Below are 102701 nucleotides of genomic sequence, written 5' to 3'. Positions count from 1 at the left end.
TTGAACTTCAGAACTTGTATTGCTACATCCGTTAGCTTCAGATACAACTACTTTATAAAACCCTACACTTAACCCCATGTAAGTTCCATTTGAATCACCATTTGTCGGCAAACCAGTTGCATTAAAAGATCCCCCAGAAGTTGCTGAAAACAACAAATCATAAGTTATTGTTCCAACTCCTCCTGTTTTAGTTGCTGTTACTGTACCATCAGAATTTCCATTACATTGCACATTAGTTTTTACTATTGAATTAATAGCTATTGTACAACACGGTTGTAAAGTTATATTATTAATTGTTTTAGTATTGGGAATTACCTCATTTGTTGGATGTGACACCGTTAAACTAGCGCTATGTGGACCAGCCGAAGAATAAGTCACAGTATACGGTCCTATTGTTGTTAAATTAGTTGGTGAAACCGTTGCAGCTCCAGGAAATGACCAGCTATAATTGGTGTTTGCTTCAACCCCTGTTGAAGTACTGGTATAAACCACCTTTTGAAAAGTACCTCCATCACAATTTTTACTAATAGAAAAATCAGCGAACAGAGGCGTTTTTATAATTATCCCACTTGAATAAGCATTACTGCATTTTGGAGGATCACAAGTTATCGCAGAAATATTTTGATTAGATTTAATAGCCTGTCCAGATGTTGACCATCCTAAATAAATATTTTTTAATTCAAGGGATTGACCTGCGGCATAGTTGGTAATTTGAGCCATTCTGTATTTAGAACCGCCTGTAATTATACTTCCTCTAACTTTAATTGTTAACCTATCTGTTGTTGCACCAACAAAATTAGTGTTATTGAAATTTTTTCGAATTCCACCAACTAGATAATCAAATTGAAATAACAAATCATGTTTGGAACTATTAGATGCAATTTTAACCCAAATGTACAATCCATTTACAGGATTTGCAACATAAGCCAAAGTAGCCAAATTCCCTAAATGATCACCTAAATAAATATCTCCAAAAGATACATCCCCAGCATTACATCCCGAAAATGTACAAGCTGGAGTTGTTGTTAATGAGGCACTTGTATTATCGAATGTAATATTAGTATCTTGTGAATAACCAATTGTTGTAGAAAATAACAATATTAAAAAAGCTAAAAATCGAATAAAAGTAATTTTTTTCATGATTTCTTATTTTAATTTATTTGGGGCAAAAACAAAATAGTTATATAAATTTAGATTGCTTTTTAGATGCTTTATATGAATATGATACGCTAAACTAACTAGAATGATTTAATTTTAATTTTTTTTTCTATCAATAACCTAAATACTCGTTGAAACGACATTTTCTGTTAATGAAAAATTAAAAAAAAGTGTTTATCTGACTTTTTTAAGATAATTTTTGACCTTAATCAATTTTAGTGTCATTTTTTTAACTAAAATTTTAACATTTCAAATCAATATTTTTTATTTTTATTAACAAGTAAAAAACATGTAAAAATGTTTAAATATTAGATTACAAGTGTTTTATACTTTTTTATGTATGAATAATCCTTTATTATTGAGTTTAATTAAAGCTAGTGTTTTTTAGCTTTAACAAAAAAATATTTATAAATCAAATGCTATTTTCATTATTTGAATTTGAATAAGCAATTGCATTTAAAATTTATTTTGTAATTTGTAAGCTCAAATAAATTGCTATAATGCCATTGATAAATAAATATTGCTAGTATGAAAAACCTAATATTAGTTCGGCATGCAAAATCAAGTTGGGAAGTTCCAATGCATGATAAAGATCGTGGTTTGACTTGTCAAGGAATGAAAGATGCTCATCTTGTTTCTACTCATGCAAAAGATTTTATTCCCAAAACGTATATTATTTGGGCTAGTTCTGCAAAAAGAGCTACGAACACTGCGTTAATTTTTGCTCAAAATTTAGCCTACCCTATAGAAAGTATCATTTACAAAGACGACCTTTATACTTTTGATGAAAAGAAACTGGAGGAAATTGTTAAATCATGCAGTAATCTTTTCGAAAGTGTTATTGTTTTCGGACATAATGGTGCAATTACAAATTTTGTTAATAAATTTGGAGATGATTATATTGATAATATTCCTACAAGTGGTTTTGTATCCTTGAAATTTGATACCGATGATTGGAAAAAAATTAAAAAAGGTAAAATAAAAAAAATAATATTTCCCAAAGATTTAAGATGAATAAAGTATTAGAATATAAATATATTGATAGAGAAAAAAGTTGGTTAGCTTTCAATGCCAGAGTACTTCAAGAGGCTGGTGACAATTCAGTTCCAGTATTAGACAGACTTCGGTTTTTAGGTATTTTTTCGAATAATTTAGATGAGTTTTTTAGAGTTCGTTTTGCAGCTATCAGACGATTAAGTCTGACAGGGATAACCGGAGAAAAGTATCTTGGAGGTATTTCTGCGCAGCAATTAGTAAAGGATATTACTGAAATTGTAATCCAGCAACAATCTGAAAGTTTACGGATATTAAATATTATTGAAGCTGAACTTGAGACTGAAAATATATTTATTATCACTGAAAATGATATCACAATTGAACAAGAAATCTTTTTGAAAGACTTTTTTATTCAAAAATTAAGTCCTGAATTAGTAACTATAATTTTGAATGATTTAGCAGAGTTTCCTGTATTGAAAGACACTTCGGGATATTTAGCCATTAAACTGGTTATGAATCAAAATTCAGAAGTTCGTTATGCCGTAATCGAAATTCCAAAAACAATCAACCGTTTTGTTGTTTTACCATCAAATAATGAAAAACAGTATATCATACTTTTGGATGATGTTATTAGACATAATTTGAGCAGTATTTTCAATATTTTTGACTACAAAAGTGTTTCTGCACACATGATAAAAATTACCAGAGATGCTCAATTAGATATCGATAGTGATTTGAGTAAAAGTATGATTGAAAAAATATCATTGAGTGTTAAAGATCGTAGGATAGGTGAGCCAGTTCGCTTTATTTATGACCAATTAATAGAAGAAGATACCCTGCAATTTTTTCTTGATAAAATGAAAATTGTTTCTACTGATAGCATTATTCCCGGTGGAAGATACCACAACAGAAGAGATTACATGAATTTTCCAAATCTGGGTCGATTTGATTTATTATACAAAACGAATGATCCTTTACCAATTCCAGGATTAAGCCTTGAAGGAAGTATGTTAGAAAAAATAAGTGAAAGAGATTATTTACTAAATGCTCCTTATCAATCCTTTTCATATCTCACTAAGTTTTTGCGTGAAGCTGCATTAGATCCAAAAGTAACTTCGATTAAAATTACTTTATATCGATTAGCCAAAAATTCTCAAATTATTAGTTCACTGATAAATGCGGCCAAAAACGGAAAAAAAGTAACTGTTCAAATCGAATTGCAAGCTCGTTTTGATGAAGCTTCCAACATTTCATATGCAGAGCAAATGCAAACGGAAGGTATTGAACTAATTTTTGGAATAAAAGGACTAAAAGTACACAGTAAAATATGTGTTATTGAAAGAAATGAGAATAATAAAATAAAGCGATACGGCTTTATCTCGACAGGGAATTTCAATGAATCCACAGCAAAAGTGTACACTGACGTAACTCTTTTTACGAGTCATCAACAAATTCTGAAAGATATCATGCGAATATTTGAGTTTTTTGATATCAATTATAGAGTGCATCGCTACAAACATCTTATCGTTTCACCGCATTACACCAGAAGCCGATTTATAAAATTAATTGATAGAGAGATTACACATGCATTAGCGGGAAGAAAAACGCATATAAAGCTAAAAATGAATAGTTTATCTGATTTTGAAATGATAGATAAATTGTATGAAGCCAGTAGAGCAGGAGTGAAAATTCAACTCGAAGTTAGAGGAATTTGTTCCTTGATACCAGGAATTTCTGGAATGAGCGATAATATCGAAGCTATAAGTATAGTAGATAATTATTTAGAGCATTCCAGGATTTATATTTTTGGAAATGCAGGACAAACGGAAGTCTATATTTCATCAGCGGATTTTATGACCAGAAACCTGGATGGTCGCGTTGAAGTTACCTGTCCAATATACGATCAAGAAATAAAAAATGAGTTAATTGACAACTTTGATATTGGTTGGAAAGGAAATGTAAAAGCCCGTTTTCATTCTTATAAATTAGATAATAAATATAGAATTCGAAATCATAATCCTGTTTTTAGGGCACAATTAGAAACCTATAAATACTATCAAAGCAAAGTTGAATTAGAGTCAAAAACGGAAGAAATAGTGTAATTATTTGTTCAAGTTTAGTTTAATATTTTCAATAATTTTAATTTTAGAATTAATAAATAGACCAATTAATTACTAAAAGAATAAACGAATCAAATTCAAAATGATTAAAATAAAAAAATATGCAGCAATCGATATTGGTTCTAATGCCATGCGTTTATTGATTGTAAATATTGTAGAGCAAGAAGGAAAAGAGCCGCAGTTTAATAAAAGTTCATTAGTGCGTGTTCCAATTCGTCTTGGTCAGGATGCCTTTACTGTAGGTGAAATTTCAGAAGAGAACTTGGAGAGAATGTGCGATGCTATGAAAGCTTTTAATCTTTTGATGAAGGTACATAAAGTGGAACGCTATATGGCTTTTGCAACTTCCGCCATGCGAGAAGCCTACAATGGTAAAGAAGTTGTTGCTCTAATAAAGAAAAAAGCGGATATAAAAATAGAAATTATTGATGGAAAAAAAGAAGCCGCTATAATTGCTTCTACTGATTTGCATCATTTATTAAAAACTGATGAGACCTATCTTTTTGTGGATGTTGGCGGTGGAAGTACGGAGTTTACATTATTTTCCAATGGTAAAATGATAAACTCGAGATCCTTCAAAGCAGGAACGGTGCGATTGCTTAATGAAATGGTACACGATATTGTATGGGATGAAATTGAAAAATGGATTAAAATAAATACGGAAGAATACGATGAAGTCACTTTAATAGGTTCTGGCGGAAATATTAATAAGTTATTCAAGATGTCCGGAAAGATACAGGAAAAGCCATTGTCCTATATTTATATGAATTCCCAATATGCTTTCCTAAATTCACTTTCGTATGAACAAAGGATTTCAGAATTAGGATTGAATCCGGATCGTGCCGATGTAATTATTCCTGCGACAAGAATTTATCTGAATGCAATGAAATGGAGTGGTGCCAGACATATATATGTTCCTAAAATAGGACTTTCAGATGGTATTGTAAAAGCCATGTATTACGGTAAGATCTAAAATCTTTTTTAAGCATCTAAATCTAATCCAAATGTTGTTCGTAACAGTTCAATATTTGGATTTATTTCATGAAGTCTATTGTATCGGTCTTGGTCGTTAAAGCTTCTTTTGGTTTCAATACTTTCATTCACAATAACTTCTATTGTGATATCATGATTGTGTAAATGGCCTTTTAAATGTCCCAAAAGCCCATTCAATTCTTTTTCAAAATCTAATTTAGAACCTTCATTTGGCAATTCAATTGTGATGGAAGTTCCATTTAGTTTAGGATCGTTAATAAGTAATAACGACTCCATAATTTTATAGCCTTTATCCCCTAAACGTTGTGCATATTTATTCCAATGCAATAACATTTCCGTTTCGGTAAAAGATTCTGTTGGCAAGTGTGCCACTTCTTTTACAATCCCTCTAGTACTTTCTTCTAATGCTTTTTTGGCACGGATACTTGATAATGAAAATGCAGAAACCTTTGGTTCATTAGATTGTGGAATATCGATTTTTACTGTAGAAGTTGGAACAGGAATTGCAGGGGCAATAACAAAAGCTTCCGGTTCTTTTTCTTGAGCTTTTGCTACAATGTTTTCTATCTTAGCTTTTGGGCTTTCTAAAATAGAGTAATCGTTTTTTCTAAAATACGTAGGAGGAATTATAAATTGGTCAACTTTTTTTTTTCTCCATCAAAAGTGATAGAGGCAAGTTGCATCAAACAAAGTTCAACAAGAAGTCGTTGATTTTGACTCAGTTTGTATTTCAAATCACAGTCATTTGCAATTTCAATTCCTTTTAAAAGAAATTCTTGGCTGCATTTTTGCGCTTGCACGCCATACATTTGTTGTGCTTGTTGCCCAACTTCTAATAACGATAAAGTAGCAGGTGTTTTCGAAACCAATAAATCTCTAAAATGGGAAGCCAATCCGGATACAAAATGATGGGCATCAAAACCTTTGGCTAGAATATCGTTGAAAGCGATTAATAAATCTGGAATTTTGTTTTCCAAAATCAAATCGGTGATGTTGATATAGGTTTCGTAATCCAACACATTCAAGTTTTCCGTAACGGCCTGACGTGTTAAATCTTTTCCACAAAAAGAAACCACTCGGTCAAAAATGGACAAAGCATCACGCATGGCACCATCTGCTTTTTGGGCAATAATATGCAAAGCGTCATCTTCAAAATTAACACCTTGACTGGTGGCCACTTCGGCAAGATGTTCTTTAGCATCTTTTACAGTGATTCTTTTGAAATCAAATATTTGACAACGAGAAAGTATCGTTGGAATAATTTTATGTTTTTCGGTCGTTGCCAATATAAAAATGGCGTGTTTTGGCGGTTCTTCCAATGTTTTCAAGAAAGCATTAAAAGCTGCCGAAGACAACATGTGAACCTCATCAATAATATACACTTTGTACTGTCCCGTTTGTGGTGGAATACGGACTTGGTCAATTAAATTCCTGATGTCATCAACGGAGTTGTTAGAAGCAGCATCTAATTCGAAAACATTAAAGGCAAAATCTTCATTTGGATCATCATATCCCGGCTGATTTATTTTTCGAGCCAAAATACGGGCACAAGTTGTTTTTCCAACGCCACGAGGTCCTGTGAATAATAGGGCAGAAGCCAAGTGATTGCTTTCTATGGCATTCAATAAAGTATTGGTAATGGCTTTTTGACCTACAACATCTTTAAATGTTTGAGGACGATATTTACGGGCCGATACAACAAATTGTTCCATAGAATTTTTATTCGAAAGCAAATATAGGTTTTAATTTAAAGATGGAAAAATTTAAGTATTGAAAGATTTTATAATTTTTCAAATGGTTTTTTGTTCCCAAATTTCTAGCCCAGATAGTAATGAAAATCCTTTTCTTGTTTTTCTTTAAAACAAGAAAAGATTGCAATGGATAGCTGGAAATAGCTACTAATTAAATTGCAATTTCAAAAAAATAAAGTATTTCTAAATCTGATGGAATAGTTTTTTTAACTAAAAACGGTTCTTGAAGAATTTAAAAATCTCAAACCGGATAATGGATATTCTGGGACTCCTTTTTGTTGTATTAATACTTTGAATTTCGTTCCCATATCAAACAATAGTCTGTAATTCATTAATGCTTCATGGGCTGCCAATTGCAAATTATCCTTATTTTTAATTAAAGCAATATTTTGATATTCTTTAATACCAAGCGTTAATAAAAATTGTGCTTGATCCACGATACCGCAATAATCTAGTCCGTTTTGCGTGCCCCAATGCAATATAGCAGAGAAATTGGTATGAGATGTAATGTCTTGTTGTCCAATAAATTGATAAGGATTGTCGTTTTTGTGATGCTTGTGATAACACAATAATGTACCGCAACTCCTGTGGTTGTGGTATAATTCAGCCGATACAGAACCGTAATCTATGGTAATTACATACCCTTTGTGTAAGGATTGTGAAACTTCTTTTATCCAAGATACCGCTTCCAAATTGATTTCCGTGCGAAATCCTTTTGGCAGTTGTACATTTAATGTTTCGAAATATTGGGTGAGTTCTTTTTTTGCAGGTTTCAAAATTTCTATGAAATCCTCTTTATAGTCTACAAAGACTTCCTGAAGTTGTTCTTCCATAATTACCTGATGCACCGCAAAATTATCAACCAGTTCATTCGATAAAATACAGCCGTTAATTTCAGGGATATCTTGGATTGAATTGTGCCAACTTACTTTTTCATGCAAATGTTTTTTTTCAATTTCACGCATGCTGACACTTTTTTCGATGATACAATAGATTAAACTATCATACAAAGGGGGATTATTCTTGAGATAATCTAAAATATCATGACATAACAAACCGGTTCCGGCGCCATATTCAACAATCGTAAAAGGTTTTTTTTCTAAAATCTCCCACATTTCTTCGATTTGACGGCCTATCATGGCTCCAAAGTCGGCAGAAATATAAGGGCTGGTGTAAAAATCACCATTTGACCCTATCTTGTCCTGTATAGAATTATAATATCCCAATTCTGGATAATACAATGCCATTTCCATAAAATCCCGAAAAGAGATTGGTCCTTCTTTTTTGATTCGTTCTATTATTATTTCGGATAACAGCATAGAACTTAAATAGTTAATTTTTTAGGAAACCTTAAAAGGAAGTTGTTGTTTAAAATAAGTGGACAATACGGTAACTAGAGTTTGCATTGCCCGCTACTTTCTATGCATAATTTTTCCAAAACAAGAGCAGCATCATTATCTGAATTTGCCGAAAAACCAGCTACAAAAACTCCATTTTCGCCTGAATCAGAGCTGATGCCATATACCACTGATTCTTCGCCAGGATCAGTATCTCCTTCGTAGCGATACACGTGTTTTACTTGATATTTATGCGGATTTGCTTTAATATCGTCTTGATGAATATTAAAATCATAGGTGAAACCTTTTTCTTTTAGATCTTCTAAGGCTTCTATAACTGTGGTATAATGGTACGCTGGTTTCATGATTAATGGAAGATTAATTGTTATTTATAAAGATAACTAATTTATTATTAAGTCGTTGTGAAATGGGTGTTAAAGTAAATAATCTAAAATTGAGATACATCAAAAAATGTTGTAATTTCGCACCGCAGACCGCCTTATCGCCGTTTTGAGCAATCAAGAAGGAGGAAAGTCCGGACACCAAAGGGAAGCATAGCGGGTAACCCCCGTCGGTTCAAGTAATTGAGTTAGGACAAGTGCAACAGAAAGTATGTACAGGTAATGCTGTAGTGAAACCAGGTAAACTCTATGCGGTGAAATATCAAGTATATCAGCATTTAAGGGCTTCTCGTCCGTTGTTGAAGGGTAGATAGCTTGAGCTTATGAGTAATTGTAAGCCTAGATAAATGATAAGGCTCCGATTTATCGGAGACAGAATCCGGCTTATAGGTCTGCATTTTTTATTATTAAAAGATTTAATAAAATTAAGGATTGTGAAATCTAAAAGAGAACCATTAAGAAATTAAGTTTCATTAAGTCCCAAGGCTTAATTTTCTAAATTTCTTAATGGTTTAATTTTTAAATAGTAGTTATGAAATCGCCAACAACAACAACAACAACAACAACAACAATTTTGCGTAAGCAAACACAAATTAATAAAAAGGCGATACCATATATGACCGCTAAAAAATAAATTTTACATATATGAAAACAAGAATTGGGATTTTAGGATTGGGTGGAGTAGGTGGTTATTTCGGAGGGTTATTAGCCAAAGCTTATTTGGAATCAGATGCAATCGAAATCGTATGTATTGCCCGAGGCGAAACTCAAAAAGTAATTGCCAAAAATGGATTAAAAATTATTGCGGATACTAATGAAACGATTGTTTTTCCTAGTTTGGTTTCGAATAATCCAGTTGAAATAGGGAATCTCGATTACCTTATTTGTGCCACTAAAACCTATGATATTGAAACCAGTTTTGAATCCTTAAAAAACTGCATTACCCAAAATACATTAATCCTGCCTTTATATAATGGTGTCGATGCCACGGAACGAATACAAACGTTATTTCCTGAAAACATTGTTTTGCAAGGTTGTGTGTATATTGTTTCTATGATTGAATCGCCGGGAATTATCAAAAAAATAGGTCCTTATGAAAAACTGTTTTTTGGTTCTAAAAATGCTCCAGTTTCTAAATTGAATGAATTACAATCCATTTTCGAAAACGCAAGTATCGAAAGTTATCTTGTAGAAAATATTGAAGAAACAGTTTGGGAAAAGTTCATTTTTATTTCAGCTTTGGCTTCGGCTACTTCGTATTTGAACCAAAACATTGGGGAAATTTTGAATAACCCTGAAAATAAAGCAATTTATATTTCACTGTTAAACGAGATTACTGGTGTCGCTTCCGCAAAAGGGTTAGCGTTGCCAGATGACATTGTTGATCAAACGATTGTCAAATTGGAAAAATCACCTCAAGACGCCACTTCATCAATGCACAGAGATTTGTTGGCAGGAAGAAATACCGAAGTTGTTTCCTTGACAAAATATGTTGTGGATCAAGCAGCAAAATTTGGAGTTGCAACACCTACTTATCAAATGATATTGGAGAAGTTAACGAGAGATTGAGCTTATTATTAAAATAAAATTCTGACAAACTAAAATTTATTTATTATGTTTGCTCGCGATATAAATCATATGATATATCGAGAACTTAATAATAATTATACATGCAATTATCGGTATTTAAAAATGGTAAAGCAGCTATTGTAGCTGTTTTTATTTTAATGACAATTTCACATTCTAACGCACAAGAAAAACCAGCCGTAGAAAAAAGTCAATTTAAGATTAATGTATTACTTCCTGGATTTGTTTACGAACATGGTCTAGGTGATAAAAACACGCTTTACTCAGAATTGAGTTCAGGTTACGGATATACATCGAATAGTTTTGGTAAAACCTGGACCTTTTATCCTTATATTAATGAACAGTTTCGACATTATTATAATTTAGAAAAAAGAGCAGCAAAAGGAAAAGTTACTTCCCATAATTCAGGAGGTTTTGTTGCTATGTCCGCTTTTTATAATTTCAGATCAATTTCAACGAATGATAACTTTTTACCCAAAAATTCATCGATTACTGTAGCACCGGTTTGGGGTTTTCAAAGAACTTACAAAGGGAATTTTAATCTTGACTTGAATATGGGGGTTGGTTATAATTTCGAAAAAAATGACAGTGGTTTAGTGCCTGTTTTAAACTTTACTTTGGGATGGGTAATTGGCAAATAGTTACTTTATATAAAACAGAAAAGCTCTTGTAATTACAAGAGCTTTTCTGTTTTATATACTATCGAGATTATTCTTCTTCGCCATCGTTTTGGTCTGATTCATTTTCAGAATCTTCCTCTTTATCACCAGAAACTATTTCGAAGAAACTAAAAATAGAACCTCCATAACTTTTCTGGAATGAAAAGTGAATCATGTGATCCAGTTTAGTATATTTCGAATGCTCGATTACCATCATTCCATCTTCATTGAGCAATTCTTTTTCGAAAACTAACAAGATAATTTTTTCAAAAGTTTTTTGATCCAATGCATAAGGAGGATCTGCAAAAATGATATCGTACGAGGTTTTACATCTTTCTAAATAGGTGAAAACATCACTTTTAGTTGCCGCAATATTAAAATCATATTCAGTTGCAACTTGTTTGATGAATTTTACGCAACCAAAATCACCATCAACAGAAGTAATCGGAGTGCTTCCTCTTGAGGCAAATTCGTAACTGATATTTCCGGTTCCTGCGAATAAATCTAATATTTTAAGTCCTTCAAAACTGAAATGGTTGTTCAAAACATTGAATAATGCTTCTTTAGACATATCGGTAGTGGGACGAACGGGTAAACCTTTTGGTGGAAAAATGCGTCTTCCTTTGTATTTTCCTGAAATGATTCTCATGAGTTGAAAAGTATAAAATGATTTCTGTTTTCGGCCTCAGAAAAATAATTGTTCCATCGCAAATCTTCCACATCAATCAGGGAAACGTTGCGAATGTATTTGTAAGCGATTTTGAAATAATCACTTTCGGTATCAATATTTCCGATTAGTTCCAATGGGAAGTTTTCGGGATTTAAATTCAATTGTTCGGCCGTGAATAAGATGTAATACAAGAAATCTTCGGGCGTATTGTAATCGAATGAATTGAAAAGCAGTAATTTTTGGTTCTGAACCACAATGATTTCAAAATGACCAGAATTAATATGTACAAACATCTTTTTCACATCCTTATTTTTGGAAGCAACCAATAATTTGGAAACCAAAATACTGTTGGCATGTTTGTAATCGAAAGCACCAAATTGATCAATGAAAAAATTATTGATATTCACATACGGAATATACACCGCATTCATTTGATAATTTGGAATTTCATCAAAAGCAAAAAAATCAGTTTCAAAAACCTTGGTATTGTATTGCAGATAACTCCCTAAAAAATTCTCATCAAATAACGGTTCCGGAACAAAAGCAGAAAGGTTGTTGTTGTGAATCACCAGAATTTCATCATAGGAATCCTTTAATTCCGGATGATCCCTGAAAGCATCTGCAAACAAATCTTCAATTTTTGTGGCTTTATGAAAGGTATCAAAATGCACTTCGTTAAATGAAGTTACCGTATTATTTAGCGTATCAAAACAACAAAAAGAAAGTCCTGTCAAGGAAACTTGAATGGAGAGTTTTTTATATTTTTTTTCGGTTATGTTCATAATACTAATGATTTTTTCAACAACGCAAACTTACAAATTATAATAATAACTATTAATAGTAATTGATAGTTAATACTTATATTTGATGTTCATTTTATAGCAAGCAACTCCACATGAATTCCTCCCTGTTTTATAGTCTTTTACAAAAAAAGTTCCCTTTTCAACCCACGTATAAACAGGATATTTTTTTTCAAAAAATAGCGATATTTTTAACCGAAACCGATAATAAAACCATCTTCGTCTTGAAAGGTTATGCTGGAACGGGAAAAACAACTGTAATTTCTACGATTGTAAACAGTTTATTGGACATCAATAAAAAATATGTTTTGCTGGCGCCAACAGGTCGTGCGGCAAAAGTAATTGCCAATTATTCGAATAAACCGGCTTTTACGATTCATAAAAAAATATACTTTCCCAAGAAATCTTCCGGTGGTGGCGTTTCGTTTACGTTGCAACAAAATAAACATAAGAACACGATTTTTATCGTCGATGAAGCGTCGATGATTTCGGATACCAATTCCGATTCTAAGTTATATGAAAACGGGTCCTTATTAGATGATTTGATTTCGTATGTGTATTCGGGAACCAATTGTAAAATGATTTTACTGGGAGATACGGCTCAGTTGCCTCCGGTTAATTTGGATATCAGTCCCGCTTTGGACATTCGTACTTTGGGAATGAATTATGATAAAGAAGTAGAACATATTGAGTTAGACGAAGTCATGCGTCAGGAAGAAAATTCAGGGATTTTGCATAATGCCACGGAACTTCGGGAATTATTGAAGGATTCCTTTATCGATGAATTCAAATTTGATGTCAAGAAATTCAAAGATATTGTTCGCTTGACCGATGGCTACGATATTCAGGATGCCATCAATTCCGCCTACAGTAATTACAGTATCGAAGACACCGCTTTTATTGTTCGTTCCAATAAAAGGGCGAATCAATATAATGAGCAAATCAGAACCAAAATCCTGGATAAAGAAAGCGAACTTTCCACAGGCGACTTTTTGATGGTGGTGAAGAACAATTATTTTTGGTTGAAAGATTCTGATGAAGCGGGTTTTATTGCCAATGGTGATATTATCGAAATATTAGAAATTTTCAATATCAAAGAATTATACGGCTTTAAGTTTGCCAAAGTGAAAATCCGAATGATTGATTACCCCAATCAGATTCCGTTTGAAACGGTTCTATTAATGGATACCATAAAAAGTGAATCACCATCTTTGACATACGAAGAATCCAATAGATTGTATCAGGAAGTGTTGAAAGATTATGAAGGTGAAACCAAGTATAAACAGTTCCAGAAAGTAAAAGCCAACGAATATTTTAATGGACTACAAGTTAAATTTTCGTATGCGATAACCTGTCATAAGTCCCAAGGCGGTCAATGGAATACCGTTTTTATAGAACAACCGTATTTGCCGGATGGAATTAATAGAGATTACATTCGCTGGTTATACACTGCAATGACTAGAGCAAAAAATAAATTATATTTGATAGGTTTTAAGGATGAAAATTTTGTGGAATAATTTTTTAAAATTTAAACCATTAAGAAATTAAGTTTATTAAGAAAAACCTAAATACTCTTAATTTCTTAATGGTAAAAAAATATTTATTATGAATACACTAAACGATTTACATAAAATATCAGGTTCTTTTTCGAATACCGAAAAAATGCCGGTGTTGTTTCTAGGACACGGAAGCCCGATGAACGCGATTGAAGAAAATCAGTTTGTGAAGGGTTTTCGAAACTTGGCTAAAACGTTACCACAACCAAATGCTATTTTATGTATTTCGGCGCATTGGTTTACCAAAGGAACCAAAGTTACTGCAATGGAAATACCACGAACGATTCACGACTTTGGCGGTTTCCCTCAAGCGTTGTTTGATGTGGAGTATCCTGCAAAAGGAAGTCCTGAGTTAGCGATAGAAACAAAACAATTGTTGACTCCGGTAGAAGTAGAGCTGGACGAACATTGGGGTTTGGATCACGGTGCTTGGAGTGTAATCAAGCATTTATATCCCGAGGCGAATGTTCCTGTAATTCAGTTGAGTATTGATTACACCAAATCTGGGCAATACCATTTTGAATTGGCTCAAAAATTAAGTGCGTTGCGTACCAAAGGAATCTTGATTGTAGGCAGCGGAAATATTGTGCATAATTTAAGGTTGGTCGATTATCACAATTTCGATAAAGACAACTACGGTTATGATTGGGCGATTGAAGCAAGGGAAACGGTAAACAATTATTTACTGGACGGGAATTTTCAACCATTGATTGATTTTGAAAAACAGAGCAAAGCGTTTCAATTAGCGATTCCTACACCGGAACATTATTTGCCTTTGATTTATACGTTGGGATTAAAAGGAAAATCCGAAGAACTGAGTTTGTTTAATGATAAATTATTGGCGGGTTCATTGAGCATGACTTCGGTGAAGATTATGTAGGATTATTTTGTAAAATAAATCTTATATTTTAGGGATTTTAAGCGTAATTAACAAACACAAAATTTACATTGACTTGTATATTGTTGGATCAGAATAAATAAAATAATGAAATTTGAGATAGTTATTTTGGAAGTTGTATTTATAAGAGTTAGGCTATGCTATAAATCAATATTTCTGTAAACATGACAATTAGTGTAAAATTCCTTTTAAAATTCGGAAGTCAACAAAACATAGAGAACCTTTTCAATAAAGGTGAAATTTATATGAATACAATTAAACTTTTTCAAGAATTTGACAAACCCGGTATTGGTGATAAATTCGAAGGAGCATTTGAAATTAGAAATATAAAAGATGCCAAATTGACTTTAAAAATCCCAAGTAATCCAATAACGTTAAATTCTAAAAGTTTACAAGTTCGAAAAAACTTTAAAGATCATATAGGAAATATTTACTCCACATATGCTCTTTCAGATAAATTACTTCAACGAAAAGCAATTCATAGAATTGATAAAAGGATGTTACTTTTTGGAACGCATTGTATTATAATAAAAGATGTTGAAAAATTCATTTGCTCGATTTTGGAAAAGTTAGATGATATAGGATTTTCATATTCACATAACCTTGTGAAGTATAATAATTACAATAAAAACAATCATGATTTGACTCTTTTTGACAAATCACATACATTAAGTTATCAAAAAGAACATAGAATTATAGTATATACTAAGACGGATGAACCAGTAAAATTTGAGATTGGGCCAATGAATGAATATGCTGAAATACATTCTACTGAAGATGTAATTAAAACTTTAAGAGTAGAGTATGTTGTCTAATATCTTTTCTTTCTATAAAGAATGATTACTGTCAATATAAAACAAACCCTTCAAAACCAATTATTGTGAAAACACAAGACGAAAAAAAATTAGATAACCCTGTTTGGTTTTCATTATTAGAAACGCATCAAAGTTTTGCGGTAGATTATGGCAATATAAAATTCTATCATCCGGATTATTGTCCGTTTGGTGGTTTTGAAAAAGGAACTGCCATTGCAAAGTCTATCGATGAATATTCTGCTAAAGTTGACAATTTTTTTATTGTTGGAGAAAAACCGGAACTTTCAAATCTATTGAAGTTAAATAAAGAAGTTGTTTGCCTTCAAATGATTGTTTATAATCCAATCGATATTTTAATTAATGACCAAATCATAAAACTGACTGACGAACATATTGATGCTTTATATGAGTTGGTGAACTTGGTGCAACCGGGATATTTTAAAAAGAAAACTGCTTTATTAGGCAATTATTACGGTATTTTCAAAAATGGAGAACTTGTTGCCGTGACTGGTGAACGCATGCAAATGAATCACTTTGTTGAAGTAAGTGCAGTAGTTACACATCCCAATCATACCGGAAAAGGATATGCGAAACAATTAGTCGTCCATACTGTAAATGAAATTTTTAATCAAAATAAAACGCCTTACTTGCATGTGATTGAAGATAATATAGGAGCAATACAATTATACGAGAAATTAGGTTTTACAATTAGAAGAAAGATTAGTTTTTGGAATATCACAAAGTAAACTTAAGGATTGAGAACAATTTTGTAAATCCTAAAAACATATTAACTTAGCGCTTTAGCAATTCCATATAAAAATGAAAATAATAGCAGTCATTCCCGCCCGTTACGCTTCCACACGATTCCCTGCCAAACTGATGCAGGATTTGGGAGGCAAAACGGTGATTTTAAGAACCTATGAAGCGGCCATAAATACGCAATTGTTTGATGATGTTTTTGTGGTAACGGATTCGAATTTAATTTATGAAGAAATCGTTTCTCACGGTGGAAAAGCTATTCGAAGCATCAAAGAGCACGAATCGGGGAGTGATCGAATTGCGGAAGCAGTCGAAAATCTGGATGTTGATATTGTAATCAATGTACAAGGAGACGAACCATTTATTGATGCGGAACCTTTAACAAAAGTCATTGAAGTTTTTAGAAATGATTTGGATAAAAAAGTGGATTTAGCTTCGTTGATGCGCGAAATCACTAATGAAGCCGACATCAATAATCCTAATAATGTAAAAGTAGTGGTAGATCAAAACGGATTTGCATTATACTTTTCGCGTTCAGTAATTCCATATCCAAGAGATACAACTGTGGGCGTTCGGTACATGCAACACATCGGGATTTATGCTTTTAGAAAACAAGCGTTATTAGACTTTTATAGTTTACCGATGAAATCTTTGGAAGCATCCGAAAAATTGGAACAATTGCGTTATCTGGAATTTGGAAAGCGCATCAAAATGATTGAAACCGCACATGTCGGAATCGGAATTGATACTCCGGAAGATTTAGAAAAAGCAAGGAGCATGTTATAAAATTAACCGAGAATTATTTATTTTTTTTGTTTCCAGATATTTTTTGGCCGCCTGGCTCATCGTTACTAAAGCAGCTCCCATCATTACTGTATCTTTTATAACTAAACGACCAGCTCCACTTAGATAAGGAAATCCGTATTCACTATCGCCTAAATTTGGAACCCAGGTTTCGGGAGTAGTAATTAAAAAGGAAAGGGTCACAAACGACATTCCGAAGGCTAGAAAACTTCCAATTGCAGATAATTTTGGTGAAACTGGATAAAGGGCAATTAAAATCCCAATTCCAACAATTACAGCTCCTAAACCATATGAAAACCCATAAGTATTATTGGCTTCATGCCAGTGGATGTTTTCGGGATTGTATTCACCTTCTTTGTTCATGTGGGTTTTATAATCGGGAGTTTCATTGGTATAAAAGAAATTCATAAACGGACTATTCGCTACAAAAGGTACTATTCCGCTGGCTTCGTATCGAAAAGCTTTTAGTCCGCCAATCCAAACCAATACAATAATTAAAGCCAATCGGCTGATATGGATTCCTGTTTCTTGCAATTTTGCAGCATAATTAAATAATCGGGTCATATTTTTTAATTTATTTTATGGTGCAAATTTCATTCAAATAAACCACTAAAAAAATAGACAGATTTCCTTAAGGAATGGACAAAAAACCTTTTCGGATATTCCATTCCTCTTCACGGAAGTGTTTAGGCGAAAGTCCAATATGTTTTTTAAAAAAACGGCTGAAGTAATATTCGTCTTTAAAACCCAAATGGTTAGCAAGGGTTTTTATTGGTGTGTTGGTGTGCAACAATTCCCATTTGGCTTTCAAAATTAGTTTTTCATGAATTAAGCCGGAAATCGTTTTTTGATAATGTTGTTTAGTGACGTTACTTAGTGTTTTTACAGTAAGATTTAATTTATCAGCATAAAAAGAGGGTTGATGTTCGCTTTTAAAATACTCATTAATCAGTATCGTTAATTCCATCAAATAATCTGGAAGTGCAATAGCTTTAGTTCTTTGTAGCGCTTCATTTTCTGATTTTAAACGTGTGAGTTTAATGAGAAATATTTTTAAATAAGAAAAAACCAACTCGTTTGAAGCCAATTCTTCATCTTTAATTTCATTTTTTATGTTATTGAAAATGGTTGCCAATTCTGTTTTATCCATTTCAGGAATACTAATTTTTGAGGTATCGTATATGTTATTGAATAATACACCATTGCAGCCCACTTGATGATGGTAGGTCTCAATGCAAAAGAAATTAGCATGAAATAATAAGAGTGAAGCGGATGTTTTTACTTTTGGATGCAACACAAACACCTGATAAGTATTGAAAGTAAAAATTTGATTTTCAGAGTATTTTGTTTTTGTAAAATCAGTTTCCATTATGCCCGTACCCTTGTGAATCCACAAAATTGCAAAATAATTAGAATGCAATTGCCAGTCATTGTTTTCAAACTCGATAGAAGAAATGGAAATTGGGGCATTTTCCTTAGATGCTTTCTGAATGTTCAGTTGGATATGATTAATGGACATTTGAATTGGTTTTAAGCTTTTGAATATTAAAAATTCATTACATAATATGATTGTCTGTTTTATGTCAGTTTTTCAATGATAATCAATTCATTATGGACTTCAAGTCTAGGAATAGTTTTAATTTTAAATTGATTTTCGTAAAACTCAGAGACGTATTTTTTATTCCTCAGATTTTGGCTTTCATTTAATAACATTGTATTAAAAAGAATAAAACCACGATTTTTTAAAAGTGAGCAAATTCTATTGATAAAAAAAGTTTCAAATAGAAAATTGGGCATTGTTGTGTCTTGAAAAATATCAATAATAATTAAATCGTATTTGGTTTTAGTTTTCAAAACAAATTCAAAGGCATCATCAATTACAATTTCAAGATTTTTCACTTCATCCAATTTAAAATAGGTGTTGGCTATTTTTATTATTTCGGGGTCAATTTCTACTCCAGTGATTTTTCCTTTGTATTTTATTTCATCCACCAATGTTTTTATAACGCTTCCGCCGGCAACTCCCAAAACTAAAATATGATTCATGGGAACTATTTTTTCATAACCAATATTTTTTAATCCTAATCTTAAAATGCGTTGCAAACTGCCATACGAATAATTTGCATTTTCAGAATCTAAAACCAATTCCCCATTTGCCCAAGTCACCTCAATCGATTTACTCAACGAAGATTTTGTCTCATAAATTTTTATTGGAACTAGATAACTGAATATTTTTTTAATCATTGGTGGCAGTTTTACTCAAAAATAAGATATAAATTATTTATTTTGTACTAAATAATAAAGAATGAAGAAACAATTTTACAAATGGATATTTTTCAGGCTCATGGGCTGGAAAATAGTTGGGGCTATTGATGCGAATATCAAAAAATGTGTCATGATGGTGATGCCGCATACGAGCAACCATGATTTTTATTTGGGGATTTTTACCAGAGGAATTACAGGATTAGAAATGAACTGGGTAGGTAAAAAAGAATTGTTTCGTTTTCCTTTTGGATTTTATTTCAGATATATGGGAGGAGAACCATTGGATCGCTCAGGAGGTTTGAACAAAGTCGATTCTATTGCGGCTATTTTTCAAAGAAAAGAAGTTTTTCGTCTGGCCGTTGCTCCTGAAGGAACCCGTAAAAAAGTGGACGAACTAAAAACGGGATTTTATTATATTGCCTTGAAAGCAAATGTTCCTATAATTCCTGTTGCATTTGATTTTGGTAAAAAAGAAGTGAATTTAGGAAATCCAGTTTTACCTACTGGAAATATCGAAAATGACATGGCTATTTTGAAGAAACATTTCATAGGAGTAGAAGGTAAAGTTCCTGAAAACGGATATTCATTGTAATAAAACGCATAATATTATCAAAAAGTTAAAACCAAGAGAGTTAATTTTTCGTAAATTTAATATGAATATCTAAAAATTACTATTATGAAAAATTTATTTATTAGCTCCGCTTTTTTGATTCTACTTTTCGCTTCATGCGACAATAACGATTCTGATAGTACTCCTGCAGAGGCTTCTTTGGTTACTTCAAGTAATACTTCGGGAAAAATCACCTATTTAGACCTACTAGCTACAACTCCAATGGTAAAATCATTTACGGTAGGATCACTGGATGCAGAAGGGATTTCATATAATAGTGATACAGATGCTGTTATTATAGCTTCAAGAACCAATAATCGATTGGAAACGTATACCGGATTGAAAACTGCACTGACAGCCGGAACCGATAATTTGATGTTATCATTAAGTAGTCTGGCTGGCGAATTTACTAACGCCAGAGAAACTGCTGTTTCAGGTGATGTAGTAGTTGTAGCTCAAGATCAACTGGCTTCAAATGGTTTGATTAACAAACTTTTCGTTTACCAAAAAACCGCTGTAGGTTTTACATTGATGAAAACGTTTATAACTGATTTTAAGCTTTGGGGAATACACATGGATGGGAATGATTTGTACGCTGTAGCTGATTTGACAGGTGATATTGTTCAATTCAAGAACTTTATGACTAATGCTTCAGGTACTATTGTAGCAACAAAGCGTGTAACTATTGCAGGTTTAACCCGTACACATGGAATTACATATTCAGCTTCAGATGATGTCATGATTTTAACGGATGTTGCCAGTGCAACTTCAGCTACTGATGGCGGATTAATTTTTATAAAAAATTTCTCTAGCGTTTTTGCTTCAACTACAGCTGCAGGAACAATTGCTTTAACAAATCAAGTGAGAGTATACGGTCCAAATTCACTTTTGGGAAATCCTGTGGATGTTGCGTATGATAGTACTACAAATTATATTTACGTTGCCGAAAGATTGAATGCAGGTGGACAAGTTTTGACGTATAGTTACCCAGCGGCTTCGGGTGATTTTGCTCCAATAAATGTAAGAGCCGAAGCTGGTGTAACTTCTGTTTTTGTTTTAAGAAAATAGAATTTCCTTTTAGTATATTTTTTTGAATAACCCCAATTTGGAAATCTGAATTGGGGTTCTTTTTTTTAATCAGGATTATAACTTTTAAAAGTTCCATTTTTATAAAAAATTACGATTTTATCGATTTCACCAGAATAAGATTCTTTGGTACTGTTTTGATTTTCAACTTTTTTTATTTCCAATGCAGGAATCAGATTTGGGATTTTTATTTCCGAAAATAAATTCTCAGGAATTATTTCAGTATTCGATGGAGTAGGAATGTTTTGTTTTACAACTTGCTCAACGTTGTTCTCTTTTTTATCAAACTCTTCCGAATTTTTTGGAAAGTTTCCTTTTCCATTCAAAATCCAATACAAATCTATATCGGGGAAAACGTCTAATATTTTAAGGATAAAATCTAAGCTGGGTTTGTTTCTTCCTGAAAGAAGGTGAGACAAACTGGAACGCTGTACGCCAATTTTATCCGCAAAAGAAGAAGCATTCAAACTGTAGTAATCCAGTATAATTTCTAATCTTTTTATAAAATCTTCTATGTTTACCATTGTAAATTAATATTAAAAATTAACTATTTACAAATGTAATTAAAATAAAATGAAATACCAAAATCACAACTGTAAATAGCATTTACACGATTAAATTATTTAAAGTTTAAAATCATATAAATCAATATAATATATTGATAAATAAATACATGTAGTTAATTTTATTAATAGGTGACAATTGCCAATTATAAGAAATAGATTTACTAGAGTTAAGCGCAGAATAGTGTTTACATCGTTAAAATATTTTAAATTCAGGCCGTTTACAAATGTAAATACAAAGATGTTTACTTTTGTAAATCAAATAAAACAGCATGAATTTAGAACAATTATTCAGTCAATATAAAGAAGAAACCATTCATGGCCGTTACATTGCTTTAGATTCGATTGAACCTTTATTACAGAAATTAAACACCAATAATCAGCTTCAGATTATTGGAAAATCAGTTTTGGGAAAATCTATTTATTCGTATGAAATCGGAGAAGGTAAAACTAAAATTTTCCTTTGGTCACAAATGCATGGAAATGAAAGCACAACTACAAAAGCGTTAATTGACTTTTTAAATGTGTTGCATAGTGGCTCGGAATTGGCACAACAATTACTGAATGCATTTACTTTTTTCAGTATTCCGATGTTGAATCCTGATGGCGCAACATTATATACAAGAGAAAATGCCAATAAAGTTGATTTAAATCGCGATTCACAAGATCTTACGCAGCCAGAAAGTAAGCTGTTAAGAGAGGCTTTTGAATCTTTCGTGCCGGATTATTGCTTTAATCTTCATGATCAGCGTACTATTTTTGGCGTTAGTGATACCGGAAAACCTGCTACATTGTCATTTTTAGCGCCTTCTTATAATGAAGAACGGGAAATAAATGAATCCAGATTGAAGGCTATTAATTTGATTGCGAGCATAAATGATGTACTTCAGGAGTATTTGCCAAATCAAATTGGCCGTTTTGATGATTCATTTAATATAAACTGTATTGGAGATACGTTTCAATATTTAGGAGTGCCTACTTTATTGTTTGAAGCGGGGCATTTTGCAAATGATTATGAAAGAGAAGAAACGCGTAAATATGTTTTTATGGCGCTAATTTCGAGTTTTACCATACTTTGCGAAAACGATATAGTTAGCAACGGAATTAAGAAATATTTGAATATTTCTCAGAATAAAGTCGTTTTTTATGATTTTATATATAAAAACATCAAAATAAATTATGATGGTATTGAAATAATCACCAATTTTGCATCACAATACAAAGAAGAGTTAATTGAAAATCAGATTTGTTTTAATGCCTATATTTCACAAATAGGAGATTTAGAAAATTATTTTGGTCATTTTGAATACGATGCTAAAGGAGCTTTATATAAAGATGATTTGGATAATATTCCTAAATTAAATCAAAAAGCTGATTTTTATTTAGATAATAACATAAAATTTGTTAACGGAATGATAAAAATATAATATTTATGTCTTTTTGTTGTTTTTATGTATATTTTTATGCTTTGTTATAGCAATTAATAATATTAATTTAAGAATTATGAGTAAATTTCGTTTAGATGAAGTAGATCACCAGATTTTAGATATGTTGATAGATAATACAAGAGTTCCATTTACGGATATTGCAAAAAAATTATTGATTTCTGCAGGAACTGTTCATGTTAGAGTAAAAAAAATGGAGGATGCCGGTATTATCATGGGATCTTCATTGGTTCTTGATTATGATAAATTAGGATATTCTTTTATCGCTTATGTTGGTGTTTTTCTAAACAATACGTCTCAAACAAAATTTGTTTTAGAGCGGATTAATGAAATTCCATTTGTGACGGTGGCTTCTGTTACTACAGGGAAATTTAATATCTTTTGTAAAATTAGAGCTAAAGACACGAAGCACGCTAAAGATGTTATCTTTATGATTGATGATATTGATGGTGTTTACAGAACTGAAACTATGATCTCACTTGAGGAAAGCATAAATGATAAGAAGCGCTTGATGCATACTATTTTTAAAAATATGTAATTAATCTTGAATGCGCTATATTATAAATATAACCTCAAGTTAATTCTTGGGGTTTTTTTATGACAAATTAACTAACTAAACCAACTACAACTGATTATGTACACGCTGCCAAAAATTGAACGTTTCAATCAGGACGTTCTTTCGAAATACCACATTTATAATAGTGTTTTTATTACATTACCCTTCGATTCTATTGATAATACTGGGGTTTTACTTCCTTTATTTACAGATGTTTGCGAAATTGGTTTTAAAAAGCAGGAAACTCCTAAGGAGATAGTCGATTTTTTTGCTAAAAGATATTTGCATAGTGCTTCAGAAACGGATAAAATTGATTTGATGTTTCGTTTTATTCAATATATTGAACGCCAAATCGTTTTATTTGATGCTATTGAAGATGCTGCTTTTCCTGTTGTTAATAATATGGAAGGAAGAGGTTCGTTGAGGGATATCAAAGAAAAATCAGATGCTAAAGACAAGGAAGAGGAGTTGATTGCTTTTCTGGAGGATTTCAATGTAAGAACGGTTTTGACGGCGCATCCTACGCAATTTTATCCAGGAGCTGTTCTTGGAATTATCAATGATTTAACGGAAGCTATCCGAAAAAATGACTTACTTGATATCAAGCAATTGTTGGCTCAATTGGGTAAAACTCCTTTTATTCAAAATGAAAAACCAAATCCTTTTGATGAAGCGGTTAGTTTAATCTGGTACCTTGAGAATGTATTTTATCAAACTTCCGGAGAGATGGTACATTATCTTCAAAAGAATATTTTTAGTGGAAATTCGATAAAAAATCCATTGATTAAACTTGGATTTTGGCCCGGTGGTGATCGTGATGGAAATCCATTTGTAACAACGGAGATTACTTTGAAAGTAGCGGAGCGTTTGCGAACTTCCATTTTGAAATGCTATTACATAGAGATAAGAAATTTAAAAAGAAAGTTAACCTTCTCTGGTGTAGATGCTTTGGTTACAGAATTAGAACAAAAACTTTACAGGTCTGTTTTTTATTCTAAAGGTGAAATTTTTATCACTTTGGATGAGTTTAAATCCCAATTGAATAAAATAAAACAGATAGTAATTGACCAACATCAATCTTTATATTTAGATGAAATAGACGGACTTCTTATAAAAGTGAATCTGTTTGGCTTTCATTTTGCGTCTTTAGATATTCGCCAAAACAGTAAGATACATGATGCTGTGTTTAAAGATGTAGTGGGATTGTATTCGAATTCAAATACATTAGTTTTTCCTAAGAATTATTATGAGCTTTCTGAAGAGGAAAAGTTTTCGGTATTGTCTAAAGTTAGAGGTAATCTTGATTCGAATGCATTTGAAAATGAAATGACCAAATCTACGATTGAATCTATTCAGGCGATTAAAACGATTCAGGAAAATAATGGAGAATTTGGGGCAAACCGTTATATCATAAGCAATAATGAAAGCGCGTTGAATGTAATGGAAACCTTTGCTTTGTTCCGTTTGAGTAATTGGGAAAATCCATCCGTTGATATTATTCCGCTTTTCGAATCTGTTGATGATTTGCAAAATGCGCATGAAATCATGGAGAAATTGTATACGAATCCTGCGTATGCTGAACATTTGACCAATAGAAATATGAAGCAAACTATAATGCTCGGTTTTTCTGATGGTACAAAAGATGGTGGGTATTTAATGGCGAACTGGAGTATTTACAAAGCTAAAGAGGAGCTTACTGCAATCTCTAGGAAATATGGTGTAAAAGCGATTTTCTTTGATGGTCGTGGTGGACCGCCGGCTCGTGGTGGTGGAAAAACACATAAATTCTACGCATCATTGGGTCCAAATATTGAAAATAATGAGATTCAGGTTACGGTGCAAGGGCAAACGATTAGTTCTAATTTTGGAACGTTAGATTCATGCCGATATAACTTAGAGAATTTATTGAGTGCTGGTGTAACTAATCAGGTTTTTAGTAAAGGACAAAATGAATTGACAACTGAGGAAAAAGATATTTTAGATCAATTGGCTGGCTTAGGATATGAAAAGTATTTGAGTTTTAAAAACCATCCTAAATTCATACCTTATTTGGAGCAAATGAGTACGTTGAAATATTATGCAAAAACTAATATTGGAAGTCGCCCATCCAAAAGAAGTAAATCCGAGCATTTAGATTTTGCTGATTTGCGAGCGATTCCTTTTGTGGGTTCTTGGAGTCAGTTGAAGCAAAATGTACCCGGGTTTTTCGGAGTAGGGACTGCTCTAAAGTATTTCGAAGATACGGATCAATGGGATAAAGTCCAGGATTTATATGACAATTCTTTGTTCTTTAAAACCTTGTTAGAAAATAGTATGATGTCATTGGCAAAATCATTTTTCCCATTAACGGCTTACATGAAAAAAGATCCTCAATTTGGTGCTTTTTGGCAAATAATTTATGACGAATTTTTAGAAACAAAAAGATTGCTTTTGAAAATTGCGGGTCATAAAGAGCTAATGGAGAATTACCCTGATGGTAAAGCATCTATACAAATAAGAGAGCGTATTGTATTGCCATTGTTAACAATACAACAATACGCACTACTTCGTATAAATGAATTAAACAAAGAGGATAAGCCAGATGAAGCTTTAATAAAAGTTTATGAAAAAATTGTAACCCGTTCTCTTTTTGGAAATACAAATGCGAGTAGAAATTCCGCTTAAAAAAATAAAACCTTAAATTGTATTAACATTTAAACCAATAAAAATGAATTCAAACCAATTACCCGTAAACGAATATGCAGGTCATTTTTCGACCTACATTCAAGCAGCAGCAAATGTTGAATTGATTGAAGAATTAGAAATTTGTTTGCACGATTTCATCAAATTTGTTCAAAATATTCCGATGGATAAATTTGGTTTTCGTTATGCAGAAGGAAAGTGGACAATTAAAGATATTATTCAACATTTAATTGATGCGGAACGTATTTTTGCTTATCGTTCTTTACGAATTTCCAGAAATGATAAAACACCATTACCCGGTTTTGAAGAAAATGATTATGTAGAAAACACGAATGCAAACGAAAGAAGTATTCAAGATTTGTTGACAGAATTTTCTGCAGTAAGACAATCTACTATATTACTTTATAAAAGCTTCTCAGATGAACAACTAAAAAGAATTGGGGTTGCTTCTAATAAAGAAATTTCAGTTCGTGCATTAGGTTTTGTGACAATTGGTCATCAAAAACACCATCAAAAAGTTTTTCAAGAAAGGTATTTATAGATTATTTGAAACAAGTTGACCAGATTTTCAATTTGTTTTCAAAAGACATTGTATTAGCAGGGCTAGTAGAAGGCATCACATAATACGTGATGCCTTCTATTTGGCCAAATTTTTTTAGAAAGTATTTATGACTTTCTTTTCCGTTAAAAATGATTGTAGTGATTCCGTTAAATTCTTTGAACAACGTTTCAAAATCATTTTCCTTTTGATTTTTGATATGAATATCCAGACTTCCTTTTCTTTCGCAATTTTCTAAAACATCCCAAAGTCCAATTTTATTCGCTTGTAGTAATTGTATTTTTTCTTCGAAAATTTCAGAGATTGGTAAATTATCCAACAGTGTGTACATTATTTTCCAAAAATGATTTCTTTGGTGCGCATAATATTCTTGTTTATCCAGTGAAGCGATGCCTGGCATAGTTCCCAAAATCAAAATTTCGGTTTGATAATTCACAAAAGGTGGAAAGGATTGTATCATATTAAGATTTAAAGTACTGCGTTTTCTTTTTCGAGTATGGCTAATGCTAACCGAATTTTTCCATAATCTATTTTTTCTTCAAAATAATCAAAATAGGGTTTCAAGACATTTGGTGATTCCAGTTTTATTTGCGCTTCGGCAATTTGTAAAACTTCTTCTTTTGAGATAAACGGATTCAAATCTATGTCAGCTCCGTCAACATATAGTTTGGCTAAGTGAGATATGATGGTGCTTAATCCTAATTTTCTTTTTTGAGCAATTTCCTCGACTGATAATCCATTTTTATATAATTCCAGTGTTTCTTTGTAGGTAGTGGCTTCTTTCTTTTTTCTAACAACTTTAGATTTTTGAAAATCAATGATAGCTTTTATAAAGGCATCTCCATATTTTTCCAGTTTTGCTTTCCCAACGCCATCAATCGCTAATAATTCCTGGTCACTCATAGGTCTTTCGGTTTCCATTTGGCGTAAAGCCGCATCACTAAAAATTACATAAGCAGGAACTTCTTCTTCTTTGGAAATTTCATAACGTAATTTTCGTAACGTTTCAAAAAGTGAATTTGCAGTAGATTTGCTTTTCGTTTCTTTGACTTCTTGTTTATCAATATTGATTTTTTGAACGGTGGTCAATTGTACTTTTTCGCCTTCAAATAAAACTTTTTTGGCAAAGGCTGTTAATCTGATTTTGTTTTGTTGGTGAAAAGCGATTTCACAATAGCCTAAATTGATGAGTTGGATTAAATATTGATTCCAATCAAACCATGAAAGGTCAGTGCCAACGCCGTATGTTTTTAGGTTTTGGTATTCTTTCTCATAAATATAAGCATTTTTTGAACCGCGCAAAAAGTCAATGATTACGGGTAAAGATTCCGTTTCCTGTAACCGAATGATTGCCGATAATGCTTTTTGTGCAAGAACCGTTCCATCGAAAAATAAAGGTGGATTTTTGCAAATATCACAATTCCCGCAATTCTCTGTAACCAATTCTCCAAAATAGGAAAGCAATATTTTTCTGCGACAACTTAAAGCATCAGCATATTGCTTCATCCTTTCGAGTTTGGCCAGTTGCACTTCGGCATTCAAACCTTGAGAAGCAAATTTTTGCAATTGAATCATATCGCCGTAGCTTTCGAATAATACTGTTTCTGATGGCAAACCATCTCGTCCGGCACGACCAATTTCCTGATAATATCCTTCAATATTTTTAGGTAAATTATAATGAATTACCCAGCGAACATTTGATTTATCAATTCCCATTCCAAAAGCAATGGTTGCGCAAACCACTTGGCAGTCATCATTGATAAATTCGTCTTGTGTTTTGGAACGAATTTTATTGTCTAAACCGGCATGATACGCTTTTGCATTAATGCCTGTTTTTTGTAGTTTTTCAGCAAGTTCCTCCGTCGTTTTTCTGCTTAGGCAGTATACAATTCCAGATTCATTTGGCTTTTCTTGGATAAAATCTATAATTTGTTTTACTCTGTCTAAAGCGGGACGAACTTCTAAACTTAAATTTTTTCTGTCAAAAGAAGCGACGAAAATTTTAGGATTTATTAGATTTAATTGCTGGCTAATATCTTTACGTGTAGCTTTATCGGCTGTAGCAGTTAAAGCTAAGATTGGAGTAGAAGGGAAGCGGTTTTTTAGATATCCTAGGTTTGTGTAAGCTGGTCGGAAATCATGTCCCCAAGCCGAAATGCAATGCGCCTCGTCAATAGCGATAAGACTTATAATTAAACTATTAAAAAGGTTGTCCAGAAAAGACAAGCTTTCCGGAGCGATGTAGACTAACTTAATTACGTTAGATTTTAAACGCTCCATATAAAATTGCCGTTCATCTTCGGTTTGACTGCTATTTATAAAACAGGCTTCGATTCCATTGGCTTTTAAACTATCTACCTGATCTTTCATCAAAGCGATAAGTGGTGAAATTACGATTGTAATTCCTGGGAAAATCAGCGCGGGTAACTGAAAACAAATTGATTTTCCACCTCCTGTTGGCATAATCGCCAGTGTGTCCTGACCGGAAAGAATACAATTTATAATGTCTTCTTGGTTGGGTCTGAATTTTTCAAAACCAAAGTTTTCCTTTAGTTTGGCGTGTAAAATTTGATTTGTCATTTTGGCGTATATTTTGAATCCTAAAGTAATAAAAAAAGGAACTCGTTTGGTGAGTTCCTTTTTCTAATTTATTTAAAAATGGGATTACTTAATCCTCATCATCTTCGTCATCATTTTCATCCGAAAAATCTTTTTCGTCTGAATCTTCATCATCTTCATCATCTCCTGAATCTGAATCCGGTTTATCGATAGCGTCATCATCGTCGTCGTCGTCGTCATCTTCAATATCGTCGTCTAAATCAAGACCTTTAATTGGTTCAACAACATCGTCAATGATTATTTCGTCATCTTCATCATAATTTTCAATTCTATCAGCAAGTTTAGTACTCACTTTTACTAAATAAATAGTGTCTTCAGTTCGTACTTCAACTGCTTCAACCAATTCATTTTTAGCGTTTCTAAAACTAATAATGTTTGAATCATCATAACCATCTGGAAATTTATCCACCAATAGGTTTAAAATTTCATTGGTAAGTTTTGCGTAATCAACAATTACTCTTTTCATAAAATATTCTATAAATCTAATAAATAAGCGAAAATTAAAGGTGCTACAATGGTAGCATCGGACTCAATAATAAACTTAGGTGTTTTAATGTCTAATTTACCCCAAGTAATTTTTTCATTTGGCACCGCTCCAGAATATGAACCATAACTGGTTGTTGAATCTGAAATCTGACAGAAATAACTCCAAAACGGAATGTCATGCATTTCCATATCTTGGTACAACATTGGTACCACACATATTGGAAAATCTCCAGCAATACCACCACCAATTTGAAAAAAACCTACACCGTTTGTACTGTTTTTTGGATACCAATCTGACAAGAAAACCATATATTCGATACCGGATTTCATTGTAGAAGCTTTCAAATCTCCTTTAATTACATACGATGCAAATATATTTCCCATGGTACTGTCTTCCCATCCCGGTACAATAATAGGTAAATTTTTCTCAGCAGCTGCATACATCCAACTGTCTTTTAAGTCAATTTCATAATATTCTTCAAGAACACCTGAAAGTAACATTTTGTACATAAATTCATGCGGAAAATATCTTTCGCCTTTGTCATCAGCATCTTTCCAGATTTTGTAAATATGCTTTTGCAAACGACGGAATGCTTCGTGCTCCGGAATACAAGTATCTGTAACACGGTTTAAACCTCTTTCCAGTAAATCCCATTCGTCTTGGGGTGTCAAATCACGGTAATTAGGTACTCTTTCATAATGAGAATGAGCTACTAAATTCATGATATCTTCTTCAAGATTTGCACCGGTACAAGAAATAATATGAACTTTGTCCTGACGAATTATTTCGGAAAAAATCTTTCCAATCTCTGCTGTACTCATAGCTCCAGCCATGCTCACCATCATTTTTGCACCATTGGCTAATTGTTGTTCGTAAGCCTTAGCTGCGTCAACTAAAGATGCAGAATTAAAATGCAAATAATGCTTTTCAATAAACTGACTGATTGGTCCTTTGCTCATTTTTTAAAATTTAAATACTTAAAAATCATCACGTTAAGAATAGTATCTCAAATTTAACGAATTTTTAAATTGACTAATTGAATTATTGTGAATTTATTTTTTCTTGTCGTAACCTAGTATTTTCAAGACATCTTCTGAGGTTTGTTGCTCCGAGAATACCTCAGTTGCCAAAAATCCGTTTTCGTCTCTGTCAATCAATATGTGTTTCGGCTGTGGAATCAAACAGTGATGCAAGCCACCGTAACCACCTATAGTTTCCTGATAGGCTCCGGTATTAAAGAATCCTATATATAATGGTTTTTCTTTATTATACTTTGGTAAATAGATGGCATTCATGTTTTGTTCGGAGTTGTAATAATCATCGCTGTCACAAGTCATTCCGCCCAATAAAACCCTTTCGTAAGTGTCATTCCAGCGATTGACTGCCAGCATGATAAAACGTTTGTTAATTGCCCAAGTATCTGGTAAAGTAGTGATGAATGAAGAGTCAATCATGTTCCACTTTTCTCTGTCATTTTGTTGTTTTTGATACAATATCTGGTAGATAGCTCCACCACTTTCACCTACAGTATAGGAACCAAATTCGGTAAAAATATTTGGAACATCAACTTCAGCTTCATCACAAGCTATTTTAATCTGATTGATGATTTCGTCAATCATATATTGATAATCATATTCAAATGCCAATGAGTTTTTTATTGGAAAACCACCACCAATATTTAATCCGTCAAGAGTAGGACATTCTTTTTTCAATGCCACGTAAACCTTGATACATTTTACTAATTCATTCCAGTAATAGGCATTGTCATTGATACCTGTATTGATAAAAAAGTGCAACATTTTCAGTTCCAATTTCTTATTTTCTTTGATTTCTTTTTTGTAAAACGGAACAATGTTTTTGTATCCAATTCCCAATCTTGAAGTATAAAACTCAAATTTAGGTTCTTCTTCCGCAGCGATTCTAATTCCTATCTTGAATTTACTCTTTATCTGACCTTGAAGTAGATCAAGTTCTTCGTAATTGTCAATAATTGGAATCGTATTTTTATGACCCGTATTAATAAGCCGCGCTATGTTGTCAATATATTGGTCTCTTTTGAAACCATTACAAATTACATACGTGCTTTTATTGATTTTACCGTTTGCCAATAAGTTTTCAACAATATTAATGTCAAAAGCAGATGACGTTTCAATATGGATGTTATTCTTAAAAGCCTCATTCATTATATATTCAAAATGAGAACTTTTAGTACAATAGCAATAGTAATATTTTGCCTCATATTTGTTTTTTTCCATTGATTTACGAAACCAACTTTTGGCTTTGTTAATGTTGTTGGAAATTTGAGGTAAATAAGTAAATTTTAATGGAGTACCATATTTCTCTACTAGTTTCATCAAATCAATATTGTGAAACTGAAGATTATCTTTGTTTAAAGTAAATTCTTCTTGTGGAAAGTAATAGGTTTGATTGATTAAATCAGAATATTTTGTATTCATTATATTTTAGAATTATAGATTAGAATAGTGTACAATAACTTAATCTAAAATTCAAACTCTGATATTTGCATAAACGATCTGAAGCTTCTCGTTTTCTGCTTTCATGTATTGGAAAACATCAAAACTAAAGTTTCCTTTAATAGAATAAAACCTCTTCAATATTCTTAAAAAAGACATATTGTTTCGGGTTTTATTAGAGCTATAATTTCGCTTGTTTTGACTTTTTTTCATCGATGCAAATGTAAAAAATATTATATACGCAATGCAATCCTTTTTATAAAAAATAATTAAGATTTATAATCTTGAAACGCTTCAAGAATTAATTCATTTTCAACAGATTGATTGATTTTTATTTTCCCGATACCTTCTATTAAAGCAAATTGTATGTTTCCATACTCATTTTTTTTGTCGTGTATCAGTAATTCCAGGATAGGCTCGATGTCATTTTCTTCAAAAATAATGGTATCATATATAGACTTTATGCTTGATTTTATCTGAAAATACTCTTCTGGACTGATTAAATTTTTATGCAATGAAAGGTAACTTTCTAATATCATCCCAACAGCAATGGCTTCTCCGTGTAACAAAGTGGTTTTATTTTCATTTTCCAGAAAATAACTTTCAATTGCATGACCCAATGTGTGACCAAAATTCAATGATTTTCGGATATTTTTCTCAGTAGGATCTTGTATTACAATTTCATTTTTTATTTCGACAGAACGGTAAATCAATGCATCAAAATCAGCAAAATCTATAGATTTTAAATCTAAAAATTGTTCCCAATATTCCTTATCATATATTAAACCGTGTTTCAGCATTTCTGCTAGGCCGGAACGCATTTCATTCTGTGGTACCGTTTCAAGATATTGTGTATCGATAAGCACCATTATTGGCACGTTTATAACGCCAATTTGGTTTTTTAAATTCCCTAAATCAACCCCGTTTTTTCCACCTACAGATGCATCAACCATCGATAGGAGCGTGGTAGGAATGTGAATAAAATCAACTCCACGTTTGAATGTTGAAGCAACAAACCCACCTAAATCAGTAACAACACCGCCACCCAGATTAATTACAAGACTTTTTCTGTCAGCACCAAGTTCCGTTAATACATTCCAAATTTGGACGCAAGTCTCAATATTTTTATTTTCTTCACCCGCGTCAAATTCAATGATTTCAATAGTAAGATCAGTTTCTAAAAAAGGGAGGAATTTTGGTATGCAAAATTCATTAGTATTACTGTCTACAATAATAAAAAGTTTTGAATACTTATTTTCTGTCAAATGAAGGTTAAACGCTTCATATCCTTTTTCGTTGAAATGAATCGGATAACTGTTGGCTTGAATTGATTGCATCTGTATGGATTAATTGGAACCGCAAAATAAGGCAATTTTTGCTAAATAATATTCAAAACTCTGTCTATATTTGTACAAAAATTTAACAAATAATGGAAAAAATATTCAATAATACTCAAGTTGCCTTTTCATTAAAAAGTGATACTGAACTTGATAGAGCTTATTTTCTTTTCAAAATGATTGATAATCAACCTCTAGTTCGAATCGGAACTGCGGTTACTAATTTTGCCCTTAAAGCAAATCTTCCGGTGGAAGGTTTGATTCGAGCTACTGTTTTTGACCATTTTTGTGGTGGAGTAAATGAAGTGGACTGCCTTTCTGTGGTTGATAAAATGTATACCAAAGGGGTTTCATCTGTTTTGGATTATTCTGTAGAAGGAAAAGAAGAAGAAGAACAGTTTGACGCTGCGCTTGAAATGACTTTAAAAACCATTGAATTTGCCAAAGAACGTCAAGCGATTCCTTTTGCTGTTTTTAAACCAACCGGTTTTGGTCGTTTTGAATTGTATGAGAAATTGGGAGAAAAACAAACGTTAACTTCTGAAGAACAAGCTGAATGGAATAGAGTAGTGGCCCGTTTTGATTTGGTTTGTAAAGATGCTCATTCTAAAAATGTTGCCTTGCTGATTGATGGTGAAGAAAGTTGGATGCAAGATGCAGCGGATGATTTAGTTACCGAAATGATGCGTAAATACAATAAAGAGAAAGCTATTGTTTTCAATACGTTGCAAATGTATCGTTGGGATCGTTTGGATTATCTGAAAAAATTACACGAACAAGCCAAAAAAGAGGAATTCTTCATTGGAATGAAATTGGTTCGTGGTGCATACATGGAAAAAGAAATTGCACGTGCAGAAGAAAAAGGATATCCATCGCCAATATGCGCTTCAAAAGAAGCAACGGATGAAAATTATGACGCCGCAGTTCGCTATATGATTGAGCATTTAGATGCGATGTCTATTTTTGCAGGAACCCACAATGAGTTAAGCACGTATACTCTAATGGAATTGATGCAGGAAAAAGGAATTAAAACGAATGATGATAGAATTTGGTTTGGTCAATTGTACGGAATGAGTGATAATATCAGCTACAATCTAGCCGCTCATGGATACAATGTTTCTAAATATTTGCCGTTTGGTCCAGTTAAAGATGTGATGCCGTACTTGATTCGTCGTGCGGAAGAAAACACTTCGGTAGCGGGACAAACCAGTCGTGAATTATCGATGATTAAAGCAGAACGTAACCGAAGAAAAGGGAAATAGAAATCAGTGTTCAGTTTCTGGTATTCAGTTACATTTAAATCTACAAAAAAAACTCCATTCAGCTTATAGAATGGAGTTTTTTTATGTCAAAAAATAATGAAATTTAAGAATTGCTAAACTGCAGATTACTTAAATTTTTATAGATACCATTTTCTAAGGCTATTAATTCTTGATGCGTTCCTTGTTCTGTAATTTTTCCTTTATCCAAAACCAAAATTTGATCTGCACTGCGAATTGTCGAAAGACGGTGCGCAATTATAATACTGGTTCTTCCTTGCATTAAAATCTCTAAGGCTTCTTGAACTAGTTTTTCACTTTCGCTGTCTAATGATGATGTGGCCTCATCCAGAATCAAAACACTTGGGTTTTTCAATAAAGCTCTGGCAATAGCAATACGTTGTCTCTGTCCTCCGGAAAGTTTAATTCCTCTTTCTCCAACAATCGTTTCAAATTTTTCAGGGAAACTTTCGACAAAATTATAAGCATTAGCTTGTTTTGCAGCGGTAACAATTTCTTCTTCGGTAGCATTTGGTTTTCCATAAGCAATATTTTCTCTGATGGTTCCTCCAAATAAGATTACATCTTGCGGTACAATACTCATGCTTCCACGAAGGTTTTCTAAATCAAAATCATAAATATTTTTTCCATCAATCAATATTTCTCCTTCATCAATAGTATAAAAACGCAATAATAGAGATGCAATAGTCGATTTTCCGGTTCCACTTGGACCTACAATGGCAATTTTTTGACCAAAATTGGCAGTAAAACTGACGTCTTTCAATACTTTAATTTCTTTTCGGGAATGATAGCTGAATGCTACATTTTTGAACGTAACATTGCCTTTTATTTTCTGGGTTTCAGCAATATTTTGAACTGAATTAATTTTTTCAGGAGTTTCATCCAATAATTCAAAAACTCTTTCTGTTGCGCCAATCGCTTTTTGGATTTGGGCATAAAGCTCTGCAATTCCTCCAAAAGAAGCTCCAACGAAAGTGGAATACAGTACAAACGAAATCAATTGTCCCACGCTCATTTCGCCACTAATGCTCAATCGAACACCAAACCAAACTACGGCAACTATGGCGCCAAAGAGACAGAATATGATGAATGAAGCGAAGTAACCTCGGTATTTTCCGCCTTTAATGGCAATTTTAACGACTTCCTTTATTTTTCCGTTATAACGGGCAATTTCGTACCATTCATTGGCGAAAGCCTTAACAATACTGATACCTTGCATGGTTTCTTCAACAATAACCTGACTTTCGGCTACTTTATCTTGAACGTTTTTTGAATATTTTCGAATAAATCGTCCAAAAATTACAGCTGCCACAGCGACAAGAGGAACTACGGACAGCATTAACAACGTTAATTTGATACTTTCATTTGCCAATAAAAGAACGCCTCCAATGATTAAAATAAATTGTCTTAAGAATTCGGCAATTGTAGAAGTTAAAGTGTCTTGTATTTGAGTTATATCAGAACTGATTCGGCTGTTTAATTCCCCAACACGCTTTTGCGAGAAGAAAGACATGGGTAGTTTTACCAAATTACTATACAAAGCCAATCTAAGATTAGCCAAGGTGTTTTCAGTGAAATTGACAAATAAATACAATCTGAAAAATGAAAAAATAGATTGAAGAAATAAGATTACAATTAGTCCTCCTGCAATCATATTGGCCTGAGAGTTATCTTTGTTTTTCACACAATCGATAAGCATTCCCATTAATTTTGGAAAAGCTAAAGCGGTCGCTCCAGTAAATAATAAAAAAATTAAACCTACATAAAATTTCCAACGGTGATTTCCCGCATATTGAAAGATTAGAGTCGCTTTATTGAGTGAACTTGCAGTAATTTTTGATTTTGGTAAATCGTTTTCTTTGAACCTGGCCATTATCTATTGTTTATGTCGCAAATGTAAGACTATAACGAATCAATACAAAAAATAGTAACCTTTCATGACTAACATAAAGTGCTATTATAGAGCTTAAAAGTAAATAAGGTCAATATTTTATTATTTTTTTTTACTGTTTTACTTGCAGATACGATTTCTAACTGTATATTTGCACTCGCAATAAGGAAATGAAAATGACTGCATTGTTTAGGGCGATTAGCTCAGCTGGTTCAGAGCACCTCGTTTACACCGAGGGGGTCGGGGGTTCGAACCCCTCATCGCCCACCAAAAATTACAAACCTCCAAAGTCTTAGACTTTGGAGGTTTTTTTTGATTCGATAAACTTGAATTAAAATACTTTATTTGTATAAGTTCCCGTATTTACTGGAAATTATGGTTCGAGGCTCGTATGGTTAATTGACACAAACAGCAAACCTATTAGTTAAACTATAATACTTACATTACTTTACATACGTATGTTTGTTCAAGGCTGTGGTTATGTACTTCTTTTTATTAAGATAGATAATCTGCTGTGTTTTTTATATCAGCATAAAAGAAACTCAAGCCAGCTAAAAATGCCGTTTGTACATCAGCTGCTTTTACTTGTTTTCCGTTTACTTCAAGATCCAATGTCGCACAAGCATCCCCAATTACAGTACATTGGAACTCAAAATCTTTTGCCGCTCTTACAGTTGCATCGATACACATTTGTGTCATCATACCAACAAATACTAATTCGGTTACGTTTTGAGATTTTAGATACTCTAAAAGTTCTGTTTCTCTAAAACTGTTTGGATAGTATTTTTCAATTACTTTTTCTCCGCCCAAAGGTGTTACATTTTCGTGAATTTCTTGACCTTTGGTATCTGGTAAAAAGAAGGTAGAACCTGGTGCTACCGAAAGATGCTGAATGTGCACAATAGGTGATTTTTCGCTTCTAAATTTTGATAAAACTTGTTTTGCGTTTTCGCTGGCTTGCAATGAACATACTAATTCCATTGCTCCGTTTTCAAAGTAATCGTTTTGAATGTCTACTATAATTAATGCTTTGCTCATGATTTTATTTTTTAAATTAAAACAACAAAATTAGAAAATACCTAAAAGAAATAGACTACCAAACACTATTCATTAACTACCATTTTGATAATCGGATATAAATAAACTTGTGGTCATTCCTGTTTGAGTTTTGAAAAAACGCATCAAATGATTGGGTTCAGAAAAGTGTAATTCGTGAGCAATTTCGGCTACAGTAAGACCAGAATAAATCAAATAATTCTTAATTTCAAAAAGCAAACGTTGCTTGAGTAAATAAGTTGCTGTAACATTAAAATGCGTCTTAACCGCTTTGTTCAGCGAAATTCGGCTGATATTTAATAAAGCAGTATAATCTTCAATTCGCTGTTTTTCTTTGATGTGTTTTTCTAACAATTGTTTAAACTGAAAAGCATAATTACTACCATTCTTATCGATTGACAATTCATTTTGTTGCGCATATTGTCGATTTATTTTTTGTAATAAATAATAAAGTAATGAGCGAATAATATGTACGCTATCGGGTTTAGTAGTCACCAACTCTGTTTTAATTTCTGTAAGTAGCTCGCAATATTTTAAGATCTCTGATTGATCAACGGGTAAATACAATGGGTATTCTAACTGATAAAAATAGAGTAAACTATAAGTGAATAATTTATCTGCGAAAAAATCATTTAGAAAATCTTCCTGAAAAACAAGAACGGTAAAATCAAGATCATCACCTTCTAAAAACCATTGACGTTGCTGAAACGGCGAAATAAAAATAATGGTATTGTCTGAAATATTTATTTTCTGTTGATTTAATAATAATGTTCCGCGACCTTTTTTAAAGACTATAATTTCAAAGTAGTCGGTATTATAAATTTCAGAATTGCTATAGTTATCTTTAACTTCTTCAGAAGGCAATACATTTAGCAGAAAGTCAACACCGCATTCGGTTTTGTGAAATTTTAATATCCTCATTAGATCTTGGATTAAGCGTTTGGTGCTTGTTTGTTGTTAAGCAATTTCTTTTTAAGAAAGGTCTATTAAACTAAATTTTCTAATCCGAATTGAGCCAGCTGATCCACGATGGGCAAAGTCTTCAATCCTAATTCAGTCAGTCGATATTCTACTTTTGGAGGAATTTCGGGAAAGACTTTTTTGCTAACCAATTTATTTTCAACAAGCATATTTAATTCTTGAATCAGCATTTTTTCACTGATGCCTGTAACCGATCTTTTCAGTTCGCCATATCGCACTGCATTTTCGTTGATTTGAAACAATATCATCAACGTCCATTTGCCACTTAATAGCGATAAAGAGGCTCTTACTGGACACTTTTCATCACAAGGTGGATTTATTTTTGAGTTTTTTTCCATTGTTATTCAGTAATTCTAACCATTTGGTAAGTACCCAACTAACAAGTAAGTACTTGTGCAAAAGTAAGTACTATTGTAATTTTGTACAACTTTAAGTGAAAAAATAAAAAATAAAGTATATGAAAATTTTAGTATTTACAGAAATTTAAAAACACAACAATATGACAGCAATAGAAATAGTAACGGCTTATTCAATAGCCCTTTCAAAAGGAGATATTCCTACAGCATTTTCTCATTTCAGTCCAGATGCAAAATGGCATCAACCAGGCAAGCATCAGTTTGCTGGAACCAAAACAGGACTTGAAGCAATCGGCAAAATGCTTGGCGATATGATGGGTGCAACGCAAGGTTCGTTGGTTATAGAACCTACTGGTGCTTTGATGTCTAACGGAAATTTAGTTTCCTTTCCTGTTCATTTCAGTGGAAAAATTGGTGATAAAACAGTTGATATGAATGGTGTGGATTTGTTTGAAGTTGTTGATAAAAAGATTGTTCAGGTTTGGTTATTTTCTGAAGATCAAGTTGCAGAAGATGAGTTTTGGGGTTAATTTTTCGTAAAATTTTAAACTATTTTAAAGAGAGTGTTCATTTTGGACACTCTCTTTTTTTTTATAAAAACAGTTTTAATTCAGATTATCAAAACGGTAGTTTATAACTATTTTTTGGTATCCTTTTTTCTGCATTACCGAAGTAGTTTTGTAACACAATTTAAAATCAATAGGTTATGAAAAATAATGATATAAATATAGATAACTCACATAATAAACAAGCTTCTTTTCAAACGCTTAAAAAACAAGGAAATGCTCCGGTGCCTTTGTCAATTCTGGATGTGGCGACAACCGGAAAAGGATATTCTGCTGCTGAAGCTATTGCAAACAGTATTGCTTTGGCAAAGTTTGCCGACCAACGTGGATTTGCTCGCTACTGGGTAGCAGAACACCATGGCATGCCTGCCGTTTCTACTTCGTCACCCGCTATGATGCTTGCTAGACTTATTGGTGACACAAAAAATATTAGATTAGGATCTGGTGGTATGATGTTGCCTAATTTTCCACCCTTGGTAGTTGCCGAACAGTTTGGTATGCTTCAGGCGATGGCTTCGGGACGTATCGATTTAGGGATAGGACGTGCGCCTGGAACCAATGGACTTACTGCATCAGCACTTCGTGATAATCATTTAGGAGCGGAAGATTTTCCTGAACTCTTGACAGAACTATTGCATTTTCTTGAAGATGATTTTCATGATGGACATCCTTTTAAGAATAGGGTATTTGCTGTTCCAGGTCCAGGACAAGATCGTGAAAACGGCATCGCCCGATCTTTTGATAGTCCATCGGTTTGGTTATTAGGTTCTTCAGGATATTCGGCACAATTGGCAGGAAAATTGGGATTACCTTTTGCCTTTGCAGCGCAGTTGGCTCCAGAGAATATGTTATTTGCATTTGATTTGTATAGAAAGAATTTCAAACCGTCAAAGGTTTTGGATAAACCACATACTATTGCTTGTTTCTCTGTATTTGCAGCAGATACTGTAGAAGAAGCGAAAATCCAAACGCATGCTTTTGCACACAGTATGCTTCGAATGATGAAAGGGCAAACCTATGTTATTCCGTCTCCAGAAGAATTGAAAAACTATAGTTATGATAATTCGGAAAGATTCATACTAGAAGGTTGGAATGAAAAAATGATACATGGAACTGCGGACCAAGTAGTAAGCAAGTTGAATGAATTTCAGAAAACTTCAGGAGCAGATGAATTAATGATTGCCAACTTAGGACATTCTCTAGAAGGAATATTGCATTCGGCAAAATTGATAGCAGATGCTTATAACATGCCAAATTTGAGTACAATTTAAATAATAACAAGAGTCAAAATATAAAAGGTTATCAAAATGGTATCAAATAGTATGTTTTTGATAGCATACAAATAATTTGTTGTTCAGACCTTTGCAACATATTAAATGCTCTAAAAGCCTTAATGAAGAGGCTTTGGAGATAAATAAAATTAAACAAAAATTTATGAAAAAAGTAATTTTAGCAGTAGCACTGATGTTGTCCAGTGTCTTGTCGTTTGGACAAATTAATTCAGATAAAAAACCTACGATTCAGTTAGTTAGAAATGCAACATTATTGATAGAATATAGTGGAAAGAAAATGTTGCTTGATCCAATGTTGTCCTCAAAAGGAGCAATTGATTCTTGGGCTGGAATCCAAAAAAATCCTACCGTTGAATTGAAAATTCCTATAGAAGAAATTGTTAAAGGTGTTGATTTGGTTATTGTAACGCATACACATGAAGATCATTTTGACCAACCTGCAAGCAAAATACTTGATAAATCCATAGAATTAATCATGCAACCTGCCGATAAAGATTTCTTTAATAAAGAAGGCTTTGTTAATGCAACTGTTTTAGAAAATCAGAAAGTATGGAATGGTATAACAATCACTAGAATTGAAGGACAACATGGCACAGGAGAGGTTTTAGCGAAGATGGGTAAGACTTCTGGGTTTGTATTACAGGCAAAAAAACAACCGACTGTATATATTGTAGGAGACGCAATCTGGACAGAGGATGTTAAAAAAATAATCAAAAAGTTTAAGCCTGATTATATTGTAGTTAATTCGGGTGGAGCGGTTATCAAAGGTTATGAAAACACGCCAATTTTGATGAACGAAGAACAAACAATGACTTTAATAAAGGAGAGTGGAAAAGCAAAAGTCATAACAGTTCATATGGACGCTTTGGATCATTGCTTTACAACAAGAGCATCTTTAAAAAAGAAAGCTGCCGAATTGAAGATTAGTTCAGACAAATTGTTAATTCCAGATGATGGAGATATAATCCAACTTTCTCTTTAAATCACTTATTAAAAGAAAAAAGATTTTTTTTAGTATTTTTCATTTGAAATTTTCTTCAAATCTTGCATAAAATGGTTCGTAAATAGTTCCGTATGGCCCACCAAAAAATACAAACCTCCAAAATCATTTGATTTTGGAGGTTTTTTTGTTCCAAAAAATTATTTCAGAATCATTTTTATCCCGTTTTTGGTTTACGTTTTATTGTATCTACCTTTTTCAATATTAAAATTGTTGCCTCAATAAACGTAGCCAACTATTTAAGTTATATTTAAGTACCTTGTTATGCTTCTTTTTTCTTTAGACACCTCCCTCTCGGTGCATCTCCCTCATGAAGCACAATTTCGGAATGTAGGAACTGTGCGGCGGCGGCTGAATCTTTCACTTTGGTAGCACTGCGTTCTAACATTTCCGCTTCAAACTTAGTTAATACACTTTCCCTTATTCCGTTTTTTCTCCATTGAGATAAAGGTCTGCATCCTCTTGAGATTCCTCGAGCCAGCGTGAGCGCATCCAGCAGTGCTTGATTCGCTCCCTGTCCTTTGAATGGACTCATTGGGTGAGCCGCATCTCCAATTAGAGTTGCTTTTCCTGCTTTTGCTAGCAATTCTGAACTGAGCAATTCTCGGTCATACACGGGATAACCAGAAATTTGAGTTTCCTGGGTTGCCGCTAAAATGGGAGGAATGGGATCATGCCACTGCGTTCTAAGACAAGCTTCTTCCTTGAGCGCTCTAGGTCCTTGAGCACTTAACATCTTAGCCTCTTTTTCTGGCATTGGGAAACTAAGTTGCCACATCACCGAGTCCGCAGTATAAGGCATTATGTAGATTCGCTCATTCCCATTGGCGGTTTGAAATACAGTAGCCGAGTCCAGTAAAGAACTATGGGGTCCTTCAAGAGCACTTAAAGGACAAATACCCAATATCACAATACAACCTAGGTAACGTAAAGGGGTAATATCGTCACTAACCAGTAACCTCCGCACCGAACTGCGAATACCATCGGCTCCAACCACAAGATCCGCTTTGTAATTCTTCATTTTTCCGTCCACTTGAAAGTTGAGATCAACACCGCCATCCTCACATGCAGCAAAATCTACTAACTGGTGTTCCCAATGTAACGCATCCTGTCCGCCGAGCTGTTCCAGTAGCGCTAAGCGCAAAGATTGCCTTGCGATATGTACATTTGAACGTTTCGGAGACGTTTTCGCTTCTGACTGTATCCACTTTCTGTTTCCCCATTCACCGATCACTTTTCCTTCTGTAGTGTGAACCACATGTCTTGTTGAAATCACCCCTTGTTCTAGCGAGAAAATGCCCAACCCCTCGATTGCTTTACTAGCTTGTTGCAAAGTGAGTCCATAGCCTTGAGATCGGGCATCGAAGTTACTATCGCGCTCATAAAGGGTAAAAGGAATTCCGCGATGCAAACAAGCCACAGCAAGAGCCACTCCGCCTATACCGCCACCAATAATAGCAACGTGTGGGTAGTTTTCTTTATCCGCTATTGGAGGACTGGCAGAATGAACTAAACCGGATCCGGAACATTTCAAGCAGGAGTGAAGGTGGCCTTTAGGACGAACTGGAGCTATCCCTTCATCTTTCGTTTTCTCAAATTGATCGAATGCCAACTGGTAGCGGAGTCGTACTTTTTTGCTGAGCCCTCGACTTTTTTTACCGCGTCCCTGACATTCGGGACAAATAGTCCAGCTTACTTCTTCATTTTCCACTTTTTTCACTTCCTCTTTATTTTACTTGATCTTGACTTCTCTTTAAAAGAAAAAACTTAACCGATACAATTGATGTTGGGCTTAATAGTATAGTAGTGGTTATGACTTTCATTACTTCTATATGATTTAACCTGAGAAATTTACATTTTTCAGCGTTTGTCGCTTGTGGCAGTAGGATAACTTTAAGCCAAAATATTAGCGGCACAAAACTACTTTTTTCAAATTGAAATAGAAAGGATATCTCAGCGCTATTTTATTGAAAGTTTCTTGAAATTTTGCAAAAAATGGTTCGTAAACAGGTTTGTAAGAACTACAAAAAACTCCATTATTTCCGAATTTTTTTATTTTTGATAGATTATTAGATATAAGCGTCAAAAAAAATTATCATAAAAATTAAAGGTTTCTTAAATTGATTTGAATGCATTTTTACTTATCGTAAATTAGCAGTACGATAACTTAAATATACAAACCATGAAAAGGAAAATCACTTTTATAGCATTATTATTGGGTTTTGTACTATCGGCCAATGCTCAAAAGAAAATAGAAATTACTGAATTACCAAAAGCAGCACAGGATTTCCTGCAAAAATATTTTAGACATACATCCGTTAACATCGCAAAGAAAGATGCGGAACACGGAGAAAAAGGATATGAAGTCAAGCTTAAAGATGGTACAGAAGTAGAATTTTGGAAAGACGGTTCCTACCGTGAGGTAGATGGTGGCGACAAACCCATTCCAACCGCATTCATTCCTGCCTCAATCAAAGATTACGTGGCAAAGAACTATCCGAACGAAAAAATCACGCACATTGATTATGGACACAAAGACCTCGATGTGGATTTAACGAACAATATTGATCTAGAATTCACCAAGGAAGGGAAATTTTTAAAAGGGAAAAAAACTAAATTTTAAGAAAATGGTTCGTAAACGGTATCGTATGTGCCACTCAACAAACTCCATTAGAAATAATGGAGTTTTTGTATGGTTTAAATATTGACTCAAAAATTCATAAACTCCTTTTTTCACAACCAATAATCGATTTTAGCATCTTGCCTTATTTTTAGACACTTATCCTTAGTTTATTTTTCTAATAATTTTTCAGTTTTAGTTAAGAATTTTTCTGTGGCTTCTTCAATATTGATGTTCATTCTATCAGCCAATACTGTTAGCCACCAGATAGTTTCCCCTAATTTATGTTTGAGTTCTTCTTGGGTATTTTCTTTTGGCCATCTTCCTTGCTGTGACATTGCAAGTCTTCCGACTAAACCAGCATCGGTTAGGAAAGCTAAGGCATCTTCTTGTACGGTCCATTCGCTCCCGTGGTGTATAAGTTCTAATTCGTGGTAGCGTTCTCTTATTTTTATGGAACGTTGTTTCAATTGTTCAAAGTCTATTGATGCCATTAATGTAATTTTTTAGTTTGAAAGATCCCTGTTTTAAGTTTGTTATAAATGCTAAAAAACAAATCAAGAGAAAAATTTTATAGTTATAGTATTACGTATACTTTGTTTCTTTAATTCGTACCCAAAATAGCTCCTAAACAGTTTCGTTTGAACTATAAAAACTCCTTATTTGATGAATTTTTTTAATAAAATCACTTTTTACACTGGAAACGGATTAAAGCTTGGATCCTATTATAGTGCAATTGGAGCGGCAAGGCAACTTTCAGGAATGTCAAATGCTTTTACTAAAGAAACTGCATCCGGCCTGATTTCCCAGCAAAGCTGGTTCACCATCTTGCGTATGGCTTTTGTTTTTGCGGTTTCCATGTAACCATCTTCAAGATACCAGCCTTTATTTTTTTCAATCTGTGAAAGGGCATACAATTGGCTCAACTTCAATACAATTTTCTTGCTTTTTTTGTCCTTGATACTCTGAATGGCTTTTTGAAATTGCTCCAGAACAATTCGTTCGAGATAAGCCTGAGCGACATCAAACATTTGGTGCTGTACCACATTAAATGCATCATAGGGATCAAGTCCGCTATCAATCAGTTTTTTCAATCGTTTTGCTGCAGAAGCCAATGTCGTTTTTTCCCTGTGTTGAAAGGCATTCAAATGAAACTCATCATCGAGTATATGCCCATCATCTGTTTTTCGGGTTATAATTGGATTTTTTTCAGAAATTACAGTCTTGGCATTTTCATAAACGTAATTAATCATTCCCATTGCATCCATTTCACCAAATGATTTTCGGAATTCTGACAAACGATTCTTAGCCACCAATTGCATCAATACAGTATTATCGCCTTCGAAAGTGGTGTAGATTTCGGTATCATTTTTTAAGGAATCAATACGATTTTCTGATAGATATCCTTTGCCACCGCAGGCCTCGCGACATTCTTGCAAAATATCTGTAGTACTCCAGGTTGAGTAGGCTTTCATCCCGGCAGCGAGGGCTTCAATTTCCTGCATTTCAGATTCCTTTTTATTGATAAAACGGGAAGTCAAATAGTGTAGTGCAAAATGTATTGCATATGTTTTTGCTAATAATGGAATTAGTCTGCGTTGATGCATACGGTAATTCAAGATTGGGACTTCTGAGCCGCCTTCTGGTCCAAATTGCCTGCGTTTGTCACTATATTTAATTGCTATTGTTAATCCTGATTTGGCTGCGACCAGTGCAGATCTCGGGATTCCAATTCTGCCGCCTACCAAAGTCCCTAGCATCGTAAAAAAACGTCGATTATCACTTGGAATAGGGCTTTCAAATTTCCCTTCTTTGTTTACCGAGGCAAAGCGATCCAACATATTTTCTTTCGGGATGGCAACATTTTCAAAACGAATTGTACCGTTATCAACACCATTAAGTCCCATTTTAAGTCCGCAATCCCCAATAGTAATACCTTTCAATATTTTATTATTCGCATCTCGTATCGGAACAATAAAGGCATTAACTCCGTAATCAATTTTATCAATGATTAATTTGGCAAAAACCGTAGCCATTTGACCGTGCACTGCTGCGTTACCAATATATTCTTTCTGCGCATTTTCATGAGGTGTATGAATAATAAATGTTTGGTCATCGTGATTATATGTCGCCGTTGTTTCCATTCCTTTTACATTCGAACCATGATTGGTTTCGGTCATTGCAAAACAGCCGGGCAACTGTAGAGAGCCAATATCTTTTAAGTATTTACTATAATGTTTTTCTGTTCCGAGCGATTGTATGCTCATTCCCCAAAGCCCAAATTGTACTCCAAATTTGATTACCAGACTTAAATCATGATAGCTCAATGTTTCCATGATGGCAAAATAATCACCAATATTTTCGCCACCGCCGTATTGTTTTGGGTAGGCCATATTTCCTAAGTTTTCTTGCGCGAGGATTTTGCACCAATCGTATACTTTTTTACGGTAAACGGCAGTATCAGTCGAAGTTTCGTAGGCAAATTCAGGTCGACTGATGATTGATTTTACCTTCTTAATGATTGCGGATTGTTCTCCATCCAAAATTTTTGTCAGTTTTTCTATTTCGAATGTGTTAGCAGTTTGGTAATTTGAAGTAAAGGTTTTTGCCTTTGTTTTAAAACTTCCAATAGCTTCTTCGCCTAAAATTCCCAGATCATTTTCAAGTTTTATAAAATCAGCTGCGAGGTTTTTAATAATTGCATCATTTTCTGAAAGTACAATTGAAATATCAAAAATGGATTTGATGGAAGGCTTTTTTTGAATAATTTGCTCAATTTCAGCTTTCCAATCAGCGAGTTGCTCTCTGGACGGTGGAGATGAAACAGTTACTTTTGAAAGAAGAAATTCCTGTTCCTTTTCGGAAATCCAGCTCTGGGAACGGATAAAATCTTGTAACGTAATGAACTCTTTTTGAGTTAAGAGGTCATCTGACCACACGAGATAAAAAAGAGGGATAAAGGCTTTGAGTTTTGAATTTTCCATAGTAAACTTTTAATAAAATAAAAATTTTAAGTTTGGTTAAGATAGGAAAATTTAATGACTAAAGAGCAAGGAGTAACGGTATACTTATAAATTTGGAAGGGGATAAGATTTGATTTATTAAACAAAAAATGAAATCAAATTAATCCAATGTCAAGGCACCTAAAATTTCTTCAGACAGGAAAGGTCCGCCGGGATATTTGGCTGTGTAATCCAGATTCATCCAAATTTGACCACGCTCATCAACGTGATAATGAAGTTTTTTTTCATTACTTTCATTGACAAATAACACATTCTTAATTAGAAAATTGACTTTTTCTAAATCAGTAAGCGAACCTATCAGTATTTCTGGATAAATATGTCCTGTAGTATGGATTAATCTGGGAGTTCCACCAATAGACTTGATAGTGGCAGCCATTAATATGGAATGATCATCACAGTCACCAGAAAAATAAAGCAATGATTCAGTAGCAGTAGCAATATAATCTCTTGCTTTTGGGTCGCTCACATAGTTCCATCTGCTATTTATTTCCTTGAAAACTGCAAAGCATTGAATAATGGTTCTATAATCAGAATATCCTTTTATGTCTTTAAAATGTTTTGAGGTTGCCATAATCGCAAAATTCCTAATTTTAGGATTTTGATATTCTATGGCATTGATGATTTTTGTTTTATTGGGAAACGGTAGCAGTTTTGCAATGATAATATCTTGTGGATATGGATTATCCGACATTGTATACATTATTGAATTATAATCCTCATAAACGCTGTTGAACCCATAGTTTCCTATCGTGGAGCCATAAAGTAAGACTAACAAATACAAGATGATACAAAATAGAATAATTGTTCTTAAAAATCGCAAAATGATTTGAATAATTACGATTATCAACAAGAATAAAACAACTCGATCAATATTAAGAAACCAATTTGGGTTGATTAAGTTTTGATGTACAATTATAAAAACGGGTACAGCAATTAATATGTTCAGGATAAAAATAATAACGTCATCCCAGGGTTTTTTGACCTGAAATCGCTGTTTTATACCCTGAAAATTAATTTCTTTTATTTTTATCATAGTAAAAATAAAAACAGTAATCTAGACTGTTTTTACAATATCCTCAAAAGTACCTTTTTTATCGATAATTTTAAGTTGAAAAAGTTGATTTTGAACTTTGTTTAACATTTTTTCTGATAATGGTTTTTGTGACCATTGCGTTAACGATAGCCATTCTTGAATATCTTCAATTTTTTGATGGTAAATTGAAGCCAAAGTTTTGTCAATACTTGGAATATCTTTGAATTCCTGCGTAGTCTGATTAATGATTGCAAGAATTTTTGAAATAATAGCTGGATTTTTTTCCAAAATTTCATCACGAACCGCAATTACAAAACAGGGCCAAGGTGTTGGGCAATCTGCAATTCTTTGGAAAATACCTTTATCGACTAATGGTTTGGTCATAAAACGTTCCCACATAAAATAATCAGCGGTTCCATTTGTCAACGCCTCGACAGCTCCATCAATAGTATTTATAATTTCAAACTGAAGATTATCCGTTTTCCAACCTTGATTATCGGCATTTACATACGCCATTAATTGCGAACCGGAACCCAATCTGGAAATGGCTACTTTGGTATTTTCTAAGTCAGCTAATGTCTTATAATTTGATTTTGCAGCCACGTGAATTCCCCAAATTAAAGGGCTTTCCACATAAACCTGAACTATTTTACTCGGGTTTCCGGCAACGATATCTTTTACGATTCCTTCGGTTAAGATTACGGCGATATCAGTCTTGCCATCACGAAGCATTTGGCACATTTTTCCGGTTCCTTCTGGAACGTCGGTCCATTGCAAATCAATGTTTTCTTTTTCGAAATCTCCGTTTTCTATTGACAAATGCCAAGGAAGATTGAAATGTTCCGGAACTCCAGCTATTTTTATTGTTTTCATTATAGGTTAGGATTTATTAATTCATACCAATTCCAAGAAACACCGTCTTCCATATATTGTTCGGTCATTTTCAGTCCAATTTTTTGTAGTATTCTGTTTGAGGCGATATTATCCGTATGCGCCGCAGCTTCCATAATTTTGATTTCCATTACATTAAAACCATAATCCAGCCAAGCAAAACTGGCTTCACTGGCATATCCTTTGCCCCAGAATTTTTCGTTTAAACGATATCCAATATCATAAAAATTAACCTTGTTATTGACCATTTCGGTGTTGTATTTTAATCCGGCCCAACCAATTAATTCATTGGTTTCTTTCAAAACAACCACAAATCGTCCAATATTATTTTGGATGTATTGTTCTCTAACAAGTTTTATATAGGAATGTACTTCGCTAATATCCGTTAATGGTTTGTTCCAAAGATATTGATGCACATTCGGATTGCTGTCCATTTCAAATAAAGCTTCTGCATCTGACAGCAGCATTTCTCTTAAAAGCAATCGGTTGGTTTCTAAAATAAGATTCATGATGTTTATAAAAAATGTTGTTATGTAGCGATTTAGCCCTGATCGAAACGGCATCCTTTTGTGTTGTCATTGCGAGGAACGAAGCAATTTTTCAGACAGCATAAAAGATACAGTGTAGAGTAGGAATTAGCTCCAAAATAAAATTGATTTTCTACTATTGATTAGCTAATTTATCCAACGTATACGCAATCAATTCATCCACGGCTTTGTATGGATCTTCACTAAATATTCCCGAAGCTCTGTTAGCAATTATAGCATTTAAAGAAAGTGCATTATGTCCTAAAAGAGCTGAAAGTCCATAAATAGCTGCCGTTTCCATCTCTAAATTTGTGATTTGGTTGTCGCCAAATTCAAAATTATCCATTTTAGCATTCAATTCTTCATCTTGTATATTCAAACGCAACACTCGTCCTTGAGGACCATAAAAACCACCTGCAGTCGCCGTAATTCCTTTATGCATTTTATCGCTTTCTATAATTTTCTCTAACTTTTCAGAACACGAAATCACATACGGTTTTCCTTTTCTTAAATCCCAATTGGTGTGTTTCACAAAAGCATCTTCGATTTCAAGATTCGAAACTTCGTCAATTAAATAGGATCGGAGCATGTTGTCCAGTCCTAATCCAAATTTTGACATCACAAAACTATCCACAGGAATATCTGCTTGCAAAGAACCCGAAGTTCCAATTCGGATGATGTTCAATGAAGTAAGATTTTCTTTTGGGTTACGAGTTTTTAAATCAATATTGACTAAAGCATCCAGTTCGTTGATAACAATATCAATATTGTCAGGGCCAATTCCTGTTGACATTACCGTAATTCGTTTGCCTTTGAAAATCCCGGTTTGGGTTTTAAATTCTCTTTTTTGAGTCGAAAATTCGATGCTGTCAAAAAACTGTGTGATTTTTTCCACTCGATTTTGATCCCCTACAAAGATGATATCGTGTGCAATATGTTCTGGTTTTAAATTCAAATGGTAAACGCTACCGTCTGGATTTAATATTAATTCTGATTGTTTTATTGACATTTTATTAGGTTTAACCACAAAGTTCACAAGGTTTTTCGCAAAGTTCACAAAGCTTTTATTAGTATTTTTTTTCTTTAGATCTGAAATCTAAAATATGCATTCTAAAATCTCAAATCTTACCCTCCAACACGTTTTACTTTAAAACCTTTTTCTTTTAAAATAGTCATTATTTTATCGCGATAATCACCTTGTATGATAATAGAATCATCTTTAAAAGTTCCGCCAACACTCAATTTTGTTTTGATTTCTTTGGCTAGAATTTTAAAATCCTCGTCAGCACCTTCGTATCCTTCAATTATAGTGGTGGCTTTTCCTTTTCGTTTTTCGAATTTGCAAATCATCGGTTCTTTTTGAACATATAATTCGTGAACCACTGCTTCAATTGGTTCTTCAGGCGATGGTTCGTGATCCGGAAAAAGGTTTTTTAATTGGTCTTGTAAGTCCATAATGTATATTTTTTGAACGCGAATAACACGTGTCTTACGGATTATCGCAGATTTTAAATTGTAAAAAACAAAAGACATTAAGTTTATACTTAATGTCTTTTAATTAATGACGTAAATTTAAGTTTATTTTTTAATAAGCCCTAAATCTACTAAACGTTCGTATAAATAGGCTCCTGCAGTAATATCTTCGAATTTTTTTGGATGTTCTGCATCAATACAGTTTTCCAAACAATCCAATTTCATATCACTCACCGGATGCATAAAAAACGGAATTGAATAACGTGAAGTTCCCCATAATTCTCTTGGTGGGTTTACCACTTGATGAATGGTAGATTTCAATTTGTTATTGGTATGACGCGATAACATATCGCCCACATTGATAACTAATTCATCCGGTTCTGCAATGGCATCAATCCATTCTCCATTGTGATTTTGAACCTGTAATCCTTTTCCTTGTGCACCCATCAATAAAGTAATCAAATTGATATCCCCATGAGCAGCAGCACGAATAGCGTTTGCGGGTTCAGACGTGATCGGCGGGTAATGAATAGGTCTTAAGATTGAATTTCCGTCTTTGGCATACTTGTCAAAATAAAATTCATCCAAACCAAGATGTAAAGCCAAAGCTCTTAAAACATAAACACCTGTTTTTTCCAGCATTTGGTAGGCTTCTTTACCTACAACATTAAAACGGGGAAGTTCTTTAACTTCAACGTTTTCGGGGTACTCTGATGCGTATTTTGAATCTTTGGATACATATTGTCCAAAGTGCCAAAACTCTTTCAAATCACCTTCTTTTCTTCCTTTGGCATGCTCTGTTCCAAAAGAAACATACCCTCTTTGTCCGCCAATTCCAGGGATTTCATAACTGTGTTTTGTTTCTAAAGGTAAAGCGAAAAAATTTCTGATTTCACCATACAATTCTTCAACCAACTGGTCGTTTAAAAAATGCCCTTTGAGTGCTACGAAGCCAATATCTTCAAATACACTTCCGATTTCATTTACAAATTTTTGTTTACGTTTCGGGTCGTCCGAAAGGAAATCACGCAAGTCAACACTAGGAATGTTTTGCATATTTTAAATATTTTTTAATAATTGTAAGGTTAAAAACCTTGCAGATACAAATGTAAAGAATAATTTTATATCTAAATTTTAAACTTAGAAGTAAATTAAAAAAATATAACAAAATATTGATAAATTGTTATATTTTTTTATCTTTGAACCATACAATAAAACCAAAAAAATGACCTTTGACAGAAAAAATCTTACGGACGATCAATTATTAGATTTATACAAGCGAATACTGAAACCAAGACTGATAGAAGAAAAAATGTTGATTCTTATCCGTCAGGGAAAAGTGTCCAAATGGTTTTCTGGAATTGGCCAAGAGGCTATTTCTGTTGGCGTAACGGCAGTTTTAGATTCGGATGAGTACATTTTACCAATGCACAGAAATCTAGGTGTTTTCACCGGAAGAGACATTCCGCTATACCGCCTTTTTTCGCAATGGCAAGGCAAAGCCAATGGTTTTACCAAAGGCCGTGATCGAAGTTTTCACTTTGGAACACAACAATACAAGATTATTGGAATGATTTCGCATTTAGGTCCACAATTAGGAGTTGCTGACGGAATCGCTTTAGCCAATAAACTCAAGAAAAACGGAAAAGTTACGGCAGTTTTCACTGGAGAAGGTGCTACAAGTGAAGGCGATTTTCATGAAGCATTGAATATTGCTTCCGTTTGGGAATTACCGGTTATGTTTGTTATTGAGAATAACGGATATGGCCTTTCGACCCCAACGAATGAACAATACCGTTGCGAAAACCTAGCCGATAAAGGAAAAGGATACGGAATGGAAAGCCATATTGTTGATGGAAATAATATTCTGGAAGTCTATAATTTGTTATTCGAATTAAAGGCTTCGATGAAAGAAAATCCACGTCCAGTATTATTGGAATTCAAAACCTTCAGAATGCGCGGGCATGAAGAGGCGAGTGGCACCAAATACGTTCCGCAAGAGTTAATGGATATGTGGGCAATTAAAGATCCCGTTAAAAATTACTTCAACTATTTGACCGAAAACGGAATTCTTACAGCCGATTTTGATGCGACCTTGCATGCTGAAATAAAGAAAGATATCGACGAAAGTTTGGCTATAGCCAATGCAGAACCTGAGATTGAAGCTTCATTAAGTGAAGAGCTAAATGATACTTACAAACCGTATGTATTTGAACAAGTTAACCCTTCAGATAAAAAAGAAAATATTCGTTTTATAGATGCAATTTCAACTAGTTTGAGGCAATCGATGGAACGTCATGAAAATTCAGTAATCATGGGTCAGGATATTGCTGAATATGGCGGTGCTTTCAAAATTACAGATGGTTTTGTAGCGCAGTTTGGCAAAGAGCGTGTCATCAATACACCAATTTGTGAAAGTGCAGTGGTTTCGGCAGGAATGGGATTGTCGATTAATGGATATAAAGCGATTGTAGAAATGCAGTTTGCCGATTTTGTTTCGACAGGATTTAATCCAATTGTGAATTTATTGGCTAAATCACATTACCGTTGGTTAGAAAAAGCCGATGTTGTGGTTCGTATGCCTTGCGGTGGAGGAACACAAGCGGGTCCTTTTCACTCGCAAACCAATGAAGCTTGGTTTACCAAAACACCAGGTTTAAAAGTGGTTTACCCTGCATTTCCGTATGATGCCAAAGGATTGTTGAATACTTCCATAAACGACCCGAATCCAGTATTATTTTTTGAGCACAAGCAATTGTATCGAAGTGTTTACCAAGATGTTCCTACTGATTATTATACGATTCCATTAGGAAAAGCGGCTTTGTTGAAAGAAGGGAATGATGTTACAATTATTTCGTTTGGTGCGGCAGTACATTGGGCTTTGGATACATTAGCAAAAAATCCTGGAATTTCGGCGGATTTATTGGACTTGAGAACTTTACAGCCTTTGGATACCGAAGCTATTTTTGCTTCTGTAAAGAAAACGGGAAGAGTGATTATTTATCAGGAAGACAGTATGTTTGGTGGAATAGCCAGTGATATTTCGGCAATGATAATGGAAAATTGTTTCAAATACTTAGATGCTCCCGTAAAACGCACAGCAAGTTTAGACACGCCAATTCCGTTTACAAAAGCGTTAGAAGATCAATATTTGCCGAAAGGCAGGTTTGAAACTGATTTGAAACAACTTTTGGCATACTAGATATTTAAATCTTAAATAAGGTTGTTTTTAGAGTTTTAATTCTAAAAATAACCTAATATCCAATAGATAATTATAAATAATATAATTGTCCCAATACAACCTCCGCCTAGTTTTTTGGCTCCGTAACCTGCTATTAGTGTTTTAAAAAATCCGTTCATAATTTTAAATTTTTAAGTATACCTTAAAAGTAATAAATATTTTTTAAACGTAGTGTTTTAATTTAATTCCAAAAATATTTTCTTAATTAGCGCTATTTCTTCCTGATACATTGTTTTTTTTCTGGTGGCGAAATAGAGTGTGTTTTTCAGTGGAGTTTTTCCTTCCCAAATCATTTTAATAGAACCGTTGTCAATTTCTTTTCGGCAAAGGAAATCAGGAACAACAGCTAATCCCTTACCACTGCTTAAACAACGGATTATTGAGTTTAGATTTGGAACAATATAATTGGGTCTGAAATCAGGATGTTTATTAAAGTTTAGCTGCCAAAAACGGCGTAAATGCTCCATGTCTCCTGTGGTTCCGTACCATTTTTGTTGTTTCAGCCAAAGCTCAATTTCTTGAATACTTTCCTGTTTTTCTATCGAATTGAATTCCAAATCGTCAATTTCGCTTCCGCCAACAAGTACAATAGTTTCTGATGAAAATGCCTGGTATTCGATTGCGTTTTTAACTACCATTTGTGGCGTGATAATTAAATCCAAAATGCCTTTTTCTAAACTCTCAACCATTTCCGGATATTCACCAAATTGAATAATAACATTAAATGGCAAGGTCGAAATATACTGTTCCAATGTAATTTGGAAAGTTTCAAAACACATTCCCACACTTATGGTTGGCGTATTTTTCTCAGTGCTTCTTTGAAAATTTTTTTCGGCTTCTTCCAGTTTGGTTAATGCTTCAATGATGAAATTGTAGAGCACTTTTCCTTTTTCGGTGGGAACCATTTTTCGACCTGTTCGGTCAAATAATTTATAACCCACATAATTTTCCAATGAACTCAAATGCAGACTCACTCCAGGTTGGGAAATAAATAATACTTCTGCTGCATTAGTCAACGTTCCTGTTTTATAAACCGCTTTAAACGTACGATACCATTCTAAATTTACCATAACTATTATAATTATGATACAAAGGTATGAATTAAGTTATTTTAATAATAGACTTTATCGTTCTAACTTTGCACCATCAAATTAAAAACATAAATCATGACAAAAATATTTATAATCAATGGGGGACAAAAGTTTGGCCATTCTGGAGGAAGGTTTAATGAAACCATTTCGAATAAAACCTTGAATTTTTTCAAAAATAATACCGCTTTTGAAATAAAAACAACCAATATTAATGACGATTACAATCCAGTTTCTGAAGTCGAAAAATTTGTTTGGGCTGATGTAATTATTTACCACACGCCAATATGGTGGTTTCAGTTGCCACATGGATTTAAAAAATACATTGATGTCGTTTTTACTGAAGGTCACGCCAAAGGAATTTATAAAAGTGACGGACGTTCCGCTGAAAATCCAACAATTAATTATGGAACAGGAGGAATGCTCCACGGCAAAAAATATATGCTGACTACCTCTTGGAATGCACCAAAAGAAGCTTTTACTTTACCCGGAGAATTTTTTAATCAGCACAGTGTGGATGAAGGACCGTTATTTGGTTTTCACAGAATGAACGCTTTTACAGGCATGAAACCGTTACAAAGTATTCATTTTCATGATATAGAAAAAAATGCAAATGTTGAAAATGATCTTAAATTGTATCAAAACCATTTAGCCCAATTATTTTTAAATTAATTATGCCAATAAATCTAACAGTTATTCTAAAAAGCAAACCGGAAAGTAAAGACACCTTGAAATCACTTTTACTTGATTTGGTTCAAAATTCCACTAAAGAAGCGGCTTGTTTGCAATATGATTTGCATCAAAATATGGAAGAGTCAACGATTTTTATTTTTCACGAAGTTTGGGAAAATGAGGCGGGATTAAAGCTTCATAATGAGCAATCGTATCTTATTTCTTTTTTCAAAAAGGCTAAACCATTGTTGCAAGAAGTACCCGTTATTCACAGAACCGAGAAATTAGCTTAATAATTGGGGTAGTACTCTTCGATATTTTAATTTTTTAAATATTATAAGTTAACAAAAAGGAGGCTAAAAGCCTCCTTTTGTCATATAAAGTCTTATCGATTAATCAATTTGGCTTTTTCTTTAATAATATCACTTATTTTTCGGTTTTCAATTTTGCTTTCGAGCCAAGAAATAATATCTAAATACAGAAAAGCCCTTTTTTCGTAGGTGTTTTTTTCCAATTCGATAAATCTTGCTCTCATTTTTATAAACTCCTTTTTGATATCTGTTGGATAAATGGCGTTTAAATTTTTCAAAAACTTAATGATTTCTTTTTGTACTTCATGTAAATCATTCATTTTGATTAGGAATTTATAGGTGTTTTTTAACTGATTTTCCAAATAATAATCTTTTCCTAATTCATAATGAGCAATCAAACACAGTATTCTGGCAAAACACATTAAATCTTCTCGCATCGAAAGATTTTTGTTGTTTATGATTTTCTCTAAATAAAAGATACATTCCGCATATTTTTCGTTCCCAAAATAAATTGACGCAAATTTATAATAGAACAACATTTCGTGATGTTCATCAAGATGGTCCGTGTGAATTTTTAATTTATTTAATACTTCGGGAATTAAGTATTCACTTTCGGCAAAGGTACCTTCCAGAATATGGTAATTCAATTTATTATTATAGACATATAAAAATGATAATGACGCGATATTATCATTCACTGGGAAATGAGAATCTTTTATGGTATCTTCCAGAAGCGATAAATACTTTTTGAATTTTGATTTGTACTTCAACATATATAAAGACTCCAATAAATAATGGTTTCCTTTTAAGAAAAATACAGGATTCAAATGAATCATACTTGGGTTATCATAAAAAAGTGTCACCCATTTTAAAGCGTATTTATAACAGGAAAGAAAATCCTGTACTAAGAAACTTCTCCAGAGATAAGCATTATAAAACCAATATTTTTCTCTAAAACCGAATTTTTTATCATCAAATTTAGAAATGTGTTTGTTGAAATAGTCGTCTATATATTTATATTCTTCGTCACTTTTTACATAACCGGTTTTAAGCATAATGCCGTACAGTTGCAACGATAAATTAGACAATTTACTGGAAATGGTATTGCGGTAATTTAATTCTTTGGCCTGAATAACCAATTCATCAGCGCGTCCTTGAATACTTCGTGTTATATATTGTGATTCAATAAGCTTTTCGAATTCTACAATTTCATAAGCCATGAGTTTTTCATCATTTTCTAAAGCTAAAATTTTTGTTTTATCCAAAATTTTTAAACTCTGCTTGTATAACCCTTTATTGTACAATATGGCAGCAAAATCAATTTGCTCTCTCAGCTGATACCGAATATTCTGGCTGGGAATATTCAATCGGATGCTCACTAAAATTTGCTTGTACAAGTATGATTTTAGATTCGATAATTGTACTTTTTTAATGATACCGCTTTTCAGAATTAGTTTCTCATCATAGACTTCTGATTTGTCTAAAATATTGAATAATTCGATGAATTTTGTATTGGAACTGGTTTCCAATCGGCTTGCAAAAATCTTGAATTGTCTTTTTTCAGATTTTGAAAGGGATTTTATTAATACAAATAAGAAATCTTTTTGATGGTTAGCCATTGTAAAATAGAGTAGCTTAATATGTTGTAAATCAATTGTTTATAAAGTTATTGTTTGCTTTATAAGCAGTATATTTCATTAAATTGAGTTTTATATTAAAGTAATGAAAGATATTTTTGTTATCAAGATGTGAAATTACATTAAATAAATGAAAATGAATAGAGAGAAAGTTCAAATTTTTGATACCACTTTAAGAGATGGCGAACAGGTCCCAGGATGTAAATTAGATACCAATCAAAAACTCGTTATAGCAAATCGACTGGACGAAATGGGTGTTGACATTATCGAAGCTGGTTTTCCTGTTTCTAGTCCAGGTGATTTTTTATCTGTTTCAGAAATAAGTAAGGTTGTTAAAAATGCAGTTGTCTGCGGATTAACAAGAGCAGTGAAAAATGACATCGATGTTGCGGCACAAGCTTTAAAACATGCAAAAAGACCTCGTATACATACTGGAATTGGAACTTCTGATTCGCACATAATACACAAACTAAACACGACTAGAGAAGACATTATTGCCCGAGCAAAGTTTGCCGTTTCACATGCTAAATCGTATGTTGAAGATGTAGAATTTTATGCTGAAGACGCTGGTAGAACGGACAATGAGTTTTTAGCTCGTGTCTGCGAAGAAGTAATAAAATCAGGTGCTACGGTACTTAATATTCCAGATACTACGGGTTATTGCTTACCAGAAGAATATGGTGCAAAAATTAAATATCTGAAAGAAAACGTCAAAGGGATTGAAAACGTAATCTTGTCTTGTCACTGTCATAATGATTTAGGAATGGCAACAGCAAATTCAATTGCAGGAGCAGTAAATGGAGCCAGACAAATTGAATGTACGATAAATGGAATAGGCGAACGAGCCGGAAATACAGCATTGGAAGAAGTGGTTATGATTTTCAAACAACATCCGTATTTGAATTTGGATACCAATATCAATACACGTCAGCTGAATGAAATGAGCCGATTGGTTTCTGAAAGTATGGGAATGATGGTGCAATCTAATAAAGCGATTGTTGGTGCAAATGCTTTTGCACACAGCTCCGGAATTCATCAAGATGGTGTGATAAAAAACAGAGCGACTTATGAAATCATGGATCCTTTAGAAGTAGGTGTCAATGAATCATCTATAGTTCTTACCGCCAGAAGTGGTAGAGCAGCATTGGCCTATAGAGCCAAAAAAGTAGGGTACGAACTTACAAAAGTGCAATTAGATATTGTTTATGGAGAGTTTTTAAAGTTTGCCGACATTAAAAAAGAAGTTCTCGATGACGATATTCATCAAATAATTGAAGCCTGTAAAATGAATAAGGAATTAATCCTTAACTAAAAATATTTTGATTTCTATTAAAATCTAAATCTTACTATTATGAACTTAAAAATAGCAGTACTTTCAGGAGACGGAATAGGTCCGGAGGTAATTTTACAAGCAAAAAAAGCGTTGTATGCAATTGGTGTGGTTTTCGATCATGAGTTTGTTTTTGAAGACGCTCTTATTGGTGCTGTTGCTATTGAAAAAACAGGGAATCCTTTGCCGGAACAAACATTAAACCTTTGTTTGAATACTGATGCTATATTGTTTGGGGCTGTTGATGATTCAAAATACGATATCAATTCAGATTCAAAACTACGTCCTATACAAGGATTATTAAAATTGAGACAAGCGCTAGGATTGTATGCAAATATAAGACCTATAAAACCATACAATGACTTATTGGATTTATCTCCTTTAAAAAGAAAAATAATTGAAGGCGTTGATTTTATAATCTTCAGAGAAATTTCGGGAGGATCTTATTTCAGCGAGAAAAAGATCAATAAACAAGGAACATTAGCGTCTGATTTATGTGAATATTCCGAAGAAGAGATTATAAGAATCAGTCATTTAGCTTTTAGAACTGCTCAAAAAAGGCAAAAAAAGGTGACTTTGGTTGACAAAGCCAGTATCCTTGAAACATCAAGATTATGGAGAAAAGTAGTGACAGAAATTGGTGAAGGATATCCTGATGTAACCTTAGATTTTCTTTTTGTTGATACTGCTGCAATGCAAATAATTATTAATCCAAAACAATTTGATGTCATTCTGACCGAAAATTTATTTGGTGATATTTTATCTGATGAAGCAAGTGTAATTACGGGTTCAATAGGATTATTACCATCCGCATCTTTAGGAAATTCAAATGCCCTTTTTGAACCTATTCACGGTTCCTATCCAGAAGCTAAAAGAAAAAACATCGCTAATCCGATTGCTTCAATACTATCTGCGGCAATGCTTTTGGAACATTTTGGACTTCAAGTGGAATCGCAAAGAGTATACGAAGCAGTACATAAAGCAATTGAATTAAATGTAGTCACAGCAGATTTGAATCCTTATTCAAAATTTGGAACAAATGAAGTGGGTGACTTTATTTCAAATTATATTTTAAGTAAAGACGATTTATATTTTAAAAGTGACAATGTCTATATAGGACAATCGACTATTGTTTAACAAACAATAATCAAAAAATGCATTTAATAATTGAAAATGCATATAATATTGAGGTTATATTTTTTTTAGTTCTATTTGTTTTTATACTTTTGACGCAAATAAAAATAAAAAATGCAAATCGTATCTATTATTTCTTCAATTATTAATGTCAATGTGATTATCACATGTGCAGAGGGAATGGTATAGATATAATTAAAAAAATATTTAAAACCTCCCATCTATTTGGGAGGTTTTTTTTTGGGAATAAATTTAAATACACAAACAAACATAAATAATGGAATTAAATAAATACAGCAAGACCATAACACAAGATGAAACACAACCTGCAGCGCAAGCGATGTTGTATGGAATTGGTTTGACTGAGGAAGATTTAAAAAAAGCACAGGTAGGAATCGTAAGCATGGGTTACGAAGGAAATACGTGTAACATGCACTTAAATGATCTTGCAAAAGATGTAAAAAAAGGGGTTTGGAATGCTGATTTAGTCGGTTTGATTTTTAATACAATTGGTGTCAGTGACGGTATTTCGAATGGTACAGATGGGATGCGTTTTTCATTAGTTTCTCGTGATGTAATTGCGGATTCTATCGAAACAGTAATGGGAGCGCAATGGTATGATAGTTTGATTGCAATTCCTGGTTGTGATAAAAATATGCCTGGAGCCTTAATTGCTATGGGAAGAGTAAATCGCCCAGCACTTATGGTTTACGGAGGAACAATTCACTCTGGAAAATGGAAAGGAGAATCTTTGAATATTGTGTCTGCTTTTGAAGCATTAGGAAAAAAATTCAATAAGACTATAACTCCGGAAGATTTTAAAGGGGTTATTCAAAATTCATGTCCCGGAGCGGGTGCTTGTGGCGGAATGTACACAGCTAATACGATGTCATCAGCAATTGAAGCATTAGGAATGAGTTTACCATACAGTTCCTCAAATCCTGCTTTGAGTCAAGAAAAAAGACAAGAATGTCTTGATGCTGGAAACGCCATCCGTGTATTATTAGAAAAAGATATTAAGCCAAGAGACATTATGACTCGTAAGGCTTTTGAAAATGCGATTACACTTGTAGCAGTGTTAGGAGGTTCGACCAATGCGGTAATGCATTTAATTGCAATGGCACATTCTGTTGATGTAGAAATTACTTTAACTGATTTTCAAGAAATAAGTGACAGAACACCAGTACTTGCTGATTTGAAGCCAAGTGGTAAATACATGATGGAAGATTTGCACGCTGTTGGAGGTGTTCCTGCAGTACTGAAATATTTATTGAAAGAAGGATTTATTCACGGAGATTGTTTGACTGTAACAGGAAAAACAATGGCCGAAAATTTAGCAACTGTACCAGATTTGAATGATGGACAAGATGTGATTCATGAAATTCAAAAAGCATTAAAAGCAACTGGAAACATTCAAATACTATATGGAAATCTTGCTTCAGAAGGTTGTGTTGCCAAAATAAGCGGAAAAGAAGGAGAATATTTTGAAGGAACTGCTGTTGTTTTTGAAGGGGAATTCGATGTTATTCCAGGTATTCAAAGTGGAATGGTAAAACCAGGAGATGTAGTCGTCATTAGGAACTGTGGTCCAAAAGGTGGTCCAGGGATGCCTGAAATGCTAAAACCTACATCGGCCATTATGGGAGCGGGATTAGGTAGTAGTGTTGCTTTGATTACTGACGGTAGGTTCTCTGGAGGTTCACATGGATTCGTGGTAGGTCACGTAACACCGGAAGCTTATGATGGAGGTGGAATTGCACTCGTCAAGAATGGAGATATAATAACTATTGATGCAAAACACAATACAATAAATCTCAAAATTTCTGATGATGAATTTGCAGCTAGAAAAGCGAGTTGGGTTCAACCGGCTTTAAAGGCTACTAAAGGAGTTTTGTTAAAATATGCCAGATCTGTTTCAAGTGCATCTACAGGATGTGTAACTGATAAATAATATCAAAAAATCTATTGCAATTGCATTAAAACATTTGCAATAGCTAAAAAATAAAAAATGAAAAACAATAAAATATCCGGCGCCGAAGCCGTTATAAGATGCTTATTAGAAGAAGGAGTAGACTTGGTTTATGGCTATCCAGGCGGAGCTATAATGCCTGTTTATGACGAATTATATAAATTTCAAGATCAATTGCAACATGTTTTAGTACGTCACGAACAAGGCGCTACTCATGCAGCACAGGGTTTTGCAAGAGCAACAGGGAAAGTGGGAGTTGCGATTGCAACTTCAGGTCCGGGAGCAACAAATTTAGTTACAGGAATTGCTGATGCGCAAATCGATTCGACTCCTATGGTTTGTATCACGGGACAAGTAGGAAAACATTTATTGGGATCCGATGCTTTTCAGGAAACAGATATTATTGGAATTTCAACTCCGGTAACCAAATGGAATTACCAAATTACTGAGGCTTCAGAAATTCCTGAAATCATTGCAAAAGCATTTTATATCGCCAGATCAGGTCGTCCAGGTCCAGTATTAATTGATATTACAAAAAATGCTCAGTTTGACGAAATCGAATTTAGTTATAAAAAATGCACTGGTATCAGAAGTTACAATCCAAAACCAACTTTAGATCTTGAAAAAGTAAAGGAGGCTGCGGAATTAATCAATACTGCTAAAAAACCATTTATCATTTTTGGTCAAGGAATTATTCTTGGCGAAGCCGAAGCTTTGCTAAAAGAGTTGGTCGAAAAATCAGGAATTCCTGCTGCTTGGACAATTTTAGGACTTTCGGCATTGCCAACGGATCATCCGTTAAATGTAGGAATGGTAGGAATGCACGGAAATTATGGTCCTAATGTTTTGACTAATGAATGCGATGTTTTAATTGCACTCGGAATGCGTTTTGACGATCGTGTTACAGGAAATTTGGCGACTTATGCCAAACAAGCTAAAGTAATTCATCTCGAAATTGATTCGGCTGAGATTGATAAAAACGTGAAAACAACTGTTGCAGTTTTGGCGGATGTAAAAGAATCGTTGACGGCTTTACTTCCTTTAATCAAAAATAATTCGCACGAATCTTGGCACAATGAATTCAAGGAAAAATATGAAATTGAATTGGAAGCGGTAATCAATGACGAGTTAAAGCCTAAGAAAGAAGGAATTTCTATGGGAGAAACTATTGAAATGATTAACAAACATTCTAAAGGAGATGCCATTATGGTTTCGGATGTGGGACAACACCAAATGTTTGCGTGCCGTTATGCCAAATTCAATTCGACTAAAAGTAATGTTACTTCAGGAGGATTAGGAACGATGGGATTTGCATTGCCAGCTGCGATTGGAGCCAAAATGGGAATGCCGGATCGTGAAGTGGTGGCTATTATTGGTGATGGAGGTTTTCAAATGACCATTCAGGAATTAGGAACTATTTTTCAAACCAAAGTTCCTGTGAAAATAGTGGTGTTAAATAATGAATTTTTAGGAATGGTACGTCAGTGGCAACAATTGTTTTTTGACAAAAGATATGCTTCTACAGAAATGATTAATCCAAATTTCATCGCAATTGCTGAGGGCTATTATATCAAAGCGAAGAAAGTAACCAAAAGAGAAGATTTAGATGCGGCTGTTGCCGAAATGATGGCTTCAAAAGAATCTTATTTCCTTGAAGTTATGGTAGAAAAAGAAAATAACGTATTCCCAATGATTCCAACAGGAGCATCAGTATCTGATATCCGATTAAGTTAATATTATGGAAAATAAAACATTCACCATTTCTGTTTATTCAGAAAACAACGTTGGCTTATTAAACAGAATATCTGGAATATTCTTGAAACGCCATATCAATATTTTGAGTTTAAATGTATCCGAATCTGAAATTGAAAATGTTTCCAGATTTATCATTGTGGTAAATACCACTGAAAAATGGGTACAAAATATAGTAGGACAAATCGAAAAACAAATCGAAGTCATTAAAGCATTTTACCATGTTGACGAAGAAACTATTTTCTTAGAAAATGCACTATTCAAAATTGAAGCGAGCTTATTATTTGATGAAAAACAAATTCAGAATATAATTAAAGAAAGCCACTCTGAAATAGTTACTGTTGCGAGAGACTTTTTTGTGATTTCAAAATCTGGACAACGTGCTGAAATAGAATCGTTATATGAAAAATTAAAACCTTTTGGAATCATGCAATTTGTACGTTCCGGAAGAATATCGGTTTCCAAAGCAAAAATGGAAATATCAACTTTATTAGAAGAACTTTCTTAGAGTGATTAATGTTGTTCAGTCGAGAAAGAGTTCTTAAAAAGAAAAAAATTATTAAATTTTACAATCATTAAATAATAAAAAATGGCAAATTATTTCAATTCATTACCACTTAGATTACAATTAGAACAATTAGGCGTATGCGAATTCATGGATCAATCTGAATTTGTAGACGGAATTAAAGCTTTAGCAGGAAAAAAAGTAGTCATTGTAGGTTGTGGGGCACAAGGTTTGAACCAAGGTTTAAACATGAGAGATTCAGGTTTAGATATTTCTTATGCATTGCGTGCAGATGCGATTTCAGAAAAAAGAGCTTCTTTTAAAAATGCTTCTGATAATGGATTCAAAGTGGGAACCTATGAAGAATTAATTCCAACGGCTGATTTGGTTTGTAACCTTACACCAGACAAGCAACATACTGCTGTAGTTACGGCGATTATGCCTTTGATGAAAAACGGATCAACTTTGGCCTATTCTCACGGTTTCAATATTGTAGAGGAAGGAATGCAGATTCGTAAAGACATCACTGTAATTATGTGTGCTCCCAAATGCCCGGGATCAGAAGTGCGTGAAGAATATAAAAGAGGTTTTGGTGTACCAACTTTAATCGCGGTTCACCCAGAAAATAACCCAAACGGAGAAGGTTTCGAACAAGCAAAAGCATATGCAGTTGCTACTGGTGGACACAAAGCGGGAGTGTTAAACTCTTCATTTGTAGCCGAAGTAAAATCGGATTTGATGGGAGAACAAACCATTCTTTGTGGAATGTTGCAAACGGGTTCTATTTTATGTTTTGATAAAATGGTTGAAAAAGGAATCGAACCTGCGTATGCTTCAAAATTAATTCAATACGGTTGGGAAACAGTAACGGAAGCCTTGAAACACGGTGGAATTACTAATATGATGGATCGTTTGTCTAATCCTGCAAAAATTGAAGCATATGAATTAGCAGATGAATTGAAAGACATCATGCGTCCGTTGTTTCAAAAACACATGGATGATATTATTTCTGGTGAATTCTCAAAAAATATGATGATTGACTGGGCTAATGATGATATTAATTTATTGACATGGAGAGCAGCAACGGCAGAAACGAATTTCGAAAAAACAGCTCCAACAGCAGCTCATATTTCTGAGCAAGAGTATTTTGATAATGGTATTTTAATGATTGCCATGGTAAAAGCGGGTGTAGAATTAGCTTTCGAAACGATGACACAATCAGGAATTATTGAAGAATCAGCATATTACGAATCTTTGCATGAATTGCCTTTAATTGCAAATACTGTGGCAAGAAAAAAATTATATGAAATGAACAGAATCATTTCGGACACAGCAGAATACGGTTGTTATTTATTTGATCATGCGTGTAAACCGTTACTGGCTGATTTCATGAAAAAAATTGAAACAAATGTTATTGGAAAACCTTTTTCAAAATCTAACGGTGTTGAAAATGCAGCGCTGATTGCGGTAAACAGTACTGTTCGCCAGCATCCAATTGAAGATGTAGGAGCGTGGTTGAGAGAATCAATGACGGCTATGAAAAAAATAGGATAATAAAATAGGAATTACCACACAAGAGAGTGTGTTGGGATTAGCACTATATCATTTGGTTTCATAATATTTTGAATTAGTTAAAATTTATTAAAAAAGATAAATGGATATGGATGCTTATACATTCACTTAACTTTAAACGAGCTTAAAGTTGAGTGAAGTAATCCCTATGAAACGAAACAGAACGGGAAATAGTAGCAATATCCATGGTTGTTTTTTTAATAAATCATGTTTAAAAATTATCATTACTAGTACTAAAATAATTGTTGTTAAATTTTGTTGAGATAAAAGGCGGGATAGAAAAATCTATCTCGCTTTTTTTATATCTACATAATTGTTAAAAACAACAAAAAACAAGAAAATAACCATTTAAACGCTATTTTTTTTATGTTCTATTTAATTTTTAATGGAAATTTATGATTTAAATAATTTTAAGAATAGCGGGAGATTTAATACTTTTATAAAAAATAAAAACATGAGCTACTATAAGATTCAAAATTTAGAACAATATTTTAAACATTATAATAAATCAGTTCGTGAACCAAGAAAATTTTGGGGAAAAATAGCAGAAGAAAACTTTACGTGGTACCAACAATGGGATAAAGTTGTTGATTTTAATATGGGTGAGGCCGAGATAAAATGGTTTACGGAAGCAAAAGTAAATATCGTTAAAAACTGTATTGACAGACATCTTGCAAAAAGAGGAGAAAAAACGGCCATTATTTTCGAACCAAATGATCCAACAGAAACAGCATTGCACATTACCTATAATGAATTGCACCAAAGTGTTTGTAAAATGGCAAACGTACTGCGTGAACAAGGCATAAAAAAAGGAGATAGAGTTTGTATCTATTTACCTATGATTCCTGAATTAGCCATTACAACTTTGGCTTGTGCAAGAATTGGAGCGATACATTCCGTTGTTTTTGCAGGATTTTCGGCTTCAGCAGTGGCAACAAGAATAAATGACAGTGATTGTAAAATGGTTATTACATCTGATGGTGGCTATCGCGGTAATAAAACTATAGATTTAAAAGGAATAATTGACGAAGCACTGATAAACTGTCCTGGTGTTTCAACTGTATTGGTTGCCAAAAGAACGAATACTGCTATAAATATGCAAGAAGGTCGTGACCAATGGTTACAACCGCTTTTTGAGGAAGCTTCAGACAATAATGTAGCTGAAATTATGGATTCTGAGGATCCATTGTTTATCCTATATACTTCTGGTTCTACCGGAAAACCAAAAGGAATGGTGCATACCACAGCGGGTTATATGGTGTATACCGCTTATACTTTTAAAAATGTATTTAATTACGAAGAAAACGATATTTTTTGGTGTACCGCCGATATTGGTTGGATAACCGGACATTCTTACATTCTTTACGGCCCATTATTGAATGGCGCTACAACTGTAATTTTTGAAGGAGTTCCTTCCTATCCAGATTTTAGTCGTTTTTGGGAAACTATCGAAAAGCACAAAGTGACGCAGTTTTATACGGCACCAACAGCAATCCGAGCCTTAGCAAAAGAGAGTTTAGATTATGTACAAAAATATCCTTTAAAGTCTTTAAAAGTTATAGGATCTGTTGGAGAACCTATTAATGAAGAGGCATGGCACTGGTACAATGATCATGTAGGAGGAAAGCGATGCCCTGTTGTTGATACGTGGTGGCAGACAGAAACCGGCGGAATAATGATTTCACCAATTGCTTTTGTAACCCCTACAAAACCTACTTATGCTTCCTTGCCATTGCCGGGAATTCAACCTGTTCTTATGGACGATAAGCGCAATGAAATAGAAGGAAATCAGGTTACGGGAAGTCTTTGTATCAAATTTCCTTGGCCTGGAATTGCCAGAACCATTTGGGGTGATCATCAACGCTATAAAGACACTTATTTTAGTGCTTTTCCAGGCAAATATTTCACTGGAGACGGTGCTTTGCGTGACGAAGTAGGCTATTATAGAATTACGGGTCGCGTAGATGATGTGGTGATTGTTTCCGGTCATAATTTAGGAACTGCACCAATTGAAGATGCCATAAATGAACATCCGGCCGTTGCAGAAAGTGCCATTGTGGGTTTTCCACATGATATTAAAGGAAATGCTTTATATGGTTTTGTTATTTTAAAAGAAACTGGAGAATATCGTGATAGAGAAAATCTAAGCAAGGAAATCAATCAACATATTTCAGATCACATTGGACCGATTGCAAAATTAGACAAAATCCAATTTGTTTCTGGTTTGCCAAAAACACGCTCCGGAAAAATCATGCGTAGAATTCTTCGCAAAATAGCCGAAGGGGATTATTCAAATTTTGGAGATATCTCAACACTTTTAAACCCTGAGATTGTAGAAGAAATTAAAGAAGGAAAATTATAAATTAATTAGGAGCCGTTTGTAACAAAACGGCTTTTTTTTGAATTCAAAATATGAAAGTAGCGCTTATTTTATATCCAATAATTATGTAAGTTTTATATGAAATAATATAGCTGCATTCTCAAACAAATCCATAAATTTACTTCTCTATGAAAAACAATGAAGTTTTAATTATTGGTGGTGGTTTAGCAGGATTGACTGCGGCGATTCATTTGTCTAAAATTGGACTTCAAGTCATTGTAATTGAAAAAAATGAATTTCCAAAGCATAAAGTTTGTGGAGAATATATATCAAATGAAGTCTTGCCTTATCTCAATTGGTTGGATTTAAATATTACTGATTTACAACCCACAAATATCACCAAGCTTGAGTTTTCAACAGCAAGCGGAAAAACAATTAAAAGTGTTCTGCCTCTTGGTGGTTTCGGAATTAGTCGTTTTGCTTTAGACGAATACTTATATAAAAAAGCAATTGAAAATGGTTGCAAAATTCTTCAGGATAATGTTGAAAGTGTAGTTTTTGATAAAAATGAGTTTATTATTACTACTTCAAATCAAACGGTTTTTAAATCAGAAATTGTAATCGGTGCTTTCGGAAAACGTTCTAATATTGATCAGAAATTGAATCGCAATTTCATCCAGAAGAAGTCTCCTTGGTTAGCCATAAAAGCACATTATTCGGGAAATTTTCCTAATGATTTGGTTGGTTTACATAATTTTAAAGGAGGATATTGTGGTGTTTCTAAAGTCGAAAAAGACAGGATTAATATCTGTTATTTAGCAGATTACGAGACTTTCAAACAGTTTAAAAATATAGAGGAATATCAAAACAAGGTAGTTTTTCAAAATCCACATTTAAAAACAATTTTCGAAAAAAGTAATTTGCTTTTTGAAAAACCTTTAACCATAAGTCAAATTTCTTTTGAGAAAAAACAAGCCGTTGAAAATCATATTTTAATGATTGGCGATACTGCAGGACTAATTCATCCTTTGTGTGGCAACGGAATGGCAATGGCAATCCACAGCGCCAAAATTGTTTCAGAATTAGTTACTAAATATTATACCAATGGAATTGAATCCAGAAATGAACTAGAAGAAAAATACATTCAGGAATGGAATTTTAATTTCAAGAAAAGGCTTGAAACGGGTCGATTGTTATCGAATCTTTTGCAAAAACAAAAACTTTCAGCAACATTGATGCGTATATTAATTATATTTCCATTTTTATTATCCAAAATTATAAAGAAAACGCACGGAAATCCCATAACTTTAAATCCATAGATGTTTCTAAACACCAAATTCAGAACTGATACGCTTGAAACGATGGATAATTTTGCCATGGAAGGAGAAATCTTGCGTGATGCATTGGATAAAATTGCCAAAATCAACCAGCTTTTAGGAGGAAACCTCTTAACTTTACGTGGAGTTCAGGAATTGACCGCAAAAATTTCTAAATCAAAAGGAATCACAATAGTAGATGTAGGATGTGGAAACGGAGATATGTTACGAACATTAGCCGCTTATGGGCTAAAAAACAATTTGAATTTTCAATTAATTGGGGTTGATGCTAACAATTTTACCATTAATCATGCTCAGAAATTATCTGAAAATTATCCAAATATTAGGTATCGTTGTCAGGATATATTCGATAAACCTTTTGAGGAATTAAAATATGATATTGTACTTTGCACGTTAACGTTGCATCATTTTAAAGACAGTGAGATTATTGATTTATTGAATGTGTTTTATAAAAATTCGAATGTTGGAATTGTTATTAATGACTTGCATAGAAGTTCAGTTGCATACCGATTATTTCAAGCATTATGTTTTGTGTTCCGATTGAATAATGTGCCGAGACAGGATGGATTAACTTCGATTCTAAGAGGTTTTAAAAAAGAAGAATTGGTTCGTTTTTCAGAAAAATTAAATTTTAAAAAATATAAAATTCAATGGAAATGGGCTTTCCGCTACCAATGGATTATATGGAAAGACTAAAAAGACAATAGACGAATAGATTTGAAATTCGTGTTAATTTATATAATTCGTGGCTAAAAAATTATGAGTGTAAAAATAAAGTGTGTTACCAAACAATTACCCAAATATTCAAGGAATACAGACGAAATTATCCCATTTCTTGATGCTTGGCTCATTGGGCAAGACGAACGTTTTATCAGAAAAGTAAAGAAAATTTTTGAGGGAGCAGCCGTTGATAAACGGTATTCCATTATGGATCCCATTGCCGTTTTTACTAAAAATTCTTTTGAAGAAAAAAACGATATTTATGTTCGTGAAGTCATCGATTTAGGCGAAAAAGTATTGGATAAAGCGTTGCAAAAAGCCAATTGGAATCCGGAAGATTTAGATTACATCATTACTGTGAGCTGTACTGGAATTATGATTCCGTCATTAGATGCCTATTTAATCAATAAGTTGAAATTACGTCAGGATATTGTGCGTCTTCCGGTTACAGAAATGGGTTGTGCAGCAGGAATTTCGGGAATTATTTATGCTAAAAATTTCTTGCAGGCCAATCCAGGGAAACGGGCAGCAGTAATTGCAGTTGAAAGCCCGTCAGCAACGTTTCAATTGGATGATTTTTCAATGGCAAATATTGTAAGCGCGGCTATTTTTGGAGATGGAGCGGCTTGTGTATTGCTTTCTTCCCATGAAAACGATGAAGGACCGGAAATTCTAGCAGAGGAAATGTATCATTTTTATGATAATATCCACATGATGGGTTTTAAACTAACGGATTCAGGTTTGCAAATGGTGTTGGATATTGAAGTTCCAGAAACTATTTCATCTCATTTTCCGGATATAATTCATCCATTTTTAACAAAAAATAGCTTAAAAATGGAGGATATAGACCATTTGATTTTTCATCCTGGTGGAAAGAAAATTGTCCAAACTGTAGAAGGCTTATTTTCTGATTTAGGAAAAAATATAAACGATACTAAAGAAGTTTTGCGTTTATACGGGAATATGTCGAGCGCTACTGTTTTGTATGTTTTGGAACGAATTATGGATGATAATCCAAAAAAAGGTGATAAAGGATTGATGCTGAGTTTTGGCCCAGGATTTTCGGCGCAAAGAGTATTATTACAGTTTTAGACAGGAAAATGAATAACGAAGAAATAATAGCCCAATTACCGTATTCGAAACCCTTTTTATTTGTGGACGAAATTGTTCACATTAATGAAAATGGGGTTGAAGGTACATATACTTTCGATGAAAATCTTGATTTTTATAAAGGACATTTTAAGGAGATGCCAGTTACACCAGGCGTGATTTTAACTGAAGTCATGGCGCAAATTGGATTGGTTTGTCTGGGGGTGTTTTTATTCGATAATTCATTTAATAAAACTGCTTCAATTGCTTTAACATCAACTGAAATAGAATTTTTAAAACCTGTTTTTCCAAAGGAGAAAGTAACCGTAATTTCGGAAAAAATATATTTTAGATTTGGAAAATTAAAATGTAAAGTCATCATGAAAAACGCAAAAGGTGAAGAAGTTTGTATGGGAACTATTGCGGGAATGATAGTTTAAGATTGAAAAAACTTAATATTCTTAGTATTTAATGGTTCAAAAAAATCAATGGATACTGAAATAAATTCAGCATATATGCAAAAAAGAGTTGTAATTACCGGTCTTGGTGTTGTTGCTCCAAATGGAGTAGGACTTGATGCGTTTACTAATGCCATCAAAAATGGGATTTCGGGTATTAAACACGATCCAGAATTGGAAAGATTGCAATTCTCCTGTCAGATTTCCGGAAAGCCTGAAATTTCTACTGAATTATCATTGCAATACTTCTCTGAATTGGAGTTGCGTAACTTCAATTCTACGGGGATTTTATATGGCGTAATTGCTGGAATTGATGCTTGGAAAGATGCAGGATTATCTTTAGAAATCAATGAAGAGCCGGATTGGAACAGCGGAACTATTTTTGGAACATCAACATCAGGAATCAATAAATTTCGAGAAAGCATGTACAAAATTGACGATTTACAAGTCCGAAGATTGGGAAGTACAGCTGTGGCACAAACCATGAATAGTGGCGTTAGCGCTTATTTAGGAGGAAAATTAGGTTTAGGGGACCAAGTGACAACTAATTCCTCGGCTTGCACGACAGGAACCGAAAGTATTTTGATGGCGTACGAGCGAATTAAATTTGGGCAAGCAAAACGAATTTTAGCAGGAAGTACCAGTGATTCCGGACCTTATATTTGGGGTGGTTTTGACGCCATGAAAGTATGTACTTTTAAGCATAATGAAAATCCGGAGCAAGGCTCAAGGCCAATGTCTGCTAGTGCTTCAGGATTTGTTCCGGGAAGTGGAGCAGGAGCTTTAGTCTTGGAGGATTTAGAAACTGCGATCGCACGGGGCGCTACAATTTACGCAGAAGTTTTAGGTGGAAATGTAAATTCCGGTGGACAACGCGGACTAGGAACAATGACAGCTCCAAATCCTATTGCTGTACAAAAATGCATCCAGAATGCTTTGATTAATGCTGGAATCAACGCCAATGAAATAGACGCAATCAACGGACATTTGACGGCCACATCGAAAGACAGTTTAGAAATTCAGAATTGGAGTGAAGCTTTGGGTAGAAAAGGAAAAGAATTTCCATACATAAACTCTTTAAAATCAATGGTAGGTCATTGCTTATCAGGTGCGGGAAGTATCGAAAGTGTGGCTTCGGTATTGCAATTGCATCACGGATTTGTTTTTCCAAATATCAATTGTGCTGATTTGCATCCTGAAATCACAGCAATAATTGATGAATCGAGAATACCACAACAACTGATTGAAAAAGAATTAAATATAATTGCAAAAGCCAGTTTTGGCTTTGGAGATGTGAATGGATGCGTAATTTTTAAGAAATTTAAATCTAATCCCGAATCCAAAAATCAATAATAATCAACTAGAATTCAACTATTAAGACATTGTATTTTTAAGTTTTTTAATAGCTGTAAACTAAATAACCAAGCAATATGAATAAAGAACAAACAATTAAAGAATTAAAAAATATAGTAAAACCGTATATTCAAAATCAAGAGGCTTTTGATGCGCTTACGGAAGATACTGATTTTATAAATGACTTGAAGATCAATTCTGCTAATTTAGTAGATATTATTTTGGATATAGAAGAGAAATATGATATTGTAATTGACAATGAAGCTATGGAGCGCATGGTTAACGTAAAATCGGCATTGGAAATTATTGAAACTAAATTATCCGAGAAAAATCAGTGAATTAGCAGTGAAAAAAAGTCAATAAAAAATGATTGGAAATGATATCGTAGATTTGGCTTTGGCCAGAAAAGAAAGTAATTGGAAACGGAACCGGTTTTTAGACAAAATCTTTACTGTAAAAGAACAATTACTGATAGCCGACAACGAAAATCCTGAAATTATGATTTGGAATTTATGGAGTAGAAAAGAAGCAGCATATAAAATCTATAACAGAGAAACAGGAATTAGAGGGTATTTCCCTTTACAATTAGAATGCAGTTATGAAAATGAAATTTCAGGTTCAGTCTCAATAAAAGGGAATACGTATTTTACTAAAACTATAATTTCTAATGCATTTGTACATACAATTGCCGTGGTGAAAAAAGAAAATTTTGATGCTATAAAAAAAATAAATTCAAACGAGACAGTTAGTAAAGCTAATGGAATTCCTTTTATAATTGACAAGCAAACTAAAATAATCAAACCCGTTTCTATAAGTCATCACGGACGATTTTGGGAAGGAATCACTCTGATTGATTAGAATAAAGATTATTTTATTCCAAGTTTTGATTTTAATTTCAAGAATAATAATGCAGTTTTATAAGCATCTTCAGCAGAAGAATTTCGGTCACTTTTAGGAATATTATATACCGTACAAAGTTCATCAAGAGAAAATTGTTTATCATTAATATCATGCAGTTTTCTGTGCATAATATCAACATCCAAAGCTTCATTTTTCAATCTGCCACAGTCCAGCCTTTCTAATGTTGCGTTAATCATTTCAACATCAAAATCAATGTGATGACCAACTAAAACTGAATTTCCAATAAACTCAATTAACAATTTTATAGCTTCTGATTCTCCTAATTTTTTCATTTTACTTTCAACCAAAAATTCATTTGAAAGACCGTTATCATGAAGAAATTTGTATTGTAACAAAACCGCTTCAAAACTATCACCGATGACAATACTATTGTCGACTACTGCAAAAGAACCAATGGATAAAATAACATCTTTGACAGGATTCATGCCAGAAGTTTCTGTTGACAAAACAACAAAACGGGCTGATTTCTTATCAAATTTAGAAAGATAGGTTTTCCAGAATTCTGGATATTCTTTATTAATATTTTTTAACCAGTCTAACATAATTATGAAAATTGAGTAAGTTGAAATTTATTTTTTATTAATTCTTCCAATTCTCTCATAGGAGTTAAAGCATTTTTTAATTTTTCTCTATCAATTTTTGATAATTCATTCAAATTTATAAATTGGCCTGAATTATCATTTTTTAAACCTTCTAAGGTTCTGAATTTTGATAGAATCAAAAAGGCTTCCGCAGAATTAAGATAAATTTCAGCATGTTTAGGATCTGCAATAGCTAACTGCTTGAATCGCTGAAATGTGTTATTGATTCCTCGTATATCAAAATTTAAGGTCAATAATCGAGCACCGTCAATTAATGGCATCAAAGCACGCGTTTTTATGTCAAATTTATCTTTGTTCGGGCCTTCTTCTTCTATATTGAAATTTTTGAAAAAAGTCAGCGGTGAGTTTTTTCTTAAAGCATCATTTCCTAAGAAATCAAAGAATAGAGTATTATTTTTTGCATTTTTAAAAACAACATTTCCAATTGCATCTTCAATTTTTTGTTCTCCAAAAGTAATTTCATAATCAAAGAAAATACTACTTAAATCATTACTATTTTCACCTGGAGTATTCATCCAGCTGTCATATTGTTTAGTCCAGTCAGTCAGTGATTTACACCAAAGCATATTACTCCCCATATGTCCGTTTGGACATAATTCATAACCAATTTTTTCGAGTGTAGCGGTTGTTCTTTTTCCAAGTTTAAGGAAGTAATCTTTCACTTCTCGATATTTATCTGCTGAAACATCTTCAAAAATCAAGATACTGTCTTGATCGGTTAATAATAACTGTTCTTTTCTTCCCTGGCTTCCAATACTTAGCCAAGCAAAACGGGCAGGAGGGGAACCTAAATCTAAAATTGATAACTCTACAGAGCGTTTAATAATAGCTAAATTGATTTCACTGGCAATATTGAAAACGTGAGAAAGCGGTATGTTTTTAGAAATAGAGGTTTGGATTAAATCCGTTAAACGTTCTCTAATTTGTTTTAATTCCTTAGGGTTTTGTGAACGCTTAATCTCTTTAATTAAAACACCGGGATTATTTGCTTGGGCAACTATCAAATCATGTTCAGAAATGACTCCTTTTACATCAGATTTATCAGTTCCGTCTTGTGTGACGCATAAATGGGTCACATTATGTTTCAACATCAATAATTGAGCTTCGGCCAAGGAGACATTCTCCACCACAGTAATAACAGGAGATGACATTACTTTATCTACTGAAACTGTTACAGGAAAGCGACCGGTTGCAATTTTGGAACGCATATCACTGTCTGTCACAATTCCGATAGGAAAGTTATTGTCACAAATTATTATATTGTTTTTTAATGTTTCAGTCATTTGCTGAGCAACATCTTGTACAATTGCTGTAATTGTCGTTTTTAATGGTGATGTATTATAGGATAAAGATTGAAAATACTGCATTTCTGATTGCTGGTCAGAATAGAAAACATTGTCAGAGATCAGTTTACCTCTTAAATTTTCTTTGTCTTTTGGATTTCGCGTATTCGTTGCAAAACTCTCCAGCAAAAAGTTCAGAACTTCTGAATTATTGACTACAAAAGGGCGGAAAGTGGCTATAGGAATAGCATAAACAATGCTTTCTTCTCTGGCTTTGGCCGTCATCATATAGTTGTTTTTAGCAAAAAAGGGACGTAAGCCAAAAATATCTCCTTCGTTACATTTGTTTAATAAAGTTTCTTCAGCATCTGCTATAACAGATAAGTTAATAACTCCTGAAGCAACTACATAAAAACTATCGTGTAAAAGATCATTTATTTGAAATAATATTTTGTGTTTTTCTAAATTTACAACGCGAATGCTCATAGCTATTTCGGACAACTCTTCAAATGTCAAGTGATTAAATGGCGGATATTCCTTTAAAAAATCGGCAATGTGCTCAGCAATTGTATTCATAGTTGGTCAAATAAATGGTGTATTGTTTGTAAAAATAATAAAATAATAAATTATAATGCTGTCATTATTGTAGTAAAACAACTAATTTATAAATTTCTTAATTTTTTCTTAAAATTAAAGGGAATTATGCTAAATTAAATGAAGTTATTTTATTTTTATAGGATAAACTAAATCATTTTAAATCATGAGATTACTAAAAAAAATACATCTTTTACTTATCGCATTTTTGATTATAAATTCTTTAAGTGCTCAAGAGAAACCTTCCAGTACAAAAGAGGTTGTTTCAGGGAAAATTAATGGGGCAACCATTAGTATCAATTATGGAAGCCCATCTGTAAGAGCTAGAGAAATCTGGGGAAAGTTGGTTCCGTTTAATCAAGTTTGGCGTGCAGGTGCAAACGACGCCACAACTTTCGAAACTGACAAAGAGCTAACTATTGACGGATCTAAATTACCTGCGGGTAAATATTCTTTCTTTATTATACCAAATGAAAAAGAATGTATTATCATTTTTAATAAAGAAGCTAAACAATGGGGAGCTTATAAATACAAAGAAAAAGAAGATCAGTTAAGAGTTACTGTTAAACAGCAAATTGCAAAATCAGCAACTGAAAAATTAGTTTATACAATTGATAAAAACAATATTGCTTTAAGTTGGGATAACTGGAGTATACCAATTTCTGTACAATAAAATTATTTTATAATTCTATAAGGCATTACCAATAGGTAATGCTTTTTTGTTTTACTTAAATTGATTCTTTGATTGTATTTAAAAAAATTCTATTTTACATAATATAAATTATAGTGCATTTTATCACAATAGAATATTCTAGCTTTTGTACAATCTAGAAAAAAGCATAAAGTTACAAATCCTTCAAATCTGATAAGATTAAATGTGTTGTAGGCTCTCCATAAACTAAAAGTCTGTCGATAAATTGTTGCAGATGCAATTGGTCTATTAAAACTACTTTCATGAAAATATTATGAGTTCCAGTAATTCTGTAAATTTCATATATTTCAGGAAACTGTTTCAAATCATCACAAAATATTTTTAGTTTTCCACTAAATAATTTGAACATAATAAAAACTTCTAAGCCAAAGCCAAGTTTTTTATTATTGAGTTGAACATTATATCCTTTTATAACTTCAGTATCTTCTAATTTTTGAACACGTTCTCTAACTGATGATGGCGAAAGTCCTATTTGTTTACCAATTTCTACAAATGAAGTCCTGGAATTAATTTTAAGACTTTCTAATATTTTTAAATCAAGTGTATCTGCCATAAATAAAGCTTTAATATAGGCTAAATTACATTTATATTATGGAATAATGAAACTAAATCCGTTGATTAAATTTTAATTTAGCTATATGTTATTCTAATTTTGCACTATGGATATGATGTTATTGCTGCTTACTATTGGAATTTTCACTGGTTTTTTTGTTCAAACTATTACCGGATTTGCGGGTGCTTTAATTGCGTTACCGTTTTTATTATTTGTAATGCCACTACCAGATGCAATTGGGTATTTATCTATATTTTATTTTATTTCGACTCCTATCCATGTGTACAAAGAATGGAATTACATTGATAAACCACTTCTTAAAAAATTAGCTTTATCATCATTTTTGGGACTACTAATTGGGATTGTAGTGTTAGCATACGGCCAACCCGTAATTCTTAAAAAAGCGTTAGGCGTATTTATAATTCTGTTTGTTTTAAATAGTTTAAAAGAAAAAAAAGAAATACAGTTAATCTCAAAAATGAAATATTTTTTTGGGTTTTTAGGCGGTTTTTTTTCAGGTGTTTTTTCAACGGGCGGGCCTTTATATTTAATAATTGTAAAAAACGAAACCTCAGATTTAAAGACTTTGCGTGCCACTATGTTTGGTGTTTTGGGTTTGGTAACATTGATGCGAATTCCTGTCCTTGTTTTTGAAGGGATTTTAACCGTAAATCAATTGTACAATTCATTGTATGTTTTACCTTTTTTTATACTGGCTTTGGTATTAGGTAATAAGGTATATTTAAAATTAAATGAGGTTTTTTTTAAGAGAATTATGTTAGGACTTCTTTTTCTGTCCGGAATCATGCTATTAGTTAAACATTAATTGCTTCATTTCATACAATCTGTTTTTGCAGCATGTTAAATTTATTGGATCTAACATTTGATTCGCCTTTTAAATATTTACCTTTGCAAAAAATTAAAAAAAAGCAATTTGATGACCAATAAATCAATCACAAAAACAAAATATATTAAATTAATTCTAATTTTAGGATCATTAACAGCGCTCGGTCCATTTTCGATCGATATGTATTTACCTGGTTTTGCAGGAATCGCTAAAGATTTGAATACTTCAGTAGCTAATGTTTCCATGACTTTGTCCAGTTATTTCATTGGAATTTCTGCGGGACAATTGCTTTATGGACCATTATTAGACCGTTTTGGTCGAAAAAAACCATTATTTATAGGTTTGTTAGGGTATATCTTGGCTTCATTAGGTTGTGTTTTTGTAACTGACATTGATACTTTTATTGGTTTACGATTCATTCAGGCTGTGGGCAGTTGTGCGGCAACTGTGGCTTCGGTTTCTATGGTTCGTGATTTATTTCCTGTGAAAGATATTCCTAAAGTATTCTCTTTATTGATGCTTGTTGTCGGGCTTTCGCCAATGTTAGCACCAACTATTGGTGGTTATGTCACGGAAGATTATGGTTGGCATACTGTCTTTTTTATATTGATGTGCATTGGAATTGTCATTCTTTTAGCTGCTCAAATTGGCTTGCCAAATACGTACAAACCAGACATTTCAATTTCATTAAAACCCAGACCTATTATTTCCAATTTTATAAAAATCGTAAAAGAACCCCAGTTTTACACGTATGCTTTTACAGGTTCTGTGGCTTTCTCCGGATTGTTTACTTATGTGGCAGCTTCTCCCATTTTATTTATGGATATTTTCAAAGTAGACGCAAAAACCTACGGCTGGATATTTGCCTTTATGTCTTTGAGTTTTATTATTGCCAGCCAGCTTAATTCCGTATTATTAAATAGATTCAAAAGTGAGCAAATGATTTTTGGCGCTTTGATTTCGCAGACAATTATCAGTGTTTCATTCCTCACATTGTCGATAAATAATCTTTTAGGCTTATATGAAACTATTGCTATGCTATTTTTATTCTTAGCTTGTTTAGGAATTTCAAATCCCAATACAGCGGGACTTACCATGGCTCCTTTTTCAAGAAATGCGGGAAGTGCATCGGCTTTGATGGGTGCTATTCAATTAGGGTTAGGAGCTTTAGCTTCATTTTCCGTTGGTGTTTTTGTGAAAAATTCTATTTTACCAATGGTTGTGATTATGACTGTTTCAACAATTTTGGCATTAATCATTTTAATTTTTGGAAAACGAAACATTAAAAAAACTATTGCAACTTCTCACGATGAAGGAATTGCATTAGTTCATTAATTGTAATTTGATTTATTGTTGTTTTGGTTCTGTTTTTATCTTTTTATCAGGCCTGATAATCATACGTAAAGATTGATCTTTTGCAAAATAAGCAATCATCCAATTGAAGAATGTTTTCACCCTGTTGCGATACGTTATCAATGAAATGAGATGAATAAAGAGCCATATTATCCAGGCAAAAAATCCTTTGAAATGCATTTTTGGTTTTGGTAAATCAACTACAGCCTTGTTTTTACCAATTATAGCCATAGATCCTTTATCATTATATTTAAAGGGTTTTAATGGCTTGTTTTGGTTCAGTAGCTTAAAGTTATTTGCCAAATTTATTCCTTGTTGAATCGCAACTTGCGCCACTTGTGGATGACCATTTGGGAAATCTTCATCTGTAAGTTGAATACAAGTATCGCCGATTGCAAAGATATTTTTAGTACCATTAACTTTATTAAAAGCATCAGTAGCCATTCTTTTTCCACGGCCATAACTTTCAGCTGGAATTCCTTCGAAAACTTTTGCAGAAACTCCCGCTGCCCAAATTAAATTTTTGGTTTGTATCGTTTCTCCATTTCCAAAATATACCGTGTCATCGATATAATCCACAACAGTGGTATTTAATTTCACTACAACACCTAATTTTGTCAACGCTTCAAGTGTGTCTTCTTGTGAGGCTTTACTCATTGGAGATAATACGGCATTGGCACCGTCAACTAGATAAATATTGCTCGCTGTAGTGCTTAATTCCGGGTATTCTTTTAGCAAAATATTTTTGCGCATCTCAGCAAACATTCCCGAAACTTCAACACCTGTAGGTCCACCGCCGGCAACCACAATGGTTAACAATTTTCTGCGTTCGCGAATGTCTTTACAAATGGCTGCTTTTTCTAAATTTTTCAACAATGTATTACGCATTACAATGGCATCATTGAGCGTTTTCATAGGGATGGCATTTTTCTTTACGTTTTCCATTCCAAAATAACTCGTTTCGGCACCTGTAGCAAAAACCAAGTAATCGTACTCTAATTCTCCATTGTTAAGAATGATTTTGTTTTCTGAAGGGTTTACTTTTAATAGGTTTCCCAGACGGAATTGTAGATTTTTTTTACCCGAGAAAAATTTCCGAAAAGGGTAACTGATACTTGAGGGTTCTAAAAAAGCGGTAGCAACCTGATATATTAGTGGCGGAAAGAAATTATAATTATTTTTGTCAACGAGCGTTACATTGATTCCTTTTTCATTTACTAGTTCTTTAGCAAGATTTAATCCTGCAAATCCTCCTCCTATTATTATAATTTCCATATCGTATTTTTATAGTTTAAAATAAAAAAGCATCCATAAATATACACTATTTACGGATGCTGTTATAATCTAAAATATTAAAAAAACTTTAAATATTAGTTCTTTTTTAGTTTTTTAACGGGCTTTTCTAAAGGTTCATTTTTGTTTTGAAGCATATAATTAGCCAATAATTTTTCAATCAATTCATCTTTAGTCAAATGATGAAAAACAGTTTTTATTTTTTCTTTTAATTCTGGAGCAACATCATGATTGGGTTTTGTCTTGAAGATTTGCTTGGCCCATAACAAGGTGTTATTTTCTTCGATGCTGGCAACAGTTGGTTTTTTGAACTGGGTGAATTTAATTCCTAATTCCTTTTCAAAATCAGCAATTTCCACTACTTCTTCTGGTTGTAATACCGTCAAAGAAAGTCCCTTTGCTCCTGCTCTTGCTGTTCTTCCGCTACGATGTACGTATGCTTCATAAACATCTGGCAAATGGTAGTTAACCACATAAGAAATTTCCTTTACGTCAATTCCTCTTGCTGCTAAATCCGTAGCGACTAATATATTGATATGTCCTTCACGGAATTGTTCCATGATTCTGTCACGAATTCCTTGAGATAAACTTCCGTGTAGTGCTCCTGATGAAAACCGGTTGATGGCTAAGTTTTTGGCTAATTTATTGACTGCAGCTTTCGTTTTACAAAAGATAATTCCGCGTTCTCCTTCTTTAGAATTTAAAAAATGCATCAAAACATCTAGTTTTTCAATTGGATCCACCACAATATATTCATGGTCAATTCCTTGATTTCCTATCGTTTCCATGTTGGCACTAACTTGCACCACGTTTTTATTCAAATAGTTCTGAATCAATTGTTTTATGGTTCCTGGCATGGTTGCCGAAAACAAAAAAGTATTATGATTTTTAGGCAATTCCGCTACAATCTCGTCTAAACTTTCTTTTAAAATAGTCACCATTTCATCCGCTTCATCGAGCACAAGGAATTTGGTTTCTTTTAAATTTATGGCTTTGCGCTGCATCAAATCAATCAATCTTCCTGGAGTTGCCACTACAATATGCGTTGGCAATGAAAGTCGCTCTATTTGTGGTTTTATAGGAATTCCTCCGCAAGTTGCCGCAATAGAAACTTGAGGCAAATATTTTGAAAAATCTTCTAAATTTCTAAAAATCTGGTGGCCTAATTCACGCGTTGGAACTAAAATAACAGCTTGTACAACTGGCAAATCAGTATCTATTAATTGTAAAATAGGCAATCCAAAAGCCGCCGTTTTTCCGGTACCGGTTTTAGCAAGTCCAACCAAATCCGTAGTATTTGATAAAAGTAACGGAATCGTTTTTTGCTGAATCTCTGTGGGCACAACAATTTTCAATTCGGTAATCGCTTTTAATATGGGTGCTGAAATTCCTAAATCAGAGAATTGTTTTGGCATTTTTTTGGATTTTATATTTTTATAAAAAATAGTTGTTTTGTAAACGTAATTTTTAGCCCCGATGGAAACGGCATCCTTTTGTGGCGGGGTTCGCCACGACAGATATAGTGTACAGCGGGATTAGCTCCTTAAAAAAGAAATTTAGTCTTCGTCCGGTTCGTTCATGATTTTTTCCCGATATTTTTTCCCGGTTAACAATACCAGTTTTAATTTGTAATCGTCAACAAGCCACTCGCGATAATTTTTACTGCATTGACTCAAACATTTAGAATAGCGTTTGATGCGACAATCGATATCATCATCTAACAGTTTTCCTAATACTTTAGCTTCTTGTAAAGTCTCCGAATTATCAACACACATGGCAGCGTGCTGATCCAATGATTTTTCTAGCACTTCTTTTGAACGTAAATTTAGTTTGATGATGAGTTTATGTTCTTCATCGACATCAAAAGTTACGACTTCCGTTTTACTGAATTTAGCACGTAATTCTGGTGGCATGCTGTATTTAAAATACAATTCAATTTCGGTATCATCACGTAAATTTTCCAAGTAAAATTCTGGTGATTTAAAGATGTGTTGCCAGTTTACCGGCTCACTCCATAATCCAAATCGTGCGGCATTATTCCCTAAATCGATAACATTAAAAGTGTCTTTGTTAGGTAGTTTTCTGGAACCACGACCAATCATTTGATAATATAATGTCAACGATTTTGTGGCTCTATTTAAAATTATAGTTTCTACGGTCGGCTCATCAAAACCTGTAGTAAGAATTCCAACTGATGTTAAAATAGCATCAGGAGTATGTTTAAACCAATGTAAAATATCTTTTCTTTCTTCGTTATTACTGGTGTTATCTAAGTGACGAATCGCATAACCGGCTTCTCTAAACGTTTCATACACATATAAAGAGGTGTTGATACCATTATTGAAAATCAAGGTTTTCTTGCCTAACGATTTCTCCGTATACGCATGCAATAATTTTTCCTGCATGGCCATATTGGTATACAAATCATCCGATGATTTAACGGTGTAATCCCCATTGATACCTACTTTCAGTGAAGTCAAACCAACATCATAACTATAGGTAATCGCTTTGGCCAAAAAGCCATTTGCAATCAACGAACTAATGGTGTCTCCTACTATTAATTCATCGTAGCTTTCATGCATGGGTAATTTAATATTCGAACTTAAAGGCGTTGCTGTAACTCCTAATATAAAGGCATTTTTGAAAGAGCTTAATAATTTTCTGAAGGAGTTGTAATGCGCCTCATCGATGATTACCAATCCTACATTATCTAAATGTAGTTTTTCATCATTGATTCGGTTTTTCAAAGTTTCTACCATGGCAACAAAACAGGAATAATCGTTTTGGTCCGGAAGTTCTTTTACTTTACTGTTGATGATTTTGTTTTTAACATCAAAACCCTTCAACATTTTTGAAGTTTGTTTACACAACTCAATTCGGTGTGTTAAAACAACTACTTTTTTATCGTGTTGTGATAAATAACGACGCACAATTTCTGAAAACACGACTGTTTTCCCACCACCAGTAGGCAATTGGTATAACAAATGATGTTGTGGAGGTGCATTGTCTATGCGCTCAAAGATGGCGTCAATGTCGCCTTTTTGGTACGCATAAAGTTCTTTTTTGTCTTCGATTTCTATTTCTAAAGTGTTTTGGGACATTGCTTATTGTTGGATTTTTGCAAAAATACGCCTAAAAAACAGTTTAATTGTCAATTTTAATTAAAAAAAAATACGATTGATTAAATAAAATTGAATTATGAAACGACTTAATATTCAAATCGCTCTATAGTCGCATTGAATTCAGGTTCATTATACCATTTTTGTACAATGGATTGATTATGTATGGCTATAATTCTTGGCTTGAAATCATTGAGAATTCCATTTGCAATAAGGAAAATTACAGCTTGTTCAAAAGAATTGAACATACTTTTAAAAAATAAGTCATTCTTTATAGTATTTTCAGATGAAAACGTTTGTGCAATTTCAATGTTATAGAGCATTACATCAGCAATTATAAAGGGATCCACGCCCAAAAGAATAAAATGCTTGATGTATTTTTGAGCAACGGAACGCCTCATTTTAGGTTTACTGCGTCTTCCTAATTTTTTTACCGGATAGTATTCATTCGAAATTTTGAGTTTGCATTCCTGCAAAAGTGTTTCTTCCTTTGGATTGAATACAAAATTATAATAGACTTTTACGGGGGCGAATTTCTCGTACAATTCAATAATTTGTTCTTCGAGTTGCTCCTTATTAAGTTCTGCTAAATATTTTTTTAAATCGCGTTTGCTCATTATCAAAGTTTAAGAATACAAAAGTAATTTACTTTAGGAATGAATGCTCGGTAAATCAATGATAATACTTAATTTTGGCATAAAAAAACAGTAAGTTCGGTTTTTCAAAACCTAATTTTTTACTTTTATAATCTAATTTGTTTTTTATGTTTAAATTTTTCAAGGTTATCGCTTTACTCGAAGGAGTTTCTTACTTGGCTTTATTTTCGAATATGCTTTTTATAAAACCTACCAACTTCACTCTTTATAAAACACTATTATTTCCAATAGGAATGGCACACGGACTTTTGTTTGTTACCTATATTATTTTGGCAATAATGCTAAAGTTTGAGCAAACCTGGGATTGGAAAAAATTCGGCATTATTTGTCTGGCATCAGTAGTTCCTTTTGGGACTTTTTACATAGAAAAGAAATACTTGAAAAATGTATAAATTAATAGAAAAAATATTCAATTTTCTATATCCTGTATTCAAAAAATGGGGATTGGGAAGCAGTTTTGCTTCTTATCTGAGTCTGATTATAAATATTATTGTGCTTTGCGTATTGGCGTATTTTATTTATGTGGTCTTTCGTCTTATTTTGGTAACGATCATGGCGGTGATAGCCCAAAAAACTAAAACCAAATTTGATGATTTACTGGTTACCAATAAAACGGCAAAATACATTGCACATTTAATTCCGCTATTATTTATTTATAAATCGGTTCCAATAATTCTAGAACGATATGAATATTGGGAAGGTGTTTTTGGTAAGCTGGTCGGGATTTATATTGTAATGCTCGTTTTATGGATTATCCGCACTATTTTCAATGCATTACGTGATTATTTAAAGCTGAAACCAAGATACAGCGACAAACCTATTGACAGTTTTATTCAGGTAATCATGATTGTGCTTTGGGCGGTTGGGATTACGGTTATTATTTCCAAATTATTTGATATTGACCAAAAAGAGCTTTTAACCATTTTAGGAGCTGTTTCAGCGGTGATAATCTTGATTTTCAGAGATACCATTTTAGGTTTTGTATCCAGCGTTCAAGTCTCTATAAATGATATGGTACGAATTGGGGACTGGATTACGATGGATAAATTTGGAGCTGATGGTGATGTGATTGAAATCAATCTGGCAACAGTGAAAGTTCGAAATTTTGATAATACCACTACTACAATTCCAACGTACAGTTTAAGTTCTGATTCGTTTCAAAACTGGCGCGGAATGCTAAATTCAGATGGTCGACGTATCAAAAGACACATTCTTATTAAAACAAGTAGCATTCGATTTTTGGAAGAAGCAGAATTAAATGACTTGAAAAAAATTCATCTTATATCGGATTATATTGACACCCGAAAATTAGAAATAGACAAATATAATTTCAGTAATAAAATTGATAAATCAATTGCTATTAACGGACGAAATTTGACAAATTTAGGATTGTTTCGAAAGTATATTACGGAATACCTATTCAATTATCCCGGATTAAATAAAGAGATGCTTATGCTTTGTCGTCAATTGCAATCCACTTCACACGGTGTTCCGCTTGAAGTTTATGCATTTTCACATGACAAACGATTTGAGAATTACGAGTACATCATGTCGGATATATTCGATCATATTATTGCTTCAGTAGACTATTTTGATTTGGAAATTTTTGAAACTGCCTCCGAAAATGATTTTAAAGTCTAAAAAATATTTTTTGTTTTGGCTTTATTAAATGCAAGGAGAATTACAATCGGTCCTTTACAAATTCTATAGCTGTTTTTCCGTGTGCTTTTGGTTTTCCTTCAGCATCCAAATTTACCATTGTTGTGTGATCTATAGTGATAATTGTTTCGCGTGTCATCATATTTCTGGCCTCACATTTTAGTGTTATCGAAGTATTTCCAAATTTTAAAACATCGATACCAATTTCTATAATATCACCTTGTTTTGCTGAGCTTCTAAAATTGATTTCAGACATGTGCTTAGTTACAATTCTGGTATTTTCTAATTGGATGATGGTGTATAAAGCCAATTCTTCATCTATCCAAGCCAATAATTTACCTCCAAATAAGGTTCCGTTTGGGTTTAAATCTTCTGGTTTTACCCATTTTCTAGTGTGAAATCTCATAATTTTTCTTTATAACTGCAAAAATAAACTTTTCTTATAGCTATTTTCTTTATTTTTAAAGAAAAAACCATGAGCGAACGCGATACTTTTTTAAAACAATTCCGAGGACAATCAATAGGTTCGGTAACCAATCAATCTTCAACCGAAGAATCATTTCAAAATGAAGTACTTAGGCCTATTTTAAAGTTGCAAAACGATTTATTTATAGCTTCTTTTATTAATTATATAGCAAAAAACAAAGCAGACTTTTATAGCTACACAGTTGAGAAAAAATTATCGGTTATAGAAAATGTAATCCAAAAAGACATCAAGTTTAGAAATGCTTTAAAAGGAATGATAATCGCATTATTTACTTCGGATGAGTATGCTGTTTACATAAAAAACTCGTCTAATATCAATAAAAGAATGATGAGTATCCTAATTGAAAGACTAAAAAGTCAAGTCCAATTGTTTGAATTAAATGAATAATAAAAAAGCAAACCTGATTTTGACTATTTAATTAAAGGGCTATAAAATCTTAATTTTTAGTACAATCCCATCGGTTTTTTGAAATTGTTAGATTTTTTCGCTTTAGAAATATGTTAAAAGGACTTGATTTGTTGTTTATAACTTAAAAAACAGAAAGATATTGATTCGAATTTTGCAATTTAATTGCGATTTGATAATCGTAATGTTTTATATAATAAATCTTAATTAAGCATAAATATTTATGTCATTTGCATGAATTTTTTCATTATAATTGTTAAAAATAAAGTTATGAAGGAAGAATATTTCAAATGGCATTCACCTAATCTTAACAGGGATATTGAAATGTTAGTTTTTGGACACGCAGGATATCCTATTATTTTGTTTCCTACTTCCATGGGCAGTTATCATGAAAATAAAGACATGGGATTGATTGATTCCGCAAGATGGTACATCGATCAGGGTTTAATCCAAATATTTTGTCCAGACAGCATAGACAAAGACAGTTTTTACAATAATAATATTCATCCCATACATCGTATAGAAAATCACGTTAGATACGATAAAATGATTTGTCATGAAATCGTCGAAAAGGTAAAAAACAATACTTCCTCAGGAAAAGTTGCTGTGGCAGGTTGCAGTTTTGGCGGGTATCATGCCGCTAATTTTGCCTTTCGTCATCCTGGTTATGTCAGTCATATGTTCTCTATGAGCGGTGCTTTCAATATTAAAAGTTTTATGGATGGTTTTCATAATGATGATGTGTTTTACAACAGTCCGGAAGATTATTTATACGGTCTAAATGATTCTGAATTGTGGAATATGGATATCGTTTTAGGAACTTCTAATTGGGATATTTGTTTTGATGCCAATCTAAAATTAAGCAAAGTTCTAAGCGACAGGAACATTCATCATTGGTTAGATATCCGTCAGGAACGCAAGCACGACTGGCCTGTTTGGAAAGAAATGTTTCCGCATTATTTATCAAGAATTAAATTTTTTTAAAATTATAAACGTATCAAGATGAAAAAAATTGGAATTTTATTTGGAATGGAAGACACCTTTCCGCAAGCATTTATTGATCGTGTCAATTCAAAAAATGAGAAAGGAATCATTGCTGAAGCTGTTGCTATTGAAAAAGTAGTTCAAAATAAAGATGGTGAATATGCTGTAATTATTGACCGAATTTCGCAAGACGTTCCTTTTTATCGTGCTTATTTAAAAAACGCCGCTTTAACAGGAACTAATGTAATTAACAATCCTTTTTGGTGGAGTGCTGATGATAAATTTTTCAATAACGCTTTAGCAGATACCCTTGGAGTTCCACTGCCTAATACGGTAATTCTTCCTTCAGCCGAACATCCTACTGATACCACCGGAAAATCTTTCCGAAACTTAAAATACCCAATGGATTGGGAAGGAATATTTGATTACATTGGATTTCCGGCTTACATGAAACCATACGCTGGGGGCGGTTGGAAAAACGTGTATCGTTTAGAAAACAAAGAAGAGTTTTGGGACAAGCATCAGGAAACGGGGCAGTTAGTGATGATGTTGCAAGAAGAAATTGTTTTTACGGAATATTTTAGGGTCTATTGTTTGGGTTGCAAAGCGGTTCGAATTATGCAATACGAACCAAGAAATCCGCATCATCTGCGGTATGTAATTGATGGACCTCCAGTTGATAAAAAGTTATTAGCTACCATAAAAGACTACACTTTACGTCTTTGTAAAGGTTTAGGATATGACTTTAATACGGTAGAATTCGCAGTTCGTGACGGAATTCCATATGCTATTGATTTTGGAAATCCAGCGCCTGATGCAGAATTGACTTCTGTTGGTGCTGAAAATTTTGAATGGGTGGTGGAAGAATCCGCTAAAATGGCTATCGCTGCCGCCAAAAAACAGAAAACGGGAAAAATGAATTTGACTTGGGGAACTTTTATAAAAGACGCCGCCGGAGGAAAGTAATCAGTATTCAGTTTGGGGAAGAAAAATGTAGTTTTAAATAAAAGTTTTGTTGATTACGAAATGCCCTAGCCCCGATTAAAGTGAAAATCCTTTTTTGTCCTGAACTTTTTCAGGACAAAAGATTGCAACGGAAAGCGGGACACGAGCGAAGCGAACTGACGAAGTAAATAGCTCCTAAAAAAATAAATTGAATGAAAAAATTACCCATTTTTACACTTGGTGTAGAAGAAGAATATCAAATTATTGATCCTGAAACAAGGGATTTACGGTCGCATTTGTCAAAAATTGTGGATGGCGCCAAAATAATTTTGAATGAGCAAGTGAAGGCCGAAATGCATCAATCGGTGGTGGAAGTGGGAACAAATATTTGCAATAATGTAAATGATGCCAAAAATGAAATTCGATTTCTGCGTTCCAAAATCGTTGAGTTAGCGGATAAGCAAGATTTGATTGTGGGTGGAGCAGGAACGCATCCTTTTTCGAAGTGGCAGGATCAGCCTATTACTGACGATCCTCGTTACCATGATATTGTAAACGAATTGCAAGATGCAGCACGTTCCAATTTGATTTTTGGAATGCATTGTCATGTAGGTATTGAAAACCGTGAAATTGGCTTGCAATTGATGAATCAGGCCACGTATTTCCTGCCTCACATATTTGCGCTTTCTACAAACTCCCCTTTTTGGGAAGGAAGAAAAACAGGTTATAAATCCTTTAGGACTAAGGTTTTTGACAAGTTTCCAAGAACTGGATTACCGGAATATTTTGATTCGGTTGCAGCATACCAAAATTATTTAGATACGTTGGTAAAAACCAATTGTATTGATAATCCTAAGAAGATTTGGTGGGATTTACGCTTGCACCCGTTTTATAATACGATTGAATTTAGGATTTGCGATATGTGTTTAACCGTTGATGAAACGATTTGTATTGTAGCCATTATTCAGGCAATTGTGGCCAAACTCTACAAATTGAACATGAATAATACGAGTTTTAATATTTATCGATTGGCTTTGATAAAGGAAAACAAATTTCGTGCAGCCCGATATGGAATTGACAATAATATGATTGATTTTGGATTGCAAAAAGAAGTGGAAACCAAAATGCTTATCTTGGAATTGTTAGATTTTATTGACGATGTAGTAGATGAATTGGGAAGCCGTGAAGATATTAATTATGTTCATGAAATTTTGAAAAACGGAACTGGAGCAGATAAACAATTAACTGTTTTTGAAGAAACCGGTGATCTTTCCAGAGTGGTGGACTTTATAACTGGCGAATTTACAAAGGGATTATAAAATATAAATTACCTTTGCACATTGTTTTTTAAAAATAGTTATGTCGAATAAAATTATAAAAATCGCGATTTTAGATATGTACAACGGTGAGCCTAATCAGGGAATGCGTTGTATTATTGATGTTGTCAGTAGGTTTAGTCCAGTAGTTAATTTTGAAATATTTGATGTTCGGGTAAAATGTGAATTGCCGGATATTAATACCTTTGATATTTATATTTCAACTGGAGGTCCAGGAAACCCGCTAATTGGCGATGGAAATTGGGATGTGAAATATTATGCGTTTATTGATTCAATGCATAAATGGAATACTGAAAATGCAATTAAAAAGCATGTACTGTTCATTTGCCATTCTTTTCAAATGGCCTGTTTGCATTTTGGGCTGGCCACGGTGACCCGAAGGAATGATACTTCTTTTGGTGTAATGACAATTCATAAAACCAAAGAAGGACTTACTGATTCTTTATTTGAAGGACTCGCAGATCCTTTTTATGCAATTGATTCCAGAGATTATCAAGTTGTACAACCAAAACTAAGTGTTTTTGCAAAAAAAGGGGCTAAAATTATTTCATTGGAGAAAATTAGAGACCATGTACAATACGAACGTGCTATTATGGCGGTTCGTTTCACGGACTATTTTGTAGGTACTCAATTTCATCCCGAAGCAGATCCAATAAGCTTTGTTTCCCATTTAAGAAATAAACAGGCAAAAGAAAAAATCAGGGCTATGAAAGGGAAAAGGAAGTTTAGAAACATGCTGGAAGATTTATTAGATGATGATAAAATATACAGAACTAATGAAACCTTGATTCCAAACTTTCTGAGAACTGCTATTAATGATTTGATGAAAACCAAAAAAATGCTTTCTAATTAATAAATTCATTTCGAGATGATTTCAAAATATCGGGAGTTATTTAATGCTCAGTTTACAAAAACGAAATATCAGGAATTTAAAGATGATATTGCTTCCGATTTTAATTATGCACCTACTTTTCGATTAGGTGAAACACCTTTTTTTATTTCGAATGAGTTAAAAGCACAATTGATTGAAGGCTGTAATGAAGTTGTAGATTTTGTTCAAAAAGAAGGCTTTAAATTACTTACTGATAAATCATTAGAATTAAATCATAAAGTTCCAAATGAGGATGAGCATACCACTTTTTTAGCAATTGATTTTGGAATTTGTGAAGAAGATGGAGTAATTATCCCTAAACTAATTGAAGTGCAAGGATTTCCTTCTTTGTACAACTATCAGGTTAATTTGTATGAAAAATTCAAAAATCACTACCCTTTTCTTAGTGAGTTGACACCGTTTATCAATGGTATTGAGCCACAAGGATATCAAGATATTCTTGAAGAAGCGATTTGTAATAATCATCCAAAAGAAAATGTTATTCTCCTGGAAATTGAACCCGAAAAACAAAATACCAAAATTGATTTTTATTATTGCAATAGAGATATTGGTATACCGGTAGTTTGTGTTACCGAGCTCATAAAAAAAGGCAAACGACTGTTCTATAAAAACGAAAAAGGCGATGAAATTCTGGTAAAAAGAATCTATAATCGCGTTATTTTTGATGAATTGGATTTGCGAACTGATTTAAAGTTAAATTTCGATTTCTCTGATGAACTTGATGTAGAATGGGCTGGACATCCCAATTGGTTTTTTCGAATCAGTAAATTTATTTTACCTTTTCTAAAAGGGAAATATTTTATAGAAACTACTTTATTAAGTGAGCTCAAAGAAATTCCTAAAGATTTAGAAAATTACGTTTTAAAACCTTTATTTTCTTTCTCAGGAACAGGCGTTATTTTTCATGTAACAAAAGAGGATATTGAATCTGTGGTCGAAAAAGAACTTTATATTCTTCAAAAAAAGGTAAACTACATTCCTATTGTACAATCTCCTGACGGAAAAGTAAAAGCCGAAGTCCGTGTGCTTTGTGTTTGGAAAAAAGAAGATGCTGCTCCTACTCTACTATGCAACTTGGTACGATTGAGTCGCGGCGAAATGATTGGCGTAAAATTCAATAAAGACAAAGATTGGGTTGGTGGGACACTTGGATTATTTGAAAGGTAAATTATTTTATTAAATCAAGTTTAAAACTATCTAACTTGTACTTTTTAAAAACTTTATTTTATTTCTTTTTGATATTTATTCTATTGCAAGCTAACACTACTTATAATTGTTGCAGTACTGTGCATTTATTTACACTAACTAAAATTCAATTTAAAGTTTAATTTTCGGCTTTAATGTCATTTTAACGCATTGAGATTCCTGAAAATGAAAGTTTATTAAATTTTAGTAGGTTAAAACCGATTAAATTAAACTAAAAATAGCAAAAAAAAGAATTTTCAGACCTACTTTGTTTTTTAAAATATATTTTTTTTCTTGTTTTAAAAGGTTAGAGATAGTGTTTAATGAATTTTTCAAAGTTATTCCCTTAATAATTTGAAAAAAACGGAATTATTCAATAAATTAACATAAAAAAAATTTAGCTGTTTTTTTTTTCTTTATTATTGTAAGGTTATAATAATTTAAGAACAATCCACAATTTTAATAATTAACAAATGAATAGAAGAGAAGCACTTAAAAGCGTTGCGTTTTTGATGGGAAGCGCAATCTCAGCTACTACAATGGGCGTTTTATTTGAAAGTTTTACTTTGCCTGAAAAAGAGAAAAATCGAGTGTTTTTTTCTGCTTCTGATGAGGAAATTTTAGGTGAATTTGCCGATATCATTATACCGACTACAGCATCTTCACCAGGAGCTAAAGCCGCAGGACTTGGCCCTTTTATTCCTATGATGATTAGAGATTGTTATCCGGCAAAAATGCAAGAAATTTTTGCTTCTGGAATGAAAGATATGCAAGCAAAATGTTTGAAAGATTTCAATAAGGATTTCTTGGCAATGTCAATTGAAGAACGTCAAAAATTAATGGAAGCTTTAAAAGATGAAGCAATAGCTAGTAATAAAGCACCTTCTTTCTTTCTGATTGCCAGAGATTTGACTCTTCTGGGTTATTATTCTTCAGAAATAGGCTGTACACAAGCACGCGAATACCTTCCTGTCCCTGGCAGATATGATGGAAACGTAGATTATATCCCAGGTCAAAAAGCTTGGGCAACATAATAGTATTAAACCTTTTTGACTTTAAAAATATCCTTAAAATATAAAAATACTACACGTGAATATAAATACCAATTTAAAAGAACAAAATACATATGATGCTATTGTAATAGGATCAGGAATTAGTGGTGGTTGGGCAGCAAAAGAACTTACCGAGAAAGGTTTAAACGTTTTGATGTTAGAGCGAGGTATGAATATTGAGCACATTAAAGATTACGAATCTGCCATGAAAGCTCCTTGGGAATTTGAACATGCCGGTAGACTTACCGAAGAACAAAAAAGAACACATCCAGTGCAAACTCGTGATTATCCATACAATGAAGCTACCGAAAAATGGTGGGTTGATGATTTGGAATGCCCGTATACAGAAGACAAACGTTTTGACTGGTACAGAGGATTTCATGTAGGTGGAAAATCTTTAATGTGGGGTCGTCAAAGTTACCGTTTTAGTGACCATAATTTTGAAGATAATGCCAAAGATGGTTATGGAAATGACTGGCCCATCCGATATAAAGATCTTACTAAATGGTATGATTATGTAGAAAAATTTGCAGGAATTAGTGGTCAAGCCGAAAACTGGCCTCTTTTGCCAGACGGAAAATTTTTGCCGCCAATGGATTTGAACTGTGTAGAAAAATCGGTAAAAGAAAGAATGGAGAAACATTACAACAGAACCCGTATTCTTACTATTGGTCGTACAGCAAACTTAACAGTGCCCCACAAAGGTCGTGGGAGCTGTCAATATAGAAATTTATGCAGTCGTGGTTGTCCGTTTGGTGCTTATTTCAGCACGCAATCTTCCACATTACCAGCTGCAATGGCAACCAATAGACTTACAGTAAGACCCTACTCTATTGTGAATCACATCATTTATGATAAAGACACCAAAAAAGCAAAAGGGGTCATGGTAATTGATGCGGAAACAAATGAAACTATGGAGTTTTATGCTAAAATTGTTTTTGTAAATGGTTCTACTTTAGGTTCGACATTTATTTTGTTGAATTCAACTTCAGAGGCACATCCGGAAGGAATGGGTAATGCCAGTGGACAATTAGGACATAATTTAATGGACCATCACTTCCGTTGTGGAGCCGAAGGAACTGCCGAAGGTTTTGAAGATAAATATACATATGGAAGAAGAGCTAATGGTATTTATATTCCACGATACCAAAATGTAGGTGCTGATAAAAGAGATTATTTAAGAGGTTTTGGTTACCAAGGAGGTGCAAGTAGAGGATTATGGCATAAGGAAGTTGCTGAATTAGCCTTTGGAGGAGATTTTAAAGACAGTATGTCTCTTCCTGCGGATTCTTGGAGTATGGGATTAGGTGGATTTGGAGAAATGTTGCCTTATTATGAAAATAAAGTCTACATCGATCACAACAAAAAAGATAAATGGGGACAACCTGTATTGGCCATTGATTGTGAATACAAAGAGAATGAAGCTAAAATGCGTGAGGACATGATGAATGATGCAGCTGAAATGCTCGAAGCATCTGGAATCAAAAATGTAAAAACCTATGATAATGATTGTTATCCTGGAATGGCTATACACGAAATGGGTACTGCCAGAATGGGTAATGATCCTAAAACTTCCGTTTTAAATAAATGGAATCAAATGCATGAAGTTAGTAATGTATTTGTTACCGATGGTTCTTGTATGCCATCTATCGCTTGTCAAAACCCTTCATTAACATTTATGGCTTTAACGGCACGTGCCTGTGATTACGCAGTAAAAGAATTAAAAAAAGGTAATATCTAGGTTCATTATTATGAGAAAATTAAGAATGGGTATGGTCGGTGGTGGTCAAGATGCCTTTATAGGTGCTATTCACCGCTTAGCCGCCAATATGGATGGACTAATTGAATTAAGTTGTGGTGCCTTAAGTATAAAACCAGAAACCGCAATTGCATCTGGTAAAGCCTTGTTTCTTCCGGAATCAAGAACGTATTTAACGTATGACGAAATGATTAAAGCTGAAGCGGCTTTACCAGCTGAAGAAAGAATCGATTTTGTTACTATTGTCACACCAAATTTTGCCCATTTTGCACCTGCAATGATGGCTTTGGAACATGGTTTTAATGTAGTAATTGAAAAACCAATGACTTTTTCATTGGAAGAAGCAAAACTATTAAAACAAAAAGTAGAAGAAACGGGATTAATTCTTTGTTTAACTCATACCTACTCCGGTTATCCAATGGTCAAACAGGCGAAAGCCATGGTTAGAGAAGGAAAACTGGGTAAGATTAGAAAAATCTTGGTAGAATATCCTCAAGGATGGTTGAGTAAACTATCCGAAAGAGAAGGTAATGCACAAGCCGCTTGGAGAACTGATCCGACTAAATCAGGAAAAAGTTCTGTAATGGGAGACATTGGAACTCATGCATCACATTTAGCCGAATATATTACCGGAGCTAAAATTACAGATGTTTGTGCAGAACTAAATACATTAGTCGAGGGCCGCATAATGGATGATGATGGAGCTGTATTGTTGAAATTTGATAATGGTGCAAAAGGAGTTTTAATTGCATCGCAAGTAGCTGCAGGAGAAGAAAATGCTTTGAAAATTAGAGTTTATGGTGAAAAAGGCGGAATCGAATGGTTCCAACATGATCCAAATACTTTAACGGTTAGATGGTTAGATGAACCAACTCAAATTTTAAGAGCGGGATCTAATTATGGCGCTCATTTATCTTCATTTGCAACCCATAATTGCCGTACTCCTGGCGGACATCCAGAAGGTTATTTAGAAGCATTTGCAAATATTTATCGCAACTTTGCCTTAACACTTGGTTGTAAATTAGATGGTACAGAACCTACTCCTGAAATGTTAGACTTCCCTTCTGTAGAAGATGGATTACGAGGAATGGCATTTATTGATAACGTAGTAGCATCATCACAATCTGATAAAAAATGGACTCCTTACGTTTTGTAACAAAATAGGTATTCATAAAAGTTTTAGACAAAATATAATATGACAACAATACAAGGCCCTGCGGTATTTTTAGCCCAATTTATTAGTGATGAAGCTCCTTTTAATTCCTTAGATGGAATTTGTAAATGGGCCGCTGATTTAGGTTTTAAAGGTATTCAAATGCCAACATTAGATACTCGATTCATTGATTTGCAAAAGGCTGCAGAAAGTAAAACCTATGCCGATGAACTTAAAGGAAAAATTGCTTCTTACGGTTTAGAGATCACAGAACTATCAACTCACTTACAAGGTCAGTTAGTAGCTGTTCATCCTGCTTATGATGATTTTTTTGATGCTTTTGCTCCGGTAAATGTGCATGGAAATTCAAAAGCGAGACAAGAATGGGCCGTTCAACAATTGAAATATGCTGCAAAAGCATCCCAAAATTTAGGTTTAAATGCACATGCAACTTTTAGCGGTTCTTTGCTTTGGCAATATTTTCACCCATGGCCACAAAGACCTCCGGGTTTAGTTGAAGATGGTTTCGCTGAATTGGCAAAACGCTGGTTGCCTATCTTAAATGAGTTTGATCAAAATGGAGTCGATCTTTGTTATGAAATTCACCCTGGAGAAGATTTGTTTGATGGGGAAACCTATGAAATGTTTTTGAAGGCTGTAAATAATCATTCTAGAGCTTGTTTGCTTTATGACCCCTCACATTTTGTATTGCAACAGTTAGATTATATACAATACATCGATTTTTACCATGAAAGGATTAAAGCTTTTCACGTAAAGGATGCTGAGTTTAATCCAACAGGGAAACAAGGAACTTTTGGAGGATATCAAAGTTGGGTAAATCGTGCGGGGCGTTATCGTTCTCCAGGAGATGGTCAAATTGATTTTAAAACTATTTTCAGCAAACTGGCACAATATGATTTCAAAGGTTGGGCAGTTATGGAATGGGAATGTTGCATTAAAAATCAAGAAGATGGAGCTCGTGAAGGTGCTGAATTTATAAAAAATCATATTATAAAAGTTACTGATAAAGCATTTGATGACTTTGCTGCCGTGGAAACAAATAAAGCTTTTAATAGAAAAAACTTAGGATTATAAAACTTAAATAGAAATGAAAATGAAATTAAAATATTTGCTTTTTGGGGTTGCTTTAATTAGCTTAACCTCATTTACTAATGACAATTTAGACACAAAATATAGTAAAGTTACTAAAAAACCGAACACAATTTTTCAAATATCAGATGGTGAAAAATTAATTGCTAAATCAGATTGTATTGGATGTCATAAATTAGACAAGAAACTTATAGGTCCCTCCTATTTAGATATTGCAAAGAAATATCCTTCTAATGAAAAAAATGCCGCTTATTTATCCGGTAAAATAATAAAAGGAGGTTCCGGAGTTTGGGGAACAATACCTATGGCTGCTCATGCATCTCTAAAAAAAGAGGATGCAAAATCAATGGCGAAATATATTTTAGCCCTTAAAAAATAAGATCAAAGGTGTCTGTTTATTCTATTTAACTTTAGAATATTCAAAAGCACGTCATTTATTAAACTATTTTATTACTATTAACTAACCGTATAAAAATAAATGAAACAAAAAGAAGAAGAGAATAAAATCACAAATAACCGTCGTGATTTCATAAAAACAACAGCTATAGCTGCAGCTGCATTTATGATTGTTCCCCGTCATGTATTAGGAAGAGGATTTGTTGCCCCAAGCGATCGTTTGCAAATTGCCAGTATTGGAGTTGGTGGCCAAGGAGCTCATGATGTTAGAAAGATTTACGAAAGTGGAAAATCTGATATTGCTTTTTTATGTGATGTTGATACGCGTAGAGCGGCCAATAGTGTAAAAGCATATCCAAAGGCAAAGTTTTACAAGGATTGGCGTGAAATGCTAGACAAAGAACATAAAAATTTTGATGCAGTTTCAGTATCTACCCCAGATCATAATCACGCGATTCAAGCTCTCGCAGCCATGCAGTTAGGAAAACATGTATATGTGCAAAAACCAATAGCGCATGACATTTACGAAGCGCGTATCTTGACTCAAGCTGCCAAGAAATATAAAGTGGTCACCCAAATGGGGAATCAAGGAGCCTCAAATGATGGCACTCGAATCATGAAAGAATGGTATGAAGCCGGTTTAATTGGTGATGTTCACACTATTCATGCCTGGACAGACCGTCCAGTATGGCCACAAGGTATTCCTTGGTCAACTAATAGAGCTGAAATTCCTATGGAATTAGATTGGGATTTATGGTTGGGTACAGCTCCAAAAAAAGAATACGTAAATAAATTAGTACCTTTCAACTGGCGTGGTTGGTGGGATTACGGAACAGGTGCTTTAGGAGATATGGGTTGTCACTTACTTGAAGCTCCTTTTAGTGTATTAAACTTAAAATATGCAAAAGATGTTCAATGTAGTGTTGGTTCAGTTTATGTAGATGAATTCAAAAGAGGGTATTTCCCAGAAAGTTGTCCCCCTTCAAGTCACGTAACGTTAACTTTTCCAAAAACAGAAAAAACAAATGGTGACGTAAAAGTACACTGGATGGATGGAGGAATTCAACCTGAAAGACCTTCTGAATTAGGTCCAAATGAAATTTTTGGAGACGGTGGAAATGGAACATTATTTACTGGTACGAAAGGAAAAATGTTGTGTGATACCTATGGTTTAAATCCTCGTTTGCTTCCTCTTAGCAAAAATGAAAACCTTAAAATAGCTCAAAAATATACCAGAGTTAATGAGGGTTCGAATGGACATTATAAACAATGGGTTGATGCGGCAATTGCAGGTTATGGAAAGAAAGAACTGAGTTCTCCTTTCGAAATTGCAGGTCCTTTAACCGAAGCTTTATTAATGGCTAATTTAGCTATCAGAGGCTACGATTTGAAGAGAGAAGAGCTTGGAGAAGAAATCTATCCGGGACGTTCTGCAAAATTATTGTGGGATAATGACAACATGAAAATCACCAATTTTGATGAAGTGAACCAATTTGTAAAACGAGACTATCGCCAAGGCTGGAAAGCGTTGACGTTATAAATTCAAAAACTAAAAACACTAAAAATGATTAAAAATATTTTTACATCATTACTTTTAATGATAATGATTCAAACAGCAAATACACAAACATTACCAAAAGGATTTAAATCAATATTTGATGGACAAACCACAACCGGATGGCATTCTTATGGAAAAAAGACTGCTGGTTCAGCTTGGAAAGCAGCAGATGGTGTATTGCATTTTGATCCTACTGCTGCCCAAAATGGTCAAGGAGGCGATCTTGTAACAGATAAAGAATACCAGAATTTTCATTTAAAATTAGAATGGAAAGTGGCAGCAAATGCAAACAGTGGTATTATTTTCTATGTAAACGAAGATTTAGCAAAATTCAAAAATACGTATGAAACAGGATTAGAGATGCAAATATTGGACAATGATGGTCACTCTGACGGAAAAATTGAAAAGCATCGAGCAGGTAATTTGTATGATTTAATTAAAAGTTCTTCAGAGCCTGTAAAACCAGTCGGAGAATGGAATTCCGTTGATTTAGTATGTAAGTATGGAAAACTGACCATGTTACTTAATGGAGTGAAAGTTGTTGAAACGACACTTTGGGATGCCAATTTTAAAACTTTAGTTGCAGGAAGTAAATTTGCTACTTGGCCAGGTTTTGCTGCATTCAAAAAAGGTAAAATTGCATTACAAGACCACGGAGATAATGTTTGGTTTAGAAACATTATGATTAAAGAATGGAATTCAATGGAAATAACTACTGGATGTGAAAACGGTATGTAATAGCGAGCTGAATATTAAAAAATAACCAAAACCAAAAAATAAAAAGACCAATGAATAGCACCATTCGAATTAAATTATCCATAATGATGTTCCTAGAATTTTTTATCTGGGGAGCATGGTTTGTAACCCTTGGTACGTTTCTGGGGAATAATCTAAAAGCATCTGGATCAGAAACTGCCGCCATTTTTTCTACACAATCATGGGGCGCTATTATTGCACCTTTTATTATAGGTTTAATTGCCGACCGATATTTTAATGCTGAGAAAATCTTAGGAATACTTCATCTTATCGGAGCATTTTTAATGTATCAAATGTATCAGTCAGAAGAGGTTGGAATGTTCTATACCTACGTTCTAAGTTACATGATTTTATATATGCCAACATTAGCATTAGTAAATTCAGTGTCATTTAATCAAATGAAAGATCCGGAAAAAGAGTTCTCAAATATTAGAGTTTGGGGAACCATTGGCTGGATTTTAGCAGGATTGTCTATCAGTTTTATTTTTCATTGGGATACTACAGAAGCTGTTTCAGAAGGATTGCTTAAAAACACATTTCTTTTGGCAGGAATTGCAGCTTTGATTTTAGGGATATTCAGTTTTTCATTACCAAAAACGCCACCAAAAGTAAGTGATGAAAAAATA

The 102701-nt window shown here is 33.4% G+C and carries 97 protein-coding genes, 1 tRNA gene, 1 other RNA gene and 1 pseudogene (1 of these 100 only partly in view); 60 read left to right on the top strand and 40 right to left on the bottom strand.

Features of this window, described 5'->3' with window-relative positions:
- Positions 1–1140 (bottom strand): annotated as a pseudogene (locus E0I61_RS14780) (hypothetical protein); the annotation flags it as partial.
- A gap of 546 nt (positions 1141–1686) precedes the next feature.
- Here E0I61_RS14780 and E0I61_RS14775 point away from each other — a divergent pair.
- The 3 genes from E0I61_RS14775 to E0I61_RS14765 all read left to right on the top strand — a co-directional run bounded on the left by E0I61_RS14775 (position 1687) and on the right by E0I61_RS14765 (position 5247).
- Positions 1687–2172 carry a SixA phosphatase family protein gene (locus E0I61_RS14775; RefSeq protein WP_131997998.1) on the top strand — a complete coding sequence of 162 codons (486 nt, stop codon included), beginning with the start codon at positions 1687–1689 and terminating at the stop codon, positions 2170–2172.
- On the top strand, positions 2169–4256 hold the full coding sequence (gene ppk1, locus E0I61_RS14770; RefSeq protein WP_132072351.1) for a polyphosphate kinase 1: 2088 nt from the start codon (positions 2169–2171) through the stop codon (positions 4254–4256). Before E0I61_RS14775 ends, ppk1 begins: the two co-directional genes overlap by 4 nt.
- 100 nt (positions 4257–4356) lie before the next feature.
- Positions 4357–5247: a Ppx/GppA phosphatase family protein gene (locus E0I61_RS14765; RefSeq protein WP_131997992.1), complete on the top strand. Its 891-nt coding sequence runs from the start codon at positions 4357–4359 to the stop codon at positions 5245–5247.
- A gap of 8 nt (positions 5248–5255) precedes the next feature.
- On the opposite strand, the gene E0I61_RS14760 is transcribed toward E0I61_RS14765, so the two are convergent.
- Entirely contained in the window at positions 5256–5639 is a 384-nt protein-coding gene (locus E0I61_RS14760; RefSeq protein WP_235832136.1) for a DNA polymerase III, read from the bottom strand.
- Positions 5640–5679: 40 nt separating this feature from the next.
- Between E0I61_RS14760 and E0I61_RS16560 the strand changes: the two genes are divergently transcribed.
- On the top strand, positions 5680–5811 hold the full coding sequence (locus E0I61_RS16560) for a hypothetical protein (RefSeq protein ID WP_262708585.1): 132 nt from the start codon (positions 5680–5682) through the stop codon (positions 5809–5811).
- An 82-nt stretch (positions 5812–5893) separates the two neighbouring features.
- On the opposite strand, the gene dnaX is transcribed toward E0I61_RS16560, so the two are convergent.
- From dnaX to E0I61_RS14745, 3 genes are all read right to left on the bottom strand, one after another.
- Positions 5894–6979 carry a DNA polymerase III subunit gamma/tau gene (gene dnaX / locus E0I61_RS14755; protein WP_132072349.1) on the bottom strand — a complete coding sequence of 362 codons (1086 nt, stop codon included), beginning with the start codon at positions 6977–6979 and terminating at the stop codon, positions 5894–5896.
- A gap of 245 nt (positions 6980–7224) precedes the next feature.
- Positions 7225–8337 (bottom strand): class I SAM-dependent methyltransferase, encoded by a 1113-nt coding sequence (locus E0I61_RS14750; RefSeq protein WP_132072347.1) that lies wholly within the window; start codon positions 8335–8337, stop codon positions 7225–7227.
- A 74-nt stretch (positions 8338–8411) separates the two neighbouring features.
- Positions 8412–8720, bottom strand: coding sequence for a hypothetical protein (locus E0I61_RS14745; RefSeq protein WP_132072345.1), 309 nt, complete (start codon positions 8718–8720; stop codon positions 8412–8414).
- 121 nt (positions 8721–8841) lie between these two features.
- Here E0I61_RS14745 and rnpB point away from each other — a divergent pair.
- From rnpB to E0I61_RS14730, 3 genes are all read left to right on the top strand, one after another.
- Positions 8842–9159: RNase P RNA component class A (gene rnpB / locus E0I61_RS14740), an RNA gene on the top strand.
- 242 nt (positions 9160–9401) lie between these two features.
- Complete coding sequence (locus tag E0I61_RS14735; RefSeq protein WP_132072343.1) at positions 9402–10325, top strand: ketopantoate reductase family protein; 924 nt, start codon at positions 9402–9404, stop codon at positions 10323–10325.
- 101 nt (positions 10326–10426) lie between these two features.
- Positions 10427–10984 (top strand): hypothetical protein, encoded by a 558-nt coding sequence (locus E0I61_RS14730; protein WP_132072341.1) that lies wholly within the window; start codon positions 10427–10429, stop codon positions 10982–10984.
- Between the two features lie 67 nt (positions 10985–11051).
- Here the strand turns inward: E0I61_RS14730 and E0I61_RS14725 are convergent, their stop codons facing one another.
- Both E0I61_RS14725 and E0I61_RS14720 read right to left on the bottom strand, forming a co-directional pair.
- Positions 11052–11651 carry an RsmD family RNA methyltransferase gene (locus tag E0I61_RS14725; RefSeq protein ID WP_131997974.1) on the bottom strand — a complete coding sequence of 200 codons (600 nt, stop codon included), beginning with the start codon at positions 11649–11651 and terminating at the stop codon, positions 11052–11054.
- Positions 11648–12454 (bottom strand): DUF3822 family protein, encoded by an 807-nt coding sequence (locus E0I61_RS14720; protein ID WP_132072339.1) that lies wholly within the window; start codon positions 12452–12454, stop codon positions 11648–11650. The genes E0I61_RS14725 and E0I61_RS14720 overlap by 4 nt, the downstream gene beginning before the upstream one ends.
- Positions 12455–12567: 113 nt before the next feature.
- On the opposite strand from E0I61_RS14720, the gene E0I61_RS14715 reads away from it, so the two are divergent.
- The 5 genes from E0I61_RS14715 to kdsB all read left to right on the top strand — a co-directional run bounded on the left by E0I61_RS14715 (position 12568) and on the right by kdsB (position 17286).
- Positions 12568–13989 carry an ATP-dependent DNA helicase gene (locus tag E0I61_RS14715; RefSeq protein WP_099715613.1) on the top strand — a complete coding sequence of 474 codons (1422 nt, stop codon included), beginning with the start codon at positions 12568–12570 and terminating at the stop codon, positions 13987–13989.
- Positions 13990–14077: 88 nt separating this feature from the next.
- On the top strand, positions 14078–14908 hold the full coding sequence (gene ygiD, locus E0I61_RS14710; RefSeq protein WP_132072337.1) for a 4,5-DOPA-extradiol-dioxygenase: 831 nt from the start codon (positions 14078–14080) through the stop codon (positions 14906–14908).
- A gap of 263 nt (positions 14909–15171) precedes the next feature.
- Positions 15172–15741 carry a hypothetical protein gene (locus tag E0I61_RS14705; protein WP_132072335.1) on the top strand — a complete coding sequence of 190 codons (570 nt, stop codon included), beginning with the start codon at positions 15172–15174 and terminating at the stop codon, positions 15739–15741.
- A gap of 65 nt (positions 15742–15806) precedes the next feature.
- Positions 15807–16487, top strand: coding sequence for a GNAT family N-acetyltransferase (locus E0I61_RS14700; RefSeq protein ID WP_132072333.1), 681 nt, complete (start codon positions 15807–15809; stop codon positions 16485–16487).
- A 73-nt stretch (positions 16488–16560) separates the two neighbouring features.
- Positions 16561–17286, top strand: coding sequence for a 3-deoxy-manno-octulosonate cytidylyltransferase (gene kdsB, locus E0I61_RS14695; RefSeq protein ID WP_132072330.1), 726 nt, complete (start codon positions 16561–16563; stop codon positions 17284–17286).
- Here kdsB and E0I61_RS14690 read toward each other — a convergent pair.
- The 3 genes from E0I61_RS14690 to E0I61_RS14680 all read right to left on the bottom strand — a co-directional run bounded on the left by E0I61_RS14690 (position 17281) and on the right by E0I61_RS14680 (position 19548).
- Positions 17281–17868 (bottom strand): DUF417 family protein, encoded by a 588-nt coding sequence (locus E0I61_RS14690; protein ID WP_132072329.1) that lies wholly within the window; start codon positions 17866–17868, stop codon positions 17281–17283. The two genes, kdsB and E0I61_RS14690, sit on opposite strands and share 6 nt — an antisense overlap.
- A gap of 67 nt (positions 17869–17935) precedes the next feature.
- Positions 17936–18823 carry a helix-turn-helix domain-containing protein gene (locus E0I61_RS14685; RefSeq protein ID WP_131997956.1) on the bottom strand — a complete coding sequence of 296 codons (888 nt, stop codon included), beginning with the start codon at positions 18821–18823 and terminating at the stop codon, positions 17936–17938.
- 59 nt (positions 18824–18882) lie between these two features.
- On the bottom strand, positions 18883–19548 hold the full coding sequence (locus tag E0I61_RS14680; protein ID WP_131997953.1) for a spermidine synthase: 666 nt from the start codon (positions 19546–19548) through the stop codon (positions 18883–18885).
- A 61-nt stretch (positions 19549–19609) separates the two neighbouring features.
- Between E0I61_RS14680 and E0I61_RS14675 the strand changes: the two genes are divergently transcribed.
- Together E0I61_RS14675 and E0I61_RS14670 are read left to right on the top strand one after the other, a co-directional pair.
- Complete coding sequence (locus E0I61_RS14675; RefSeq protein ID WP_132072327.1) at positions 19610–20161, top strand: 1-acyl-sn-glycerol-3-phosphate acyltransferase; 552 nt, start codon at positions 19610–19612, stop codon at positions 20159–20161.
- An 84-nt stretch (positions 20162–20245) separates the two neighbouring features.
- The gene (locus E0I61_RS14670) at positions 20246–21247 is read left to right on the top strand and encodes a hypothetical protein (RefSeq protein ID WP_132072325.1); all 1002 of its coding nucleotides are present in this window, start codon (positions 20246–20248) and stop codon (positions 21245–21247) included.
- Between the two features lie 65 nt (positions 21248–21312).
- Here E0I61_RS14670 and E0I61_RS14665 read toward each other — a convergent pair whose 3' ends face one another.
- The gene (locus tag E0I61_RS14665) at positions 21313–21789 is read right to left on the bottom strand and encodes a helix-turn-helix domain-containing protein (protein WP_132072323.1); all 477 of its coding nucleotides are present in this window, start codon (positions 21787–21789) and stop codon (positions 21313–21315) included.
- Between the two features lie 311 nt (positions 21790–22100).
- On the opposite strand from E0I61_RS14665, the gene E0I61_RS14660 reads away from it, so the two are divergent.
- The 4 genes from E0I61_RS14660 to E0I61_RS14645 all read left to right on the top strand — a co-directional run bounded on the left by E0I61_RS14660 (position 22101) and on the right by E0I61_RS14645 (position 27052).
- Positions 22101–23255 carry a M14 family metallopeptidase gene (locus E0I61_RS14660; protein WP_132072322.1) on the top strand — a complete coding sequence of 385 codons (1155 nt, stop codon included), beginning with the start codon at positions 22101–22103 and terminating at the stop codon, positions 23253–23255.
- 76 nt (positions 23256–23331) lie between these two features.
- Positions 23332–23811: an Lrp/AsnC family transcriptional regulator gene (locus E0I61_RS14655; protein ID WP_072943262.1), complete on the top strand. Its 480-nt coding sequence runs from the start codon at positions 23332–23334 to the stop codon at positions 23809–23811.
- 96 nt (positions 23812–23907) lie between these two features.
- Entirely contained in the window at positions 23908–26493 is a 2586-nt protein-coding gene (locus E0I61_RS14650) for a phosphoenolpyruvate carboxylase (protein ID WP_131997938.1), read from the top strand.
- Between the two features lie 43 nt (positions 26494–26536).
- The gene (locus E0I61_RS14645) at positions 26537–27052 is read left to right on the top strand and encodes a DinB family protein (RefSeq protein WP_132072321.1); all 516 of its coding nucleotides are present in this window, start codon (positions 26537–26539) and stop codon (positions 27050–27052) included.
- A 1-nt stretch (position 27053) separates the two neighbouring features.
- Here E0I61_RS14645 and E0I61_RS14640 read toward each other — a convergent pair whose 3' ends face one another.
- The 6 genes from E0I61_RS14640 to aroB form a co-directional block, all read right to left on the bottom strand.
- Positions 27054–27530, bottom strand: coding sequence for a DNA-deoxyinosine glycosylase (locus tag E0I61_RS14640; RefSeq protein ID WP_132072320.1), 477 nt, complete (start codon positions 27528–27530; stop codon positions 27054–27056).
- Positions 27531–27538: 8 nt separating this feature from the next.
- Positions 27539–29650 carry a DNA helicase RecQ gene (gene recQ / locus E0I61_RS14635; protein ID WP_132072319.1) on the bottom strand — a complete coding sequence of 704 codons (2112 nt, stop codon included), beginning with the start codon at positions 29648–29650 and terminating at the stop codon, positions 27539–27541.
- Between the two features lie 88 nt (positions 29651–29738).
- Positions 29739–30155, bottom strand: coding sequence for a DNA primase (locus tag E0I61_RS16345; RefSeq protein ID WP_165930235.1), 417 nt, complete (start codon positions 30153–30155; stop codon positions 29739–29741).
- Between the two features lie 8 nt (positions 30156–30163).
- The gene (locus E0I61_RS14625) at positions 30164–31135 is read right to left on the bottom strand and encodes a deoxyhypusine synthase family protein (RefSeq protein ID WP_073208830.1); all 972 of its coding nucleotides are present in this window, start codon (positions 31133–31135) and stop codon (positions 30164–30166) included.
- 93 nt (positions 31136–31228) lie between these two features.
- Positions 31229–32632, bottom strand: coding sequence for a type III PLP-dependent enzyme domain-containing protein (locus E0I61_RS14620; protein ID WP_132072318.1), 1404 nt, complete (start codon positions 32630–32632; stop codon positions 31229–31231).
- A gap of 287 nt (positions 32633–32919) precedes the next feature.
- Positions 32920–33987 carry a 3-dehydroquinate synthase gene (gene aroB, locus E0I61_RS14615; protein WP_132072317.1) on the bottom strand — a complete coding sequence of 356 codons (1068 nt, stop codon included), beginning with the start codon at positions 33985–33987 and terminating at the stop codon, positions 32920–32922.
- A gap of 92 nt (positions 33988–34079) precedes the next feature.
- On the opposite strand from aroB, the gene E0I61_RS14610 reads away from it, so the two are divergent.
- Complete coding sequence (locus E0I61_RS14610) at positions 34080–35249, top strand: proline dehydrogenase family protein (protein WP_132072316.1); 1170 nt, start codon at positions 34080–34082, stop codon at positions 35247–35249.
- Between the two features lie 103 nt (positions 35250–35352).
- Here the strand turns inward: E0I61_RS14610 and E0I61_RS14605 are convergent, their stop codons facing one another.
- Positions 35353–37140: an ABC transporter ATP-binding protein gene (locus tag E0I61_RS14605; RefSeq protein WP_132072315.1), complete on the bottom strand. Its 1788-nt coding sequence runs from the start codon at positions 37138–37140 to the stop codon at positions 35353–35355.
- Positions 37141–37350: 210 nt separating this feature from the next.
- Here E0I61_RS14605 and E0I61_RS14600 point away from each other — a divergent pair.
- Positions 37351–37428, top strand: a tRNA-Val gene (locus tag E0I61_RS14600).
- 225 nt (positions 37429–37653) lie between these two features.
- On the opposite strand, the gene E0I61_RS14595 is transcribed toward E0I61_RS14600, so the two are convergent.
- The 3 genes from E0I61_RS14595 to E0I61_RS14585 form a co-directional block, all read right to left on the bottom strand.
- A complete protein-coding gene (locus tag E0I61_RS14595) occupies positions 37654–38196 on the bottom strand; it encodes a cysteine hydrolase family protein (RefSeq protein WP_132072313.1) in 543 nt (180 codons plus the stop codon).
- Positions 38197–38268: 72 nt separating this feature from the next.
- A complete protein-coding gene (locus E0I61_RS14590; RefSeq protein WP_132072311.1) occupies positions 38269–39135 on the bottom strand; it encodes a helix-turn-helix domain-containing protein in 867 nt (288 codons plus the stop codon).
- Positions 39136–39200: 65 nt separating this feature from the next.
- Positions 39201–39533, bottom strand: a complete 333-nt coding sequence (locus E0I61_RS14585; protein WP_131997558.1) for a winged helix-turn-helix transcriptional regulator — start codon at positions 39531–39533, stop codon at positions 39201–39203.
- Between the two features lie 161 nt (positions 39534–39694).
- Here E0I61_RS14585 and E0I61_RS14580 point away from each other — a divergent pair, with 161 nt between their 5' ends.
- The 3 genes from E0I61_RS14580 to E0I61_RS14570 all read left to right on the top strand — a co-directional run bounded on the left by E0I61_RS14580 (position 39695) and on the right by E0I61_RS14570 (position 42391).
- Positions 39695–40081 carry a nuclear transport factor 2 family protein gene (locus tag E0I61_RS14580; protein WP_132072309.1) on the top strand — a complete coding sequence of 129 codons (387 nt, stop codon included), beginning with the start codon at positions 39695–39697 and terminating at the stop codon, positions 40079–40081.
- A 176-nt stretch (positions 40082–40257) separates the two neighbouring features.
- Positions 40258–41388, top strand: coding sequence for an LLM class flavin-dependent oxidoreductase (locus tag E0I61_RS14575; protein ID WP_132072307.1), 1131 nt, complete (start codon positions 40258–40260; stop codon positions 41386–41388).
- Between the two features lie 163 nt (positions 41389–41551).
- The gene (locus tag E0I61_RS14570; protein WP_132072305.1) at positions 41552–42391 is read left to right on the top strand and encodes an MBL fold metallo-hydrolase; all 840 of its coding nucleotides are present in this window, start codon (positions 41552–41554) and stop codon (positions 42389–42391) included.
- Positions 42392–42671: 280 nt separating this feature from the next.
- Here E0I61_RS14570 and E0I61_RS14565 read toward each other — a convergent pair whose 3' ends face one another.
- Complete coding sequence (locus E0I61_RS14565) at positions 42672–44129, bottom strand: FAD-dependent oxidoreductase (protein WP_132072303.1); 1458 nt, start codon at positions 44127–44129, stop codon at positions 42672–42674.
- Between the two features lie 462 nt (positions 44130–44591).
- Between E0I61_RS14565 and E0I61_RS14560 the strand changes: the two genes are divergently transcribed.
- Entirely contained in the window at positions 44592–45032 is a 441-nt protein-coding gene (locus tag E0I61_RS14560) for a PepSY-like domain-containing protein (RefSeq protein WP_132072301.1), read from the top strand.
- A 167-nt stretch (positions 45033–45199) separates the two neighbouring features.
- Here E0I61_RS14560 and E0I61_RS14555 read toward each other — a convergent pair whose 3' ends face one another.
- The 8 genes from E0I61_RS14555 to E0I61_RS14520 all read right to left on the bottom strand — a co-directional run bounded on the left by E0I61_RS14555 (position 45200) and on the right by E0I61_RS14520 (position 53032).
- Entirely contained in the window at positions 45200–45523 is a 324-nt protein-coding gene (locus tag E0I61_RS14555) for a nucleoside triphosphate pyrophosphohydrolase family protein (protein ID WP_131997573.1), read from the bottom strand.
- A gap of 231 nt (positions 45524–45754) precedes the next feature.
- A complete protein-coding gene (locus E0I61_RS14550; protein ID WP_132072299.1) occupies positions 45755–48013 on the bottom strand; it encodes an acyl-CoA dehydrogenase family protein in 2259 nt (752 codons plus the stop codon).
- Between the two features lie 139 nt (positions 48014–48152).
- Positions 48153–49085, bottom strand: coding sequence for a transglutaminase (locus E0I61_RS14545; protein ID WP_132072297.1), 933 nt, complete (start codon positions 49083–49085; stop codon positions 48153–48155).
- A gap of 21 nt (positions 49086–49106) precedes the next feature.
- Positions 49107–49958, bottom strand: coding sequence for a substrate-binding domain-containing protein (locus tag E0I61_RS14540; protein ID WP_132072295.1), 852 nt, complete (start codon positions 49956–49958; stop codon positions 49107–49109).
- Positions 49958–50485: a GNAT family N-acetyltransferase gene (locus tag E0I61_RS14535; RefSeq protein ID WP_132072293.1), complete on the bottom strand. Its 528-nt coding sequence runs from the start codon at positions 50483–50485 to the stop codon at positions 49958–49960. Before E0I61_RS14535 ends, E0I61_RS14540 begins: the two co-directional genes overlap by 1 nt.
- A gap of 154 nt (positions 50486–50639) precedes the next feature.
- Positions 50640–51512 carry a nucleoside phosphorylase gene (locus E0I61_RS14530; RefSeq protein WP_132072291.1) on the bottom strand — a complete coding sequence of 291 codons (873 nt, stop codon included), beginning with the start codon at positions 51510–51512 and terminating at the stop codon, positions 50640–50642.
- A gap of 116 nt (positions 51513–51628) precedes the next feature.
- Positions 51629–51958 (bottom strand): translation initiation factor, encoded by a 330-nt coding sequence (locus E0I61_RS14525; protein ID WP_132072289.1) that lies wholly within the window; start codon positions 51956–51958, stop codon positions 51629–51631.
- Positions 51959–52081: 123 nt separating this feature from the next.
- Positions 52082–53032 (bottom strand): isopenicillin N synthase family dioxygenase, encoded by a 951-nt coding sequence (locus E0I61_RS14520; RefSeq protein ID WP_132072287.1) that lies wholly within the window; start codon positions 53030–53032, stop codon positions 52082–52084.
- A gap of 169 nt (positions 53033–53201) precedes the next feature.
- On the opposite strand from E0I61_RS14520, the gene E0I61_RS14515 reads away from it, so the two are divergent.
- On the top strand, positions 53202–55178 hold the full coding sequence (locus tag E0I61_RS14515) for an alpha-ketoacid dehydrogenase subunit alpha/beta (RefSeq protein ID WP_132072285.1): 1977 nt from the start codon (positions 53202–53204) through the stop codon (positions 55176–55178).
- Between the two features lie 215 nt (positions 55179–55393).
- On the opposite strand, the gene E0I61_RS14510 is transcribed toward E0I61_RS14515, so the two are convergent.
- Positions 55394–56287 (bottom strand): LysR family transcriptional regulator, encoded by an 894-nt coding sequence (locus E0I61_RS14510; RefSeq protein ID WP_132072283.1) that lies wholly within the window; start codon positions 56285–56287, stop codon positions 55394–55396.
- Between the two features lie 96 nt (positions 56288–56383).
- Between E0I61_RS14510 and E0I61_RS14505 the strand changes: the two genes are divergently transcribed.
- Both E0I61_RS14505 and E0I61_RS14500 read left to right on the top strand, forming a co-directional pair.
- The gene (locus tag E0I61_RS14505; RefSeq protein ID WP_132072281.1) at positions 56384–56977 is read left to right on the top strand and encodes an NAD(P)H-dependent oxidoreductase; all 594 of its coding nucleotides are present in this window, start codon (positions 56384–56386) and stop codon (positions 56975–56977) included.
- 2 nt (positions 56978–56979) lie between these two features.
- Positions 56980–57270 (top strand): putative quinol monooxygenase, encoded by a 291-nt coding sequence (locus E0I61_RS14500; RefSeq protein WP_132072279.1) that lies wholly within the window; start codon positions 56980–56982, stop codon positions 57268–57270.
- Between the two features lie 92 nt (positions 57271–57362).
- Here E0I61_RS14500 and E0I61_RS14495 read toward each other — a convergent pair whose 3' ends face one another.
- Positions 57363–58907 carry a hypothetical protein gene (locus tag E0I61_RS14495; protein ID WP_131997606.1) on the bottom strand — a complete coding sequence of 515 codons (1545 nt, stop codon included), beginning with the start codon at positions 58905–58907 and terminating at the stop codon, positions 57363–57365.
- Between the two features lie 154 nt (positions 58908–59061).
- Here E0I61_RS14495 and E0I61_RS14490 point away from each other — a divergent pair, with 154 nt between their 5' ends.
- The 14 genes from E0I61_RS14490 (at position 59062) to E0I61_RS14425 (ending at position 75322) form a co-directional block, all read left to right on the top strand.
- Positions 59062–60237, top strand: a complete 1176-nt coding sequence (locus E0I61_RS14490; protein ID WP_132072277.1) for a 2-isopropylmalate synthase — start codon at positions 59062–59064, stop codon at positions 60235–60237.
- 39 nt (positions 60238–60276) lie between these two features.
- Positions 60277–61392 carry a 3-isopropylmalate dehydrogenase gene (leuB, locus tag E0I61_RS14485; protein ID WP_131997612.1) on the top strand — a complete coding sequence of 372 codons (1116 nt, stop codon included), beginning with the start codon at positions 60277–60279 and terminating at the stop codon, positions 61390–61392.
- Between the two features lie 274 nt (positions 61393–61666).
- Positions 61667–63340 carry a dihydroxy-acid dehydratase gene (ilvD, locus tag E0I61_RS14480; RefSeq protein ID WP_132072275.1) on the top strand — a complete coding sequence of 558 codons (1674 nt, stop codon included), beginning with the start codon at positions 61667–61669 and terminating at the stop codon, positions 63338–63340.
- A gap of 57 nt (positions 63341–63397) precedes the next feature.
- The gene (ilvB, locus tag E0I61_RS14475; RefSeq protein ID WP_131997618.1) at positions 63398–65092 is read left to right on the top strand and encodes a biosynthetic-type acetolactate synthase large subunit; all 1695 of its coding nucleotides are present in this window, start codon (positions 63398–63400) and stop codon (positions 65090–65092) included.
- A 4-nt stretch (positions 65093–65096) separates the two neighbouring features.
- Positions 65097–65618: an acetolactate synthase small subunit gene (ilvN, locus tag E0I61_RS14470; protein ID WP_131997621.1), complete on the top strand. Its 522-nt coding sequence runs from the start codon at positions 65097–65099 to the stop codon at positions 65616–65618.
- A gap of 81 nt (positions 65619–65699) precedes the next feature.
- Positions 65700–67169 (top strand): ketol-acid reductoisomerase, encoded by a 1470-nt coding sequence (gene ilvC, locus E0I61_RS14465; protein WP_132072273.1) that lies wholly within the window; start codon positions 65700–65702, stop codon positions 67167–67169.
- A gap of 403 nt (positions 67170–67572) precedes the next feature.
- Positions 67573–69549 (top strand): acetate--CoA ligase, encoded by a 1977-nt coding sequence (gene acs, locus E0I61_RS14460; RefSeq protein WP_262708584.1) that lies wholly within the window; start codon positions 67573–67575, stop codon positions 69547–69549.
- A 146-nt stretch (positions 69550–69695) separates the two neighbouring features.
- Entirely contained in the window at positions 69696–70826 is a 1131-nt protein-coding gene (locus E0I61_RS14455) for an NAD(P)/FAD-dependent oxidoreductase (protein ID WP_132072269.1), read from the top strand.
- A complete protein-coding gene (locus E0I61_RS14450; RefSeq protein WP_131997632.1) occupies positions 70827–71540 on the top strand; it encodes a methyltransferase domain-containing protein in 714 nt (237 codons plus the stop codon). It begins immediately after the preceding gene.
- Positions 71541–71603: 63 nt separating this feature from the next.
- Positions 71604–72656: a type III polyketide synthase gene (locus E0I61_RS14445; protein ID WP_132072267.1), complete on the top strand. Its 1053-nt coding sequence runs from the start codon at positions 71604–71606 to the stop codon at positions 72654–72656.
- Positions 72657–72664: 8 nt separating this feature from the next.
- The gene (locus tag E0I61_RS14440; RefSeq protein WP_132072265.1) at positions 72665–73093 is read left to right on the top strand and encodes a 3-hydroxyacyl-ACP dehydratase FabZ family protein; all 429 of its coding nucleotides are present in this window, start codon (positions 72665–72667) and stop codon (positions 73091–73093) included.
- 75 nt (positions 73094–73168) lie between these two features.
- Positions 73169–74464: a beta-ketoacyl-[acyl-carrier-protein] synthase family protein gene (locus tag E0I61_RS14435; protein ID WP_132072263.1), complete on the top strand. Its 1296-nt coding sequence runs from the start codon at positions 73169–73171 to the stop codon at positions 74462–74464.
- 77 nt (positions 74465–74541) lie between these two features.
- The gene (locus tag E0I61_RS14430; RefSeq protein ID WP_131997644.1) at positions 74542–74802 is read left to right on the top strand and encodes an acyl carrier protein; all 261 of its coding nucleotides are present in this window, start codon (positions 74542–74544) and stop codon (positions 74800–74802) included.
- A 28-nt stretch (positions 74803–74830) separates the two neighbouring features.
- A complete protein-coding gene (locus tag E0I61_RS14425) occupies positions 74831–75322 on the top strand; it encodes a 4'-phosphopantetheinyl transferase family protein (protein ID WP_132072261.1) in 492 nt (163 codons plus the stop codon).
- Between the two features lie 8 nt (positions 75323–75330).
- On the opposite strand, the gene E0I61_RS14420 is transcribed toward E0I61_RS14425, so the two are convergent.
- On the bottom strand, positions 75331–75927 hold the full coding sequence (locus tag E0I61_RS14420) for a 3'-5' exonuclease (protein ID WP_131997650.1): 597 nt from the start codon (positions 75925–75927) through the stop codon (positions 75331–75333).
- A 2-nt stretch (positions 75928–75929) separates the two neighbouring features.
- The gene (locus E0I61_RS14415) at positions 75930–77846 is read right to left on the bottom strand and encodes a DUF294 nucleotidyltransferase-like domain-containing protein (RefSeq protein ID WP_132072259.1); all 1917 of its coding nucleotides are present in this window, start codon (positions 77844–77846) and stop codon (positions 75930–75932) included.
- Between the two features lie 184 nt (positions 77847–78030).
- Here E0I61_RS14415 and E0I61_RS14410 point away from each other — a divergent pair, with 184 nt between their 5' ends.
- Positions 78031–78537, top strand: a complete 507-nt coding sequence (locus tag E0I61_RS14410; protein WP_132072257.1) for a DUF2911 domain-containing protein — start codon at positions 78031–78033, stop codon at positions 78535–78537.
- A 172-nt stretch (positions 78538–78709) separates the two neighbouring features.
- Here the strand turns inward: E0I61_RS14410 and E0I61_RS14405 are convergent, their stop codons facing one another.
- Positions 78710–79129: an Lrp/AsnC family transcriptional regulator gene (locus E0I61_RS14405; RefSeq protein ID WP_131997660.1), complete on the bottom strand. Its 420-nt coding sequence runs from the start codon at positions 79127–79129 to the stop codon at positions 78710–78712.
- A gap of 106 nt (positions 79130–79235) precedes the next feature.
- Between E0I61_RS14405 and E0I61_RS14400 the strand changes: the two genes are divergently transcribed.
- Both E0I61_RS14400 and E0I61_RS14395 read left to right on the top strand, forming a co-directional pair.
- Positions 79236–79955 carry a sulfite exporter TauE/SafE family protein gene (locus E0I61_RS14400; protein ID WP_132072255.1) on the top strand — a complete coding sequence of 240 codons (720 nt, stop codon included), beginning with the start codon at positions 79236–79238 and terminating at the stop codon, positions 79953–79955.
- Between the two features lie 126 nt (positions 79956–80081).
- Positions 80082–81311, top strand: a complete 1230-nt coding sequence (locus E0I61_RS14395) for a multidrug effflux MFS transporter (protein WP_132072359.1) — start codon at positions 80082–80084, stop codon at positions 81309–81311.
- A 12-nt stretch (positions 81312–81323) separates the two neighbouring features.
- Here E0I61_RS14395 and E0I61_RS14390 read toward each other — a convergent pair whose 3' ends face one another.
- The 4 genes from E0I61_RS14390 to E0I61_RS14375 all read right to left on the bottom strand — a co-directional run bounded on the left by E0I61_RS14390 (position 81324) and on the right by E0I61_RS14375 (position 86358).
- Positions 81324–82604, bottom strand: a complete 1281-nt coding sequence (locus tag E0I61_RS14390; RefSeq protein WP_132072254.1) for an NAD(P)/FAD-dependent oxidoreductase — start codon at positions 82602–82604, stop codon at positions 81324–81326.
- A gap of 95 nt (positions 82605–82699) precedes the next feature.
- A complete protein-coding gene (locus E0I61_RS14385; protein ID WP_132072252.1) occupies positions 82700–84037 on the bottom strand; it encodes a DEAD/DEAH box helicase in 1338 nt (445 codons plus the stop codon).
- A 141-nt stretch (positions 84038–84178) separates the two neighbouring features.
- A complete protein-coding gene (locus E0I61_RS14380) occupies positions 84179–85723 on the bottom strand; it encodes a DEAD/DEAH box helicase (protein WP_132072250.1) in 1545 nt (514 codons plus the stop codon).
- 107 nt (positions 85724–85830) lie between these two features.
- Positions 85831–86358: a DUF6155 family protein gene (locus E0I61_RS14375; protein ID WP_132072248.1), complete on the bottom strand. Its 528-nt coding sequence runs from the start codon at positions 86356–86358 to the stop codon at positions 85831–85833.
- A gap of 146 nt (positions 86359–86504) precedes the next feature.
- Between E0I61_RS14375 and E0I61_RS14370 the strand changes: the two genes are divergently transcribed.
- Positions 86505–86789 (top strand): DUF3817 domain-containing protein, encoded by a 285-nt coding sequence (locus E0I61_RS14370; RefSeq protein WP_132072246.1) that lies wholly within the window; start codon positions 86505–86507, stop codon positions 86787–86789.
- A complete protein-coding gene (locus E0I61_RS14365; RefSeq protein WP_132072244.1) occupies positions 86782–88038 on the top strand; it encodes a mechanosensitive ion channel family protein in 1257 nt (418 codons plus the stop codon). The genes E0I61_RS14370 and E0I61_RS14365 overlap by 8 nt, the downstream gene beginning before the upstream one ends.
- Before the next feature lie 40 nt (positions 88039–88078).
- Here the strand turns inward: E0I61_RS14365 and E0I61_RS14360 are convergent, their stop codons facing one another.
- Positions 88079–88462 carry an acyl-CoA thioesterase gene (locus E0I61_RS14360; RefSeq protein WP_132072242.1) on the bottom strand — a complete coding sequence of 128 codons (384 nt, stop codon included), beginning with the start codon at positions 88460–88462 and terminating at the stop codon, positions 88079–88081.
- Positions 88463–88531: 69 nt separating this feature from the next.
- Between E0I61_RS14360 and E0I61_RS14355 the strand changes: the two genes are divergently transcribed.
- From E0I61_RS14355 to E0I61_RS14290, 14 genes are all read left to right on the top strand, one after another.
- On the top strand, positions 88532–88930 hold the full coding sequence (locus E0I61_RS14355; protein ID WP_131997686.1) for a glyoxalase: 399 nt from the start codon (positions 88532–88534) through the stop codon (positions 88928–88930).
- A 288-nt stretch (positions 88931–89218) separates the two neighbouring features.
- The gene (locus tag E0I61_RS14350) at positions 89219–89932 is read left to right on the top strand and encodes an esterase family protein (protein WP_132072240.1); all 714 of its coding nucleotides are present in this window, start codon (positions 89219–89221) and stop codon (positions 89930–89932) included.
- Between the two features lie 18 nt (positions 89933–89950).
- Positions 89951–90898 (top strand): ATP-grasp domain-containing protein, encoded by a 948-nt coding sequence (locus E0I61_RS14345; protein ID WP_132072238.1) that lies wholly within the window; start codon positions 89951–89953, stop codon positions 90896–90898.
- A 191-nt stretch (positions 90899–91089) separates the two neighbouring features.
- On the top strand, positions 91090–92196 hold the full coding sequence (locus E0I61_RS14340; RefSeq protein WP_131997695.1) for a carboxylate-amine ligase: 1107 nt from the start codon (positions 91090–91092) through the stop codon (positions 92194–92196).
- A gap of 40 nt (positions 92197–92236) precedes the next feature.
- A complete protein-coding gene (locus E0I61_RS14335) occupies positions 92237–93067 on the top strand; it encodes a type 1 glutamine amidotransferase (RefSeq protein WP_132072236.1) in 831 nt (276 codons plus the stop codon).
- 15 nt (positions 93068–93082) lie between these two features.
- Entirely contained in the window at positions 93083–94273 is a 1191-nt protein-coding gene (locus E0I61_RS14330; RefSeq protein WP_132072234.1) for an ATP-grasp domain-containing protein, read from the top strand.
- A gap of 491 nt (positions 94274–94764) precedes the next feature.
- Positions 94765–95325: a gluconate 2-dehydrogenase subunit 3 family protein gene (locus E0I61_RS14325; protein ID WP_131997704.1), complete on the top strand. Its 561-nt coding sequence runs from the start codon at positions 94765–94767 to the stop codon at positions 95323–95325.
- A gap of 55 nt (positions 95326–95380) precedes the next feature.
- Entirely contained in the window at positions 95381–97084 is a 1704-nt protein-coding gene (locus E0I61_RS14320; protein WP_131997707.1) for a GMC oxidoreductase, read from the top strand.
- A 10-nt stretch (positions 97085–97094) separates the two neighbouring features.
- Entirely contained in the window at positions 97095–98258 is a 1164-nt protein-coding gene (locus E0I61_RS14315) for a Gfo/Idh/MocA family protein (RefSeq protein ID WP_235832135.1), read from the top strand.
- Between the two features lie 39 nt (positions 98259–98297).
- Positions 98298–99350, top strand: coding sequence for a sugar phosphate isomerase/epimerase family protein (locus tag E0I61_RS14310; RefSeq protein ID WP_131997710.1), 1053 nt, complete (start codon positions 98298–98300; stop codon positions 99348–99350).
- A gap of 13 nt (positions 99351–99363) precedes the next feature.
- Positions 99364–99744 carry a c-type cytochrome gene (locus tag E0I61_RS14305; RefSeq protein ID WP_235832134.1) on the top strand — a complete coding sequence of 127 codons (381 nt, stop codon included), beginning with the start codon at positions 99364–99366 and terminating at the stop codon, positions 99742–99744.
- A gap of 99 nt (positions 99745–99843) precedes the next feature.
- The gene (locus tag E0I61_RS14300) at positions 99844–101301 is read left to right on the top strand and encodes a Gfo/Idh/MocA family protein (RefSeq protein ID WP_132072232.1); all 1458 of its coding nucleotides are present in this window, start codon (positions 99844–99846) and stop codon (positions 101299–101301) included.
- Between the two features lie 24 nt (positions 101302–101325).
- Positions 101326–102057 carry a 3-keto-disaccharide hydrolase gene (locus E0I61_RS14295; RefSeq protein ID WP_132072230.1) on the top strand — a complete coding sequence of 244 codons (732 nt, stop codon included), beginning with the start codon at positions 101326–101328 and terminating at the stop codon, positions 102055–102057.
- 50 nt (positions 102058–102107) lie between these two features.
- On the top strand, positions 102108–102701 hold the start of the coding sequence (locus E0I61_RS14290) for a nucleoside permease (RefSeq protein WP_132072228.1). The gene runs 645 nt beyond the window's last position; only the first 594 of its 1239 coding nucleotides appear in the window; its start codon is at positions 102108–102110; its stop codon lies beyond the right edge, outside the window.

The organism is Flavobacterium ranwuense (genome assembly GCF_004349315.1).
Taxonomy (GTDB): Bacteria; Bacteroidota; Bacteroidia; order Flavobacteriales; family Flavobacteriaceae; genus Flavobacterium; species Flavobacterium ranwuense.
Note: the sequence above shows the minus strand (reverse complement) of the source record. Positions and strands in the feature narration are given on the sequence as shown.

Coding starts and splice junctions, on each gene's coding strand:
- ppk1 (WP_132072351.1), top strand. CDS start 2,169: ATGAATAAAGTATTAGAATATAAATATATTGATAGAGAAAAAAGTTGG.
- E0I61_RS14590 (WP_132072311.1), bottom strand. CDS start 39,135: ATGAGGATATTAAAATTTCACAAAACCGAATGCGGTGTTGACTTTCTG.
- ilvB (WP_131997618.1), top strand. CDS start 63,398: ATGAAAAACAATAAAATATCCGGCGCCGAAGCCGTTATAAGATGCTTA.
- E0I61_RS14310 (WP_131997710.1), top strand. CDS start 98,298: ATGACAACAATACAAGGCCCTGCGGTATTTTTAGCCCAATTTATTAGT.
- E0I61_RS14720 (WP_132072339.1), bottom strand. CDS start 12,454: ATGAACATAACCGAAAAAAAATATAAAAAACTCTCCATTCAAGTTTCC.
- E0I61_RS14495 (WP_131997606.1), bottom strand. CDS start 58,907: ATGGCTAACCATCAAAAAGATTTCTTATTTGTATTAATAAAATCCCTT.
- E0I61_RS14570 (WP_132072305.1), top strand. CDS start 41,552: ATGAAAAAAGTAATTTTAGCAGTAGCACTGATGTTGTCCAGTGTCTTG.
- E0I61_RS14725 (WP_131997974.1), bottom strand. CDS start 11,651: ATGAGAATCATTTCAGGAAAATACAAAGGAAGACGCATTTTTCCACCA.
- E0I61_RS14705 (WP_132072335.1), top strand. CDS start 15,172: ATGAATACAATTAAACTTTTTCAAGAATTTGACAAACCCGGTATTGGT.
- E0I61_RS14420 (WP_131997650.1), bottom strand. CDS start 75,927: ATGTTAGACTGGTTAAAAAATATTAATAAAGAATATCCAGAATTCTGG.
- E0I61_RS14650 (WP_131997938.1), top strand. CDS start 23,908: ATGTACACGCTGCCAAAAATTGAACGTTTCAATCAGGACGTTCTTTCG.
- E0I61_RS14440 (WP_132072265.1), top strand. CDS start 72,665: ATGAATAACGAAGAAATAATAGCCCAATTACCGTATTCGAAACCCTTT.
- E0I61_RS14325 (WP_131997704.1), top strand. CDS start 94,765: ATGAATAGAAGAGAAGCACTTAAAAGCGTTGCGTTTTTGATGGGAAGC.
- E0I61_RS14430 (WP_131997644.1), top strand. CDS start 74,542: ATGAATAAAGAACAAACAATTAAAGAATTAAAAAATATAGTAAAACCG.
- E0I61_RS14750 (WP_132072347.1), bottom strand. CDS start 8,337: ATGCTGTTATCCGAAATAATAATAGAACGAATCAAAAAAGAAGGACCA.
- E0I61_RS14295 (WP_132072230.1), top strand. CDS start 101,326: ATGATTAAAAATATTTTTACATCATTACTTTTAATGATAATGATTCAA.
- recQ (WP_132072319.1), bottom strand. CDS start 29,650: ATGACAAATCAAATTTTACACGCCAAACTAAAGGAAAACTTTGGTTTT.
- acs (WP_262708584.1), top strand. CDS start 67,573: ATGGAAATTTATGATTTAAATAATTTTAAGAATAGCGGGAGATTTAAT.
- E0I61_RS14735 (WP_132072343.1), top strand. CDS start 9,402: ATGAAAACAAGAATTGGGATTTTAGGATTGGGTGGAGTAGGTGGTTAT.
- E0I61_RS14300 (WP_132072232.1), top strand. CDS start 99,844: ATGAAACAAAAAGAAGAAGAGAATAAAATCACAAATAACCGTCGTGAT.
- E0I61_RS14375 (WP_132072248.1), bottom strand. CDS start 86,358: ATGAGCAAACGCGATTTAAAAAAATATTTAGCAGAACTTAATAAGGAG.
- E0I61_RS14335 (WP_132072236.1), top strand. CDS start 92,237: ATGTCGAATAAAATTATAAAAATCGCGATTTTAGATATGTACAACGGT.
- E0I61_RS14670 (WP_132072325.1), top strand. CDS start 20,246: ATGAAAAATTTATTTATTAGCTCCGCTTTTTTGATTCTACTTTTCGCT.
- E0I61_RS14345 (WP_132072238.1), top strand. CDS start 89,951: ATGAAAAAAATTGGAATTTTATTTGGAATGGAAGACACCTTTCCGCAA.
- E0I61_RS14315 (WP_235832135.1), top strand. CDS start 97,095: ATGAGAAAATTAAGAATGGGTATGGTCGGTGGTGGTCAAGATGCCTTT.
- E0I61_RS14645 (WP_132072321.1), top strand. CDS start 26,537: ATGAATTCAAACCAATTACCCGTAAACGAATATGCAGGTCATTTTTCG.
- E0I61_RS14540 (WP_132072295.1), bottom strand. CDS start 49,958: ATGAAAACAATAAAAATAGCTGGAGTTCCGGAACATTTCAATCTTCCT.
- ygiD (WP_132072337.1), top strand. CDS start 14,078: ATGAATACACTAAACGATTTACATAAAATATCAGGTTCTTTTTCGAAT.
- E0I61_RS14680 (WP_131997953.1), bottom strand. CDS start 19,548: ATGATTAAAAAAATATTCAGTTATCTAGTTCCAATAAAAATTTATGAG.
- E0I61_RS14730 (WP_132072341.1), top strand. CDS start 10,427: ATGCAATTATCGGTATTTAAAAATGGTAAAGCAGCTATTGTAGCTGTT.
- E0I61_RS14585 (WP_131997558.1), bottom strand. CDS start 39,533: ATGGAAAAAAACTCAAAAATAAATCCACCTTGTGATGAAAAGTGTCCA.
- E0I61_RS14370 (WP_132072246.1), top strand. CDS start 86,505: ATGTTTAAATTTTTCAAGGTTATCGCTTTACTCGAAGGAGTTTCTTAC.
- E0I61_RS14665 (WP_132072323.1), bottom strand. CDS start 21,789: ATGGTAAACATAGAAGATTTTATAAAAAGATTAGAAATTATACTGGAT.
- kdsB (WP_132072330.1), top strand. CDS start 16,561: ATGAAAATAATAGCAGTCATTCCCGCCCGTTACGCTTCCACACGATTC.
- dnaX (WP_132072349.1), bottom strand. CDS start 6,979: ATGGAACAATTTGTTGTATCGGCCCGTAAATATCGTCCTCAAACATTT.
- E0I61_RS14455 (WP_132072269.1), top strand. CDS start 69,696: ATGAAAAACAATGAAGTTTTAATTATTGGTGGTGGTTTAGCAGGATTG.
- E0I61_RS14515 (WP_132072285.1), top strand. CDS start 53,202: ATGACCTTTGACAGAAAAAATCTTACGGACGATCAATTATTAGATTTA.
- E0I61_RS14520 (WP_132072287.1), bottom strand. CDS start 53,032: ATGCAAAACATTCCTAGTGTTGACTTGCGTGATTTCCTTTCGGACGAC.
- E0I61_RS14510 (WP_132072283.1), bottom strand. CDS start 56,287: ATGGTAAATTTAGAATGGTATCGTACGTTTAAAGCGGTTTATAAAACA.
- leuB (WP_131997612.1), top strand. CDS start 60,277: ATGAACTTAAAAATAGCAGTACTTTCAGGAGACGGAATAGGTCCGGAG.
- E0I61_RS14675 (WP_132072327.1), top strand. CDS start 19,610: ATGAAGAAACAATTTTACAAATGGATATTTTTCAGGCTCATGGGCTGG.
- E0I61_RS14655 (WP_072943262.1), top strand. CDS start 23,332: ATGAGTAAATTTCGTTTAGATGAAGTAGATCACCAGATTTTAGATATG.
- E0I61_RS14535 (WP_132072293.1), bottom strand. CDS start 50,485: ATGAATCTTATTTTAGAAACCAACCGATTGCTTTTAAGAGAAATGCTG.
- E0I61_RS14410 (WP_132072257.1), top strand. CDS start 78,031: ATGAGATTACTAAAAAAAATACATCTTTTACTTATCGCATTTTTGATT.
- E0I61_RS14445 (WP_132072267.1), top strand. CDS start 71,604: ATGAGTGTAAAAATAAAGTGTGTTACCAAACAATTACCCAAATATTCA.
- E0I61_RS14580 (WP_132072309.1), top strand. CDS start 39,695: ATGACAGCAATAGAAATAGTAACGGCTTATTCAATAGCCCTTTCAAAA.
- E0I61_RS14405 (WP_131997660.1), bottom strand. CDS start 79,129: ATGGCAGATACACTTGATTTAAAAATATTAGAAAGTCTTAAAATTAAT.
- E0I61_RS14435 (WP_132072263.1), top strand. CDS start 73,169: ATGCAAAAAAGAGTTGTAATTACCGGTCTTGGTGTTGTTGCTCCAAAT.
- E0I61_RS14715 (WP_099715613.1), top strand. CDS start 12,568: ATGAATTCCTCCCTGTTTTATAGTCTTTTACAAAAAAAGTTCCCTTTT.
- ilvC (WP_132072273.1), top strand. CDS start 65,700: ATGGCAAATTATTTCAATTCATTACCACTTAGATTACAATTAGAACAA.
- E0I61_RS14425 (WP_132072261.1), top strand. CDS start 74,831: ATGATTGGAAATGATATCGTAGATTTGGCTTTGGCCAGAAAAGAAAGT.
- E0I61_RS14365 (WP_132072244.1), top strand. CDS start 86,782: ATGTATAAATTAATAGAAAAAATATTCAATTTTCTATATCCTGTATTC.
- E0I61_RS14500 (WP_132072279.1), top strand. CDS start 56,980: ATGCCAATAAATCTAACAGTTATTCTAAAAAGCAAACCGGAAAGTAAA.
- aroB (WP_132072317.1), bottom strand. CDS start 33,987: ATGCAATCAATTCAAGCCAACAGTTATCCGATTCATTTCAACGAAAAA.
- E0I61_RS14380 (WP_132072250.1), bottom strand. CDS start 85,723: ATGTCCCAAAACACTTTAGAAATAGAAATCGAAGACAAAAAAGAACTT.
- E0I61_RS16345 (WP_165930235.1), bottom strand. CDS start 30,155: ATGAAAAGAGTAATTGTTGATTACGCAAAACTTACCAATGAAATTTTA.
- E0I61_RS14330 (WP_132072234.1), top strand. CDS start 93,083: ATGATTTCAAAATATCGGGAGTTATTTAATGCTCAGTTTACAAAAACG.
- E0I61_RS14450 (WP_131997632.1), top strand. CDS start 70,827: ATGTTTCTAAACACCAAATTCAGAACTGATACGCTTGAAACGATGGAT.
- E0I61_RS14355 (WP_131997686.1), top strand. CDS start 88,532: ATGAGCGAACGCGATACTTTTTTAAAACAATTCCGAGGACAATCAATA.
- E0I61_RS14610 (WP_132072316.1), top strand. CDS start 34,080: ATGGAAAAAATATTCAATAATACTCAAGTTGCCTTTTCATTAAAAAGT.
- E0I61_RS14385 (WP_132072252.1), bottom strand. CDS start 84,037: ATGCCAAAACAATTCTCTGATTTAGGAATTTCAGCACCCATATTAAAA.
- E0I61_RS14685 (WP_131997956.1), bottom strand. CDS start 18,823: ATGTCCATTAATCATATCCAACTGAACATTCAGAAAGCATCTAAGGAA.
- E0I61_RS14775 (WP_131997998.1), top strand. CDS start 1,687: ATGAAAAACCTAATATTAGTTCGGCATGCAAAATCAAGTTGGGAAGTT.
- E0I61_RS14525 (WP_132072289.1), bottom strand. CDS start 51,958: ATGGACTTACAAGACCAATTAAAAAACCTTTTTCCGGATCACGAACCA.
- E0I61_RS14530 (WP_132072291.1), bottom strand. CDS start 51,512: ATGTCAATAAAACAATCAGAATTAATATTAAATCCAGACGGTAGCGTT.
- E0I61_RS14595 (WP_132072313.1), bottom strand. CDS start 38,196: ATGAGCAAAGCATTAATTATAGTAGACATTCAAAACGATTACTTTGAA.
- E0I61_RS14340 (WP_131997695.1), top strand. CDS start 91,090: ATGAAAAAATTACCCATTTTTACACTTGGTGTAGAAGAAGAATATCAA.
- E0I61_RS14620 (WP_132072318.1), bottom strand. CDS start 32,632: ATGAATACAAAATATTCTGATTTAATCAATCAAACCTATTACTTTCCA.
- E0I61_RS14550 (WP_132072299.1), bottom strand. CDS start 48,013: ATGGAAAATTCAAAACTCAAAGCCTTTATCCCTCTTTTTTATCTCGTG.
- E0I61_RS14545 (WP_132072297.1), bottom strand. CDS start 49,085: ATGATAAAAATAAAAGAAATTAATTTTCAGGGTATAAAACAGCGATTT.
- E0I61_RS14415 (WP_132072259.1), bottom strand. CDS start 77,846: ATGAATACAATTGCTGAGCACATTGCCGATTTTTTAAAGGAATATCCG.
- ilvN (WP_131997621.1), top strand. CDS start 65,097: ATGGAAAATAAAACATTCACCATTTCTGTTTATTCAGAAAACAACGTT.
- E0I61_RS14605 (WP_132072315.1), bottom strand. CDS start 37,140: ATGGCCAGGTTCAAAGAAAACGATTTACCAAAATCAAAAATTACTGCA.
- E0I61_RS14560 (WP_132072301.1), top strand. CDS start 44,592: ATGAAAAGGAAAATCACTTTTATAGCATTATTATTGGGTTTTGTACTA.
- E0I61_RS14640 (WP_132072320.1), bottom strand. CDS start 27,530: ATGATACAATCCTTTCCACCTTTTGTGAATTATCAAACCGAAATTTTG.
- E0I61_RS14350 (WP_132072240.1), top strand. CDS start 89,219: ATGAAGGAAGAATATTTCAAATGGCATTCACCTAATCTTAACAGGGAT.
- E0I61_RS14400 (WP_132072255.1), top strand. CDS start 79,236: ATGGATATGATGTTATTGCTGCTTACTATTGGAATTTTCACTGGTTTT.
- E0I61_RS14505 (WP_132072281.1), top strand. CDS start 56,384: ATGACAAAAATATTTATAATCAATGGGGGACAAAAGTTTGGCCATTCT.
- E0I61_RS14360 (WP_132072242.1), bottom strand. CDS start 88,462: ATGAGATTTCACACTAGAAAATGGGTAAAACCAGAAGATTTAAACCCA.
- E0I61_RS14745 (WP_132072345.1), bottom strand. CDS start 8,720: ATGAAACCAGCGTACCATTATACCACAGTTATAGAAGCCTTAGAAGAT.
- E0I61_RS14625 (WP_073208830.1), bottom strand. CDS start 31,135: ATGAGCAAAGGACCAATCAGTCAGTTTATTGAAAAGCATTATTTGCAT.
- E0I61_RS14305 (WP_235832134.1), top strand. CDS start 99,364: ATGAAAATGAAATTAAAATATTTGCTTTTTGGGGTTGCTTTAATTAGC.
- E0I61_RS14575 (WP_132072307.1), top strand. CDS start 40,258: ATGAAAAATAATGATATAAATATAGATAACTCACATAATAAACAAGCT.
- E0I61_RS14490 (WP_132072277.1), top strand. CDS start 59,062: ATGAATAGAGAGAAAGTTCAAATTTTTGATACCACTTTAAGAGATGGC.
- E0I61_RS14765 (WP_131997992.1), top strand. CDS start 4,357: ATGATTAAAATAAAAAAATATGCAGCAATCGATATTGGTTCTAATGCC.
- E0I61_RS14660 (WP_132072322.1), top strand. CDS start 22,101: ATGAATTTAGAACAATTATTCAGTCAATATAAAGAAGAAACCATTCAT.
- E0I61_RS14390 (WP_132072254.1), bottom strand. CDS start 82,604: ATGGAAATTATAATAATAGGAGGAGGATTTGCAGGATTAAATCTTGCT.
- E0I61_RS14690 (WP_132072329.1), bottom strand. CDS start 17,868: ATGACCCGATTATTTAATTATGCTGCAAAATTGCAAGAAACAGGAATC.
- ilvD (WP_132072275.1), top strand. CDS start 61,667: ATGGAATTAAATAAATACAGCAAGACCATAACACAAGATGAAACACAA.
- E0I61_RS14555 (WP_131997573.1), bottom strand. CDS start 45,523: ATGGCATCAATAGACTTTGAACAATTGAAACAACGTTCCATAAAAATA.